General features: G+C 47.4%; 100 protein-coding genes and 3 rRNA genes (2 of these 103 running past the window's edge). 81 read left to right on the forward strand and 22 right to left on the reverse strand.

The genetic code is table 11. From position 1 onward, the window contains the following. The 4 genes from manA to ACKPCD_RS04030 all read right to left on the reverse strand — a co-directional run. On the reverse strand, nucleotides 1–421 hold the 5' end (the start) of the coding sequence (manA, locus tag ACKPCD_RS04015; protein ID WP_321434071.1) for a mannose-6-phosphate isomerase, class I. The gene continues 542 nt to the left of window position 1, outside the view; the window shows 421 of its 963 coding nt (coding positions 1–421); its start codon is at nucleotides 419–421; the stop codon falls past the left edge of the window. Nucleotides 422–447: 26 nt separating this feature from the next. Then, nucleotides 448–1,161, reverse strand: coding sequence for a GntR family transcriptional regulator (locus ACKPCD_RS04020; RefSeq protein ID WP_068561633.1), 714 nt, complete (start codon nucleotides 1,159–1,161; stop codon nucleotides 448–450). 151 nt (nucleotides 1,162–1,312) lie between these two features. Then, the gene (gene celB, locus ACKPCD_RS04025) at nucleotides 1,313–2,596 is read right to left on the reverse strand and encodes a PTS cellobiose transporter subunit IIC (protein ID WP_288926871.1); all 1,284 of its coding nucleotides are present in this window, start codon (nucleotides 2,594–2,596) and stop codon (nucleotides 1,313–1,315) included. A 24-nt stretch (nucleotides 2,597–2,620) separates the two neighbouring features. Further along, the gene (locus tag ACKPCD_RS04030) at nucleotides 2,621–4,015 is read right to left on the reverse strand and encodes a 6-phospho-beta-glucosidase GmuD (protein WP_321434072.1); all 1,395 of its coding nucleotides are present in this window, start codon (nucleotides 4,013–4,015) and stop codon (nucleotides 2,621–2,623) included. Nucleotides 4,016–4,204: 189 nt separating this feature from the next. Between ACKPCD_RS04030 and ACKPCD_RS04035 the strand changes: the two genes are divergently transcribed. The 3 genes from ACKPCD_RS04035 (at nucleotide 4,205) to tkt (ending at nucleotide 8,759) form a co-directional block, all read left to right on the forward strand. After that, a complete protein-coding gene (locus tag ACKPCD_RS04035; protein ID WP_321434073.1) occupies nucleotides 4,205–5,125 on the forward strand; it encodes a Gfo/Idh/MocA family protein in 921 nt (306 codons plus the stop codon). Between the two features lie 106 nt (nucleotides 5,126–5,231). Beyond that, complete coding sequence (locus ACKPCD_RS04040) at nucleotides 5,232–6,617, forward strand: MATE family efflux transporter (RefSeq protein WP_321434074.1); 1,386 nt, start codon at nucleotides 5,232–5,234, stop codon at nucleotides 6,615–6,617. A 138-nt stretch (nucleotides 6,618–6,755) separates the two neighbouring features. After that, the gene (tkt, locus tag ACKPCD_RS04045) at nucleotides 6,756–8,759 is read left to right on the forward strand and encodes a transketolase (protein ID WP_321434075.1); all 2,004 of its coding nucleotides are present in this window, start codon (nucleotides 6,756–6,758) and stop codon (nucleotides 8,757–8,759) included. A gap of 380 nt (nucleotides 8,760–9,139) precedes the next feature. Here tkt and ACKPCD_RS04050 read toward each other — a convergent pair whose 3' ends face one another. After that, complete coding sequence (locus ACKPCD_RS04050; RefSeq protein ID WP_321434076.1) at nucleotides 9,140–10,042, reverse strand: ArsR/SmtB family transcription factor; 903 nt, start codon at nucleotides 10,040–10,042, stop codon at nucleotides 9,140–9,142. Nucleotides 10,043–10,387: 345 nt separating this feature from the next. Here ACKPCD_RS04050 and arfA point away from each other — a divergent pair, with 345 nt between their 5' ends. From arfA to aroD, 12 genes are all read left to right on the forward strand, one after another. Then, a complete protein-coding gene (arfA, locus tag ACKPCD_RS04055; RefSeq protein ID WP_321434077.1) occupies nucleotides 10,388–11,887 on the forward strand; it encodes an arabinosylfuranosidase ArfA in 1,500 nt (499 codons plus the stop codon). 14 nt (nucleotides 11,888–11,901) lie between these two features. Continuing rightward, on the forward strand, nucleotides 11,902–13,131 hold the full coding sequence (locus ACKPCD_RS04060; RefSeq protein ID WP_321434078.1) for an extracellular solute-binding protein: 1,230 nt from the start codon (nucleotides 11,902–11,904) through the stop codon (nucleotides 13,129–13,131). 99 nt (nucleotides 13,132–13,230) lie between these two features. Beyond that, nucleotides 13,231–14,154 (forward strand): carbohydrate ABC transporter permease, encoded by a 924-nt coding sequence (locus ACKPCD_RS04065; RefSeq protein ID WP_321434079.1) that lies wholly within the window; start codon nucleotides 13,231–13,233, stop codon nucleotides 14,152–14,154. Between the two features lie 5 nt (nucleotides 14,155–14,159). Further along, a complete protein-coding gene (locus ACKPCD_RS04070; protein ID WP_321434080.1) occupies nucleotides 14,160–14,999 on the forward strand; it encodes a carbohydrate ABC transporter permease in 840 nt (279 codons plus the stop codon). 14 nt (nucleotides 15,000–15,013) lie between these two features. Further along, nucleotides 15,014–15,427 carry a hypothetical protein gene (locus tag ACKPCD_RS04075; protein WP_321434081.1) on the forward strand — a complete coding sequence of 138 codons (414 nt, stop codon included), beginning with the start codon at nucleotides 15,014–15,016 and terminating at the stop codon, nucleotides 15,425–15,427. 29 nt (nucleotides 15,428–15,456) lie between these two features. Next, nucleotides 15,457–16,899, forward strand: a complete 1,443-nt coding sequence (locus tag ACKPCD_RS04080; protein ID WP_321434082.1) for a glycoside hydrolase family 43 protein — start codon at nucleotides 15,457–15,459, stop codon at nucleotides 16,897–16,899. A 37-nt stretch (nucleotides 16,900–16,936) separates the two neighbouring features. Continuing rightward, entirely contained in the window at nucleotides 16,937–17,911 is a 975-nt protein-coding gene (locus tag ACKPCD_RS04085) for a glycoside hydrolase family 43 protein (protein WP_068561678.1), read from the forward strand. Further along, nucleotides 17,908–19,359: an alpha-N-arabinofuranosidase gene (locus ACKPCD_RS04090; protein WP_321434083.1), complete on the forward strand. Its 1,452-nt coding sequence runs from the start codon at nucleotides 17,908–17,910 to the stop codon at nucleotides 19,357–19,359. Before ACKPCD_RS04085 ends, ACKPCD_RS04090 begins: the two co-directional genes overlap by 4 nt. Before the next feature lie 79 nt (nucleotides 19,360–19,438). Beyond that, nucleotides 19,439–19,597 (forward strand): DUF6171 family protein, encoded by a 159-nt coding sequence (locus tag ACKPCD_RS04095; protein ID WP_245734405.1) that lies wholly within the window; start codon nucleotides 19,439–19,441, stop codon nucleotides 19,595–19,597. 130 nt (nucleotides 19,598–19,727) lie between these two features. Beyond that, nucleotides 19,728–21,716 (forward strand): glycoside hydrolase family 127 protein, encoded by a 1,989-nt coding sequence (locus tag ACKPCD_RS04100; protein WP_321434084.1) that lies wholly within the window; start codon nucleotides 19,728–19,730, stop codon nucleotides 21,714–21,716. Next, nucleotides 21,709–22,980 (forward strand): alpha-galactosidase, encoded by a 1,272-nt coding sequence (locus ACKPCD_RS04105; protein ID WP_321434085.1) that lies wholly within the window; start codon nucleotides 21,709–21,711, stop codon nucleotides 22,978–22,980. Before ACKPCD_RS04100 ends, ACKPCD_RS04105 begins: the two co-directional genes overlap by 8 nt. A 168-nt stretch (nucleotides 22,981–23,148) precedes the next feature. Then, nucleotides 23,149–23,904: a type I 3-dehydroquinate dehydratase gene (gene aroD, locus ACKPCD_RS04110; protein WP_321434086.1), complete on the forward strand. Its 756-nt coding sequence runs from the start codon at nucleotides 23,149–23,151 to the stop codon at nucleotides 23,902–23,904. Between the two features lie 287 nt (nucleotides 23,905–24,191). On the opposite strand, the gene ACKPCD_RS04115 is transcribed toward aroD, so the two are convergent. Further along, nucleotides 24,192–25,169 carry an aldo/keto reductase family protein gene (locus tag ACKPCD_RS04115; protein WP_321434087.1) on the reverse strand — a complete coding sequence of 326 codons (978 nt, stop codon included), beginning with the start codon at nucleotides 25,167–25,169 and terminating at the stop codon, nucleotides 24,192–24,194. A gap of 213 nt (nucleotides 25,170–25,382) precedes the next feature. Between ACKPCD_RS04115 and ACKPCD_RS04120 the strand changes: the two genes are divergently transcribed. Together ACKPCD_RS04120 and ACKPCD_RS04125 are read left to right on the forward strand one after the other, a co-directional pair. After that, nucleotides 25,383–26,282, forward strand: coding sequence for an aldo/keto reductase (locus tag ACKPCD_RS04120; RefSeq protein ID WP_321434088.1), 900 nt, complete (start codon nucleotides 25,383–25,385; stop codon nucleotides 26,280–26,282). Nucleotides 26,283–26,543: 261 nt separating this feature from the next. Beyond that, complete coding sequence (locus tag ACKPCD_RS04125) at nucleotides 26,544–27,941, forward strand: 6-phospho-beta-glucosidase (RefSeq protein ID WP_068561618.1); 1,398 nt, start codon at nucleotides 26,544–26,546, stop codon at nucleotides 27,939–27,941. A 489-nt stretch (nucleotides 27,942–28,430) separates the two neighbouring features. Here the strand turns inward: ACKPCD_RS04125 and ACKPCD_RS04130 are convergent, their stop codons facing one another. After that, nucleotides 28,431–29,294 (reverse strand): DegV family protein, encoded by an 864-nt coding sequence (locus tag ACKPCD_RS04130; protein ID WP_321434089.1) that lies wholly within the window; start codon nucleotides 29,292–29,294, stop codon nucleotides 28,431–28,433. After that, entirely contained in the window at nucleotides 29,281–29,856 is a 576-nt protein-coding gene (locus tag ACKPCD_RS04135; protein WP_321434090.1) for a DUF1836 domain-containing protein, read from the reverse strand. The genes ACKPCD_RS04130 and ACKPCD_RS04135 overlap by 14 nt, the downstream gene beginning before the upstream one ends. Nucleotides 29,857–30,086: 230 nt before the next feature. Here ACKPCD_RS04135 and ACKPCD_RS04140 point away from each other — a divergent pair, with 230 nt between their 5' ends. Next, complete coding sequence (locus ACKPCD_RS04140; protein ID WP_321434091.1) at nucleotides 30,087–31,202, forward strand: efflux RND transporter periplasmic adaptor subunit; 1,116 nt, start codon at nucleotides 30,087–30,089, stop codon at nucleotides 31,200–31,202. A gap of 275 nt (nucleotides 31,203–31,477) precedes the next feature. Here ACKPCD_RS04140 and ACKPCD_RS04145 read toward each other — a convergent pair whose 3' ends face one another. Beyond that, nucleotides 31,478–32,815, reverse strand: a complete 1,338-nt coding sequence (locus ACKPCD_RS04145) for a DDE-type integrase/transposase/recombinase (RefSeq protein ID WP_321433154.1) — start codon at nucleotides 32,813–32,815, stop codon at nucleotides 31,478–31,480. A gap of 287 nt (nucleotides 32,816–33,102) precedes the next feature. On the opposite strand from ACKPCD_RS04145, the gene ACKPCD_RS04150 reads away from it, so the two are divergent. Both ACKPCD_RS04150 and ACKPCD_RS04155 read left to right on the forward strand, forming a co-directional pair. After that, complete coding sequence (locus ACKPCD_RS04150) at nucleotides 33,103–33,807, forward strand: ABC transporter ATP-binding protein (protein WP_321434092.1); 705 nt, start codon at nucleotides 33,103–33,105, stop codon at nucleotides 33,805–33,807. Further along, entirely contained in the window at nucleotides 33,804–35,036 is a 1,233-nt protein-coding gene (locus ACKPCD_RS04155; protein ID WP_068561614.1) for an ABC transporter permease, read from the forward strand. Before ACKPCD_RS04150 ends, ACKPCD_RS04155 begins: the two co-directional genes overlap by 4 nt. A 48-nt stretch (nucleotides 35,037–35,084) precedes the next feature. On the opposite strand, the gene hisJ is transcribed toward ACKPCD_RS04155, so the two are convergent. Next, on the reverse strand, nucleotides 35,085–35,876 hold the full coding sequence (gene hisJ, locus ACKPCD_RS04160; RefSeq protein ID WP_321434093.1) for a histidinol-phosphatase HisJ: 792 nt from the start codon (nucleotides 35,874–35,876) through the stop codon (nucleotides 35,085–35,087). Nucleotides 35,877–36,039: 163 nt separating this feature from the next. Between hisJ and ACKPCD_RS04165 the strand changes: the two genes are divergently transcribed. The 10 genes from ACKPCD_RS04165 (at nucleotide 36,040) to ACKPCD_RS04210 (ending at nucleotide 43,690) form a co-directional block, all read left to right on the forward strand. Then, a complete protein-coding gene (locus tag ACKPCD_RS04165; RefSeq protein ID WP_232309350.1) occupies nucleotides 36,040–36,861 on the forward strand; it encodes an ATP phosphoribosyltransferase regulatory subunit in 822 nt (273 codons plus the stop codon). 12 nt (nucleotides 36,862–36,873) lie between these two features. Continuing rightward, complete coding sequence (hisG, locus tag ACKPCD_RS04170) at nucleotides 36,874–37,491, forward strand: ATP phosphoribosyltransferase (RefSeq protein ID WP_321434094.1); 618 nt, start codon at nucleotides 36,874–36,876, stop codon at nucleotides 37,489–37,491. Then, the gene (gene hisD / locus ACKPCD_RS04175; RefSeq protein ID WP_288925541.1) at nucleotides 37,478–38,728 is read left to right on the forward strand and encodes a histidinol dehydrogenase; all 1,251 of its coding nucleotides are present in this window, start codon (nucleotides 37,478–37,480) and stop codon (nucleotides 38,726–38,728) included. Before hisG ends, hisD begins: the two co-directional genes overlap by 14 nt. Further along, nucleotides 38,725–39,723, forward strand: coding sequence for a pyridoxal phosphate-dependent aminotransferase (locus tag ACKPCD_RS04180; RefSeq protein WP_276645074.1), 999 nt, complete (start codon nucleotides 38,725–38,727; stop codon nucleotides 39,721–39,723). Before hisD ends, ACKPCD_RS04180 begins: the two co-directional genes overlap by 4 nt. Next, a complete protein-coding gene (hisB, locus tag ACKPCD_RS04185; protein ID WP_086943968.1) occupies nucleotides 39,720–40,298 on the forward strand; it encodes an imidazoleglycerol-phosphate dehydratase HisB in 579 nt (192 codons plus the stop codon). Before ACKPCD_RS04180 ends, hisB begins: the two co-directional genes overlap by 4 nt. Beyond that, nucleotides 40,295–40,870: an imidazole glycerol phosphate synthase subunit HisH gene (gene hisH / locus ACKPCD_RS04190; RefSeq protein ID WP_276645072.1), complete on the forward strand. Its 576-nt coding sequence runs from the start codon at nucleotides 40,295–40,297 to the stop codon at nucleotides 40,868–40,870. The genes hisB and hisH overlap by 4 nt, the downstream gene beginning before the upstream one ends. Next, entirely contained in the window at nucleotides 40,871–41,575 is a 705-nt protein-coding gene (gene hisA / locus ACKPCD_RS04195; RefSeq protein WP_068561606.1) for a 1-(5-phosphoribosyl)-5-((5-phosphoribosylamino)methylideneamino)imidazole-4-carboxamide isomerase, read from the forward strand. It abuts the gene before it with no gap. Further along, complete coding sequence (gene hisF, locus ACKPCD_RS04200) at nucleotides 41,572–42,336, forward strand: imidazole glycerol phosphate synthase subunit HisF (protein WP_086629785.1); 765 nt, start codon at nucleotides 41,572–41,574, stop codon at nucleotides 42,334–42,336. Before hisA ends, hisF begins: the two co-directional genes overlap by 4 nt. After that, a complete protein-coding gene (gene hisIE / locus ACKPCD_RS04205) occupies nucleotides 42,329–42,970 on the forward strand; it encodes a bifunctional phosphoribosyl-AMP cyclohydrolase/phosphoribosyl-ATP diphosphatase HisIE (RefSeq protein ID WP_321434095.1) in 642 nt (213 codons plus the stop codon). Before hisF ends, hisIE begins: the two co-directional genes overlap by 8 nt. A 435-nt stretch (nucleotides 42,971–43,405) precedes the next feature. Beyond that, a complete protein-coding gene (locus ACKPCD_RS04210; RefSeq protein ID WP_232309344.1) occupies nucleotides 43,406–43,690 on the forward strand; it encodes a DUF503 domain-containing protein in 285 nt (94 codons plus the stop codon). 181 nt (nucleotides 43,691–43,871) lie between these two features. On the opposite strand, the gene ACKPCD_RS04215 is transcribed toward ACKPCD_RS04210, so the two are convergent. Next, nucleotides 43,872–44,633 carry a GNAT family N-acetyltransferase gene (locus ACKPCD_RS04215; RefSeq protein WP_321434096.1) on the reverse strand — a complete coding sequence of 254 codons (762 nt, stop codon included), beginning with the start codon at nucleotides 44,631–44,633 and terminating at the stop codon, nucleotides 43,872–43,874. Nucleotides 44,634–44,832: 199 nt separating this feature from the next. Here ACKPCD_RS04215 and ACKPCD_RS04220 point away from each other — a divergent pair, with 199 nt between their 5' ends. From ACKPCD_RS04220 to rrf, 12 genes are all read left to right on the forward strand, one after another. Then, nucleotides 44,833–45,870 carry a DUF7309 domain-containing protein gene (locus ACKPCD_RS04220; RefSeq protein WP_086989270.1) on the forward strand — a complete coding sequence of 346 codons (1,038 nt, stop codon included), beginning with the start codon at nucleotides 44,833–44,835 and terminating at the stop codon, nucleotides 45,868–45,870. 176 nt (nucleotides 45,871–46,046) lie between these two features. Next, nucleotides 46,047–46,802, forward strand: coding sequence for a MurR/RpiR family transcriptional regulator (locus tag ACKPCD_RS04225; RefSeq protein ID WP_068561600.1), 756 nt, complete (start codon nucleotides 46,047–46,049; stop codon nucleotides 46,800–46,802). Between the two features lie 254 nt (nucleotides 46,803–47,056). Continuing rightward, complete coding sequence (locus ACKPCD_RS04230) at nucleotides 47,057–48,457, forward strand: glycoside hydrolase family 1 protein (RefSeq protein ID WP_321434097.1); 1,401 nt, start codon at nucleotides 47,057–47,059, stop codon at nucleotides 48,455–48,457. 196 nt (nucleotides 48,458–48,653) lie between these two features. Next, nucleotides 48,654–49,964: a PTS sugar transporter subunit IIC gene (locus tag ACKPCD_RS04235; RefSeq protein WP_321434098.1), complete on the forward strand. Its 1,311-nt coding sequence runs from the start codon at nucleotides 48,654–48,656 to the stop codon at nucleotides 49,962–49,964. A gap of 66 nt (nucleotides 49,965–50,030) precedes the next feature. Continuing rightward, complete coding sequence (locus ACKPCD_RS04240) at nucleotides 50,031–50,351, forward strand: PTS sugar transporter subunit IIB (protein WP_068561597.1); 321 nt, start codon at nucleotides 50,031–50,033, stop codon at nucleotides 50,349–50,351. Nucleotides 50,352–50,375: 24 nt separating this feature from the next. Next, nucleotides 50,376–50,693, forward strand: a complete 318-nt coding sequence (locus tag ACKPCD_RS04245) for a PTS lactose/cellobiose transporter subunit IIA (RefSeq protein WP_068561596.1) — start codon at nucleotides 50,376–50,378, stop codon at nucleotides 50,691–50,693. A 101-nt stretch (nucleotides 50,694–50,794) separates the two neighbouring features. After that, nucleotides 50,795–52,231, forward strand: coding sequence for a glycoside hydrolase family 1 protein (locus ACKPCD_RS04250; protein WP_321434099.1), 1,437 nt, complete (start codon nucleotides 50,795–50,797; stop codon nucleotides 52,229–52,231). Between the two features lie 138 nt (nucleotides 52,232–52,369). After that, nucleotides 52,370–52,690, forward strand: coding sequence for a PTS sugar transporter subunit IIB (locus tag ACKPCD_RS04255; protein ID WP_068561594.1), 321 nt, complete (start codon nucleotides 52,370–52,372; stop codon nucleotides 52,688–52,690). 28 nt (nucleotides 52,691–52,718) lie between these two features. After that, nucleotides 52,719–53,036: a PTS lactose/cellobiose transporter subunit IIA gene (locus ACKPCD_RS04260; protein ID WP_068561593.1), complete on the forward strand. Its 318-nt coding sequence runs from the start codon at nucleotides 52,719–52,721 to the stop codon at nucleotides 53,034–53,036. A 531-nt stretch (nucleotides 53,037–53,567) separates the two neighbouring features. Continuing rightward, nucleotides 53,568–55,126 (forward strand): 16S ribosomal RNA (locus ACKPCD_RS04265). Between the two features lie 211 nt (nucleotides 55,127–55,337). Beyond that, nucleotides 55,338–58,252, forward strand: a 23S ribosomal RNA gene (locus ACKPCD_RS04270). 94 nt (nucleotides 58,253–58,346) lie between these two features. Continuing rightward, nucleotides 58,347–58,462 (forward strand): 5S ribosomal RNA (rrf, locus tag ACKPCD_RS04275). Together the 16S, 23S and 5S rRNA genes form the textbook arrangement of a ribosomal RNA operon. A 73-nt stretch (nucleotides 58,463–58,535) precedes the next feature. Here rrf and ACKPCD_RS04280 read toward each other — a convergent pair. Further along, a complete protein-coding gene (locus ACKPCD_RS04280; RefSeq protein WP_321434100.1) occupies nucleotides 58,536–59,147 on the reverse strand; it encodes a CAP domain-containing protein in 612 nt (203 codons plus the stop codon). Nucleotides 59,148–59,351: 204 nt separating this feature from the next. On the opposite strand from ACKPCD_RS04280, the gene ACKPCD_RS04285 reads away from it, so the two are divergent. After that, nucleotides 59,352–60,203: a DUF4352 domain-containing protein gene (locus tag ACKPCD_RS04285; RefSeq protein ID WP_086988728.1), complete on the forward strand. Its 852-nt coding sequence runs from the start codon at nucleotides 59,352–59,354 to the stop codon at nucleotides 60,201–60,203. 126 nt (nucleotides 60,204–60,329) lie between these two features. On the opposite strand, the gene ACKPCD_RS04290 is transcribed toward ACKPCD_RS04285, so the two are convergent. Continuing rightward, nucleotides 60,330–60,764, reverse strand: coding sequence for a universal stress protein (locus ACKPCD_RS04290; protein ID WP_321434101.1), 435 nt, complete (start codon nucleotides 60,762–60,764; stop codon nucleotides 60,330–60,332). A gap of 181 nt (nucleotides 60,765–60,945) precedes the next feature. Here ACKPCD_RS04290 and ACKPCD_RS04295 point away from each other — a divergent pair, with 181 nt between their 5' ends. From ACKPCD_RS04295 to proS, 5 genes are all read left to right on the forward strand, one after another. Continuing rightward, the gene (locus tag ACKPCD_RS04295) at nucleotides 60,946–61,485 is read left to right on the forward strand and encodes an acyl-CoA thioesterase (RefSeq protein ID WP_276646929.1); all 540 of its coding nucleotides are present in this window, start codon (nucleotides 60,946–60,948) and stop codon (nucleotides 61,483–61,485) included. An 88-nt stretch (nucleotides 61,486–61,573) separates the two neighbouring features. Continuing rightward, nucleotides 61,574–63,205, forward strand: coding sequence for an NAD-dependent malic enzyme (locus ACKPCD_RS04300; protein ID WP_321434102.1), 1,632 nt, complete (start codon nucleotides 61,574–61,576; stop codon nucleotides 63,203–63,205). Between the two features lie 51 nt (nucleotides 63,206–63,256). Further along, nucleotides 63,257–64,618, forward strand: a complete 1,362-nt coding sequence (fumC, locus tag ACKPCD_RS04305; protein WP_321434103.1) for a class II fumarate hydratase — start codon at nucleotides 63,257–63,259, stop codon at nucleotides 64,616–64,618. A gap of 95 nt (nucleotides 64,619–64,713) precedes the next feature. Beyond that, nucleotides 64,714–65,268, forward strand: a complete 555-nt coding sequence (locus ACKPCD_RS04310; RefSeq protein WP_321434104.1) for a GNAT family N-acetyltransferase — start codon at nucleotides 64,714–64,716, stop codon at nucleotides 65,266–65,268. 344 nt (nucleotides 65,269–65,612) lie between these two features. Then, the gene (gene proS, locus ACKPCD_RS04315) at nucleotides 65,613–67,052 is read left to right on the forward strand and encodes a proline--tRNA ligase (protein WP_086988724.1); all 1,440 of its coding nucleotides are present in this window, start codon (nucleotides 65,613–65,615) and stop codon (nucleotides 67,050–67,052) included. 171 nt (nucleotides 67,053–67,223) lie between these two features. Here the strand turns inward: proS and ACKPCD_RS04320 are convergent, their stop codons facing one another. Genes ACKPCD_RS04320 through ACKPCD_RS04330 form a run of 3 tightly spaced genes read right to left on the reverse strand, consistent with a single transcriptional unit; the run spans nucleotide 67,224 to nucleotide 69,112 of the window. Then, the gene (locus ACKPCD_RS04320; protein ID WP_086988723.1) at nucleotides 67,224–67,520 is read right to left on the reverse strand and encodes a DUF896 domain-containing protein; all 297 of its coding nucleotides are present in this window, start codon (nucleotides 67,518–67,520) and stop codon (nucleotides 67,224–67,226) included. A gap of 31 nt (nucleotides 67,521–67,551) precedes the next feature. Then, entirely contained in the window at nucleotides 67,552–68,160 is a 609-nt protein-coding gene (locus ACKPCD_RS04325; protein ID WP_321434105.1) for an alpha/beta hydrolase, read from the reverse strand. 19 nt (nucleotides 68,161–68,179) lie between these two features. Next, entirely contained in the window at nucleotides 68,180–69,112 is a 933-nt protein-coding gene (locus ACKPCD_RS04330) for a ring-cleaving dioxygenase (protein ID WP_321434106.1), read from the reverse strand. 202 nt (nucleotides 69,113–69,314) lie between these two features. Between ACKPCD_RS04330 and galT the strand changes: the two genes are divergently transcribed. After that, complete coding sequence (galT, locus tag ACKPCD_RS04335) at nucleotides 69,315–70,814, forward strand: UDP-glucose--hexose-1-phosphate uridylyltransferase (protein ID WP_321434107.1); 1,500 nt, start codon at nucleotides 69,315–69,317, stop codon at nucleotides 70,812–70,814. A gap of 37 nt (nucleotides 70,815–70,851) precedes the next feature. Further along, nucleotides 70,852–71,838, forward strand: coding sequence for a LacI family DNA-binding transcriptional regulator (locus ACKPCD_RS04340; RefSeq protein WP_321434108.1), 987 nt, complete (start codon nucleotides 70,852–70,854; stop codon nucleotides 71,836–71,838). Between the two features lie 107 nt (nucleotides 71,839–71,945). On the opposite strand, the gene ACKPCD_RS04345 is transcribed toward ACKPCD_RS04340, so the two are convergent. Continuing rightward, nucleotides 71,946–72,179 (reverse strand): CsbD family protein, encoded by a 234-nt coding sequence (locus ACKPCD_RS04345; RefSeq protein ID WP_321434109.1) that lies wholly within the window; start codon nucleotides 72,177–72,179, stop codon nucleotides 71,946–71,948. A 212-nt stretch (nucleotides 72,180–72,391) separates the two neighbouring features. Between ACKPCD_RS04345 and tsaB the strand changes: the two genes are divergently transcribed. From tsaB to tsaD, 4 genes are read left to right on the forward strand one after another with little or no spacing between them, the layout of a single operon-like run. Then, entirely contained in the window at nucleotides 72,392–73,126 is a 735-nt protein-coding gene (gene tsaB / locus ACKPCD_RS04350) for a tRNA (adenosine(37)-N6)-threonylcarbamoyltransferase complex dimerization subunit type 1 TsaB (RefSeq protein ID WP_321434110.1), read from the forward strand. Continuing rightward, nucleotides 73,101–73,718, forward strand: coding sequence for a ribosomal protein S18-alanine N-acetyltransferase (rimI, locus tag ACKPCD_RS04355; RefSeq protein WP_276646954.1), 618 nt, complete (start codon nucleotides 73,101–73,103; stop codon nucleotides 73,716–73,718). Before tsaB ends, rimI (ACKPCD_RS04355) begins: the two co-directional genes overlap by 26 nt. Further along, nucleotides 73,702–74,202 (forward strand): ribosomal protein S18-alanine N-acetyltransferase, encoded by a 501-nt coding sequence (gene rimI, locus ACKPCD_RS04360; RefSeq protein WP_321434111.1) that lies wholly within the window; start codon nucleotides 73,702–73,704, stop codon nucleotides 74,200–74,202. Before rimI (ACKPCD_RS04355) ends, rimI (ACKPCD_RS04360) begins: the two co-directional genes overlap by 17 nt. After that, nucleotides 74,202–75,224: a tRNA (adenosine(37)-N6)-threonylcarbamoyltransferase complex transferase subunit TsaD gene (gene tsaD, locus ACKPCD_RS04365; RefSeq protein WP_321434112.1), complete on the forward strand. Its 1,023-nt coding sequence runs from the start codon at nucleotides 74,202–74,204 to the stop codon at nucleotides 75,222–75,224. The genes rimI (ACKPCD_RS04360) and tsaD overlap by 1 nt, the downstream gene beginning before the upstream one ends. A gap of 400 nt (nucleotides 75,225–75,624) precedes the next feature. On the opposite strand, the gene ACKPCD_RS04370 is transcribed toward tsaD, so the two are convergent. Both ACKPCD_RS04370 and ACKPCD_RS04375 read right to left on the reverse strand, forming a co-directional pair. Beyond that, nucleotides 75,625–76,281 carry an HAD family hydrolase gene (locus tag ACKPCD_RS04370; RefSeq protein WP_321434113.1) on the reverse strand — a complete coding sequence of 219 codons (657 nt, stop codon included), beginning with the start codon at nucleotides 76,279–76,281 and terminating at the stop codon, nucleotides 75,625–75,627. Nucleotides 76,282–76,381: 100 nt separating this feature from the next. Continuing rightward, nucleotides 76,382–78,337, reverse strand: coding sequence for an ABC-F family ATP-binding cassette domain-containing protein (locus ACKPCD_RS04375; protein ID WP_276642204.1), 1,956 nt, complete (start codon nucleotides 78,335–78,337; stop codon nucleotides 76,382–76,384). A gap of 349 nt (nucleotides 78,338–78,686) precedes the next feature. Between ACKPCD_RS04375 and ACKPCD_RS04380 the strand changes: the two genes are divergently transcribed. Beyond that, nucleotides 78,687–79,319 (forward strand): redox-sensing transcriptional repressor Rex, encoded by a 633-nt coding sequence (locus ACKPCD_RS04380; RefSeq protein ID WP_068560999.1) that lies wholly within the window; start codon nucleotides 78,687–78,689, stop codon nucleotides 79,317–79,319. Between the two features lie 407 nt (nucleotides 79,320–79,726). Here ACKPCD_RS04380 and ACKPCD_RS04385 read toward each other — a convergent pair whose 3' ends face one another. Then, the gene (locus tag ACKPCD_RS04385; RefSeq protein WP_086988713.1) at nucleotides 79,727–79,933 is read right to left on the reverse strand and encodes a DUF4305 domain-containing protein; all 207 of its coding nucleotides are present in this window, start codon (nucleotides 79,931–79,933) and stop codon (nucleotides 79,727–79,729) included. A 41-nt stretch (nucleotides 79,934–79,974) separates the two neighbouring features. Beyond that, a complete protein-coding gene (locus ACKPCD_RS04390; RefSeq protein ID WP_288927858.1) occupies nucleotides 79,975–80,484 on the reverse strand; it encodes a CPBP family intramembrane glutamic endopeptidase in 510 nt (169 codons plus the stop codon). Nucleotides 80,485–80,844: 360 nt separating this feature from the next. Here ACKPCD_RS04390 and groES point away from each other — a divergent pair, with 360 nt between their 5' ends. The 12 genes from groES (at nucleotide 80,845) to ACKPCD_RS04450 (ending at nucleotide 97,853) form a co-directional block, all read left to right on the forward strand. Beyond that, nucleotides 80,845–81,129, forward strand: coding sequence for a co-chaperone GroES (gene groES, locus ACKPCD_RS04395; RefSeq protein ID WP_068560996.1), 285 nt, complete (start codon nucleotides 80,845–80,847; stop codon nucleotides 81,127–81,129). A gap of 28 nt (nucleotides 81,130–81,157) precedes the next feature. Next, nucleotides 81,158–82,771: a chaperonin GroEL gene (gene groL, locus ACKPCD_RS04400; RefSeq protein WP_321434114.1), complete on the forward strand. Its 1,614-nt coding sequence runs from the start codon at nucleotides 81,158–81,160 to the stop codon at nucleotides 82,769–82,771. A 642-nt stretch (nucleotides 82,772–83,413) separates the two neighbouring features. Next, nucleotides 83,414–84,163 (forward strand): DeoR/GlpR family DNA-binding transcription regulator, encoded by a 750-nt coding sequence (locus ACKPCD_RS04405; protein WP_321434115.1) that lies wholly within the window; start codon nucleotides 83,414–83,416, stop codon nucleotides 84,161–84,163. Beyond that, complete coding sequence (gene pfkB / locus ACKPCD_RS04410; protein ID WP_321434116.1) at nucleotides 84,163–85,077, forward strand: 1-phosphofructokinase; 915 nt, start codon at nucleotides 84,163–84,165, stop codon at nucleotides 85,075–85,077. The genes ACKPCD_RS04405 and pfkB overlap by 1 nt, the downstream gene beginning before the upstream one ends. An 18-nt stretch (nucleotides 85,078–85,095) precedes the next feature. Continuing rightward, nucleotides 85,096–86,997, forward strand: coding sequence for a PTS fructose transporter subunit IIABC (locus tag ACKPCD_RS04415; RefSeq protein ID WP_321434117.1), 1,902 nt, complete (start codon nucleotides 85,096–85,098; stop codon nucleotides 86,995–86,997). Between the two features lie 271 nt (nucleotides 86,998–87,268). Next, on the forward strand, nucleotides 87,269–88,957 hold the full coding sequence (locus tag ACKPCD_RS04420; RefSeq protein WP_321433553.1) for an IS1634 family transposase: 1,689 nt from the start codon (nucleotides 87,269–87,271) through the stop codon (nucleotides 88,955–88,957). 334 nt (nucleotides 88,958–89,291) lie between these two features. Continuing rightward, on the forward strand, nucleotides 89,292–90,551 hold the full coding sequence (locus tag ACKPCD_RS04425; RefSeq protein WP_068560988.1) for an argininosuccinate synthase: 1,260 nt from the start codon (nucleotides 89,292–89,294) through the stop codon (nucleotides 90,549–90,551). A 233-nt stretch (nucleotides 90,552–90,784) separates the two neighbouring features. Continuing rightward, a complete protein-coding gene (locus ACKPCD_RS04430; protein WP_321434118.1) occupies nucleotides 90,785–92,179 on the forward strand; it encodes a sugar transferase in 1,395 nt (464 codons plus the stop codon). A gap of 239 nt (nucleotides 92,180–92,418) precedes the next feature. Continuing rightward, complete coding sequence (locus tag ACKPCD_RS04435; protein WP_321434119.1) at nucleotides 92,419–93,903, forward strand: nicotinate phosphoribosyltransferase; 1,485 nt, start codon at nucleotides 92,419–92,421, stop codon at nucleotides 93,901–93,903. A gap of 29 nt (nucleotides 93,904–93,932) precedes the next feature. Next, nucleotides 93,933–94,766, forward strand: a complete 834-nt coding sequence (gene nadE, locus ACKPCD_RS04440; protein ID WP_288924542.1) for an NAD(+) synthase — start codon at nucleotides 93,933–93,935, stop codon at nucleotides 94,764–94,766. 25 nt (nucleotides 94,767–94,791) lie between these two features. Continuing rightward, a complete protein-coding gene (locus ACKPCD_RS04445; RefSeq protein WP_321434120.1) occupies nucleotides 94,792–96,681 on the forward strand; it encodes an LTA synthase family protein in 1,890 nt (629 codons plus the stop codon). A 74-nt stretch (nucleotides 96,682–96,755) separates the two neighbouring features. Continuing rightward, nucleotides 96,756–97,853, forward strand: a complete 1,098-nt coding sequence (locus ACKPCD_RS04450; protein ID WP_321434121.1) for a glycosyltransferase family 4 protein — start codon at nucleotides 96,756–96,758, stop codon at nucleotides 97,851–97,853. Between the two features lie 56 nt (nucleotides 97,854–97,909). Here the strand turns inward: ACKPCD_RS04450 and ACKPCD_RS04455 are convergent, their stop codons facing one another. Further along, entirely contained in the window at nucleotides 97,910–98,581 is a 672-nt protein-coding gene (locus ACKPCD_RS04455) for a YigZ family protein (RefSeq protein ID WP_321434122.1), read from the reverse strand. Nucleotides 98,582–98,742: 161 nt separating this feature from the next. On the opposite strand from ACKPCD_RS04455, the gene ACKPCD_RS04460 reads away from it, so the two are divergent. The 14 genes from ACKPCD_RS04460 to pstC form a co-directional block, all read left to right on the forward strand. Next, a complete protein-coding gene (locus ACKPCD_RS04460) occupies nucleotides 98,743–100,236 on the forward strand; it encodes a UDP-N-acetylmuramoyl-L-alanyl-D-glutamate--2,6-diaminopimelate ligase (protein WP_068561059.1) in 1,494 nt (497 codons plus the stop codon). Between the two features lie 7 nt (nucleotides 100,237–100,243). Beyond that, complete coding sequence (locus ACKPCD_RS04465; protein ID WP_321434123.1) at nucleotides 100,244–101,110, forward strand: fatty acid kinase binding subunit FakB; 867 nt, start codon at nucleotides 100,244–100,246, stop codon at nucleotides 101,108–101,110. Between the two features lie 100 nt (nucleotides 101,111–101,210). Next, nucleotides 101,211–101,810 (forward strand): RNA 2',3'-cyclic phosphodiesterase, encoded by a 600-nt coding sequence (gene thpR / locus ACKPCD_RS04470; RefSeq protein WP_321434124.1) that lies wholly within the window; start codon nucleotides 101,211–101,213, stop codon nucleotides 101,808–101,810. 80 nt (nucleotides 101,811–101,890) lie between these two features. Next, a complete protein-coding gene (locus tag ACKPCD_RS04475) occupies nucleotides 101,891–103,261 on the forward strand; it encodes an ATP-dependent helicase ComFA (RefSeq protein WP_321434125.1) in 1,371 nt (456 codons plus the stop codon). Further along, nucleotides 103,233–103,925, forward strand: coding sequence for a ComF family protein (locus ACKPCD_RS04480; protein ID WP_288926678.1), 693 nt, complete (start codon nucleotides 103,233–103,235; stop codon nucleotides 103,923–103,925). Before ACKPCD_RS04475 ends, ACKPCD_RS04480 begins: the two co-directional genes overlap by 29 nt. A 126-nt stretch (nucleotides 103,926–104,051) precedes the next feature. After that, nucleotides 104,052–104,609 carry a ribosome hibernation-promoting factor, HPF/YfiA family gene (hpf, locus tag ACKPCD_RS04485; protein WP_086988696.1) on the forward strand — a complete coding sequence of 186 codons (558 nt, stop codon included), beginning with the start codon at nucleotides 104,052–104,054 and terminating at the stop codon, nucleotides 104,607–104,609. 299 nt (nucleotides 104,610–104,908) lie between these two features. Beyond that, nucleotides 104,909–107,458 carry a preprotein translocase subunit SecA gene (gene secA, locus ACKPCD_RS04490; RefSeq protein WP_086988695.1) on the forward strand — a complete coding sequence of 850 codons (2,550 nt, stop codon included), beginning with the start codon at nucleotides 104,909–104,911 and terminating at the stop codon, nucleotides 107,456–107,458. 159 nt (nucleotides 107,459–107,617) lie between these two features. Beyond that, nucleotides 107,618–108,734 (forward strand): peptide chain release factor 2 gene (gene prfB, locus ACKPCD_RS04495; RefSeq protein ID WP_276647472.1). Its coding sequence is split into 2 segments (ribosomal slippage): nucleotides 107,618–107,689 and nucleotides 107,691–108,734, totalling 1,116 coding nucleotides; the frame shifts between segments, so codons are not numbered across the junction. A gap of 182 nt (nucleotides 108,735–108,916) precedes the next feature. Beyond that, a complete protein-coding gene (gene ftsE, locus ACKPCD_RS04500; protein ID WP_086943735.1) occupies nucleotides 108,917–109,603 on the forward strand; it encodes a cell division ATP-binding protein FtsE in 687 nt (228 codons plus the stop codon). Further along, nucleotides 109,593–110,480 carry a permease-like cell division protein FtsX gene (gene ftsX, locus ACKPCD_RS04505; RefSeq protein WP_321434126.1) on the forward strand — a complete coding sequence of 296 codons (888 nt, stop codon included), beginning with the start codon at nucleotides 109,593–109,595 and terminating at the stop codon, nucleotides 110,478–110,480. Before ftsE ends, ftsX begins: the two co-directional genes overlap by 11 nt. Nucleotides 110,481–110,834: 354 nt before the next feature. Then, complete coding sequence (locus ACKPCD_RS04510; RefSeq protein WP_276642137.1) at nucleotides 110,835–111,566, forward strand: response regulator transcription factor; 732 nt, start codon at nucleotides 110,835–110,837, stop codon at nucleotides 111,564–111,566. Further along, a complete protein-coding gene (gene pnpS / locus ACKPCD_RS04515) occupies nucleotides 111,563–113,323 on the forward strand; it encodes a two-component system histidine kinase PnpS (protein WP_321434127.1) in 1,761 nt (586 codons plus the stop codon). The genes ACKPCD_RS04510 and pnpS overlap by 4 nt, the downstream gene beginning before the upstream one ends. A 218-nt stretch (nucleotides 113,324–113,541) precedes the next feature. After that, complete coding sequence (locus ACKPCD_RS04520) at nucleotides 113,542–114,507, forward strand: PstS family phosphate ABC transporter substrate-binding protein (RefSeq protein WP_198143298.1); 966 nt, start codon at nucleotides 113,542–113,544, stop codon at nucleotides 114,505–114,507. Between the two features lie 86 nt (nucleotides 114,508–114,593). Beyond that, nucleotides 114,594–115,343 carry the 5' portion of a phosphate ABC transporter permease subunit PstC gene (pstC, locus tag ACKPCD_RS04525; protein ID WP_321434128.1) on the forward strand. The gene runs 180 nt beyond the window's last position, so 750 of the gene's 930 nt are visible here — the first part of the coding sequence; the start codon lies at nucleotides 114,594–114,596; the stop codon falls past the right edge of the window.

Here is a 115,343-nt window from a genome sequence, read left to right on the forward strand (position 1 = left end):
CCGAGAACTGCTCTTTTGTTTGGGCATTGTGTCCGTAGATGATTTCGGCGTCGTCATCGGCATCGATGATGTACCAGCATTCGGTTTTCCCGAGCTCGCCTTCATGCTTCAGTCCATAGGCATCATCCGGATGCACTTGGACGGACAGGGCTTCGGCGGCGTCGATGATTTTGGTCAGCAACGGGAAGACGGGCGAAGTCGGATTTTCGAACAGCTCAGGATGCTCCGCATAAAGGACATCCAGGCGGGTGCCGGCGTAGGTGCCGTTTTCCACCGCGCCAGTGCCGTCGGGATGGGCGCTGATGGCCCAGCATTCCCCGGTATGGTTACTGGGGATGTCGTACCCGTAGATATCGCGCAGCTTGGTGCCGCCCCAGATTTTTTCTTGCAGGACAGGTTGGATGAACAATGGCTCTTGCATGTTTTTCCTCCTAATATTTTTATTTGTTATTGTTTAATAATATCGGTGATGGTGTAGGAACGTGTATCGAAGCGACTGCGAGCAGTGGAGTACTCGAAGGGAGTCCCATTCGTCAGATAAACGACTTGTTCCACTTCAAGAATCGGCGTATGCTGATCGCATGCCAATTCTTGCCAATCCAGTTCATTAGAACGATCAGCGTGGATCTTTCGGTAAGCGCCACCGATTTTTAGTCCTAAGGTATCGCGGATATGGTCATAGATGGAATGGTGGATAATATCTTCAGTCAAGTCCTTGACCAATCCGGCTACAAAGTAAGTATCTTCCAGTATATAAGGTTTGTCGTCAATAATCCTCAGGCGTTGCAGGTGGTAGACAGGCTGATTGTCCTCCAACATCAACAAGGATTGGATATTTTCGGAAGGGAACAGGATATCGAAGAGGATGATTTTGCTCTTCACCGTTTTATTCGGAAACTGTTTGGATAAGCCGGCATATTCATCCGCTTTGGAATCTCCGCTATTCCAGAGGGCGCTCTTGATGACAAAAGTTCCGACACCCCGTTTGCGGAAAATCAGGCCCTCCATTGCAATCATATCGATGGCTTTCTTTAAGGTCATCCGGCTGACGCCGAATTCTTCCGCCAAAGCAATCTGGTCCGGGAGCATTTCACCTTCCGCATATTCCCCATCGGCGATGCGGCGCCGCAGCTCATCCGCGATTTCTTCATATTTTTTCATTACAGTCGCTCCTTCCGGGAATTAAACGATTTTGATTCCCATTATACCGTAATGGCTAGACTTGAAACAAGCTAAGCTCTATATTTAGCTGATTAAGGAAAGACAAAGGCCCGAAGCATACTGCCTCGGGCCTTCAATTTAGATAAACCGATTATGCAGCTTCTTCGACAGTAAGGGCCAAATTCGCTTTATCGACAACTTTCAGGAATGGATACCACATCACTCCGACGATTGCCACATCAATCAGTTGCAACAAGCCGCCCATAAGCGAGTTGGTGGCCATCATTCCGCTGAAGAACAAGGGAACAGTCCAAGGAACCGTTACGCCTGTTGGAGCAGGAACCAATCCTGAAGCCATCGAAAAGTAGTTGATAGTAGTGACGATCAGCGGTGTCAATACCCAAGGAATCAGGATGGAGGCGTTCAATACGATCGGCAAGCCGAAGATGACAGGCTCGTTTACGTTGAATAAGCCAGGTCCGATCGCCAAACGACCGATATCTTTCATTTGTCTGCTCTTCATGACGAATGCCATCAGGATGACTACCATCAATGTCATACCGGAACCGCCCAGGCCGACAGTGAATGTTTCCATGAAAGGTTTCGTGATGATGTGCGGCAAGGCTTCACCTGCTTTAAAAGCATCCAGGTTCTCAAGAGCCAAAGTATTCCAGATTGGATCCATTACCGAGTTGACGATGATTTGACCATGTAATCCGAAGAACCATAGAATTTGGACGAAGAACAAGGATAACAGTGTTGCAGGCAAGCCGCTTCCCAAACCTACCAAAGGTTTTTGAATAACTGTGTAGATGACATCGTGCAAGTTGGTAGTGAACACACCGGAAACCAAAGCATTCAGCAACAAGAAGACGGTCAATGTAGAGATGGCAGGAATCAGAGAAGCGAAGGAGCGGGCAACGGCATCAGGAACACCTTCAGGCATCTTGATGACGATACCTTTTTTCGTGATGCGGACATAGATTTCAGCTGCGATAAAGGCAGCCAGCATGCCGATGAACATCCCTTTTGCACCCAAACGATCCAAGGACAGCGCACCGCTTACTTCGGCGCCTTCTGCAGTCGTGAAGTTGAAAGGCGTCAGAATCAGGTAGGAAGCCAATGATACGGCTCCACCAAAGACGCCGTCCTCATCATAAGAGCGGGTCAGGTAATAGCCGATACCGAATGTGACGAAAATCGTCATGATCGACATGGTCGCATTTTGACCGTTTCCGAAGAGGCCGCCCAAAGTCCCTTTCAAGTCATCGCTCCAAAATGGCAAATTGTTCAGCACCACTACGATCGATCCGAACATCGTCAGCGGGAAAGAAAGCATAAAAGCGTCACGCAATACTGCTAAATATCTGTTTGAGCCGAGTTTGCCGGCAAGCGGAGTCAATTTTTCAGCTAAATTATCAATAAAATTATTCATTAGTCATTTCCTCTCTTAGAAAAACTATGCGTCAAAACCATTATTGTCAGAAACCTCTTTGAACCAGTAGCCACTTTTCTTGATTGTGCGTTTTCCTTCTTGCGTTAGATCCACTGCTATGAAGCCATAGCGGTTTTTGTAGGCGTTGGTCCAAGACCAGTTATCCATGCACGTCCACATGTGGTAGCCTTTGACATTGCAACCTTCCTGCAGCGCCTGATGGACATATTTCAGATGATCTTGGACAAATTCGATACGGTAATCATCTTCGATCATGCCATCGGCGTTGACGAAGCGCTCTTCGCCCTCTACACCCATCCCGTTTTCGGAGATGAAGCAAGGCAGGTTGCCGTAGTTGTCACGGACATTGATCAGGCAATCGTAAATACCTTTTTCGTAGATTTCCCAACCGCGGTACGGATTCATTTTGCGTTCCGGCCAGATATAGTTATCGAAGTAATCATCCGGCATCGGTTTATCCGACAAGCGCTCTGTGCTTTCTTTTTTCATGATGCGCCTAGGCTGATAGTAATTGATCCCCAGAATGTCGATGGTATTATGTTTGATGAGTTCCAGTTCCGATTGCATATATTCCGGTAGATAATCCAATTCCTTCAACAGCAAAACCAAATCCTCGGGGAAGGTGCCTTTGATGGCAGGATCCAAGAAGGAGCGGTTGAAGAATGCGTCAGCAAGACGGGCTGCCTTAACGTCTTCAGGATCATTCTCATTGCGCGGATAACTAGGCGTCAAATTGAGGATGATGCCGATTTGTCCGTCAAGGTTCATTTCATGATAAATTTTGATAGCTTTTGCGCTTGCCAAAGTTTCATGATAAGCGACTTGAACGGCTTTTTTCAGATCCACGACACTAGGGTAGTGGAATTGGTAAAGATAGCCACCTTCGACCGGAACGATCGGTTCATTGTGGGTGAACCATTTTTTTACGCGGTCGCCGAACAGCTCGAAGCAGAGGCGTGCATAATCTGCATAGGCATCCACGACTTCTTTGCTTTCCCAGCCTCCTTTCTGTTGTAATGACAACGGCATATCAAAGTGATAAAGATTCATAAAAGGTTCGATGCCGTTGGCCAACAACTCGTCGATGTAGCTATTGTAGAAAGCCACTGCTTCCGGATTCACTGCGCCAATCCCATCTGGAATCAGACGACTCCATTGGATGGAGGTTCGATACGTCGTGTGTCCCGTTTTTTTCATGAGTGCTATATCTTCTTTGTAGCGATTGTATACATAAGATGTGTTTTCGGGTCCTACCTGATTGAAGAACAGCTCAGGGTTCTGCTTGTACCAATGATCCCAGATATTGTCCCCCTTGCCGTCTCCGGCCACCGTACCCTCTGTTTGTGGTCCGCTTGCTGCCGAACCCCACCAGAAATCTTCAGGAAATTCATATTTCATCTAAACAACTCCGTTTCTATGTCTATACATAACTTTAAATAGAATTATACAAAACGATAAAAGAAAATGCAATCGATTTCATTCGAAAATATATATTTTTATTATTTCTCAATTATTTTCGCGTTCTGACGAGAATTGGAGAGTTGATTATGGTATAAAGAGAACAAACAGGTTTGGAGGCGATAGGTGATGAAAATTGGAGTCATCGGATTAGGGGATATTGCGCAAAAAGCGTATCTGCCGGTTATGGTTGAGATGCAGGATGAGGTGGAATGGCATCTGTGCTCGCGGAACAAGGAGACGCTGGAAACGGTAGGGAAGAAATTTGGGTTCCAACATTTGTACACTTCGATGGAGGAATGGTTGGACAGCGGGATCGATGCTGCCTTTGTGCACGTGGCGACCGTTGCCCATGCGGAAATCATCCGCAAGCTGTTGGAGCGCGGCATTTCGGTCTATGTGGACAAGCCCATCAGCGATGATTTGGAAGAAACAAAGCAACTGATCGAGTTGGCCGATGCCAAGGGCTTGCTGCTTACCGCTGGCTTCAATCGCCGGTTTGCTCCGATGGTGGAACGGCTGAAAGAGATTCCTGACAAAAAGATGATCCTGATTCAGAAGGATCGTGTAAAGAATGTAGAACCGGTCCGTTTTGCCGTTTATGATTTGTTCATCCATATCGCGGATACCGCTTTGTATTTGTTGGATGATGAAGTAGTTTCGGTGCAATCGCATCTGGTCGAAAACGAAGGGGAACTGAAACGACTCTGGCTGATGCTCGAGACGAAGAGTACCACTTGTTTCGTTTCGATGAACTATGAAGCGGGAGCCAATCAGGAAGTCATGGAAGTCCAAAGTCCGGAGGGGATTACGCGTGTCCTGAATTTGACGGATATGACCATTGTACAAAAAAATGGCAAGCAGCAAGTTGCTTTTGGCGATTGGGAAGGGACACTCCGAAAAAGAGGGTTTGCACCTTTAATCGCTGCATTTGTTGCAGGAGTAAAAGAAAAAACAAATCCTGTCTCCACGGAATCAAGCTATCTGAGCCACTCGTTGTGCGAGAAAATACTCGCCGACAATGGATTCGGATTCAAGCCAAACGAATAGGTCGGAATTTTTGTAGGTACAATTTATATTTTTTTATTAATTTGTTCGTACATCTCTGGTATAATATAAATCAGCAAGGCCAAGGATCATCAAATGGAGGTGAAGGATGACAAAAGATATGACTGCCGGCAGTCCTGCGAAGCTACTCTTACTGTTCGCGATTCCGATGCTGATCGGGAATATTTTCCAACAAGTGTACAGTTTAGCCGACACAGTCATCATCGGCAGGACTTTGGGAGTGGAGGGATTGGCGGCCATCGGATCGGTCGGCGGAGTACTCTTTTTTATTCATGGCTTTGGGATTGGGGTCACTTCTGGTTTAGGAATCGTCATCGCGCAGCGTTTTGGCACGAAAAATGAGGAGCGTATCCGGAAAAGCATCACAATAAGCGTCTGGATAACCCTTTTCACGACTATCCTCATCACAATTTTGAGCGTGTTGTTCGCTGAAGAGATTCTACTGCTCATGAATACGCCGGTAGAAATACTTAAGGAAGCCGAAGCTTACTTTTTGGTCCTGATGTGGGGTTCGGTGGCGATCATGGCATTCAATTTGTTGAGCAACATCTTACGTTCACTGGGTGACAGCAAACTTCCGTTGGTCATCCTGATGATTTCTTCCATATTGAATGTGGTATTGGATTATGTGTTCATTGTCTGGTTTTCTATGGGAGTCGCAGGAGCAGCACTTGCGACAGTTGCTGCGCAATTATTCGCCAGTTTTCTCTGTTTCGTATACATCCGGGAAAAAATGGCGGTTCTGCGCTTTTCCAAAGAAGATTGGCGTATGCAGCCCGCGGACTTCTCTTTGCCGTTGAAAATTTCGCTCCCGATTGGTCTGCAAGCCTCCATCATTTCAATCGGTTTGATTGTATTGCAGAAAAGTCTGAATCGCTTCGGACCGGAAGCAGTTGGTGGATACGCCATCGCCCAAAAATTGGACATCATGGCAACCTTGCCGATAGCCTCCATCGGTATCGCAATGGCCACTTTCGCAGCCCAAAACTACGGTGCCGGATTATATTCACGGATTTGGGAAGGCGTGCGTATCAGTTTGCTGTTGACCTTCGTCTACAGCATTGTTTTAGGAGGAGCGCTTTTGTACTTCGGGACGGACATCATTCGGCTATTGTTCAAACAGAATGATCCGGCCGTATTGGCGTATGCGCACACATATTTTATTGCGACGGCCAGCTTCTACCTTGTATTGGCGACGCTGATCATTTTGCGGTATACGCTGCAAGGGGTGGGCGATAATACCGCGCCTACCTTTGGAGGTGTGATGGAGATGGTCGCACGCGTCCTTGTTCCGTTGGGATTTTCCGGTCTGCTGGGCTACCAAGCTGTTGCTTTTGCCAACCCCGTTGCTTGGGTAGGAGCTACTATTCCCATGATGTACGCCTATCGTCAGTTGAAAAGGAAATTGACCTTATTGGAAGAGAATAGAATCAAGGAAGCTGGGAGTGAGCGATTGGTGGAACTGTCGGATTGATAATCCATTATTGATGCATATCTAAGTTAATAAATTGATATAAACCGATTCGGAATATGTTATAATAAGATTAAATCATGATTAAAAAAGTTTGTTGAGGAGTTCAATACTAGATTCACTATCTTGAGGAGGAAAAAAATGTTTGATCAAATTGATGAGTTAGCAGTTAATGCAGTACGTACACTTAGCATCGACGCCGTACAGAAGGCCAATTCAGGGCACCCCGGTTTACCGATGGGAGCCGCTCCGATGGCCTATGCGCTTTGGACAAAACATTTGAAAGTCAACCCTAAGAACAGTTTGTGGGTAGACCGTGACCGTTTCGTATTATCAGCTGGACATGGGTCATCCATGTTGTACAGCTTGTTGCACTTATCCGGCTTCAATGTGAGCCTGGACGACGTGAAGAACTTCCGCCAATTCGGCAGCAAAACACCTGGACACCCGGAAGTGCATGACACGGACGGCGTGGAAGCGACGACTGGTCCTTTGGGACAAGGGATCGCGAATGCGGTAGGTTTCGCGATGGCGGAAGCGCACTTGGCTGCTACTTACAACAAAGAAAACTTCCCGGTTGTGGATCACTATACATATTTCTTGAACGGCGACGGCGATCTGATGGAAGGTATCTCCCACGAAGCAGCCAGCTTGGCCGGCCACCTGAAATTGGGAAAACTGATCGGTTTGTACGACTCCAATGATATTTCCTTGGACGGCCCGACTTCGAAATCCTTTACGGAAGATGTAGCTGCCCGTTTCGAAGCTTACGGTTGGCAACATATCTTGGTGAAAGACGGCAACGATCTGGAAGCCATCTCGAAAGCCATCGAAGAAGCGAAAGCTGAAACCGAAAAACCGACTTTGATCGAAATCAAAACCATCATCGGCTTTGGTGCTCCTGATGCAGGAACACATAAAGTGCATGGCGCTCCATTGGGAGCGGAAGGTGTTGCCTTCGCGAAAGCGGCGTATGGCTGTGTGAATGAAGCTTTCTGTGTACCTGCTGAAGTTACTGCCCGTTTCAATGAAAAAATGGTCGAAGCAGGTCAGCAGGCTGAAGCAGCCTGGACAGCACTGTTCAACGACTACAAAGCGGCTTATCCGGAATTGGCGCAACAGTTTGAAGCTGCCATGGCCGGTAAATTACCGGAAGGCTGGCAAGACAAACTGCCGACTTATGAAGTGGGCAGCGCAGCCAAAGCAAGCCGTGTGACCAGTGCTGAAGCGATTCAAGCATTGGGTGAAGCGGTACCTTATTTCTGGGGCGGTTCTGCGGATTTATCGTCTTCAAACAACACAATGATCAAATCGGCAAGTGATTTTGAACCGGGCAACTATGCCGGCCGCAACATCTGGTACGGCGTGCGCGAATTCGCGATGGCCGCTATCATGAACGGCATCGTTCTGCATGGCGGAACCAGAACGTATGTAGGAACCTTCTTCGTCTTCACTGACTACTTGCGCCCAGCGATGCGTTTGGCTGCCATTTCGCACCTGCCTGGCACTTACGTGATGACGCATGACTCAATCGCGGTCGGCGAAGACGGCCCGACGCATGAGCCAGTGGAACACTTATCCAGCTATCGCGGCATGCCGAACCTGACGGTTCTGCGTCCTGCCGACGGTAACGAAGTCAGTGCTGCATGGGAAATCGCGGTGTCTTCAGCGGACAAACCAACGATGTTGGTGCTGACGCGCCAAAACTTACCTGTTTTGGAAGGTACAAAAGAAATGGCTCGCGAAGGCGTGAAAAAGGGTGCTTACGTACTTTCACCGCAACAAGGCGAAACGCCTGCCGGCATCCTGATCGCAACCGGTTCGGAAGTGAACTTGGCTGTTGAAGCGCAGCAACAATTGCGTGAAGCCGGAGCGGACGTTTCTGTCGTCTCCATGCCGAGTTTCGATCTGTTTGAAGCGCAGGATGCTGCCTACAAAGAGCAAGTCTTGCCTGGCGCAGTCCGCAACCGCATGTCCATCGAAATGGGCGCGACCTTCGGTTGGGAACGTTATGTTGGCCTGGACGGATTGGCTTACGGCATCGACACTTACGGTGCAAGCGGCAACGGCAACGTGGTAATGGCGGAATATGGCTTTACTACTGAAAAAGTGGTTGCAGCCTATCAAGCAAAATTCGCAAAATAAACTTCCTAACGGATGAACAAAAAAGCATGGGCTGTCTCGAAATTGAGGCAGCCCACGCTTTTTTTGTCCTTGTCCAGAGTTTTTGCATCGGAAATGCCGTTTGATCAGATCAAACGCATCAGGATGAAAATGATCCCTGACCTCCGGTAAACAAAGGCCTTACCGGAGGTCGGACAACATTTCGGGGTGCGTTCTCCGATAAGCGGGGACTCGCCGGGGTTGCGGCCTGAAGTTACCGTTGTGCTCCGGCGAGCGCGGCTTCGCCGGAGCAGAGGCTTTCCTTCGATTGCCGCTATCGCTATGCATCTCCGTCAATCGAAGGAAAGCCAAAAAAGCTGCGGTCCACTCGAAAGGAGTGGGCTGCAGTTTTCTGGTGCTTATCAGGAATAGTAGGCTTTGAAGTTGATGTCCTGGTCATGATTCCCGAATTTTTTGCCGAACAGGGTTACGCCTCCGACATTTTCAGCATCGGGCTTCACTTCGATGCGGATTTCCCATGTTTCGGCTGTCTTATTCAGATCCGATATGCTGACTTGGGAAAGCGGGTCTCCGTCCATGTAAGTGCCGTGGTGGGTTACCCTGAGTGTCTTCAATAAACCGTATTGGTTCAAATTCGAGGGCCACCAAGATGGATTCAGCTTTCCGCGCGTATCCGCGAAGTCGCCTGGGCTCGTCCATGTGCCCAACTCTGTTCCGTTCAAGGTGAATGTGATATCGGACGGCCAAACATCATTCGAAAAAGGAAATTCGGAACTGATTTCCATGCTGATGTCAATCTGCTCCAGTGTGTCATCAGGCGTCAGGAAGTTGGGAGTTTTGTATTCCACATAGCCTGCAGTGAACCAAAGGATGCTGGCGTCCATTCGCCCAGAGTCCATGAAGTATTTCGGTTCATCCACCTGACCGATGAAATCTTTGGAATCAGCCAAGCCGCATGTCGGTGTGACATGATAATCCGTGTAGTGGCCGATTGGAATGGCGGTATCGAAGGTTTCGAAGGAGTGGTAGATTTTCTTCGGAAAATGGATGTCGATATGATCGACTTTCAGGATGGATACTTTTTGGAGACCGGATATGCCAGGAATCCTTTCCGTTTTGATGATACCAACGGCTTCGAGTTTTTTGATGTGCTTTGAAATGATGGCGCTGCTTAGATTCAGTTCAAGCGCGAGATCTTTCACATTCATTTTTTGTTTGGATAATAATTGGATGATCTTTAAGCGTATATCGCTGGCCAATGCCTCATATACAGCCAAAGATGATTCGGATATGTCCAATTGCATAAGCTCACCTCATTTTTCATTTCTGTTAATGATATTGTTCATCACTGTATGTGATAAATATAAAAGTTTATCACTTGTCTGTCAATAGGTTGGCTTACATTACTATTTGAGTTAACCAAAAAAAGATATATTTCACACAGTTTTATGAAAATGCTGAGTGAAAAGAGCGTGATAACTGTATTTATGGACATGGTTAACAAATGTGTTGATTAAACTTGGGGTATATTTGCTAAAAAGGAGTAATTTGTGTTGACAACGTTTGCATAGTTCGATATTATTACCTCATAAGTTAATTTTATTAATCTTAGTAAACTAAAATGTTAACTAAGTTAGTAAGGAGGACAAATGGAAGCGAAATTATCGGTCAACAGGCAGAATACCATCAGCAAAATAGATAAGCGTTTGTATGGTTCGTTCATAGAACACTTGGGAAGGGCTGTATATGGCGGCATTTACGAACCGGAACACAAAAATGTCGATGCAGAAGGCTTTCGGACAGATGTAAAAGAGGTAGTGGCCGAACTGAATGTACCGCTTATACGGTATCCTGGAGGCAATTTTGTATCGGGGTACAAGTGGGAAGACGGAATCGGGCCAAAAGAGACGCGTCCGAAGAAGTTGGACTTGGCGTGGCGCTCGCTGGAAACAAATCAGGTAGGCATCCATGAATTCGCCAAATGGGCAAAAGAAGTCAATGCAGAAGTGAACATGGCAGTCAATCTAGGCACGCGTGGCATCCAGGAAGCTGTGGAATGCTTGGAATACTGCAATTTTGACGGCGGAACCTATTGGAGCGATCTGCGCAAGCAGAACGGATCGGCAGAACCTTTCGGAATCAAGACCTGGTCGCTCGGCAATGAAATGGATGGGCCATGGCAGATCGGTCATAAGACCGCAGACGAATACGGACGCTTGGCGGCAGAAACGGCTAAAGCGATGAAATTGGTCGATGACAGCATCGAATTGGTCGTTTGTGGAAGTTCGACCAGCAAAATGCCGACTTTCGGTGACTGGGAACGGATTGTCTTGGAACATACCTATGATTATGTCGACTATCTTTCCTTGCATTGCTATTATGGAAATAAGGAAAATGACATAGGCAATTATCTGGCACAATCGTTGGATATGGATCGCTTCATCAAAACGGTGGTTTCCATCTGCGATTTCGTTAAAGTAAAAAAAGGCAGCGACAAACAGATCAATCTGTCGTTTGACGAGTGGAACGTCTGGTATCACTCCAATGATCAAGATAAGGAATTGGAACCTTGGCAAATTGCGCCGCCGCTATTGGAGGATATCTACAATTTCGAAGATGCCCTCATGGTAGGCTGCTTGCTGATTACGTTGTTGAAAAATGCTGACCGCGTCAAGATTGCTTGTCTGGCCCAATTGGTTAATGTCATCGCACCGATCATGACTGAAAAGAACGGAGATACATGGAAACAAACCATTTTCTACCCGTTCATGCAAGTATCCAACTATGGAAGAGGAGTGGTGCTGAATCCACGTGTTGAATCAGAAACGTATCAATCGAAGGACTTCGCTGAAGTACCTTACATCGAAACGATTGCTGTGCACAATGATGAAACGGGTGAACTGGTTATTTTTGCAGTAAACAGATCCGAGGACAGAGAAATCGCGTTTACTTTTGAGGAAGAAGGATTTGGACTGGAAAGCATCCTAGAGGCAACGGAGCTGGCCGGATACGATAAAAAAGATACGAACGCAACCGATCATGATTTGGTCAAACTGCAAGAAAAATCGGATGTGGTATTGAAAGATGATGCATTTTCGACTGTTTTGAAACCGCTATCCTGGAATGTTGTCAGATTGAAAACTAAATAAATGGAGGAAATAAAATGAAAAATGCACACAGAAAATTCTTATCAGCAGCGACTTTGGCCGGAATTACCTTATTGGCAGGTTGCGGTAACGCAAATACGATTACATTCTGGAATCCGTTGACCGGGGACGATGGTGCTTACATGGATGCTTTGGTGGCAGAATACAACGAAACAGATCCTGAGTTCCCTGTAGAAAGTGTCATCACTGCCGATATGTACACCAAAATTTATACAGTCATGAACTCAGGCAAAGATATCCCGGATTTGACGCTGATCCATGCCGACCGTGTTCCTCAATTTGCTGATTTGGATATGCTGGAGCCGATCGAAGGCCTGATGGCGACAAATACCGATCTGTCCGCTGACAACTACCTGGAAGTTGCATGGAACGCCGGGAATTATGAAGGGACCCAGTACACGGTTCCATTGGATATCCATGGAAATGCGATGTACTACAATACTGATTTGTTGGACAAATATGATGCAAATACTTTCTTGGATGACGATGTGGTAACGATTGAGGAAATCCTATCATTGGACGGGAAATTGGATGAAGGCCAGTATGCAATCAACAACGCCTTGATCGAATGGGTAACATTAGCGAATGTCGTCAATGCGGGTGGTGATATTTCTGACGAAGCCGGAAATCCTACTATCAACACGGATGCGATGCGTTCGGTAGTGGAACAATTGAAATCCGTAGCGGATGCCGGCCTGATGTCACCTTACGGAGAAGATGGCTATGCGATGTTCCAATCGGGAGATGTTCTGTTCTCGACTGACGGAACCTGGACATCCACAGCACATGGTTCAGTCGAAGGTTTGAACTTTGGAGTTACCAACATCTATTCTGTTACACCTGACAAATTTACGAATCGCTCTTCTGCCCACTTGTTCTCATTATTGAACAACGAAGACAGAACAGATGAAAAAGAACAAGGGGTCGCCGATTTCTTAAGCTGGATGCGTGAAAACTCGCTCGACTGGGCAGGTGCTGGTCAAATCGTTGCAAGTAAAGAAGTATTCGAGAGCGAAGAGTATCAACAATATCCGCAGTCTTTCTTCACTAGCTCTGATGTCGAGAAGGAAGCTTCCTACATTTTTGACTACAAATATTACAGTTATGTTGAATCAGCTTTGGGTACTGTTTTATCCGATATGATCTACGGCAACATCACAATCGATGAAGGTTTGGATCAAGCACAAAAAACAGTTGAAGACTTGATTGCTGAAAATGCTAGCTGATCTGCCAAACGCAAAAGTATGAGAAGGAAGTAATTAAAAAAATTCATACGGCGTTCTTAATCGGAATCGCTGTGTGAATTTTTTTGAAAGGAAGATAATATGCAAACATCTGAAGCTTTATCAACCAACACCAACGCTAAAGACAACAAGAAGAAAAACTTTCAATTCCTATATTTCATTGGTCCACACTTGATTTTGTTCTTTGTATTTGTACTTTTGCCTATCATTTACGGTATTTATTCTTCATTCACACAGTGGAACCTGATTTCCGATCAGACTTGGGTAGGTTTGAACAATTATAAGACGATTCTGTTGGATCAGGATTCGACGTTCTATTTCCAATTCCGAAACGGTCTGAAAAATACCTTGCTCTTTGTACTCTACACGATTCCATTCCAAATTCTTTTTCCATTGCTGATCGCGACCGTCATGCAGCATAAAGGTCTGAAGTTCAAAGGTCTGTTCCAGGCTATCTTTTATGTCCCTGGGCTCGTTTCAGCTTCAGCAGGTGCTTTGATTTGGCTATTGATCTTTAATCCACGATTGGGTCCGATGAACAACTTGGTCAATTCCGATATTGTTTGGACAGCGCAACAGCCTTATGCTTGGATCGTCATTTTCGTGATGTCGATGTGGGGAGCGATAGGCGGCAATCTGATCATCTACCGTTCCGCTATGGCTGGCGTGTCGGAAGACCTATATGAAGCTGCTGAGATCGATGGCGCGGGTGCACTCAGGAAATTCATCAGTATTACGCTTCCTTCCATCCGTTTCCCATTATTTTATACATTCGTCATGTCCACTGCCGGGGCTTTCAATGTGTACGTTCAACCTTTGATGGCAACAAACGGGGGACCGAATCAGTCCACCACGGTCCTGATGATGTATATCCGCAATCTGGCATTCGGATCGGGTGAATCCGTTGCGGGTATGGCTTCAGCAATGGCCGTCTTATTGGGGTTAGTCATTCTCGCAGTATCAGCCCTGCAATTCTATGTCATGACGAAAAGATCGAAGGGGTGAAATAAATGAAAAAAAATAATATTTCCAAATATTTTGCGTATGCTTTCCTGATTCTGTTGGCACTTGTCTGGTTGTTCCCGGCGCTGTTCGGACTATTCACATCCTTCAAATCCCAAGGCGATATCATGGAAGTGGGCTTCCGGATGTTCCCTGCCAACTGGATCGTCACCAATTACCTGAAATTGTTGCAGAATACATCGAGTGCACCGATCATCACCTGGTTCTTCAACTCCCTGTTCGTTTCGACAACGCATGCCTTACTGGTTGTGGTGGTCGTCTCGCTGGCTGCGTTCGGCTACACAAGGGTCAATTTCAAAGGGCGGGATGCTTTATTCTATGGCGTACTTGCCATCTCGATGTTCCCTTCAGCTGTGAATATCATCCCTTCCTATAAAATAGTCGACACGCTGGGTTGGGTGAATACATACTTGGCAGTCATCATCCCTGGTTTGGGTGGAGTAGGAAATGTGTTCCTGGTTCGTCAATTCATGCAGAATATCCCGGCGGAATACGATGAGTCAGCAAGAATGGATGGTGCTTCGGACTTTGTGATCTATAAAAGCATCATCTTGCCGTTGGTCAAACCGGTTCTGATTGTTGCGGGCATGTTCTCTTTTGTCGGTTCCTGGAATGACTTCCTCTGGCCGACCATCGTCTTGAGTGACGTAAAAAAAATGACGATAACAGCAGGGCTGCAGTTGCTGCAGGACCTGTACGGTAATTACGTAATGATCGGACAATTGATGTCGGCTGCGGTAATCGCGATGATTCCGACCGTGCTTCTGTTCGTGTTCGCTCAAAAATATTTCATTGACTCATTGAATCTAAATGTGGGTATTAAGTAACGGGGTGTTAAAAGATGAAAAGAACGTTGGAAAGAAATCTGTTAAGAGGCGGTGCTATCTGGAATCTCATTAACGGGACGGTTACGATACTCGGATACGCAACTTGGATCAAGACATCCGGAATCGGGGCACTGTCTTCCGGCATGTCAGCCGATATCAATTTCGATGGTTCTTTGATCGACTCCGTCTACACCATCGCGGTCGGGTATGGAATCCTGCAATTGATCATAGGTGTATTCAATCTAATCATTGTGCGTCGCATGCGGAATAATCAGATTCAAAAAAGAGTAGTCTTGTGGTTGGGTGGATTGTTGCTTTTTTCGGTAGCCACTCTCGACGTTATCGGCATCATCATCTATTCGGTACTGTTCGTCATCTATCAATCACGCAATAAAGCAATCCGATTGGCAAATCAAATGTCACTCTAATAAAGAAAAGATAAGGAGGGGTCGTACTTTTGCGGAAAAAGTTACTTTTTGGCCTGACAGCCGCGGTTTTGTTGACTGGCTGCGGGGATGAAATGGAAGATACGAATACCGATTCGAATCAGACTATCAGCCTGAATCAAGATTTTCGGGAAGCTGCCGTCCATGATCCGTCCATCATCTATGCTGACGATCACTATTATGTCATCGGTTCGCATCTGGCGTTCGCAAAGAGTCCGGACTTGATGAATTGGGATCAATTGGCGACGAGTGTTTCGACAAGCGAGTTGTTCGAGGACGTCACCGTTTCGTTGGCGGAAAGCTTCAATTATGCCAGAACGGATACGCTCTGGGCAAGCGACATAACCCAACTGAAGGATGGGAAATACTATCTTTACTATTGTTTCTGTGAAGGCAGCAGCCCGCTGTCGACTTTAGGGGTGGCTGTATCGGATTCGATCGAAGGACCCTACGAGGACAAAGGCATCTTTTTGACATCCGGAACGGTGAGTGTGACCGGTGCGGCATTCGATGCGACGGAAGAGCCGAACGTCATTGATCCTCACGTTTTTTATGACGAGGAAGATAGACTGTGGATGGTATATGGCTCCTACTCAGGAGGCATTTTTATACTTGAGATGGATTCCGCAACCGGATTTCCGAAAGAAAATCAAGGCTATGGCAAAAAGTTACTGGGCGGCAACCACAGCAGGATCGAAGCGCCTTATATTCTGTACAATAAAGACACGGAGTACTATTATCTGTTCCTGTCCTTTGGCGGGTTGGACGCAAGCGGCGGCTACAACATAAGGGTCGCGCGGTCGAAGAATCCCGATGGGCCGTATGAGGATGCAAGCGGCAATGCGATGATGGATGCAAAAGGTGAAGAAGGCAGCTTTTTCGATGATGAGGCGATAAAAGACTACGGAACCAAGCTTATCGGTAATTTTGAGATCACGAATGAACAGGACATCCCGGTCGGCGGTTATGTGTCGCCTGGGCATAATTCAGCCTACTACGATGAAGTTGAGAATAAATACTATATCATTTTCCACGCACGTTTTCCGAACAAAGGTGAGCATAATGAAGTGCGGGTACATCAACTATTCTTTAATTCAGATGGCTGGCCGGTGATTGCGCCGATGAGATATGCCGGGGAGTCCCTAGATACTTTGGAAACGGCGGATATAGCAGGGGATTACCGCTTCTACAAAATGGACAATGCAATCGATGCCGATTACGAAGAGGAACTTGCGCTGACGTTGACTACTACGCACCTTGCCTACGGTCAAGGCGGAGGATACTGGAAAGGGTCGGAATTGCCGAACGAATCGAGCTTGGTCCTGAATTTCACCGAATACAAGGGCTACTTCATCAGACAATGGGATGAAGTGAACGGAGTCGAAACGACGACTTTTTCAGGCATGTCCGCTGAAGGGAAAGCCCTGTTCGGCATCAAAAAAACAGAAGATTAGAGTAAAGAATAAAGAGGTGGATGCTTTGGTTAAGGCTATGACAACTTACAAAAACCCGATCGTGATCGAAAGAGCGGATCCCTGGGTATACAAACATACGGACGGGTACTATTATTTCACAGGCTCGGTGCCGGGCTATCAGGAAATTGAGGTACGCCGGGCGAAAAATCTGGACGGACTGGAAGATGGGGAACGCACCAGCATCTGGCGTGCGCATGCGACGGGCCCGATGAGCAGCCTGATCTGGGCGCCGGAAATCCATTTTATCCAGGGACGTTGGTACATTTATTTCGCCGCTGCCGGTACGGATAAGGTCGCCAAAGGCACATTTCAGCACCGAATGTTCGTGCTGGAATGCGACGGCGAAAACCCATTGACCGGTGAGTGGATCGAAAAGGGCCAGGTCAAAACGGCCTTCGAGAGCTTCAGTCTGGATGCGACGACTTTCGAGTTGGACAACAGACTCTATTATGTCTGGGCCCAAAAAGACCCGGCCATTCCGGGAAATTCCAATCTTTACATTTCCGAAATGCAGAATCCTTGGACACTGTGCGGCAAGCAGACGCTTCTGAGTATCCCGGAATACGCTTGGGAGAAGGTCGGCTTCTTGGTGAACGAAGGGCCGGCGGTCATCATCCGCAATGGTAAAGTCTTCATCACCTATTCCGGCAGCGCGACCGATGAAAATTACTGCATGGGCCTATTGTGGGCGGATTCCGCCAGCGACCTGTTGGACGGTTACAATTGGCACAAACTTGCGGAACCGGTCTTCAGGAGTTCCGAACAAAACCAGTTGTTCGGGCCCGGGCACAATAGCTTCACCCGCAGCGAGGATGGAGAGGATGATGTGCTGGTTTACCACGTACGCCCAAAAATCGTGACAGAGGGTGATCCCTTGGATGTGCCCGATCGCCATGCGCACGCGCAAGTTTTCACCTGGAGCGCGGATGGTTTTCCGATTTTCGGCGAACCCGGAACAGACAACAATCAGAAAGGCAGGACAATCATTTGAATAAGATACAAGTAACCTTGAACAGAGAAACAGGAACAATCAGTCGCTATATATATGGTCAATTTGCGGAGCATCTGGGCAGATGCATCTATGAAGGGGTATGGGTAGGAACCGATTCAGAAATCCCGCACGTCAACGGAATCAGACAAGATGTCGTGGAGGCGCTAAAAGCCATCCAGGTTCCGGTCATCAGATGGCCGGGCGGCTGCTTTGCGGACGAGTACCACTGGAAAGACGGCATCGGTCCTACCGAAGAGCGCGCCACAATCGTGAATACGCACTGGGGCGGCGTGACGGAAAACAACCATTTCGGTACGCATGAGTTCTTTGAATTATGCAGACAGGTCGGGGCTGAAGCCTACATCAACGGAAACGTCGGCAGCGGCACGGTCCAGGAAATGCAGGAATGGGTCGAATACATGACAATGGACGGTCTTTCGCCGATGTCCAAATTGCGCCGTGAAAACGGGCAGGACGAGCCGTGGAAAGTCAAATTCTTTGGCGTCGGCAATGAGAGCTGGGGTTGCGGAGGCAACATGCGTCCGGAATATTACGCTGATCTGTATCGCCGTTACCAAACCTACGTCAGACAGTACACGAAAGAACCGCTTTACAAAATCGCCTGCGGCCCGAACATCGATGATTACAACTGGATGGATGTGCTGATGAAGCATGCAGCGCCGTTCATGGACGGCATCAGCCTGCACCATTATGCGCTGGCTTCCGTATGGGAAGACAAGCGCCCGGCACTGGGGTTCCCTGAAAAAGAATGGTTTTCACTGATCGACAGCGCTTTGAAGATGGATGAATTGATCACGCGGCACACCACGATCATGGACAAATATGATCCTGACAAACGCGTCGGTCTGATCGTGGATGAATGGGGCTCTTGGCTGGCTGTGGAGCCAGGCACGAACCCGGGCTTCCTGTACCAACAGAACACAATCCGGGATGCGATGATCGCAAGTCTGACTTTGAATATTTTCCATAAGCACGCTGACCGCGTACAGATGGCGAATATTGCCCAAATGGTCAATGTGCTGCAAGCTATGATTCTGACTGAGGGCGCAGAAATGATCAAGACACCTACCTACCATGTGTTCGATCTCTATAAAAATCACCAGGACGCAACCCTTGTCGATGCGGATGGGGTCATTTCCGGCACGACCAGTTACACGGTATCCAAAAAAGACGGCGTCATGACGGCATCTTTCTGCAACTACAGTCTGACTGACACAGAAACCATCACGTTGAGCCGTGTCGACGGCGTATTCGGGGAAACAGCAGCAGAGGGCATCTTCGGAAACAGCATGGATGATCATAACTCGTTCGAAAATCCTGAAGCCGTTGCGAAACAAACATTCACTGATTTCGCGGTGGATGGCAACGAATTGACGATCACGCTGCCTCCGATGAGTGTCGTTTCCGTATACGCAAAGGAAAACTGACATGACCTGCAAAGGCTGCGAACGTAACAATCAGATGATGGAGATGGATATCGAGAGCGCCATCGATGAGCAACTGTCGATGGAGCTGAACCACGCCTCAAACGAGCTGCGGGACCAGCGGTTGATTGTCTGTAGTGCGTGTCCGGCGCTTTCGGAGCATACGTGCAAGCATTGTGGCTGCTTCGTTCGCTTCCGTGCCAGTCTGCAGGACAAACGCTGCCCCTTGGGTAAGTGGTAACGCCATCCAGCTTAGGCACCGCTTTTGTATCAGCGTTTATATCAACAGGAATAGCTGCCGGATTGCTGGTGGCTTTTCTTGCATCTTGACATAAAATCAGGTTGAAATTTGGATGAAATGGGGATAGATAATGATCAAACCATTGCTGCAACAACACCCGAGAGTGACAGTGTCAGACAGCTTCTGGCTGAAGTACAGGCAACTGGTGAGGGAGGAAATGATCCCATTCCAATGGGATGTCCTCAACGACAGAGGGAACATCGTCATCGAAAGCGAAAGGGAGGATGCGACCATCCCGACGGAAAAAAGCCATGTGATCGAAAATTTCAGGATTGCGGCTGGACAGAAGGAAGGACACCATTACGGCTGGCTTTTCCAGGACAGCGATCTGTACAAATGGATCGAAGCGGCAGCCAACACAATCGCGTTGGAAAAGGATGAAGCTCTGGTCGCCCAAGTGGAGGAAACGATCGAACTCTTGGAAGCGGCGCAGGACGATGACGGGTATTTGAGTACCTATTATCAGATCGATGCCCCGCACCTGAAGTTCAGAAGGTTGTTCGAAAGCCACGAACTGTACTGCATCGGTCATCTGATCGAAGCCGCCATCGCTTATAAGGAAGCGACCGGGTCCGGTCGGCTGCTTCAGATTGCCGACAAAGCGATCGACTGCATCGAAGCGCATTTCGGCAAATCGGAAGGGAAAATCGACGGTAGCGATGGCCACCAGGAAATCGAACTCGCGCTTGTGCGGCTGTACGAGTCGACGGGCAACCGGAAATACTTGGATTTGAGCAGCTACTTCTTGGAGGTGCGCGGACAGAACCCACATTTCTTTGCGGAGCAACTGGAAGAAAATGATCGCTTGGGACTGCAGCAAGGGCCGAAGCCTGTAATCAATACCGTCTATCATCAAGCGCATAAGCCCGTTATCGAGCAGGATTCGGCAAGAGGGCATGCCGTTCGGTTGGTCTATATGGCGCAGGCAATGGCTGGGGCCGGTCGCCACAAGCAAGATGAAAAGCTGATCGGTGCCGCGAAAAAAATCTGGGAAAATATCGTCCAAAAGCGCATGTACATCACGGGTGGCATCGGTTCGACCGTACGCGGGGAAGCCTTCACCTATGATTATGATTTGCCGAACGATCTGATGTACTGCGAAACATGCGCGGCGATCGGGCTGCTGAATTTTTCGAATGAATTGCTGAAGACCGAAACCGACAGCCAATATGCGGACATCATGGAGAGGACACTTTACAACAGCATCATCAGCGGCATGGCCTTGGACGGGAAGCACTTCTTTTACGTCAATCCGTTGGAAGTCGATCCCCAAGCGAGCGCTGAGAATCCGGATAAGAGCCATGTGAAGGCGACGCGGCCTTCCTGGTTCGGCTGCGCCTGCTGTCCGCCGAACTTGGCGCGCACGCTGCCCGCTGTCGGGGGATACGCCTTCACGCAAAAGGAAGATGAAGTGCTGCTGAATCTGTTCATCGACAGCGAACTGGCCGGGGAGCAAGCCGGCGAACCTTACACAATTCGGCAAAAGCATACGGTATCGGAAACGGGCCAGACCGTAATCGCAGTTGAAAAAGCATCCTCCGAACAGCTGCGTTTGGGCATCCGTATCCCTTATTGGGCGGAAAATCCGGTACTGGTTGTTGACGGTCAAGAAACGGTTGCCGAAAGCAGCAATGGCTACACTTATGTGACCGTCATCTCCGATTCGATGGCTATCGAATTAACATACACCATCGCCATCAACGAAATCGAGGCGCATCCACTTGTCAAAGCGGATAAGGGAAAAGTCGCCCTGCAACGGGGACCTTTCATTTATTGCCTGGAAGAACAGGACAACGGGAAACAACTGCATCTGCTGGCATTGACCGGATCGGTCCGACCACGTTTCCGATCGGATAAGCTGCTCGGCGATAGCGTCTTCCTGGAAGCTGAAGGGGAGCTGCAAGTGATGGAAGATGGGTGGCAGGGCAAGCTGTACCGCGTTCATCAGAAACCGCAAACCATTCCCAAAATGCTCACGTTCATCTCCTACTACAACTGGGGTAATCGCTCTTTGGGAGAAATGCAAGTATGGGTCGATAAGGAGGATAAGCATGTTTAAAAGCTACGCAGAAACACCACCAAAAGGTTGGAACAGCTGGGATTCTTTCGGAGCCAGCGTGACGGAAGAGGAAGTATTGGGCAACGCCGAAGTGATGGCGAAAAGTTTGAAGGACTACGGTTGGGAATACATTGTCGTGGATATCCAGTGGTATGAACCTCTCGCTGATTCCTGCGCCTATCATCCGTTCACCGAACTCCGTCAGGATGAATACAGCCGGCTGATCCCTGCCGAAAACCGATTCTCTTCGAGCAGAGGGGGACTAGGGTTCAAACCATTGGCGGATGCGGTCCACGCAATGGGTCTGAAATTCGGCATCCATACCATGCGCGGCATCCCGAGGCAGGCGGTGCATGGCAATAGCCCGATTTTGGGTACGCAAAAAACAGCCCGGGACATTGCGGATACAAATTCCATCTGCCCGTGGAACACAGATATGTACGGCGTGGACAACACGAAGGACGGTGCACAAGCGTACTACGATTCGTTGCTGGCTCTGTACGCTTCCTGGGGAGTCGACTTTCTGAAAGTAGATGATATCGCGGATTCGAAATTGTACGGAACGCACAGCGGAGAAATCGAGCTGATCCGCAAAGCCATCGACAGTTGCGGCAGACCGATGGTGTTGAGCCTCTCACCGGGACCCGCCCCGATCGAACGGGGTACCTTTTTCCAACGGAATGCCAACATGTGGCGGCTGACGGACGATCTATGGGACAATTGGGAGCAGCTGTACGACATGTTCGGACGCTGCGGAAAGTGGTCGGCTTTTGTCGGCCCCGGTGCTTGGCCGGATTGCGATATGCTACCGTTGGGCCATATCGGCACCCGGACCGCGGCTGACGGTTCGGAGGCGCGTATGACACGGTTCACGAAAGAGGAGCAGCGTTCTTTGATGACGCTGTGGTCGATTTTCCGTTCGCCGTTGCTGTTCGGCGGCGATCTGCGTAAATTGGATGATTGGACGCATTCGTTGTTGAGCGAACCCTATCTGATCGATGCGCATCAGAACGGGCGCGATCCAAAGGAAGTGTACCGAAAGGAAGATTTGGTGATCTGGGTTTCCGAAAGTGATACCAGGAAATATGTGGCTTGCTTCAATCTTGCGGATCGTCCAGTAGGCTTGCCTGTTGCCGCCAGGGAATGGCTGCAGTCACTTGGTGGAGAACTGCATGAGGTATGGGCAAACAGGGCAGTTTCGGTGGCGGATGCGGAAACGGCTTTTATCGCTCCGCACGGTGTCGCTCTGTATATCTCTAAGTAAAGACAGAACGGAAACGGGTACGAATCGGACAACTTCCGTAAAGTGCTCCTATGCTTTTGGCGCAATTAACGATAAAATGGGAAGTATCATATACTCGTAAGTCCAGCTTTCTTTGCCCAAAAATAGACAAGGAAGAGGACGGGAATGCGCCATGGAGGGGATAAACCAATGAAAACCGTTCAAGTGAAAGATGTTGTCTTCAACGAAGGCAGGCCGAAAATCTGCGTGCCGTTGGTTGGGAAAACAAAACAGGAAATCATTACTGAAGTCAAAATGCTGGAAAAAGTCGCTTTCGATCTGGCGGAGCTGCGCATCGATTTTTTCGAAGGGGTAGAGTATCCGGAACAGGTCGAAGCGTTATTGACCGAAATCAACAGCATTTACAAAAAGCCGTTGCTGTTCACGTTCCGGACCAAAAAAGAGGGCGGAGAGCGCGAGCTGAGCTTGGATCACTATTTTGAATTGAACCGTTTCGCGATCCGGAGCGGGCTGGTGGACATGATCGATCTGGAACTGCTCAGTTCGGAAGAAGACGTGATCAATTTGATTGCTGAAGCGAACGAAAAAAACGTGAAAGTCGTTCTGTCGAGCCACGATTTCTTCCGCACGCCTCCTCAAAAGGATATCGTCGCAAGATTGGTGAAGATGCAGCAACTCGGGGCGGACATCACGAAGATTGCGGTCATGCCGCAGAGCGAGGAAGATGTCTTGACGCTGCTGGCGGCGACGTTGGAAATGAAAAAAACGAAAGCTGATCGCCCGTGCATCACGATGTCGATGGGCAAATACGGCGTCATTTCGCGCTTGGCCGGAGAACTGTTCGGTTCCTGCCTGACTTTTGCGGCGGCCAAAGATGTTTCTGCACCCGGTCAGGTATCTGTCCGCGATGTCCGTTCCATCCTGGAAATTCTGGCGCTGGATTAAGAACGTGCGGGCGGAACAGATCGGTTCGGAACTTTCGGATTTCCGCTCAGCTCCGGTGAAGCGTCGCTTGCCGGAGTAAACTGATCGTCAGCAAACGAAAATCCTGCGGAGCCTCCCTCATCGGAGAACGTAACCGAAAATGTAGGCGACCTCCTGCGAAGCTACCGTTCGCCGGAGGTCACACGTTTTTCTTCGATTTGGAGAACAAATGGATGGAGAACAGGCAAAAAAAGCCACCCTGGATATAAGGATGGCTTTTTTGATGTCCGGAATGATTCATCGTATGCTCAGCTTCTCGGCTTAAAGCTGCTTACTTTCAACAAAATTTGGTTGATGCCAAGCAGCAATTCATCCGTCAATTCGATATCCACCGACTTGATGTTATCTTCGATCTGCTCTGGACGGCTGGCGCCGATGATGGCTGAGCTGACGCCGGGTTGGCGCAGAATCCAGGCTAGAGCCAGTTGCGGCATGGTTATTTCCAATTCATGCGCGATGGCTTCGATTTCTCCGATGGCTTCCAACAGGGACTCGTTTTCCAGATACTTTTGCATTGAACTGTTCAGTTTGCTGTTGGCGGCACGGCTGCCTTCCGGAACTAGTTGGCCGGATTTGTACTTGCCGGTCAGGATGCCTTGTCCCAATGGAGAAAAGACGACTTGCCCCATCCCGTTAGCGACGGAAACGGGAAGGACATCGACTTCGATGTAACGCTCAATCATATTGTAGATCGGTTGGTTGGAAATGAGCGGCCGGAAATGATGCTGTTTTGCAATCTGGTGAGCCTCCTGGATTTTGGCGGCCGGCCATTCGCTGACTCCGGCATAAAGAATCTTGCCTTGACGCTGCAGATCATCGAGCGCCCAGAGTGTTTCCTCCATCGGTACGCTCGGATCGTAACGGTGGCATTGGTAGAGATCCAGATAATCCATGTCCAGACGCTTCAGGCTGGCGTCGCAGGCTTCGATGATGTGTTTGCGTGACAAGCCCCGGTCATTCGGACCATCCCCCATCGGGAAATAAACTTTGCTGGCGACGACCAAACTGGAGCGCCGATAGTCCTTCAGCACTTTTCCGAGCACGGTCTCAGCAGCACCCTTTTCATAAACGTTGGCTGTGTCGAAAAAGTTGATGCCGGCATCATAAGCGGTTCGGATGCATGCCTCCGCTGTCTGATCCGCTACTGATTTTCCGTAGGTCAACCAACTGCCCAATGCGATTTCGCTGACACGCAAACCGCTTTTCCCTAGATTCCTGTATTTCATCCACTCGTCCTCCTTGATTCATTTAATCAGACTTTGATGATAGCCGAAATAGCTTTCTGTCCTTATCATAAGCCACAAAATCGAATTCGCCAAAGGAAAAGGCCAACAAATCGAAAAAATGGAAGCGCTGCGATTCTTTTTGTATTAACGACAAAAAAAGGTATACTTGAGGTAAGGAACGGTGTCAAAGAACAGAAAGGATGGGGTCTATAAATGACGAACATAGACGAAAACATCAAGGCTTCGCTACGGATAGCGAATGCCAATCGGATGGTGGCGTTACCGGATGGCAGCATCATGCCGCAAATGGGGCAAGGAACATGGTACTTAGGTGAGGATCCTGCAAAAAGGCAAGAGGAAATAGAAGCTTTGCGTTTAGGTGTGGAATTGGGAATGACGTTGATCGATACAGCCGAAATGTACGGGGACGGGAAGTCGGAACGCTTGGTTGGGGAAGCGATCAAAGGCATCCGTGACCAAGTCTATCTTGTTTCCAAAGTGTACCCGCATCGAGCGAGCCGAAACGAGATTTTGGCTGCTTGTGCCGAAAGTTTGCGCAGATTGGATACGGACCACTTGGATCTCTATTTGCTGCATTGGCGCGGAAATGTGCCATTGTCGCAAACGATAGCCGGAATGGAGCAGTTGAAGGCGGAAGGAAAGATCGGCAGATGGGGCGTTTCCAACTTCGACATCCATGATATGCAGGATCTTTTGTCGATGGAACACGGGAACCAGTGTCAAGTGAATCAAGTTTTGTATCATTTGGGCTCACGTGGGATAGAGTTCGATTTGCTGAAATGGCAACGGGAGCACAACATTCCGACCATGGCCTACTCGCCATTGGCTCAGGGAGGCAGGTTGCGCGAGCAATTGCTGGAGAGTGAAGAAGTGCAGAGCATCGCAAAAAAACACGGTGTCGAAGCACTCCAGATCATTTTGGCATGGTGCCTCATCCATCCAGATGTTGTAGCGATACCGCGATCTTCCAACCCTGACCATACGTATCTCAATGCTCAGGCGGCAACAATCCGTCTGGATGATGAAGATCTGAAACGATTGGATGCACGGTTCCCGGCGCCCACTTTCAAAACGGCGTTAGATATCACTTGAGGATGAAACAAATCGTTTCTTTTCTGAAACGAAAATCATTGTGGCAAACCTGTAATCAGAATGTAAGGGGATTCTCCGGAAGTGTCAGAGTTGTGTTAAAATGAACTCATGAGAGCGAAAAGCCCTTTCACGGAAGGTTGGAATGAAAGCCTTTCCTAACGGGTTGTGCGGAACTATAGCCGCTTTTTTAAGGAATGCATTGTCACGACAGAATTTTTGAGCCGGAAAGCAAAGAGAAACCAAAAATAGGAGGAAGCATGCATGTCGAAAGAAGCTTTGAAGATTGTTACGATTGGTGGAGGTTCCAGTTATACACCGGAATTGATTGAAGGATACATTTTAAGAAAAGATGAATTGCCTATCAAAGAAATTTGGTTGGTGGATATAGAAGCAGGCAAGGAAAAACTGGAAATCGTCGGCGCAATGGCGAAACGCCAAGTCGAGGCGGCTGGATTGGACTGGGAAGTCCACCTGACATTGGATCGTTTCAATGCATTGAAAGATGCGGATTTCGTTACGACGCAATTCCGTGTAGGTTTATTGAATGCTCGTATCAAAGATGAGCGCATTCCATTGTCCCATGGTGTTTTGGGTCAAGAAACCAATGGTGCAGGCGGAATGTTCAAAGCTTTCCGTACGATTCCGATCATCGGCCAGATCATTGCGGATATGAAAGTGCAATGTCCGGATGCCTGGTTGATCAACTTTACGAACCCTGCAGGTATGGTGACTGAAGCAGCCATCAAACATTTCGGTTGGAAGAAAACAATCGGCCTATGCAATGTTCCGATCGGACACCGCAAAGTCGCAGCAGAAAAATTAGCGATCCCTGAAGATGAATTACTGTTCAAATTTGCCGGAATCAACCACTTCCACTGGCACCGTGTCTGGGATGACAAGGGGGCGGAGCGCACAGATGAAGTGATCGATATGGTTTACGGACCGCAAAAAACCGAAGATGAGAACCATCTGAAAAATATCCACAGTGCGCAATTCCACTACGAGCAACTGAAGGACTTAGGCTTGCTTCCTTGCGGATACCATCGTTATTACTATATCGAAGATGAAATGTTGAAGCATTCTATTGAAGAATTCGAAAAAGGCGAAACACGTGCGCAAGTCGTCAAGGCAACGGAAACGCGCTTGTTCGAACTTTACAAAGATCCTGCTTTGAACTACAAACCGGAAGAATTATCGCAACGCGGCGGTACGCACTATAGTGATGCTGCCTGTGAAGTGATTGCGTCGATCCAAAACGACAAACGTACGGACATGGTTGTATCGACAGCCAACAACGGTACGATTCAAGACTTACCTTATGATTGCGTCGTAGAAGTTTCCGCCTTGATCACAGCTCATGGCGCAGAACCATACAACTGGGGTGAAATGCCTTCCGCGGCCCGTGGCTTATTGCAAGGCATGAAAGCGATGGAAGAAACAGTCATCCGCGCGGCCATCACAGGCAGCTATGGTGCTGCATTGCAGGCCTTCACAATCAACCCACTTGTGCCGGGCGGTACAACAGCCAAGACGTTGTTGGATGAATTGTTGTATGCACACAAAGAGCACTTGCCGCAATTCGCAGAGAAAATCGCTGAAATCGAAGCAAATCAACCGGAAACAGTCGCTTACGTCGATGAATTGATGAAATCAAACTAATTAAATGAGCGTGAAAAAGAGTGGCTGCCCTGTAAAAAAAAGGCAGCCACTTTTTTTGCGCGCAACTCCGGTGAACGCAGGCATCACCGGAGTTCGCCCAATATTTTGTCTTGTGTTCTTCGATGAGGAAGGCTTCGCCGGAGTTGGGACGAATCATCGTCTATGTCCTCCGGCGAGTGATGCCTGTCCGGAGGTGCGTCTGAATTTCCAGTTGTTTCCTCCCGCGAATCATCACACTCTTTTTAAACGTGTTCTGAATCCCAGAAATCTCCGTCTAAGCTGCTATTACGTCACGGACAGAAAGCGTCCGTTCTCGTAATCGCCTCTTAGTGCTCGATTTCTAGAGCGGGATTCATCACACTCTCTTTAAACGTGTTCTGATTCGCAGGGGATTCCGCCTAAGTTGACTACCACACACGGACAAAAAACGTCCGTTTTGTGTTAGTCCTCTTAGTGCTCGTCCCCTCCAGCGAATCATCACACTCTGTTTTAATCTTCAAGCACCATGATGCCGATTCCCAACAATCCGGGCCCGGTGTGGACACCCAATACTGGCGAGATTTGACCTTCTGCGTAGATTTTGGCACCGGCGACCAGATCCTTCAACTGTTCTTTCATAACGAGCATCTCTTCGTAGGCATCCCCGTGGCAGATCGACAAGTAGTAATTTTTGTGCTGACCCAGTTTTTCACGGGTCATGTCGATCAATTTCTGAATGCTTTGCTTGCGGCCACGCACTTTTGCGACTGTGTCATAGATACCTTCTTGGTTGCAGGAGATGATCGGTTTGATGTTCAAGGCGCTTCCCAGTATCCCGGAAACTTTACCGATGCGGCCGCCTTTCATCAGATACTCCAAGGTGCTGACTCCGAACAGGATGGTGGATTTTTTCACGGCAGCCTGTGTTTTCGTTACGACTTCATCGAAATGAAGTCCCGCTTCGATTTGCTCGGCAGCATAAAGCGCCACAAATCCTGATGCGATGGCGATATTCAGCGTGTCAATGACGACGATCTGCATGTCTTCGATATCGTCCGCCAACAATCTGATGGCTTGGCAGGTGCCGCTCAATCCGCTGGAAATGGCGGATACGATCACTTGATTGAAGCCGTCCGCTTTGATTTTGGCGAAAGTGTCGGCAATCGTTTCCGGCAAAGGCAGACTTGTCTTCGGAATCTCTTCTTGAAATCTTTCGTAGACTTGCTCAGGCGTGATGTCGACCCGATCGCGATAGCTCGCGTCTTTATAATTGATCATCAACGGCAAGGTGTAGATATGGTATCTGTCGAGCAGTTCCTGCGGAATATCATTGCAGGAATCGGCCAAGACGGCAATGGCATTAGATTTCATCATTAGTATTCTCTCCTTTATTGGATGCGTGACTGATGCCATCGACCAATATGATTTTTTGTGTCAATAATTTCGAAGCAAGCGACAACGTGATCATCTTCAAAGCGATGTTTTCGCTGTGGATGTCCTCCAAGGTATAGGTGAAATGCTCTTTTTTATCAAGGTCGCGGAAAAGCATCCGGAAGGCGTATTCCAATTCCTGGCAGAAAGTGTCGAAGGCGATCTGGAATCCGCGGATGGAGACTTGCAGCTCCAGTCCTTTTTTCACCTCCGACAAAGGCAACACCTGCTTGAGCAAGGTGATGACGATCAGTTGAGCGATGTGCGTTTTGTAATATTTCTTTCTCTCGGGTTTATCGATCAGCTGCAGTTTTACGTAATTATTGATCATAGCCGGCGTGATGATGCGTTCTTCCTGGGTGGCATTCAGGAAACTTAATTGCTTTTCGATGATGGCGATCACTTGATCGCTGTAGAGGCCAAAATCAGGTAATTCGTCAAATCGGATGAATGTCAAGTTGAGCAGCTGTTGCTGATAGTCTTCCAATTCTGGTTTAAGTTTCACGGGACAACCTGCTTTCTGGACTGGGAAATTCAATCTAGTTTTTGACACTAGATGTAATGTTTTTCGTTACTAGATAAATGTACCAGTATTTGGCGGGAAATTCAATCTTGAAACTTCAGTGATAATTTAAATGGATTGCTTAAAGGAGCAGTCCTTTTTATGAAAAGGATTGCATTTTGGTGTATTAAGGGTATAATACACTCAAACGTAACTATATAGGAGGTTGGAGTGTGAAAAAGAAAAAGTGGCTTTGGATGGGCATTATCTCAGTTGTAGCAGTGTTAGGGGTAATCTTTTTGCCGAATTATTTAGGGAAACCAGCAGAGGATGAACCGATAGTGGAAGAGGATCCGTATGGCATTGAATATTATACAGTGCCCGCGATAGAGCAAATTTTTGTGAACGGTGTCGTTACGCCTGAACAATCTCAGGAGTTCTATCAAGAAGAAAACTTAGGTACAAGAGGGGATCTCCAAGTAGAAAATGGGCAAGTGGTGGAGGCAGGGACCTTACTGTACAGCTATACAAATGAAACAGTGCAGAAAGAAGTTACGCAATTGTATAACGAAGCTGCGCGGCTTGAGACGAACCGGGCGAATACAGCCTACAAACAGCAACTTGCCATTGATCGCTTCTATGAAATGCAGGAAGAAGAACGGGCTCAAACATTGGACGAATTGATAATGGACTTCAATTTATATGACTTGGATGCGCAAATCAAGGAAATATACAACAATATCTTATCGTTGGAAGAGTCCGTCTATACAGAAGTGACCGCACCATTCACCGGTAAAGTGGTTATTCCGGAAGAAAAGAAAGCAGATGTGCCTGTACTGACATTAATTTCGGAAAATTTTTATGTTGCGGGAACAGTGAATGAAAAAGATTTGGAAAAAGTAACGATTGGTCAAGTAGCTGATATTACGGTCGTTTCCAGTAATTTCACCACGGTAGGGAAAGTGTCTTTTGTCGATACAACACCTGCCAACACAGTGTCGGATCCATACACTCAAGGATCCTCTATGTCGAGTTACCCTGTGAAATTGAGTTTTGATTCATTAGAACGTATCGTGAATGGCTATCATGTGCAAGCAACCATCAACCTAGAAGAAAATCAAGTTGTTGTTCCCAAAGTAGCCATCCGTACAGACGGTGATGTGACATATGTCTTGGTAAATGATTTCGGTACTGTCACACGCCGCGTTATCCAAACGACTGAAGAGACAGCAGCAGGTATCGTAGTAACAAGCGGATTAGAAGCACAAGACGAAATTATTGTTTCTTCTGAAGCGGATGTTCAAGAAGGTGATCTTTTAGATCCTGCTTCGATGGAAGTGGACCGGTAGTGCCAAAAATTCTATGGAAACTGCCCCAAATAACGAGGTGATGTGAAAAACCAAGCCCTGCTATTCAAAGTTAGGTGAAACAAACGCTCTTGACAACCGAGCCAATGGTTTCTTCCTTTGCCGTCAAGGGCGACGGTATACAAAAGGAGCAGCACAAAGTAGCCCTTGGCTTAGCTAATTTTAAACCATTGGCTTTTCGGATTGTAAAGAGTACGCTCCGCCGTGTGTTTAGTTTATTGGTTCTCTCTTTTTTTAGAGGGCTCCGGTGCCAAAAGTTAAGGGGTTTGGTCCATCAGCCAATCTTGGGATAAAGAGATTAATTTTGTCCATTTAGCCGGCATGTTGGGAAGTTTGTCCAGCTCAGGAATCAACACGGGTACCTTCTTTTCTAAGGCAGCGTGCGGTCTCAAAAAGTTGAAGTACACACAGAATAAGGTCACGAAAGAGACTGATCCCTGTTGGGATCCGAATCCGGTGGTCGCTCTGTAATTGCCTTTGAATGTTCGGTTCAACCGTTCGATGATTTGTTTTAACGGTCGGTATTCCTTTGACACCGGATCATTATTTGTAAGTCCGATTACTTGCTTCACGTCAAAGGGGATGCCGTGTTGGGCATAGTAGTGTTGAGCCAGAAGGTAGATGGGGTTGCCGTCGACGATGAAAGTTAGGTCCTCCGGTATCTGGGGCATCTTTTTGAAGACTTCGCGCAAGGCATAAATAGCGGATTCCGTATCTCGGTTTGGCGAAACATAGTTCGACAAAATTATTTTTTTGACGGCATCAAAGAAGAAAAACAAATAGTTCCAGCGACCGCCAACGCGGATGTAAGTCTCATCTCCGCAGAATTGATCGGATAATTCGTAAGGATAGTTCTCCAGGAACGGCTTCAGAACCACGGATGTACTGGAAGCGTAGTTGAGTATGGTTTGACCTGAGATTCTGACATTATGTACATCGTACATAAGTGCCGCTGTTTTTCTGGCCGAAAGACCGTAGTTTACGTGGTAGGTCAGTATCAATCCCAGAGTATGGGGCGAACAATGGATATTGGCCAGATTCACCTTCGGTTGAATGACTGAATCCTTTGAGATCGGATGAAAAGGAATATTGAATTGGCGGAAGAGATAGTGCATCTTGAATTGTTGGGAATCCTTCTCAAACAATTCTTTTTCTTCCGGAGTCAATTCTTTCAGCCTACGCAAGTAATAAGGACAGTCCGCTCTTTTACACTTGTAGACATCGAATCCATTGCGGTCTTTGATTTTCTCCAACGGATGTGAGCAATGCGGACACTTTAAAATGGCTTCTTTTGAATAACGGTTTTTAGGGTTGAATAAGGCGTCACAGACTTTACAGTTGCATTGGCCTTTGGAGCCATTATTGGCGTAGAGGTAGTCCGAGGGAGCGTTGCAGCGTGGGCAGGTTGTATTGAGGTCTAGGTTGATTTTAACGCCATTGCGGCGTTGAATAGGCTGGAGAACTTTCCCAGTTTTTTCGAAATGAGTTTGGAGAAGCAGCTGATAGTCCAACTTTTCAACTTTTTCAATCAAAGGCAGTTCATCGACTTTGAGCTTCTGGTAATTTAAATTATCCGGAGCAGTTAACTGAGGCATACGGGAATTTTTCGTCAACAGGATTACTAGGTTAATTAACGCAAGAATAATCATTCGTTGACGCTTGATAATATCAACTAAATAGGTTAATAATAGAGGTAGCAACTTGTCATCTTCCTTTCTTTTGGGGAAATAGTGCGGTGTCGTTACCATTACTATTAACCAAAAATTGGGGGGTGGCAAGTTGTTTTTGTCGTTAACCCCGTTAAATCAACGAAAAAATACAAAATTGAACGTCTGGCAGAGCTAAACTTTGACAGTACGAGTGGACCTGGAGGAGGAATAAGATGGAGGCAACAAAACGCAGGTCACTGATTCAGATGAAAGATGTGACCAAAAAGTTTGGGAAAGGCGAGTTAGAAACGGTGGTATTGAAAGAGATTAATTTGACTATTCATGAAGGCGACTTCTTGATGATTGTCGGTAAATCTGGAAGTGGAAAAACAACTTTGATGAATATGATTGGCTTTTTGGACCGCTTAACAACGGGTACCTATTCATTTTTGGGTGAAGACGTATCCCTGTTGAATGAAAATAAAAAATCCAGTATACGCAACAAACATTTCGGTTTCATTTTCCAACAGTTTTTCTTGATTGATTCTTTGAATGTCGCCCAAAATGTCGAGCTCCCATTGATTTATGCTGGCGAAGTGAACAAGAAAGACCGGTTGGAAGCTGCTGAGAAGTATTTAAGTTTAGTCGGTATTCCTGAAAAGATAAAAGCCAAAACCAAAGAACTTTCCGGTGGACAACAACAACGCGTCGCAATCGCAAGAGCCCTCATCAATAAACCGCTTCTCATTATGGCGGACGAGCCAACCGGAGCGCTCGATTCCGACACCGGAATTGGGGTGATGAGCCTGCTGCGAGAATTAAATAAGCAAGGGAAAACAATCATTATGGTAACGCATGACGAAGATTTATTGCAGTATGCAACGCGAATTATTCGGATGCATGATGGGAGTTTCGTGGAAGAAGGTGCCGTAAGATGATTCGTAATATCTTGCTCAGTACAATGTTGAGTCTCCGGGCACACAAGCTTCGCGTTTTTTTAACCATGGTAGGGATTATCATCGGAATTGCTTCGGTCGTGACCATTGCTGCACTGGGTGAAGGCGTGAAGCAACAAAGTATGGAATTGGCGAATACGACGGAAGCGAATGTTGTGACTGTGAAACACACAATCGCAATGAGTGATAACAGTGGAATGGGTTATGTGGAAGATGATTTTTCTTTTTCAAAAGCGGATATGCGACGGATTTCCCGGTTGGATGGCGTTCAGTCGGTTGTACCCGATTATGGTTCAAATGGTATGGCGATGGACTCGATTGACGTCAATTTGGATTATTTTGGAGCGCAAGCATATACGATGATGGTGCCGAATAAAAGCGAAAACCATATTTTATATGGACGCGATTTTCAGCCTTCAGATGTAAACCGAGACATGATTATCTTATCTCACGATATATTGGATTACGGTATCGTGGTCGAAGATCCCGAATCGCTGATTGGTCAAGCTGTCAGTATCAATGGATTCATGTATGAGATTATTGGAATCAAGGAGCCCTACAACTGGGAGGACAGTAATCTCCTAAATACGGGTTATACATGGGAAGACGCTTATACGAGTGTCATTCCTCAAGCAGCTTACAATACTTTGACGCGCTCTAAGCCGATTAAATCATTGAAAGTGAAAGTGGCAGAAGGAATGGATAATGAAAGGGTCACAATGACCGTCTTGGAAAATCTGGTGGAAGCTTATCCAGAAGATGAGGGGGTCTTTGAACAAGATCGCTCCAATGAACAGATGATGGAAGAGGTTAACAGTTACATCAATGGAATCATGATGTTCTTGCTGGCCATTACAGCCATATCCCTATTTGTCGGTGGAATCGGTGTTATGAATATCATGTATGTATCTGTAACAGAACGGAGACGCGAAATTGGTATTCGTCGTGCAATCGGAGCTAAACCGAGAATGATTCTGTTGCAATTCTTATTGGAGGCAGCCTTTATTACGTTTCTTGGTGGGATTATCGGTTTGTTTTTAGGATATGGGATTGCGAGTTTAGTTGGTATGCTTTTGCAAATGCCGGTATTCTTAACGCCGACCATCATGATTCTATCCACTTCTGTATCAATCGGAACAGGACTTTTATTTGGGATTATTCCAGCTCTGAGCGCTTCAAGAATGGATCCGATCAAAGCGATTTACCAGTAAGCAAATAAGCAACCAAGCGAATCCAACCGCTTGGCTGCTTATTTTTTTCTATAATTCCGTTTCTACTACCGCTGTACCGAAATAGCGGGCGACTTCATGGGAAGCATGGGCATCGGAACCCATCTCATAGGAGAGGCCGATTTTTATCGCGTAAGCCATCATTTCCTTGTCCGGGTACGTTTTTCCGTAGTCCGGCTTGTCGATTCCGGCAAAGTTGTAATCAAGCGTGTATCCGTTCTCCTTCACCTTATCCAACAGCAACTTCCAGTCGATGGGGTCGCTGACGCTGTAGGCCTTTTGGAACTTGTGTATCAAGTTGATGTGGCCGATTTTTTTCGGGGTCAATTCTCCGTACGGGGATGCCAAGGCTTTTTTGACCGCTGCTTCGTAAAGTGTGTAAAGTGTTTCATAGCCTATTTCTGCGCCTTTTTGCGTGAACGATTCGCGGTCCAAGTCGATACAGAAGTATTCTTCCGGTGCGAGCTGCACGAAATGGACGCTCAGAATCGAGTGGGGGACCGTTTCCGGGTATTTCTCCAGGAAGGCGCGCGTGTCCGGTTCCTTTCCTTCGAGGTAGTCCAACTCAAAACCGGCGTGGATTTCGATGATGCCTTGATACTTCTTGGCAAGTGTACGGACTTCGGCCAAGTAGGCATCGACATCCTCAGGTCGCATCGAACTGTCTTTGTCCGGAAGCGGATCTGCCATCGGTAAGGGAGCGTGTTCCGTGAATGTGAGGGACTCGAGGCCGGCCTCGATGGCAACCTTCACATAATTTTCCATTGCATCGGATGAACCGTGCAGGCAATAGGGGGTATGGACGTGTCTGTCGCTGAGCATATTTTATACAGCTTCCTTTCATCATAAAGTATCATCATTTTAGGATACATTATAGCAGCGTTCTATGGTATGATAACATCAACATCTAATGGTATTCTAACGATATTCTAAGGATAACAGACGACTTATCAAAAAGAAATGGGAGTGAGACAGTTTGGACGAAATGATGACCAATGAATCGTTGTTAGCGAAGAAACAGAGAGAGATGGGGTTTCTCCATCATTTCCACCACTTAGGGTACGATCTGATCGACCTGGGAGTCGTAGAGAAATTTGAGTGGACACAACTGTCTCATGATGACTTGCACCTGATGCTGAACCGGCACAAATGGCAAAGCGGCGATAAACTGTTCGCCTTGCGCAGTGACTGGACGAATGCCATCGTGAGATACCGCAAGCAATACCATTTACGCGCCGATAAAATAGCCTACTCCGGTCCGGTCTATTCGCTGCTCAAAGAGCGCCACCAATTGGGTGTGGAAACATTTACCGACTCGATTCCGAAGCAAATCGAGGTTCTGGGCGATATGATCACCTTCATGGAGAAGGAATTGGAACTTTCCTTATCGGTTGCGGTAGTCAGCCATAATAAATTACTGAAAAAAATTCTGAGCCCGCGGGAGTTGGAAGATGCTTCTGTCCGCAAGTTCATCTGCGAAAGAAACCAGGATGCCTTGAAGCATCGTTTGGGTGCGGACCATCCGCTGATCGGTCTGATGGACCAAGCGCCTACCGAACAGGCCGGCTATCTGAAGGAACACTATCCTGAACTGACGGGACATTTGAATGAATTGGCGGAATGGGAAGCGACGCTGAAGAGCAAGAACGTAGATTACGTCTACGCGGATATGCTGGCGTTGCCGAACCAATCCTATTACAAGGGAATCTTTATTCAACTGTACGGAGAAAACCAAACGGAACCTGTAGCGTCGGGCGGTCAATACACAAGCTCTTCCAAAGCATTCGGAATGGCCATCAACAATTAACGGAGGGAAAAAATGATTACTATCGCGCTATCAAAAGGCAGACAGCTTAAGGATTTCATCCAATATTTGGATGAAATCAACCTGACGGAATGGTCGACAGCATTGAAGTCCGTTTCTCGGGAATTGGTCATTCAGACAAAGGATACCCGCTTCATTTTGGTTAAAGGGGAAGATGTCCCTGTATATGTGGAGGAAGGGATCGCGGATCTGGGCATCACCGGAAGCGATATTTTGATCGAGCAGAACTGCAACATCAACAATCTGCTGGATTTGCCATTCGGCTATTGCCATTTCGCCATCGCCAGCAAAGAGAAGAAGGACGTTTATCCAGTAGTTGCAACAAAGTACGTGAATTTCACCAGACAATATTTTGATTCCATCAAGCAACCCGTGAAGATCATCAAGCTGAATGGGTCCGTAGAATTGGCCGCGACCATCGATATGGCGGATGCAATCATGGATATCGTCCAATCCGGCAAAACCCTGCATGATAATGGCTTGAGCGAGCAGGTCCGACTTGACGACATCAACGCACGCCTGATTTCGAATAAGCATGCTTATTTTTCCAAATATGATGAAATCCAGACTATAATCAATCAATTGAAGGTGACGAATAATGTACACAACTAAAACGTTCAAGGAAGTATACAAAACAAAAAATACAATCGACTTTTCGAAGACGCAGGCTGTCATGGAAATCATCCAGACGGTTCAGGAAAAAGGCGACGCTGCGCTGTTCGAATACGCAAAACGTTTCGATGGGGCGGACATCACGGAATTGGAAGTGCCGCAGAGCGTCATCAAGGAAGCTTATGACAGCTTGGATGCGGTCTTGCGCGCTGCTTTGGAGGAGGCCCGCGACAACATCACGGTCTACCAGGAAAGCATCAAATGGCAACAGTCTCCGGCAGGGGAACTGTACCAGAAGATCCATCCGCTGAACAAAGTCGGCATCTATGTGCCGGGCGGTAAAGCGAGCTATCCTTCCACAGTTCTGATGACTGCCGTTTTGGCCAATGTAGCCGGCGTAAAGGAAACGATCGTCGTGACCCCACCGCAAAAGACCGCCATCAACCAAGCAACTTTGGCCGCTTGCTATATCTGCGGCGTGACCCACGTTTATCAAGTGGGCGGCGCCCAAGCCGTGGCTGCCTTGGCTTACGGTACGGAAACCATTCCGCGCGTCGACAAAATCGTCGGACCCGGGAACCAATATGTCGCCTTGGCCAAAAAATTGGTCTACGGAGATGTCGGCATCGATTCGATCGCCGGACCATCCGAAATCGTTGTAGTCGTTGATGAAACGGCGAACAACGAATGGGTTGCCATCGATCTGCTGGCGCAAGCCGAGCACGATGAATTGGCCCGCACTTTCCTTGTCTGCGACAACGAAGAAAAATTGGCCGCCATTGAAGCCGAACTGCTTGTCCAAAAAGCGAAACAAAGCCGCATCGAGGTCATCGAGGAGAGTTTGAAGCACAATCACTTCCCGATTTTGACGAGCGGTAAAGAAGAGAACATCGAAGTCGTGAATCTGATTGCAGGCGAGCACGTCTCGATCCAGACGAAAGACGCGGAAGACTACATCGATGCCATCGAAACTGCAGGAGCGATCTTCATCGGTGAATATTCGCCTGAAGCGATCGGGGATTATGTTGCCGGACCAAGCCACGTGCTGCCTACCGGAGGGAATGCCCGCTTTGCGAACGGCTTGTCCGTAAATGACTTCCTGCGCCCGAACTCTGTTTTGAACCTGAAGAAAGAAACGTTCCAAAAAATGGCCCCGGCCGGGATGCTGATTGCGACTGAAGAGTCACTGCAAGCCCACCACGATTCCCTGGCTGTCAGAATGGGGGACGAGAAATGATTCGCATCAACAAAAATGAAAGTCCGATCCGGGCGCTGACAAATGAAGAAATTGCCGAAATAGCTGTATCGACACGCTTCCAAGAGTATACGGACGATGCCATCGACCGCCTGACGGAAGCGTACGCCGCTTTCCACGGAGAAGATCCAGCCCTGATCGCTTTTGCCAACGGATCGGATGAGTGGATCCAGAAGTGCACAATCCTTTTGGGGGACGGGCCGATCCTGATGCTGGAGCCGGATTTCGTGATGTACGAAGAGTATGCCGCGCAATTCCAGCGCGAAATCATCAAAGTGCCGTGCCGAGCGGATTATTCCTTTGACTATGACCAAGTGTACGCTGTCATCGAGAAGGAAAAGCCTTCCTATTTCATCGTTTCGCAACCGAACAACCCGTTGGGCGGGCTGCACCCTGCAGCTTTCATTCAAAAAACGGCAGATCTGCTGGCTGACTCCGGCGGCTATCTGATTTTGGACGAGGCTTACATGGATTTCGTGGACAATCCACCGGCGCGTCCGGTCGGTGACCACGTCATCCTTTTGCGTACCTTGTCAAAAATCTACGGCTTGGCCGGCCTGCGCATCGGCATCGCCAGTTCGACGGAAAAAACGATGCAGTTGTTGAACTCCATCGCGCATCCGTATCCGCTCAATACTTTATCTTTGAGCATAGCGGCCTACTTACTGGAGCATCCGGAACGTTTGCGGGCCTTCATGGCTGATCAGCGCCGGCTTTCTGCCAAACTGAAGAAAATCTTCAATGAAGGTGTAGCGGATATTCTTTCCGTGCTGCCGAGCGAGACGAATTTCGTCTTCACTTACGGTGAATTGGCGCCGTCTTTGGGCCAATGGATCATCGACCACGGCTATCAGCCGCGGACTTATGAAAAATCAGGCATCCCGTGTATCGAAACGGCTGTGCGTTACTCGATCGCCACGGATGAACAGTTGGATGCCTTAGCCGAAATCATCAGAGAATGGAGAGAACAGCTGTGAGCGTATCAAAAGAGCGCATTACCAAAGAAACGAAAATCGCCATCACCTTGAAACGAGGCTTAGAACCATCCGTCATCAACACAGGTGTGGGCTTCTTGAACCATATGTTGGATCTGTTCGCTTTCCATGGCCACTTCGTTTTGGATGTGCAGGTGGACGGCGACACAGATGTGGACGATCACCACACAACCGAGGATGTCGGGATCGTATTGGGCCAGCTATTGGCTGAATTGGGTCAGGATAAAGGGGCAATCAATCGCTATGGGAGTGCCTATGTGCCGATGGATGAAACCTTGGCCCGTTCCGTCATCGACATCAGTGGCCGTCCTTATCTGAGCTTCAATGCCGCGTTTTCAAAAGAAAAAGTCGGCAGCTTTGATGTGGAATTGGTTGAAGAATTTTTCCATGGATTGGTCATCAATGCCCGTTACACGGCACATATCGACTTGATCCGCGGCGGCAATACGCATCATGAAATCGAAGCCATCTTCAAAGCTTTTGCGCAAAGCCTGCGCATCGCGATGGCCGATTCCGACGTGCAGCGCTTGCCTTCCTCAAAAGGAGTGATCGAATGATAGCAATCGTTGATTATGGTTTGGGGAACATCGCGAACCTGACGAACGCCATCCGTTTTCTGGGCTATGAAACGATCTTGACGCATGAAGAAGCAGAATTACGCAAGGCGGATGTCATCGTCCTGCCGGGTGTGGGACATTTCAAGGATGCCATCGAGCGGATCGATGCAATCGGTTTGCGGGAACTGCTGACTGAGTTGGAGCAGACAAAGCCGTTCATCGGCATCTGTCTCGGGATGCAACTCCTGTTTGAGCATAGCGAAGAAGGGGATGTCGATGGGTTGGGCTTTTTGCCGGGCGAAGTGAAATACATCGTCAGCGACTTGCCGGTTCCGCATTTGGGCTGGAACAATCTGCATTCAAGCCATCCAGGTTTGGATAAGGATGTCTATTTCATCCATTCCTACAAGGTAGTGACCGACGAAAATGTTGTGGCAACGGCGGACTATGGCCAGGAAATCGTGGCGATCGTCCAGAAGGATAACGTCATCGGCATCCAGTTCCACCCGGAAAAAAGCGGGGATTACGGTCTGGAAATTTTGAACCAAGCTTTGCAAGGAGGATGGAAATAAATGATAGAGATTTGGCCGGCGATCGACTTGATCGACAACAAGAGTGTCCGTCTGACCGAAGGAGACTACGGCACGAAAGAAGAAATGCAGCGCACGCCTCAGGAAGCCATTGCTTTTTATGCGCAATTTGAGCAAGTGAAGCGCATCCATATCGTGGATCTGATGGGCGCTTTGAACCAAAAACCGGAAGAGACGCCGTTCATCGAGCAACTTTTGCAACAGAGTGCATTGCCTGTCGAAATCGGCGGGGGCATCCGTTCCGAAGAAACCATTAAGCACTATTTCGAAAAAGGCGCCAGCTATGTGATCGTCGGGACGAAAGGGCTGCAGGATCTGCCATGGCTGGCTGAGATGACGGCGAAATACCCCGGCAAGATCTACCTGGGGCTGGATGCTAAAGGCGAACTGGTCGCCGTGAACGGCTGGACCGAAACAGGCCGCCAGACCATCTATGATGTCGTGGAAGCGACGAATCCGATGGCCTTGGGCGGCATCATCTATACGGATATCTCGAAAGACGGCAAGATGGCCGGACCGAACTTTGAGTTGACGGGCAAGCTTGTCGAGCTCTCGACCCATCCCATCACCGCATCCGGCGGCGTCCGCAACATCGAAGACATCAAAAAATTGGAAGCTTTGGGTGTGGCGGCAGCGATCGTCGGCAAAGCGGCCAATACAGATGCTTTCTGGGAGGGCTTGGCATGATAAAGAAACGGATCATTCCCTGCCTGGATGTGAAGGACGGCACCGTCGTAAAAGGGATCCAATTCAAGGGATTGCGCGAAATCGGCGATCCGGTCGAACTGGCGAAGCGCTACAATGCTTTGGGTGCGGATGAACTGGTCTTTTTGGACATCTCCGCAACCGAAACCGGGCACAACTTGATGATCGATGTCATCCGCAAAACGGCGCAACAGCTGTTCATTCCGATGACGATCGGCGGCGGCATCAAGTCGACGGACGACATTTCCCGCTTGCTGAACGCTGGAGCGGATAAAGTCAGCCTGAACTCATCGGCTTTAGCGAATCCGCAACTGATCAAAGAAGCCAGCGACAAGTTCGGCAGCCAATGCATCTGCATCGCTGTCGATGCGAAATGGGAAGCCGACAAAGAGGAATGGTATTGCTATACCCACGGCGGCAAAAAACGGACCGACATCAAAACGTTGGACTGGGTGCAGCAAGTGGAAGCACTAGGAGCCGGCGAATTGCTGGTCACCAGTATGGATTATGACGGCATGAAGCAAGGCTTCGATCACCGTTTACTGAATAAAATCCAAGCTTTGGTCTCGATCCCGGTCATCGCTTCCGGAGGCGGCGGCAATGCCCAGCATTTCGCCGACTTATTCAAGGAAACGGATGTATCGGCCGGATTGGCAGCTTCCATCTTCCATGATGAAGAAGTGTCGATCGCCGAAGTGAAAGAATGCTGCACGGAGAATGGAGTGGATATGCGCAATGTCTAAATACGATGCACTAGTGCCTGACTTTACGAAAGGGTTATTGACTGTCGTTCTTCAGCACTTTACGAACAAAAATGTTTTGATGGTCGGCTTCATGAATGAAGAGGCCTTCGAATTGACGAAACGGGACGAGGTTGTCTGGTTCTTTTCCCGAAGCAAGGACAGACTCTGGAAAAAGGGCGAGTCCAGTGAGCATTACCAGTTCGTCAAGGACATGTACCTGGACTGCGACCAGGATGCGTTGCTGATCATGGTCGACCCGGCCGGACCGACTTGCCACCGCAATACGGAGAGTTGTTTCGATGTCCCGGTTGCTTTTGGTCTGGATGACCTGGAAGAGACCATCCGCCAACGCGCTGTCGGACACGATGAAAAGTCCTATACAAACTATCTGCTGGACAAAGGCACAGATAAAATCGCCAAGAAATTCGGCGAAGAAGCCTTCGAAGTCGTCATCGGCGCGAAAAACCACGACAAAGAAGAAGTCGCCAACGAAACGGCAGACCTGCTATATCACCTCGGCGTACTCCTGTACGACCAAGGCGTCGACGTAGCCGATGTGACCAAAGTCCTCATCGAACGCCACCAAAAGAAAAACAACTTCAAAGGCGAAAGAAAAAATGTAGAAGAATACTAGGATACGATGAATCCCGTTTAGAAATCGAGCACTAAGAGGACAAACGCAAAGCGGACGTTTTTTGTCCGCGTGTGGTTGTCAACTTAGGCGGAGAGTTCTGGGATTCAGAGTTCAACTACTAAAGTGTGTGATGAATCCTAAGCTCAGAGTTTGAGCACTAACGAGGTTCAGGACCAAACAGCCCGTTTTTGGCTGAGTGGGCATGAACAGCGTTAGGCACTCAAACGTCACAGTGCGACGTTTGAGGTCTTTCGCCTATTAAGTACTGAGACTGTTGATGCATTTTTTACAAAGGATTCAGAACCGTTCTAGGATATGATGAATCCTAAATTCTGTTTTATCCGATAACCGGAGCTATCCCTTGACAGAAGGGGCCGTTTTGGTTATTTTTTGTCTTGAAGAGATAACATTTCTATATCAAACATAAATGGGGCGATGACGATGAATGTGTTGGCTGTTGAACTGTCTATGCGGCTTTTTGATTCCAATTCTCTGAAGGATAAGCGTAGCGTTGTGAAAAGCATCCTTGCCAAGATGCATCAACGGTACAATGTCAGCATTGCGGAAGTATCGGCACAAGATATGCTGAACCAGGCCGTCATCGGGTTGGCGGTTGTCAACAGTTCGCGGGTCCTCTGCCAAAAAATCGTGGATAAAATCATTGAGGAAATCGAATCGAACTATCCTGTGGAAATCTACCAAATCAACGAAATCGAATGAGAAAAGTAAATAGGGGCTGTATCAGAACCAGCGTAGCACTCTCTGGATCTGATGCAGCCCTTTTTGTTGCTATTAGCACTCTGGTTGTCCGATTCAATCGGATTACCGGACAACTTTCGCTCTAGTTATGGCGGCTGCCTGCAGAATAGGCCGTCTACGTATGAGACAGCCCGTTGATCCGTTATTTGAAGACTTTAAGGAGCTCGTAGCGGAAAGAAATATATGTGTAATTTTGACGATTGTACATCTCGCGCGCCGTATCCGCTGCATCAGCCACTAAAAGGACGGTCTTCCCGTCGGCATGATCCATCACGAATTGCTGCAGAGCCGTTCCAATCCCTTTACCCCGGGAATCTACAGCAACGTGAAAGTTATCGATTTCAATACTTTCCTCTTTCAGATAAAGGTCGATGGAACCGACCGCTTCATCGGAGCGCAGGGCCACGATGGGACGGAAAGCAGGATTGTCGAATTTAGCTTGGGTGTAGGGCTGCTTTTGTTTTGCGAATTCCTCGCTGACTTCCTTGTCTGCCCGTGCGGACAAAGCCAGATAGGCGCTGCGGTTGTCGGCGTTCACCCATTCCACTTTGACATCGGAAGGTGTTTCATCAATCCGCGTCGGTTCAAAGGTTCCGGGAGGGGCCGCGTACAGTTCCAATACATCGAGGCTGAAGTCGTTCGAACCCAGATAGGAAATGATCGGCTGCGGAATTTCGCAATCTTCGGGCCAAATGAATTTTATGAAATCCTGGTTATCTTTTTGATGCGCTGATTTCAAATAGGCTTCCGCCTCGATGAATTCAGCGAAGGTTGGCACGCGATGGAAAATCACGTAATTTTCGATATACATAAAAAGGGCCGTTTCATTGTGATAGTGAGTGTACAGAGAGGTTTCTTTGACTACTGACTTGCTATGTTCGATATCCTTGAAAGAAAAGGTCATTTTTGGACTCCTTAAAAAAGAAAAATTGATGCACGCTTCAAGATATGATAGCATAGGAAAGGAATTTGTTACAATAAGCTGAAACAACATATGCGGTGGAAAGCGCTAGGGATAACTGACTAAAAAGCAGCATCTTCTGCGAATTTCATTTTTATAAAGGTTCATAGGCTTATGTTTTGTAAATAGATAGGAGATATAAATGAGAGATTATCAAAAATTGTACGAAAACATAAAGGCTTTTCATAAATTGAAGCCTTGGGAAAAAATGAAAGACACGGATGTTGTCGGCATCAAATATTCCGATCGCAAGGAGCCTGTATTCTTTGCTTTGGATGGTTTGGACGAGGACAGCATCGGATTGAGCGTATTTCGGGATGTTTCGGAATACATCCTCTATTTGGATTTGCTGGAGTCGGAGTTCACGGATGCAGACGGTGTCGGGGAATATACCGAAAAGCTGAAAAACATCAGACTGGAATTTGTCGACCGAAGCAAACTGGAAGAAATCGATTATAACCGTATCCGCACAACGGATGTCAAATTCCGCGGAAAAAAAGCTTGGCCGGAGCTGCTGGATTTCACGCCAGGACTTGTTCCGTGGTCGGCCACCGAAGAGGACATCACTCTTTTCGAACGCGTGCTGGAGAGCTTTTTGGAAATGTTCCCTATCTACAGCAAACTGGACTTTGACAAGTCCTTTGCGGCAGATGACGTTCCGACGCGCTACTATTACCAAGCAGGTACAAAAGACAGTGTCTGGAAATTGAAAGAAGAGCATATTCTGGCGTTCTTGACCGGCGGTGAATTGACGAAAGGTCCGTATGATCTGATGCTTTCTCAGTTTGAAATCCGTCGTTTGATGATGGAGAAGAAAACCTTCTTAAGAAATACATTCGAAATAGACTTATTTTATTTGCCGCAACCAATCACTTTCAAAGAAGGGGAACGGCCGCGCTTTGTGAAGATGATGGCCATCGCGGATAAAAAATCGGGAGAAGTACTGCTGGCGACTGTCCTGGCGTCCGATAAATCGCGCGATATCCAATTTGAACTGTACAAATATCTATTTGAAGCGAAAGTCTTCCCTGCAAAAATCGAAATGCGCGGGGACAGCGTGTTGGAAACCTACGAAATGTTGGTTCCCTTGCTGGATGAGTTGGACATCGCACACGCTGAAAAGAGCAGATTACGGAAAATCGAGGCTTTCCGAAAAAGCTTATCGGAAGATATCTTCTGAGAAATAGTTTATTTTTCTGAAAATAACAGCACAAGAAACAAAACAATTTTTGAGTTGCATAAAATTGTTTTGTTTTTTGTTTTTTTCAAAATAAATGGTAAAATAGTTAATAAGAAAAGAAAACGAACTCATGCACGCCTCAGAGCTTATTTTGTTCCGGATAAAGGGGTTTTTACGTGTTTAATCAAGAAAATGTGAAATTACTGACGAATACAGAATTAAAGGTATACGAGTACATCGTGCAGCGTACCCAAAAAGTGATCCGTATGAGCGTTCGCGAGATAGCTTCCGAGACTCATGTGTCGCCGGCAACGGTTACGCGGACCATCAGCAAGCTAGGGTTTGAAAATATCTGGGAGTGCAAGTTGCATCTGAAGGAAATGGACAACCGCAAACACAATAAGAAGGTATTCGATACCTCGGAGATCGTTGAGGAGTTTTTCAGCCGTTCCATGCAATCGGAATACGAAGAAAAAATACAGGATGCAGTCAAAATGATAGCCAATTCCGACGTTGCCCTCTTTTTTGGCATAGGAACTTCTGGCCTGATCGCTGCATACGCATCCCGGCAATTTTCGAATCTAGGTCAAAGTACTTTCCATATCCAAGATCCATATTATCCATTTCATTTGATCAGCAGGCAATATACAAATACAGTGGCAATCATTTGCTCCGTCTCTGGAGAAACAGAAATCATGTTAAGGAAAACTGGAGATCTGAAGAGTTTAGGAAGCAAAATCATAAGCATCACGAATTCCTCTACCAATTCTTTGGCTAGGCAGTCAGATATAAACCTGGCCTATCATTTGACACCTGAATACGTCGACGAAGAAGTAAACGTGACTTCGCAGTTACCGGCCGTTTTTTTGATTGAAACACTGGCAAGACGCAATTATAATTACATGCAACAAATGCTTAACAACAAGCTTTAGCAGATTTTTCGTTTGAAACAAATCGTTTCTTTTATGAAACAACATTCCAAAAGCTGGTCATTGTTCCTTTACGAGATGAAACTGTTTACATTTCGTTCACAAACCCTATAATAAGCTTATATTGAAAAACAGAAAGCGCATCCGCAACTGTAAAACCGCTCTTTTTAAGGAAAGAGCATTTGTTTTCCAAGTGGATGTAACCGCTTAAAATATGTGGGCTTGCCCATTGTAAAGCGATTGGAAGGGATGAGAACATGTATCATAAGAAATTGAAGCCGTTTAAAGAAGGTTTTTTATGGGGATCCGCAACTAGTGCCTATCAAGTTGAAGGCGCTTGGGACGAAGATGGTAAAGGCCCATCGGTTCAGGATGTGAAGGAAATCGTTCCCGATACTTCCGATTTTAAGGTAGCCACTGACCATTACCACCACATGCAGGAAGATATTGCTTTGTTGGCAGAGATGGGCTTCAAAACCTATCGTTTCTCGATTTCATGGTCACGGGTCATTCCTGACGGGGATGGAGAAGTCAATCCGAAAGGCCTTCAGTTCTACAGCGATTTGATTGATGAATGTCTGAAATACGGTATCGAGCCTCTAGTGACGGTCTACCACTTTGACTTGCCGCAAGGACTTGCTGAAAAAGGTGGCTGGGAAAACCGCGCCACAATCGATGCTTTTGTCCGCTACTGCGATGTCCTCTTCGATAACTTAGGAGACCGCGTCAAATTATGGCTGACGATCAATGAACAGAACATGATGATCCTGCACGGCGCTGCAGTCGGTACAGGTGAAAGCACTCTGAAATCCTTGTACCAACAAAACCACCACATGCTGGTTGCGCAGGCGATGGTGATGAACAATTGCCACGAAAAATTGCCGAATGTGAAAATCGGACCGGCACCGAACATTTCGGCGGTCTATCCGAAATCGAACAACCCGGCGGACGTCCAAGCAGCCGATCTGTATACCGCAATCCGTAACTGGCTTTATCTTGATATCGCCGTGTATGGTGTATACAATCACCAAGTGTGGGCTTACCTGGAAGAAAATGAGGCTTTGCCTGATATGGAGCCGGGTGACTTGGAGATACTGAAATCCGCGGAATGCGACTTCATCGCCTTCAATTACTACAACAGCTCGACTGTTCAAGCCTATCCGGCCGGAACGGAACGCGCAACAGGCAAAAAAGATCAGCAGTTATCAGATAGCCAAGAAGGATTCTTTGCAGGATCCGACAATGAGCATCTTCCTTATACAGAATTCGGTTGGCAGATCGACCCTACTGGATTCCGCACGACGATTAACCAAATTTACTCTCGTTATCGCAAACCCCTGATCGTGACTGAAAACGGTTTAGGCGGTATTGATAAGCTGGAAGATGGAAAGGTCCATGATCATTATCGGATCGACTATCTCCGCAACCATATCGAACAGATGAACCTGGCTGTTACGGATGGAGCAGATGTGTTCGGCTACTGCACCTGGAGTGCAATCGACCTCATCAGTACCCACCAAGGGTTCCGCAAGCGCTATGGCTTTGTTTACGTCAACCGGGAAGACTTCGATCTGAAAGATCTGAAGAGATACCGGAAAGATAGTTTCTATTGGTACAAAGGAGTGATCGCGTCAAACGGGGAGAAACTGGAAGGTTAGATGTAGAAAGCAAGGAAAGTTTTTCGCTCCAACCGTTGTTGATAAAGAACAGCGGCAAATGAAGGCGAAAGACGAAGGCCCATTGTTCTGAGACTGACTGGCAGAATCCGGACAAGCAATCATATCAATTTATTTTACTGTTTTCGGAGACGGCACGCTGTCTTCACAAGTGTTCCTAACAGAGGAGGATTTTATTATGGATAAATTCTTAGATACATTACAAGAAAAATTAGGACCAATTGCTTATAAATTAAACGAAAACCGTTACCTTTCAGCAATCAAGAGTGGGTTCTTCGGAGCAATGTCCCTACTGATCATCGGATCGATTTTCCTGTTGTTCGCTAACTTGCCGATTCCTGGTTACGCCGACTTCATGGCAGGTATCTTCGGTGCCAACTGGACAGAATTCTTCATGGTTCCTTATAACATGACAATGAACATCATGACATTATTCGTTATGATCGGGATTTCCCAAGATTTGTCAAAACACTATGGCTTGGATGATCTGGCAGGAATCATCTACGGTATCGTAGGATTCCTTATCTTGACTCCAACACTATTGAGCGCAGACGATGCATCAGGAATCCCAATGGGTAACTTGAGCGCAAGCGGATTGTTCCTTGGTATGATGAGTGCTGTATTCGCAGTTGAAATCATCCGTTGGGTATTGGCTCGCGGCTGGAAATTAAGCATGCCTGATTCAGTACCATCAAACGTTGCAAAATCATTTGATGCTTTAATCCCTGGATTATTCGTTATTCTGATCTTCAACATCTTGCGTATGGTATTCGCTTTGACACCTTACGAAACAGCTCAATCATTCATCTTCGAAATCATCCAAGCACCACTGACTAGCTTAGGCGCAACATTGCCTGCAACTGTCTTGGTACTGATTTTGGAAACACTTTTGTTCTCATTCGGTCTTCACGGTCCAAACATCTTGGGTGCTGTAATGCAACCAATCTGGTTGACTCTGACTGCAGAAAATGCAGATGCTTACGCTGCAGGTGCTGAATTGCCGAACATCGTCAACTACCAATTCTATGCAAACTTCATTAAAATCGGTGGTGCCGGTTCAACATTAGGTTTGGCATTGCTTTGCTTGTTCGTAGCTAGATCGACTCAATTCAAAACACTCGGAAGATTAGCGATTGGACCTGGATTGTTCAACATCAATGAGCCTTTGATCTTCGGTATGCCAATCGTATTGAACCCAATCTTGATGATCCCATTCATCTTGACTCCAGTAATCTTGGCTATTCTTACTTACTTTGTGATGAGCATCGGTCTGGTTCCTCTTGCAAACGGGGTAAACATTCCTTGGACAACTCCTCCAGTATTCTCTGGTTTCTTGATCAGCGGATGGAGAGGTGCTGTATGGCAAATCATCGAAACAGTCATCAGTGCTGCAGTCTTCTACCCATTCTTCAAAATAGAAGACAACAAAGCATATAGTGTTGAAATCGGTGAAGTTGAAGCTGATGCTTCAGGAAACGTAGTAGCATAATCATATAACGTCAAAATGAGCCCCTTTCATAGGGGCTCAAATTAGATATAAGGATGGGGAAATCTTATGGCAGACAAAACAATCATGTTAGTATGTGCAGCTGGAATGAGCACCAGCTTACTAGTATCAAAAATGCAAAAAGCGGCGGTGGCACAAGGATTGGACGCTGATATTTTCGCAGTATCCGCTTCAGAAGCAGACGCACATTTGGCTAAGAAAAAAATCGACGTTCTGATGTTGGGACCTCAAGTCAAATACATGAAGAAACAATTCGAAGATAAAGTTGCCGGCACGGACACCAAAATGGATGTTATCAACATGCAAGACTACGGCATGATGAACGGCGAAAAAGTATTGAAAACAGCCCTCACTTTGATGGGACTATAATAAAAAGACTAAGGAGTTTATAACATGGCAGAACCAAAGAACCTGGATGTCATCATGCAGTTGATCATGCATGGAGGCGATGCAAAAGGAAATGCGATTGAAGCGATCGAAGCGGCAAAAGCAGGAGATTTTGCATTAGCGAACGAAAAAATCGGCGAATCGGAAAAAGCATTGGTGGAAGCCCATCATGCGCAGACCGGTCTGTTGACACAAGAAGCATCTGGAGATGCAGTGGAACTGTCGTTATTGATGGTCCATGGACAAGATCATTTGATGACGTCCATCGCATTCAAAGACTTGGCGAAAGAAATCGTCGAAATCTATGAGAAAATCGCAAAATAATCACTAGACACCAAACATAGATGGACCATGAACCTCTCATAGGATTGATGGTCCATTTTGCATTTTGAACATAAAAAACTAAACAGAAAGTGGGTTATACTATGCAGCACAAGAAAATGAAAGATTTTCCGGAAGATTTCCTATGGGGTTCTGCCTCGGCCGCATACCAAGTCGAGGGAGCTTGGGATGAAGATGGAAAAGGTGCATCTGTCTGGGACACCTTTGTCAGGATTCCCGGCAAGACATTTAAAGGAACGAACGGGGATGTAGCAGTTGATCACTACCATCGTTTCAAAGAAGATGTTGCATTGATGGCTGAACAGGGGCTGAAGGCTTATCGTTTTTCGATTGCTTGGAGCCGTATCTTCCCTCACAACATGAATGAAACGAACGAAAAAGGTCTGCAGTTCTATGATGATCTAATTGATGAGTTGCTGGCGAATCAAATCGAACCGGTTGTCACTTTGTATCATTGGGATATCCCACAATATCTGCAGGATGAGTATCTAGGCTGGGAATCGCGCCAGATCATCGAAGACTTTACCACCTACGCAGAAACCGTGTTCCGCAGATACGGCGATCGGGTAAAATATTGGGTATCCTTGAACGAACAAAATATTTTCATTTCCCATGGCTACATGATGGCGACCCATCCCCCGGCAGTCAAGGATCCGAAACGGATGTACCAAGCCAATCATCATGCGAACGTAGCGAATGCGGCAGCCATCAACAAATATCGGTCGCTTGGTATGCATGGGCAAATCGGGCCGAGTTTCGCTTACTCACCAGGCTATCCTATTGACGCACGCCCAGAAAACATTCTGGCAGCGGAGAACTTCGACGAAATGAACGCCTATTTTTGGATGGACGTCTATGCAAAAGGAGAATACCCTACCGTCATCTGGAATTGGTTGGAAGAAAACGATCTGCAGCCTGAGACCCGACCGGAAGATTTCAAGATACTGAAAGCAGGGAAACCTGATTTCATGGGCGTGAATTACTATCAGACATCAACGGTTGCCGCGAATCCATTGGATGGCGTCGGCATCGGCACACCGAATTATTCCGGCGAAAAGGGGAGTACCGAAAGAGGCGGAATTCCAGGCGTTTTCAAAGAAGTACTGAATCCATTCGTTGAAAAGACCAATTGGGATTGGGATATCGATCCGCTGGGCCTTCGCATCGCCTTACGTCGGATAAACAGTCGATACGGACTGCCGATACTGATAACCGAAAACGGACTGGGTGAATACGACAAGCTTGAAGAGGGACAGATTCATGACCAGTACCGGATCGATTATCTGAACGACCATGCCAAAGCAGTCCAGGAAGCCATCACAGATGGCGTGAAAGTGCTCGGATATTGCACTTGGAGTTATACCGACCTTTTAAGTTGGCTGAACGGGTATCAAAAGCGTTATGGGTTTGTTTATGTGGACCGAGATGAAGAAAGTCCGAAAGAGTTGAAACGATACAAAAAGGCCAGTTATTACTGGTACAAAGAGGTCATAGAACAAAACGGCAAGAATCTGAAGTAGTGTCCTCTCTCCACGAAACCCGAAAGAAAGCGGTGTGGTGAAAACGTTTGAAAGTTTATGAAAGTGTTTTCGACAAACGCTATCATGTGTGTTATAATAATCGCATAGCAAATTATTTTATGGATGGAGAGAATGAATATGGCAGACAAAACAATCATGTTAGTATGTGCAGCTGGAATGAGCACCAGCTTACTAGTATCAAAAATGCAAAAAGCGGCGGCAGCGCAAGGATTGGATGCTGAAATTTTCGCAGTATCCGCTTCAGAAGCAGACGCACATTTGGCCAAGAAAAAAATCGATGTCCTGATGCTGGGACCGCAAGTTAAATACATGAAAAAACAATTCGAAGATAAAGTTGCCGGAACGGACACAAAAATGGATGTCATCAACATGCAGGACTACGGCATGATGAACGGCGAAAAAGTATTGAAAACAGCTCTAACGTTAATGGGTGAATAAACAAAACAACACTGAAGGAGTCTATAACATGGCAGAACCAAAGAACCTGGATGTCATCATGCAGTTGATCATGCATGGAGGCGATGCAAAAGGAAATGCGATTGAAGCGATCGAAGCGGCAAAAGCAGGAGATTTTGCATTAGCGAACGAAAAAATCGGCGAATCGGAAAAAGCATTGGTGGAAGCCCATCATGCGCAGACCGGTCTGTTGACACAAGAAGCATCTGGAGATGCAGTGGAACTGTCGTTATTGATGGTCCATGGACAAGATCATTTGATGACGTCCATCGCATTCAAAGACTTGGCGAAAGAAATCGTCGAAATCTATGAGAAAATCAGTAAATAATAAAATAGATGCATGCGGATATCCGGCGAAAACCGGATATCCGCTTTTTTATTATTCTTTTTTGGGAGAGTGCATATAATGAAGGAACTCATAAATAGTGTCATTTATTCGAGGCTTTGGATTTTTATCTTCTAAAAAATGTTGACAATGAGAGGTGTCGGGTGGTAGTATTTAGAAGTTGTCCACGAGAGCAAATAAAACAATTGAAAATAATTGTTTACATGCAATCGTGATGGTGATAAGATATAAAAGTTGCTGCTTCGAGCGACCTTCAATAAATCTTTTTGAAAAATATTTCAAAAAATGCTTGACGGATAAACGAGGCCGTGATAACATGAGTAAGCAATCACGTAATGCGTGATGCGCGATTGACCTTTGAAAACTGAACAAAGAATGAACGAACCAAATGTGCAGGGAGCTTCGATTTCGGTCGAGGCAAACGAAGGCGATACATCGTATCGCAAACATAAAGTCAGCAAGAAATTAAGAGCTATTCAGCTTTTCATGAGGGTTTCTGTACAAGAGCCCACATTACATGAGAGTTTGATCCTGGCTCAGGACGAACGCTGGCGGCGTGCCTAATACATGCAAGTCGAACGGTCTTTTCTATGGAAGCTTGCTTCCACTGAGAAGATAGTGGCGAACGGGTGAGTAACACGTGGGTAACCTGCCCATAAGAGGGGGATAACATCCGGAAACGGGTGCTAATACCGCATAGTTTTCTTGATCGCATGATCGGGAAAGGAAAGACGGCCTTTGTGCTGTCGCTTATGGATGGACCCGCGGCGTATTAGTTAGTTGGTGAGGTAACGGCTCACCAAGACGATGATACGTAGCCGACCTGAGAGGGTGATCGGCCACATTGGGACTGAGACACGGCCCAAACTCCTACGGGAGGCAGCAGTAGGGAATCTTCCGCAATGGACGAAAGTCTGACGGAGCAACGCCGCGTGAGTGAAGAAGGTTTTCGGATCGTAAAACTCTGTTGTCAGAGAAGAACAAGTTGGAGAGTAACTGCTCCAGCCTTGACGGTATCTGACCAGAAAGCCACGGCTAACTACGTGCCAGCAGCCGCGGTAATACGTAGGTGGCAAGCGTTGTCCGGATTTATTGGGCGTAAAGCGAGCGCAGGCGGTTCCTTAAGTCTGATGTGAAAGCCCACGGCTCAACCGTGGAAGGTCATTGGAAACTGGGGAACTTGAGTGCAGAAGAGGAGAGTGGAATTCCATGTGTAGCGGTGAAATGCGTAGATATATGGAGGAACACCAGTGGCGAAGGCGACTCTCTGGTCTGTAACTGACGCTGAGGCTCGAAAGCGTGGGGAGCAAACAGGATTAGATACCCTGGTAGTCCACGCCGTAAACGATGAGTGCTAAGTGTTGGAGGGTTTCCACCCTTCAGTGCTGCAGCTAACGCATTAAGCACTCCGCCTGGGGAGTACGGCCGCAAGGCTGAAACTCAAAGGAATTGACGGGGACCCGCACAAGCGGTGGAGCATGTGGTTTAATTCGAAGCAACGCGAAGAACCTTACCAGGTCTTGACATCCTTTGACAATCCTAGAGATAGGACTTTCTCTTCGGGGACAAAGTGACAGGTGGTGCATGGTTGTCGTCAGCTCGTGTCGTGAGATGTTGGGTTAAGTCCCGCAACGAGCGCAACCCCTATTGTTAGTTGCCAGCATTCAGTTGGGCACTCTAATGAGACTGCCGGTGACAAACCGGAGGAAGGTGGGGATGACGTCAAATCATCATGCCCCTTATGACCTGGGCTACACACGTGCTACAATGGATGGTACAACGAGCAGCAAGACCGCGAGGTCAAGCGAATCTCTTAAAGCCATTCTCAGTTCGGATTGCAGGCTGCAACTCGCCTGCATGAAGCCGGAATCGCTAGTAATCGCGGATCAGCACGCCGCGGTGAATACGTTCCCGGGTCTTGTACACACCGCCCGTCACACCACGAGAGTTTGTAACACCCGAAGTCGGTGAGGTAACCTTTATGGAGCCAGCCGCCTAAGGTGGGACAGATGATTGGGGTGAAGTCGTAACAAGGTAGCCGTATCGGAAGGTGCGGCTGGATCACCTCCTTTCTAAGGAATATAATGGAATCCTTGCTTGGTTCAATCATTCTTTGTTCAGTTTTGAGAGATCAATCTCTCAAGCAAGAAAAAGTTGTTCTTTGAAAACTGAATACTACAAAAATAAAGTAAGAAACCTAAACATTTTACCGCGTTTTAAGTTGACTTAAATGAGTTTTTAACGAAATAAGTTAGCAAGCCAGCAATGGCGAGCTTAACCATAGGTTAAGTGAATAAGGGCGCACGGTGGATGCCTAGGCACTAGGAGCCGATGAAGGACGGGACTAACACCGATATGCTCCGGGGAGCTGTAAGTAAGCTTTGATCCGGAGATTTCCGAATGGGGCAACCCAATATCTTTGATAGGATATTACGTTACACTGAATACATAGGTGTATCGAGGAACACGCAGGGAACTGAAACATCTCATTACCTGCAGGAAGAGAAAGAAAATTCGATTCCCTTAGTAGCGGCGAGCGAAACGGGAAAAGCCCAAACCAAAGAGCTTGCTCTTTGGGGTTGTAGGACTGGGACATGAGACTGCAATGGATAGCAGAAGCCAACTGGAAAGTTGCGCAACATAGGGTAATAGCCCCGTATGCGAAATCCAAATCAGCTCTACCAGTATCCTGAGTACGGCGGAACACGAGAAATTCCGTCGGAATCCGGGAGGACCATCTCCCAAGGCTAAATACTCCCTAGTGACCGATAGTGAACCAGTACCGTGAGGGAAAGGTGAAAAGCACCCCGGAAGGGGAGTGAAACAGTACCTGAAACCGTGTGCCTACAAGTAGTCAAAGCCCGTTAATGGGTGATGGCGTACCTTTTGTAGAATGGACCGGCGAGTTACGATTTCATGCAAGGTTAAGTTGAAAAGACGGAGCCGCAGCGAAAGCGAGTCTGAATAGGGCGAATAAGTATGAGGTCGTAGACCCGAAACCAAGTGACCTACCCATGTCCAGGTTGAAGGTGCGGTAATACGCACTGGAGGACCGAACCCACGCACGTTGAAAAGTGCGGGGATGAGGTGTGGGTAGCGGAGAAATTCCAATCGAACTTGGAGATAGCTGGTTCTCTCCGAAATAGCTTTAGGGCTAGCCTCGGATATGCGAATCATGGAGGTAGAGCACTGTTTGGACTAGGGGCCCTTCTCGGGTTACCGAATTCAGATAAACTCCGAATGCCATTGATTTAGATCCGGGAGTCAGACTGCGAGTGATAAGATCCGTAGTCAAAAGGGAAACAGCCCAGACCACCAGCTAAGGTCCCAAAGTATCTGTTAAGTGGAAAAGGATGTGGGGTTGCACAGACAACTAGGATGTTGGCTCAGAAGCAGCCATCATTTAAAGAGTGCGTAATAGCTCACTAGTCGAGTGACCCTGCGCCGAAAATTTACCGGGGCTAAACAGATCACCGAAGCTGTGGATGGAACCCAATGGGTTCCGTGGTAGGAGAGCGTTCTAAGGGCATCGAAGCCAGATCGTGAGGACTGGTGGAGCGCTTAGAAGTGAGAATGCCGGTATGAGTAGCGCAAGACGGGTGAGAATCCCGTCCACCGAATAACTAAGGTTTCCTGGGGAAGGCTCGTCCTCCCAGGGTTAGTCGGGACCTAAGCTGAGGCCGATAGGCGTAGGCGATGGACAACAGGTTGATATTCCTGTACCAGTTGCTTTTGTTTGAGCGATGGAGGGACGCAGGAGGCTAAGGAATGCACACGATCGGAAATGTGTGTCCAAGCAGCAAGTCTGAGAACGAGTGAAATGCTTTTTCTCTCAAGGACAAGCTGTGATGGGGAGCGAAATTTAGTAGCGAAGTTCCTGATGTCACACTGCCAAGAAAAGCTTCTAGTGAGAAAGTAACTGCCCGTACCGCAAACCGACACAGGTAGTTGAGGAGAGAATCCTAAGGTGTGCGAGAGAACTCTCGTTAAGGAACTCGGCAAAATGACCCCGTAACTTCGGGAGAAGGGGTGCTGACCGCAAGGTCAGCCGCAGTGAATAGGCCCAAGCGACTGTTTATCAAAAACACAGGTCTCTGCAAAATCGAAAGATGACGTATAGGGGCTGACGCCTGCCCGGTGCTGGAAGGTTAAGAGGAGAGGTTAGCGCAAGCGAAGCTTTGAATTGAAGCCCCAGTAAACGGCGGCCGTAACTATAACGGTCCTAAGGTAGCGAAATTCCTTGTCGGGTAAGTTCCGACCCGCACGAAAGGCGTAACGATTTGGGCACTGTCTCAACGAGAGACTCGGTGAAATTATAGTACCAGTGAAGATGCTGGTTACCCGCGACAGGACGGAAAGACCCCATGGAGCTTTACTGCAGTTTGATATTGCGTGTTTGTATCACATGTACAGGATAGGTAGGAGCCGAAGATACCGGGACGCCAGTCTCGGAGGAGGCAACGGTGGGATACTACCCTTGTGATATGACCACTCTAACCCGCTGCTCTTAGCGAGCAGGGAGACAGTGTCAGACGGGCAGTTTGACTGGGGCGGTCGCCTCCAAAAATGTAACGGAGGCGCCCAAAGGTTCCCTCAGAATGGTTGGAAATCATTCGTAGAGTGTAAAGGCAGAAGGGAGCTTGACTGCGAGACCTACAAGTCGAGCAGGGACGAAAGTCGGGCTTAGTGATCCGGTGGTTCCGCATGGAAGGGCCATCGCTCAACGGATAAAAGCTACCCTGGGGATAACAGGCTTATCTCCCCCAAGAGTTCACATCGACGGGGAGGTTTGGCACCTCGATGTCGGCTCATCGCATCCTGGGGCTGTAGTCGGTCCCAAGGGTTGGGCTGTTCGCCCATTAAAGCGGTACGCGAGCTGGGTTCAGAACGTCGTGAGACAGTTCGGTCCCTATCCGTCGCGGGCGTTGGAAATTTGAGAGGAGCTGTCCTTAGTACGAGAGGACCGGGATGGACACACCGCTGGTGTACCAGTTGTTCTGCCAAGAGCATCGCTGGGTAGCTATGTGTGGACGGGATAAACGCTGAAAGCATCTAAGCGTGAAGCCCCCCTCAAGATGAGATTTCCCATCACTTTAAGTGAGTAAGACCTCTGAGAGATGATCAGGTAGATAGGTTGGGAGTGGAAGTACAGCGATGTATGGAGCGGACCAATACTAATCGGTCGAGGACTTAACCAATTTTTAAAAAGAAGAAAACTCAAGCGGTGTTTTCGGAATCCCTTTACTTTTGTAGATTCAGTTTTGAGAGAACAATGTTCTCTAATTAAAAATGTGCGGTGACGATGGCAAGAAGGTCACACCTGTTCCCATCTCGAACACAGAAGTTAAGCTTCTTAGCGCCGATTGTAGTGAAGGGTTTCCCTTTGTGAGACTAGGACGTTGCCGCGCAAATGAAAAGCAAGCATGCAGGATATTCCTGATGCTTGCTTTTTTTTTGCGTTTTTTTGGGGATCACTCCCAGTTATTGATTTTGTTTCCCAAACAGCTGCACAGCATACAGAAATTCTCCGTCATAATGGACACCGATGCCTACCTCACGGAAATCGGGATGAATCATATTGGCGTAATGGCCTTCGCTTTCCATCCAACCTTTGAACAAAAATTCGGCCATACTTGCTTCGTCCTTGAAATAGGTCGCCATTGCCAGATTTTCTCCGACCGTTTGATAAGGGTACCAGTAATCATCGGTCTGGATGACCGTGTAAAAATCGGTTCCATCCGGACGGGTGTGCGAAAACGATGTCTGGGTTTCAATGGCCCGGTGATCAGCCGCCGCTTTAAGCGTTTCGTTCTTTGTAAGGAGAAGCAAGCCTTGCTCCAGACGAAGCTCATTCAGTAAAACCATGATTTTATCTTCCACAAGGGTATAGTCGATTTCTTCAGGTCGGGTGAAAGGCGCTATGAGCAGGTCAATGCCTTCAGGGCTTGTCAGCACTTGAATTTTCTCAGCCACATCCGTTTGTACTGCTTGCTCGAGAAACGGGAATTTTTCGTTCAAAATATTACGGTTTATTCCGTATCCTACCAACAATGCTGCTATGCCAGTGAAAAGCAGGCCTCTAATGATTCGCATCCGCACCGTTCCTTTCAGATTTTCGGATAGTTTATTACTGGAAAAATATCCGGCAAATTCAAGTATGTTTCCATTATAGTCAATTCTCCGCACAATGTCTTGAAGAAAGTCTGGGATTCGTTTTTTGATTGATAATTTGCTAAAATGGGGGTAAGAATCGAAAGATGGAGATCTGTTGTGCGGATTGCGGGAGGGGGAATTCCTATGAATAAAAGGTTTGGATTGCTGCTTGTTGTCTGTGTCGGTGTTTTTGCTGCCTGCCAAAATGAATCTGAAACCGAAGATTCTTTGGTGAGCGAACAATCTTCGGTTTCTGCCGAAGCTGAGAAAAGTGTAACTAAAACGATCCTTTTTTCAAGTGGTGTTGAGGATGGAATCACCAGAGGCGATAAATATAACTATTTTGCGTTAGAAGGCAATGCTGAAGGTTATGATCAAGTGACCACCATCATCGAAGGGACGGCTGTCGACTATCGCGAGACGAACAACGTATGGGAATTCGATTATCCTTATCAAGGACCCAGTATTGAAACAGAAATCACCTTCACGACGGATACATCCGTCATATATGGCGATACTGGGATTAAACTGGCAGACCTTGCGCCTGAAAGTTATGTCACCATAACTTTCATACCTAATGAGAACCCAACGATAACTCCGCCTGCTTTTACGGTCAATGAGGGTGAAGCGCAAAACTTTTTGAGCGACGATTCCGGGATAAATGAGTTGGTGACGGTAACGGAAATCCGGGAAATAGATGCGCTGGAGGAACTCAACCCGCTTGGGGAAAAACTATTGGAAGTAGAAGTACAATACGTCAACAATGGCAGTGTCGATACCTACATCGCTCCCAACTATTTTTCGGCGCTTGATGCCGAGGGGAAAATTCTCCCTTTGCGCTACACCCATTTCTGGTTGCATACTGTCGCACCCGGGGAGTCCTTTACAGATAAGATTTATTTTGACATCACCAGTGAAGGGCCTTACGCGATCCAATTTTTTGATGGCGCTTGGATCGACAGCGAGGAAGTTGGCGAGACAGTCAATGATATCTAGCTGACTGAAGGATACCAAAAACTACGGTAAAACGTCCTATACAAGGAAACAGCCTTGTGCAGCTTAAGCTGTACAGGGCTGTTCTTACGTTTTCTGAGGTACGGCTGCAAAAATAGTGCGCTACTTTTAGGTACGGACAACCAAAACATCACACGGTGCATGACGGACCACGTAGTTAGAGACCGATCCAACAAAAGCCCTGGTGATCGCACCTTTGCCGGTCGCTCCGATGACGATAAGATCGATGTTGTATTCTTTCGGAAATGCTTCAGCGATGAGCGTCATTGGATTGCCGTTGGTTACAGACTTCTTGACTTCAATCCCTTCATTTAGGGCGAATGTCATCATTTCATCGAGGAATTCATATTCCATGTCCTTGTATGCTTCCGTCAATCTGGATTCATATTCAGGGCTAAGAGGAACATTTCTTGTGTCCTTAACGTAGATAAGGTGCAACGCGGCGTTATTACGTTGGGCAATGGCAACAGCTTTTTTGAACGAATCTTCTGACTGACCTGAACCGTCAACGGGAACCAAAATATTTTTGTATTCTGCTAACATTTCTACCCGCTCCTTTTTTGAATTTGTTCAGAAAACGCTTCCTATACTCATTTTACAACAACCCTGTTTGAAAAGGAAGCCGGGAAGCGGTGACAAAAATTAGAATTATTTGGCAGAACTGTTAATCGGAAATGAAGCATGCTAAAATGAATTTACGAAAAAGAAAGGGTTGAAGGCGGATATGACGGAAACGAACCATGAACAGGAGATCAGATATTGCAGGCAGACGAAGGTGATTCAGACACATCACGTCTTTCCGTTCGATTCAAATTACCACGGTACTTTGTTCGGAGGCAAACTGATGAGCATGATCGATGATTGTGCGGCAATTTCCGGAGAGCGTTTCGGTCGTACGACCAATGTGACCGCATCGGTGGACACATTGAACTTCATCAAGCCACTTCCTACTGGGCACTCGGTCTGCATCGATACGTTTGTTTCGGGAGCTGGGAAGACATCAATGGAAATCTTCACAAAAGTTACCGGAGAAAATCTTCGGACGGGTGAACGGTATTTGGCAGCGACCTGCTTTTTGACCTTTGTGGCGCTTCCTGATGGGAATGGGCAAAAGGTTTCTCTTCCGAAAATCGTACCGGAAACGGTCGAGGAAAAATTCATCAACAGCGGATATGAAGAAAGACGGAAAAAGCGAAGAGCCGATCTGGACTACCAAAAACAGCTACATGAACATCTCACGATAGAAATACCTTGGGCGGATTAGCACTTGTAGACAAAATAAGCGCGGCAAGCCTTGATTTGAAAAGCGTGGAAAGAAATACATACAAATGATGGAGCAGGAGTGTGTCAACGTGTCGAAAACTAACGGAAAAGATTTATTGGGTCAGCCATTTTTGAATAAAGGGACCGCATTCACTTTGGAAGAACGAGCAACATTAGGGCTGGAAGGTTTATTGCCGACCGAAGTGCGTACCTTGGAAGAACAAGGGGAGATTGTCTATGCGCAACTGGGCCAACTGACTGATGCTTATTCCAAACAGAAGCATCTGATGAATATCTACGCCCAGAACCGCGTGCTTTTTTACCATGTCATCGGGAAACACGTGACCGAGTTGTTGCCGGTCATCTATACGCCGACCATCGCCGACACAGTCATGAATTATTCGCGGGATTACCAAATTCCCCAGGATGCGGTCTACTTGGATGTGAATCGTCCGGAAGCGATCCGCACCGCTTTGCTGAACGGCTGCATAGGCATGGATGAAGAAATCAAAATGATGGTCATCACGGATGGCGAAGGGGTGCTGGGCATCGGCGATTGGGGCATCCAAGGCATCGCGATTTCGATTGGAAAACTGGCTGTATACACCGTCGCTTCGGGATTGAATCCGCAACAGGTCTTGCCGATCGTGATTGATGCGGGCACAAACAACGAGCAGCTGCTGGAGGATCCGTTCTATCTCGGCAATAAGCACAAACGTGTGACAGGAGAGGCGTATTACCCATTCATCGAAAAGTTCGTTGAAGAGGCATCAGCGCTGTTCCCGGATGTGTTGTTCCACTGGGAAGACTTCGGCCGCGACAATGCCGCCAATATACTGGAGCAGTACCGCGATAAAATCTGTACGTTCAATGATGACATCCAGGGGACCGGCGTGATGATGGCGGCTGCGATGGATTCAGTGGTCCGGATCACCGATAAGCCGATCACGGAACACAAAATCCTTGTTTTCGGAGGCGGGACTGCCGGTGTCGGTGTATCCGACCAAATCCTCATGGAGATGGTGCTGCAAGGTGCCGACAGCCAGGAAGCCCGCAAACAGTTTTACATGGTCGACCGCTATGGGCTGGTCACTGATGACATGGCGGATCTTACGCCGGGTCAGCAAAAATATGCGCGCGCTGCGGCTGAGTTCTCCGCACCATTGAACGATTTGGCTGAAATCATCGAAGCGGTCAAACCGACCGTGCTGATTGGTACATCAGGCCAAGCCGGTGCCTTTACGCAAGCGGTCGTCGAAAAGATGGCAGCATACAATGAACGTCCGGCCATCATGCCGATCTCGAATCCGACCAGATTATGCGAAGCAAAGGCTTCGGATGTCATTGCTTGGTCCGAGGGGAGAGCGTTGGTCGTTACCGGCAGCCCATCCGATCCGATCGCATACAATGGCGTGGACTATAAAATCGGCCAGGCGAACAATGCCTTATTGTACCCAGGTTTAGGCTTCGGGATCGTCATCGCAAAAGCCAAGACAGTGACGGACAGAATGCTGTCCGCTGCCGCGCACGGCATCACTTCCCTACAGAACTTGGATGAAGCGGGAGCAGCGATTTTGCCGCCGGTTTCCCAGTTGCGCGAAGCCTCGAAATTGGTTGCGGCAGCCGTCATCCAAGCAGCTATCGAAGATGGAGTAAATGGTGTTGAAATAACGGATCCGATGGAAGCTGTCGAAGCTGCCATCTGGAAAGCGGAATATTAGGACAAAAAGCACGTCCAAAAACGGAAGAGCCGACAGGAAGGAACGGGATGAATGGAATATAGAATTGAACATGACTCATTAGGGGAAGTAAAAGTTGCAGCGGATAAATTATGGGGTGCACAGACGCAACGCAGTCTGGAAAATTTTAAGATCGGAATCGAAAAAATTCCGATGGAAGTCATCTATGCATTGGTCGAAATCAAGCGTGCTGCCGCGGCATCAAACCATGAAGTCGGCTTATTGGATGAGACCGTTACAAAAGGCATCCTTTTGGCGGCTGATGAAGTGCTTGAAGGCAAATGGGACGATCAATTTCCGTTATCCGTATGGCAGACCGGAAGCGGCACGCAATCCAATATGAATGTGAACGAAGTGCTGGCGAACCGAGGCAACCAGCTAGTTGACGGCGGCATCCACCCAAACGACCATGTGAATAAAGGTCAGAGCTCCAATGATACATTCCCGGCTGCTATGCACATCGCCGGCGTGCTGTACATAAAAAACAAACTGTACCCGGCGATTGAGCAGTTGATCGGCACGCTGACTCGTTTGGAGCAGGAAAATGCAGCGATCGTCAAATTGGGGCGTACCCATCTGCAGGATGCGACGCCATTGACATTAGGCCAGGAAATCAGCGCATGGCGCGTCATGCTGGAGGAAACGAAGTCCATGATCGAGGACTCCTTGAAATACATGCGACAAGTAGCCTTAGGCGGCACAGCGGTCGGAACGGGGTTGAACGCGGATCCAATCTTCATCCAAAAAACGATCGAAAAGGTTGCGGAGCGCACGGGCGAGGCATTCGTTGGAGCAGAGAACAAATTCCATGCACTGACCAGCAAGGATGCTTTTGTGCATACGCATGGGGCGGTTAAAGCGCTGGCGGCCAATTTCTACAAGATCGCAAATGATGTCCGTTGGCTGGCGAGCGGCCCGAGAAGCGGCATCGGCGAAATCAGCATCCCGATGAATGAGCCGGGAAGTTCGATCATGCCCGGAAAAGTCAATCCTACCCAATCCGAAGCGGTAACGATGGCCTGCATCCAAGTGATGGGCAACGACAGCGCCATCGGCTTTGCGGCTTCGCAAGGTTCGTTCCAGCTGAATACTTATATGCCGCTCATCGTGAACAGCTTCATGCAGTCTGTCCGCCTGCTTGCGGATGCACTGATCAGTTTTGATGAAAACTGCGCGAGCGGAATCAAGGCGGAACAGGATAAAATCAACCATAACCTGACCAATTCCTTGATGCTGGTGACTGCTTTGAACCCGTACATCGGTTATGAGAAAGCAGCCAAGATCGCCCAGAAGGCTTTTGTGGACGGCACTTCCTTGAAAGAGGCGGCTGTCGCGATGGGGCATGTCACTGCTGAAGAGTTCGATCAGTACGTGGATCCGATGAAGATGGTTTAATTTTTTCGGCGAAGTGCGGATCGGCAGGCAAGTCCAGTCGATCCGCCTTTGTTGTCTATTGTTTTGAAACAGGTCAAACACAGGAGGCCCTAAATATGGATATAACCTTAGAATTGATGAAGCACAGAACCCTGGAAGGTGATCGGATTTTTTTGCGTCCAGTCGGGTTGGCGGATGCTCCGGATATGTTCGAGTATGCTTCCGATGAGGAAACGACCCGATTTGTTTTCGAAACGCATCGTAATCGGGCGATGACGGAAGAGGCCATCGCGAATTACTTTCTGGCTGCGCCGGCAGGAAAGTATGCAATTGTAGTGCAGGACACAAAAAAGATGATCGGAACGATCGATATCCGTCCGAATGCGACTGACCGTATCGCAGAAATCGGCTACACCTTAAACAAGGCTTACCGCGGGAATGGCTATATGACGGAAGCAGGCAAGCTCATCACGGCTTTGGCTTTTGAAGTTTTGAAACTGGAAAAAGTCTTTGCGATGCATGACATGCTTAACCCGGCTTCCGGAGAAGTGATGAAGCGTATCGGAATGCATCCGGAAGGCGTATTACGCAGACATAAAGTCTTCAAAGGGCGCAGCTGCGATATGGCTTATTACGGAATTTTGAAGGATGAGTATTTTCAGCAAGCATGAGAAGACTGAACCGTAAAAAAGCATTGCTATTTCGGAGTTTTTTTCATACAATAGGTAGTGATTGAGCGTAAGGAACAGTAGATGGATGATGGGCAAAGAGAGTCTTTCCTAGGCTGGAAGAGGGACCCCCACTGATCCGTTGAACCTACCTGACAGTTTGCCATAGAAATATGGCCGGTTTTCTGCCGTTACCAGATGTTGAGTTGGGCTTTCGCAAATAATGAAGGCCAATGAAGGTGGTACCGCGGAAATACATCAGGAAAGTATATTTCGTCCTTGTTAAGGATGGATTATGCTTATTTTTTTGCAATCAAATAAAAATTTTAAAAATCAGGAGGAAAAACATGAGTACTTTACAAAAAGAAGATTTTTCGGCATGGTATATCCAAACCATCAAACAAGCTGATCTGATGGATTATTCACCTGTACGCGGCTGCATGATCTTCAAACCGGACGGCTATGAAATTTGGGAACATATCCAGGAAGAATTCAACGCACGTTTCAAAGAGGAAGGCATCCGTAACGCTTACTTCCCGATGCTGATCCCGGAATCATTCTTCACAAAAGAAAAAGACCATATCGAAGGCTTCAGCCCGGAATTGCCATGGGTAACGGAAGCCGCCGGCGAAAAATTGGAAGAACGCTTGGCCTTGCGTCCGACATCGGAAACGATGATCGGTACGGCTTTCGGTGACTGGATCAATTCTTACCGCGATCTGCCGATGGAAATCAACCAATGGGCGAACGTGTTCCGTTGGGAAAAGAAAACCTTGCCGTTCTTGCGCACTTCCGAGTTCCTTTGGCAAGAAGGACATACTGCCCATGCCGATGAAGAAGATGCGCGCCGTCGCACCATGCGCATGCTGCAAGTCTACAAAGAAGTCATCGAAGGCTTGTTGGCAGTGCCTGTCTACGAAGGGCAAAAAACGCCTTCAGAACGTTTCGCAGGTGCGGTGGATACCTACTCCGTAGAAGCGATGATGAAAGACGGAAAAGCGGTTCAGGCCGGGACTTCCCACTATATGGGCACGAAATTCGCGGAAGCATTCGACATCAAATACTTGAACCGCGATAACGAGCACGTTTATGCGCATACTACTTCTTGGGGCGTCTCCACACGTTTGATCGGTGCGCTGATCATGGTTCATGGCGATGACCAAGGATTGGTTTTGCCTCCTAAGGTCGCAGCAAAGCAAGTTGTTTTGATGCCGGTTGGCCCATGGAAGAAGAAACCTGAAATCGTGGAACGTCTGGAAGTATTGCAAAAGGATTTGAAGGCTGCCGGTATCCGCGTTCTCTTGGACGACAGCGATAACTCACCTGGCTTCAAATTCAACGAGTGGGAACTGAAGGGCGTGCCGATGCGCATTGAATTCGGGCCACGCGATATGGAAAACAACCAAGTCATGGTGAAAATGCGTGACCTTTCCGACAAAGTGGCGGTATCCTTGGATGAGATCATGGACTTCGTGCCGAAAGCATTGGATGACATGCAAGTCCGTCTCTTGGAAACAGCCCGCGAAAACCGCAAAGCCAATGAATACACGAACATCGATACATTGGATGAACTGAAAGCCCATATCGAATCCAAGCGAGCAGCTGGCGAAGTGCCTGGTTTCGTATTGGCAGGATGGGACGGCGAGCTTGAAACGGAAGCGAAAATCAAGGAAGAAACTGGCTTCACGACCCGCAACATGCCTTTCAACCCACCAGTCGAAAAAACAACCTGTATCGTATCAGGCAAGCCAGCCAAACACACAGTCTGGTTAGCAAGAGCATATTAAGAGAATGAAGGATGCACTGTGGTCGCAAGCGCCCAAGTGTATCATGGCTCTAAGCGATTGAAATCGCAAGAGCCATGACAAATCCCGTTTACAAAAGGATACGATGAATCCCGCACCAAAAAACAGGACCCACTCCATCAATTCGGAGTGAGTCCTGTTTTTTAGTAGGCATTACTTTTTATCTGCATCCTCTGGGTGCAGGTGCACGACGTTCTTCCCGCCCAAAATGTTTTTCACATCAGTCCGGCGTTTATCTTTTTGGGCTTCCACCAATTTCTTAGGTGTAATGTCATTTCCTTTGGGATCGACAACTTTTGAATTCAAAAGAATGTCGTCAAAAGAACTGCGGAAAGAGCGGAGATACTGTTGACGTAATTCCTTTTGCTCAATTTTTTCGGTTTCGGTCAGGCCATCCGCCGTTTTGGCTTTGCGGGCCAATTCATTGATTCTGTTCAATAGTTTTTCCATATATGTTTCTCCTCTCATGTGGAAGGAGATATCAGAAGTGTTTGTTGTACCAAGCTTTCGCTGCAACAACCTCTTCATTCGTCAGTGAGTGTCCAGCGTTTCCCCAATAAATGGCTACCTCACTGCCGGCTCCTTCTAGTGTCGCCTTCAATTCCATGCTTTCTTCCGGTGCGCAAAGCGGATCGTTTGTGCCTGCACCGATAAAGACAGGAAGGGAATGCAGATCAGGCAATTGACGATTGCGGAAAGGAACCATCGGATGATGAAGGATGGCTCCTTTGACCGCATCTTTGAAAGAGTATATCATACTCCCGGCGATATTTGCACCATTTGAGTATCCAATCGCTACGATGTTATTCCGGTCAAACCCATATTCTGTAGATGCATCATCCAAGAACGCAATCAATTCCTTTGTGCGGTATTCCAGGTCATTTTCGTCGAATACACCTTCTGCCAAACGACGGAAATAACGGTTCATTCCGGATTCGGTCACGTTTCCGCGCACGCCCAGCAAGGAAGCTTCCGGATCGATCGCCTCTCCTAAGAAAAACAGGTCGTGTTCGGTTCCGCCTGTGCCATGCAATAACAGCAGCAAAGGCCTTTCCGGATTCCCTTGTTTGAAAATATGTTGATGATTCATCTAAATCAATCCTCTCTGTTTATACGTTGCGGACTTCGAACGGGATGAGCCCTGCCGTCAAGGCCTCACGTCTGCTTTCGTACTGCGGCGGCAGCATCAATTTCTGGCCCATTGTTTCGCGGGGCTCATCAATAGCGAATCCCGGCGAGTCCGAAGCAATCTCGAATAGGATGCCGCCTTTTTCCCTGAAGTAAAGGGCTTTGAAATAATTGCGGTCCCGGACAGGAGTGGCATGTTGTCCTAGGGCGGTGACATGCTTCAGCCAATCGAGATGATCCGCTTCATCTTTTGCCCGCCATGCGATATGATGGACGGTTCCGACGCCCATGACACCAGCACCGACGGAGGTCATTTTAATGTCGACGGTATTGCCGAGAGCAGCTTCGGAACGGAAACGGATCAGATCATCTTCCTGCCCGATGCGTTCCAAGCCCATCACTTTTTCGACGACAGCTGCAGTTTCTTCGGGTGCCCCCGTCAATAGGACAGCTCCCGCAAAGCCTTTGATGGCATGTTCTGAGGGTACGCCATTGAAGGAATACGGATTGTTGTTTCCGTCTTCACGTTCCACCAATTCCAGATGCAGACCATGCGGATCATCAAAGTCCAGATACGTTTCCCCGAAACGGGTCGATTTATCGAACGGAATATTGTAATCGGCCAGGCGTTTTTCCCAGAATGACAGGGATCCGGCGGGAACCGCATAAACGGTGATGCCCACCTGTCCATCGCCAATACTGCCATGGCGGGATTTGGCCCAAGGGAAGAACGTGATGACGGTCCCGGGATCGCCGTCCGCATTGCCGAAGTAAAGGTGATAGGTCTCCGGATCGTCAAAGTTGACGGTCTGTTTGATCATGCGCATTCCGAGTACGCCGGCATAAAAGTCGACGTTTTCCTGCGGATGACCCACGATGGCTGTGATATGATGGATTCCTGCTGTTTTTTTCATTATGAAAGACACTCCTTTTAAATAGTTTTGGGTTCAGTAAACACATTATCTCGAATTCGAAATAATAATAACACGAGAAAATCAAGCTGTCAAATAGTAAGCGTGAAGCGGTCGGTAAATAAAAAGTTAAGATAGAAGTAAAATTTACCGCGGGGCATATGCTATAATTAAACCTACAACAACAGAGGAATGAGGGGTAAATTTGCAGGATAGCAGCATCGACCAAGTCATACGGGATTTTGTCAGTAAAGGCATTGCGGCCCATCGCATCCATAGCCTGGATGAGCGATACGCCATCAATCATTTATTGGGTTTATTAGAGATAGACGTTTATGATGTTCAAAAAATACCTTCCATTCCTTTGCCCAATTTGCTGGACTCACTGGATCGGATGGTCGGCTATGCGGTTGAAAAACATCTGATTACCGATGTTCCCGAAGAAATCGAAATCATGGAAGCGCAAATAATGGAACTGATCACACCTTTGCCTTCCGAGGTAAATAAGCGTTTTTGGATGCATTATGAAGAAGCACCGATGCGGGCAACCGATGAGTTCTATCGTTTGAGTCAAGATAATGACTACATTAAAACTAGGAAAATCGCAAGAAACAAACATTTTTCGTTCGATTCCAAGTACGGAAAACTAGAAATCACGATAAACCTATCCAAACCCGAAAAAACGCGCCAACAGATGGAAGCGGCGCGACAATCAGAAAGCGGCAACTATCCCATTTGTGCGCTTTGTATGGAAAACGAAGGATACAGAGGGAGAGCCGATGCGGCAGCGAGAAGCAACCACCGGATTGTTCGCCTTCCTTTGTTCGGGGAGAACTGGGGATTTCAGTATTCGCCTTATTCCTACTACAACGAGCATTGCATCATCCTTTCCGAAGAGCACGTGCCCATGCATGTCACGGAAGAGACGATTGCGAACCTGTTTGAGATCGTGACGCTCTTCCCACATTACTTCATCGGTTCCAATGCGGGATTACCGATAGTCGGAGGTTCCATCCTCAGTCATGAACATTATCAAGGCGGGCGTCACCATTTTCCCATGGAAGCTGCCAAAGTTCTCCGGACCTTGGCTCTGGAAGGTTTTCCGGAAGTCGAAGCCGAAGTACTTTTTTGGCCGCTTTCGGTCATTCGTCTCCGTTCAGAGGATAGGGATGTGGTCGCTGCCGCTGCGTGCACCATTATGGAAGAATGGCAAAACTACAGCGATCCGCAAGCCGAAATCTTAGCGGAATCGGATGGCGTGCGCCATAATGCGGTAACGCTCGTTGCGCGCCGTGTCGGAGAAGCTTACGAGTTGGATGTGGTGTTGCGGAATAACCGGACAAGCGAAGCGTTCCCTGATGGCATCTTCCATCCGCATCCGGATGTCCAGCACATCAAAAAAGAAAACATCGGCTTGATCGAAGTGCTCGGCCTGGCGATTTTGCCGCCGCGATTGGATACAGAGCTCAACGAAGTTGCCGACTATCTGCTGGGGAAAACCGCTGATGTCGCCTCCTGCCATCGGGAGTGGGCCGAAGAACTAAAGCAGCAAGGGCCTTTCGAAGCAGATTCCGTCATGGAAATGATCCAGGAGGCAGTCGGTGAAAAATTCCTGCGCGTAATCGAAGATGCAGGCGTGTACAAGCAAACACCGGAAGGGCAAGCAGGCTTCTATCGCTTTTTGAGCACACTTGAAAATAAATAATGAAAATACACAGAAGAACGACGGAGGTGGAGTAAGTATGGCGACCATGAAGGACATCGCCGAAAGGGCAGGAGTCTCGACTGCGACGGTTTCGCGCGTGCTGAACCACGATGAGACGCTTTCTGTCGGCAAGGAAACGAAAGATCGGATTTTCGCAGCCGCAAAAGAGCTGAATTATACTAAAACGAAAAAAAAGAAAAGCAGGGAAAAGATCCTGCTGCTGCAGTGGTACACCCAAGAGGAAGAATTGGATGACCTCTATTATCAAGGCATCCGTTTAGGGGCCGAAGAACGTGCCGAAGCCGAAGGGTACGATGTCGTACGGGTTTTCCATGATGTGACCTTCGATATCGAAAAGGACGTCATCGGCATCGTGGCAATCGGTAAATTCGGAGAGCGACAGGTGCAGAGGCTGATGGATTTCGGAAAACCATTGTGCTTCATCGACTCGGATCAATTCAAATGGAAACAGGATTGCGTCATCGTAGATTTTGCATCCGCGATGGAACAAGTCATTGCCGAAATGGACAGAGGCGGCCACACCCAAATCGGTTTTTTGGAGGGCAAGGAACTGACGAACGACAAAGAAATGCTGGTTCGCGATCTGCGTTCTGAGCTGTTTCTTGCTGAACTGCGCAAGCGGGGTTGGTACCGGGATAAGTATCACCGCAGCGGAAACTTCAGCACTTCTTCGGGATACGCGATGATGAATCAGCTGCTTAACGATAATGGGGAACAACTTCCGACTTTCCTGTTTGCCGAAAATGATGCCATCGCCATAGGAGCTCTACGTGCGCTTCAGGAAGCTGATATTTCGGTTCCTGATAAAATTTCGGTAGTCGGATTCAACGACAGTAAGGTTGCCAAATACGTCTACCCGCCGTTATCGACCATCCGAGTCGACACGCGCGAGATGGGCAGAACAGGCATATCCTTATTGCTTGACCGCATCGCCTATCCGCGCAAAATATCCAAAAAAATCAGCTTATCCACTGAGTGGGTCAAGCGCGCATCCACAAGGTGATTCCACCAATCAATGATGGAATCACTTTGAAAAAAGAATAAGCCGCCCCAACAAACCGTTGCAGGTTGTTGGGGCGGCTTATTATCCTATGCTATCTAAAATAAGTTTTATTTTTTCCAATCATCGATTTTATCATTTGCCTTATCAGCTAAATCCTCGGCTTTATCATGGAGATCTTCCTTGATTTCACCTTTTTTTTGTATGGCTTCGCCGCGTGCTTGTTGGAGTTTACCTTCTAATTCTTTGCTTGAGTCATCCACCAAGTCGCCGTATTCTTCTTTGATTTTGCCGACCACTTTATCCTTCATGCCTTTTGCTTTATCGCCCAAATTTGAATTCATGATGTTTCCTCCTTTTTGATGTCACACTTATTGGCTTTACTTACTATAACCTATTTTAACTTATCTGTTATCAAAATCAAGCAATAGCCCTTGAGAGGGGGAGAGGCAGGTACATCTGCCGCATGAGCATTTGGAAGGATGTATGCTTTTTATCACTCTGATTAAATGCTATACTAGATGAGCATAATAATCAGGAAAAGGAGGCTATCTAGATGAAAATATTAGCCATTGAATCCTCAAACCAGACCATGAGTGCGGCTGTTTGCGAAAATGGCCGCTTGCTCGCAGAAGTCACCACCAACGGAAATCTTCAGCACAGTACCCAATTGATGCCAGCAGTGGATCATGTCATGAAACTTGCCGGATGGAAACCTGCCGATTTGGAATGCATCGCAGTCGCTAAGGGGCCGGGCTCCTACACAGGAGTCAGGATCGGAGCGACCATCGCGAAAACTTTTGCATGGACGTTAGCGATTCCTTTAGTGCCGATCTCCAGCCTGAAGGTTATCGCCGGCAATTGCGAAGGGGCTGCGCACAAGCTTGTTCCTATGATTGATGCGCGTAGGGGGAACTGTTACACAGCTGTTTATCAATTCGAGGACAATTTGTTGGTGGAACGGATTGCCGACACACATATAGCCAGCGAAGAGTGGTTCCAGCGCTTGTTGGCGGAAGAAGGCACTTATCTGTTCGTGGGAGAGGATGTCAGCAAATACCGCGAACGCATCGGTGAATTATTCAAGGAACGCGCGCTATTTGCTGGAGAATCACAGGCTTTACCGCGCGCGAGCGTGCTGGCCACACTTTCGGAATCCGCGACCGCGGAGGATCCGCACACCTTTGTGCCGTCCTACTTAAAAAAACCGGAAGCTGAAGAAAAATGGGAACAACAGCATCTTAGTAATCGGAGGGAAGACTACGTTGAGAGAGTGGATTCATCGATTTAAATCCATGTATAAGGAAATCCGATTTGATGTTCTGGCCAAAATCCATTCAAAGCGCGTTCTCTCCAATGAGAAAACCTATCTGCTGCGTAACCAGCTTCCTGTCAGATTGATGGTCGGCGAAAAACAGCACATTCCCGATATTCTTTATATCGAGCGGATGAGCTACGATGGCGCAACACCCTGGGGAAGGACAGCATTGGAAAATGATATGCTGTACAACCCGAAGTCGCTTTATTACGTTTTGTATGAAGGCCGTATGCCTATCGGTTTTTTGGGTGCAAGATTGGATGGGAAAGATATTCATATAACGAATTTGGCGGTAGTGCCCGAATTTCAGCAGATTGGCGCGGCAACGTTGTTGTTGCGCGTGTTGAGAAGCTTTGCGGAAGAAAAAAGCGCCACAAGCATCAGCTTGGAAGTGCGGATTTCAAACCATCGGGCGAAGGCTTTATACACGAAAATGGGTTTTCTGCCGGAGCAGATCAAGCAGCATTATTATCACGGTGACGGCGAAGACGCTTTGGATATGGTATGGCCTTTGGCAGGAAAACAATCGGAAGAAAAGGAAGATGTTCATGCAACGCACGTTTGAAATATGCGACCTGAAGACGGGCGCAGGCAAATTGGACCAACATGCACAGACTTTGTACGAACTTACAATGCTGGCCAATGAGGGGCATTCCAGTTGGAAAGTATCCTCATTCCTGTCTGAATTGAAGGACAATCATTCCATTTATGTAGGTTATATGGAGGAAAACAAGCTGGTGGGCTATATTTGTTGCATGGCGGTTGTAGATGAGGCATCAATCAACAATTTTGCGGTAGCCCCTGATCATCAGGCGAAAGGAATCGGAACAAAATTGTTGCAGGAAATGATTGCCTTGCTGAAAAAAAGGGGCATGGAGCGGCTTTGGCTCGAAGTCCGTGTTTCTAATGATGCTGCCTATAACCTGTATAAAAAAATAGGCTTTACGGAAATATTCCGAAGAAAAGAGTATTATCATAATCCGATCGAGGATGCCTACATCATGGAATTGGCGCTGACATCGGAAAAACAAGAGGAGGCGGAAGGCTGATGACGCAAACAGATGTGACCATACTCGCGATTGAGAGCAGTTGCGATGAAACGAGTGTAGCTGTGGTGAAAAACGGAAATACAGTCCTTTCGAATGTTGTCGCTTCCCAGATCAAAAGCCATATGCGTTTTGGCGGGGTCGTCCCGGAAGTGGCGAGCCGTCATCATGTAGAGCAGATCACTCAAATCGTGGAAGCGGCATTAAATGAAGCGCAGGTAACTTTCGATGCCATCGATGCAGTTGCTGTGACGCATGGCCCGGGTTTGGTAGGTTCGTTGTTGATCGGTGTCAGTGCGGCGAAAGCTCTTGCTTTTGCCCATCAGAAACCGCTCATTCCGGTCAATCATATGGCCGGCCATATCTATGCGAACCAGTTGGTGACTCCGATGCGCTACCCATTGCTATCGTTGGTTGTCAGCGGAGGGCACACGGAGTTGGTGTATATGGAAAAGGACGGATCTTTCGATATCATCGGCGAAACGCGGGATGATGCCGCGGGGGAAGCTTACGACAAAATCGGACGCATTTTGGGCTTGCCTTATCCTGGTGGAAAGAAAATGGATGAAATGGCTCATGAAGGTAAGGAAACGATGCATTTTCCGCGCGCTATGATCAAAGAAGACAATTACGATTTCAGCTTCAGCGGATTGAAAAGTTCCGTCATCAATACTGTCCACAATGCACGCCAAAAAGGGGATGACATCAATCCCTATGATTTGGCCGCCAGTTTCCAGGCAAGTGTCGTGGATGTTCTGGTGCATAAGACGTTGCGCGCGGCCAAGGAAAAGAACATTAAGCAGCTGCTGTTGGCCGGCGGAGTCGCCGCCAACAGAGGCTTGCGTGAAGCTTTGTCGGCAAAAATGGCACTGGAGCTTCCGGAAGTCGAGGTAGTCATTCCGCCGTTGTCGCTATGCGGGGATAATGCGGCGATGATCGGAGCTGCGGCTTACACCGAATACCAACAAAAACATTTTGCCGGATACGATCTGAATGCACATCCGGGCTTGGTTTTAGGCGAATAATAAAAGAGAACGCTGGCCGACTATGTCGACTAACGTTCTCTTTTTTTGACATACAGGAATTTATAAAATTTTCCAGAGTGAAAAATGCATCACCGTAGGTGTTTCACAAGTTTGCAAAATGTTTCATGCATCTAAAATGATGTCCAGCTTCACGGGTTAGCCCTTCGGAAAAAAGAATAAGGAACCTCTTGTCTCTGCGAGCCAAGACATACTGTTCGACTAATCTGCTGACGCAGAAAGTCTCTCAGCAATTGCGCTCTTCGATGCTCAGGCAGACAGATTTCCTAAATTGTCATGACTCTTGCGATTTCAATCGCTTAGAGGCATGATACACTTGACCGATTAGGTCACAGTGTTTCCTTAATCAGGGCTGAACGAACCCGTTCAGCTTTTCTTATTCTTAATCGACCAGCGCTCGGCAGTAATCGGCATCGAGATCCGAAAAATCGGTGACGATGACGGAAGCCAACGACAGATCCTGCGGAGGGAACTCGAGATTGCGGAAACCGATGCATTTGCAGCCGGCCGCATGTGCAGAGGCAACTCCGTTTTTGGAGTCCTCAATGACAACGCAGTTCTCCGGTTTGGCATTCAAGTTTTTTGCAGCATCCAGGAAGATATCGGGCGCGGGCTTGGAATGCGCAACGCTTTCCCCCGAAACAAAATAGCTGAAATATTTTTCGATGTCCAATGCTTTTACAGCCTTATGGATATCCGTCAAAGGAGAAGAGGAGGCGATTGCCAAAGGAACACCGGCTTCATGCAGACGTGCAATGAAGGGAATCACACCCGGTATCGGCTGCAGGCCGTCTTCATCCATCAGGCGATTGCGGATGACGTTCGCCCGTTCCACCAATTCTCCTACCGGGGCATCCAGATTGAATTCATTTTTCATTGTTTCCCACATGTATTCGTGCGTGGTCCCTTGGTAGCGGAAATGATACTCCAACTCGGTGTCCACTCCGAATTCCTTCAATAGCATACTTTCTGATCGCAAAAAGAATGGTTCCGTATCGATGATGACACCATCCATATCAAATAAAACGGCTTCCAACATATTCGTACCTCCATATTCCTATTATGCGTACTTGTTCGAGTGCAACTTAACAAAAGTTCCGGCATTCCTCAACTAAGACAGGAAACGCTTATCGGCTTCACTATTCATTCAGTTCCTCGAGAGCGGTTGTCTGATCTTCCCAATCCTGCATCAGCTCGTCCTGCCGTGCCTGTAGGGCGAGCAACTGCTGGTTGAACTGTTGGACTTTTTCATGGTCACCGTAGACTTCCGGTTCGGTCAATTGCAGCTCGATCGCAGCGATGGCCTCCTCGACGGTCGCCAATTCATCCTCCAAAGCCTCCACCTGCCGAGCCAGTTTTCTTTCCAATTTCAGTTTTTCCTTGGAAGAAACGTAATCCCCTTTTGCTTTCGAAAGAGGCTCAACGGCAGCGTTTGTTTCCGTGGCGTTTTCGGCCTGCTGCAAAGCTGCCAACGCCGCTTCTTGCTGTTTCTTTTCAATATAGTAATCGTAGTCCCCGAGGTATAATTTACTGCCCTCAGCGGAAAGTTCGACAATGTTTGTCGCAATCCGGTTGATGAAATAGCGGTCGTGGGATACGAAAAGCAGGGTGCCGTCATAATCGATCAAGGCATTTTCAAGCACTTCTTTGCTGTCGATGTCCAAATGGTTTGTGGGTTCATCGAGGACAAGGAAATTCTTTTGGTCCAGTGCCAGCTTGCAGAGCGAAAGCCTTGCCTTCTCGCCGCCGCTCAATGCCGGAATCGTTTTTTCGACATCGGCGCCGGAGAACAGGAAGCTCCCCAGGATACTGCGCACATCTTTTTCGTTCAGCGTGGGATGAAGATCCCAGATTTCGGCGAGAACGCTCTTGTTTTTGGAAAGGTTGCCTAATTCTTGGTCATAATAACCGAGATCGACATTGGCGCCGAGCTGGACTCTGCCTTTCAAAAGCGGAATCTCGGAAATGATCGACTTCAGCAAAGTGGACTTGCCGATCCCGTTCGGCCCGACGATCGCGATCGCCTGCTGTTTACGGATGTCAAGATTGATCGGATCAGCCAGGATCTTATCGGCATAGCCGACAGCCCCGTTTTCCAGCGTCAAGACGACATTTCCGCTTTCTTTTGCGATATCGAAAGAGAAGCGAGCGGAACGCTCATCGCCTTTCGGTCTGTCCATCCGCTCCATTTTTTCCAGACGTTTGCGGCGGCTTTGCGCCATTTTGGTCGTGGAAGCGCGCGCCAGATTGCGGGCGACATAATCCTCCAATTTGGATATTTCATCCTGTTGCTTCTCGTAAGCCTTCAATTCCTGCTCCAGGCGGGCGGCTTTCTCGGTCAGATAATAGGAGTAGTTGCCTTTGTAGTGCTGGATCTTGTGGCGGCTGATTTCATACACCTCCGTGGCGACTTTGTCCAGGAAGTATCGGTCATGGGAAACGATCAAAAGCGAACCGTTGTAACCGATCAGATAATTTTCCAGCCAAGCCAGCGTATCGATGTCCAGATGGTTGGTGGGCTCATCCAAAATGAGCAGGTCGTTCTTTTCAAGCAAGATTTTGGCCAAGGCAAGCCTGGTTTTCTGGCCGCCTGACAATTGGGAAATCGGACGATCGTAATCTCCTTCGTAGAACTGGAATCCGTGAAGCACCGAACGGATCTCGGATTCATAGCCGTACGCGTTCTTTTCGTGCAAAGTATGCTGGAGATGGTCATAGCGTTCCAGAGCTTTTTGGTAGGCTTCTTCATCCTCGAGCAAGTCCGGATCCCCCAAAGCGACGGCGGCTTGTTCAGCTTCCTTACTTAATTGGATGAGCGGGGCAAAAATGGTCAACATTTCCTGCCAAATCGTGTTGGATGAATCGACCGCGCTATGCTGATCCAGGTAGCCGATCGTTACGTCCTTGCTCTTTGAAACAGAGCCGGCATCCGTTGCTTCGATGCCTGCCAAAATCTTCAGCAAGGTCGATTTGCCGGCTCCGTTTCGGCCGACGAGTGCAATACGCGAATGGTCTTGAACAGTAATTTGAATATTGTCGAATAAGACGCTCGCCCCAAAAAGGCGCGCCAAATTTTGTCCTTGCAGTAAAATCATATGTAGTGTCCTCTTTCTAAGCAAATGCTGGCATTTATCCCTTCCATTTTATCACAGCATGCATTGATTCGATAGGGACAAGCAAAGTTATTGCTATATTCACGTATTTGTACATGTGAAAAAATGTTGGCGACTCCGCTTACATTTGTTACAGTATTTCACATGTTGTTCAAAAAAGGCTTCACAATCAAGTCCGATTTCGAACAAATTAGTAGATTTTTCACAATCAGGTGATATAATAGGCAGTATGAAATGAAAGCTTAAGTATGTGAACATACTTTTTAAAGTTTGTCGGAACCGCACAAACACTATGAGTTACGAAATGAAAGAGGAAAGAAGAGGAGAAAAAATGTCGACGAATGATATTCCAAAAGCTACGGCAAGGAGGTTGCCGATTTACCACCGCTATTTGCGCTTTTTGCATAACGCTGGTAAAAAACGTGTTTCATCCACTGAGCTCAGTGAAGCAGTAAAAGTGGATAGTGCTACTATCCGTAGGGATTTTTCATATTTTGGCGCACTGGGTAAAAGAGGATACGGCTATGATGTCGAGTATTTGTTGGATTTCTTCAGCAAAACCTTGAATCAGGACCGTTTGACGAACGTTGCTTTGATCGGTGTGGGTAATTTGGGTCATGCCTTGTTGAACTACAACTTCCACGTAAGCAACAATGTGCGCATCAGTGCAGCATTTGATGTCAATGAAGGCATTGTTGGTAAAATCCTCAGTGGTGTACCGGTGTACCCCATGACGGATATGGTGGAGCAGTTGCGTATCCAACAGATTGATGTAGCCATTCTGACCGTTCCCCAAGAAGTTGCGCAGGATGCAACGAACCGTTTGACCGAAGCGGGCGTTCGCGGCATCATGAACTTTACCCCGATCCGTCTTTCCGTTCCGGAAAATGTCCGCGTTCAGAATGTGGATTTGACGAATGAATTGCAGACGTTGATTTATTTCTTGGACAATGATATCGGCTGAGCAAAGTCGGCAGTTGATGATAAGAAAACGCAAAAAGAAGGATGAGGCCGCCTCATCCTTCTTTTTTTCATTAGCAAGTAGGTATACATTTTGAACAAAGAAATGCATCACCAAGGGTGATTTAAAGGTCAGCAAATTATTTGGTGTTTCCAAAGTGATGTCTAGCGGTCCAAGCCTGCCTCTCGGAAAGAGAGGCAGGAACCCCTTGTCTCTTCGAGCCAAGGATACTGTTCGACTAACCTGCTGACGCAGGAAGTCTCTCAGCAATTGCGCTCTACGATGCTCATTTGCATGGGACTCTTAGGGATTCATCCCTTAGAGCCCTAGTACAAGGTGACCGTAGGAAACGTTGCGAGGCCAGATTTCCTAAATTTCTTTCGAGGCAGAGCGGGCTTGTACCGCTTTTCCTAGTTTTTGTCGATGCTGTTTTTGATTTTCAGGTAGGCGTTGAACATGCGAACGCCTTTTACGACATCACTTGTTGCGAACAGCACGCTGATGATGGCCATGAATCCCCACCCTGCAGTATTCACTGCGTCGACTGCCAGCGAAATGAAAAGGATTGCGAAAACAAAACGGATGATTACTTGAATTAATAGATTTTTTAAAGTCATGTTATTCCTTTCTTTTTCCTAAATAGCGGACTTCACGTGCCTTACGAAATGAGTTGGGAGAGAATCGGCAAAGCGGATACGGCATTCATCAACGCATGCGCAATCATCGGAGTGGCTATGTTTCTTGTTCTGTAATAAAGGAAAGAAAACCATAGTCCCAGAGAGCCATAAACCAAATAGTGCCCATCATTATGCGCAATCGCAAAAAGCAAAGCACTGATAGTGGCTGCGCCGACGATCCCGATTGCATCAACCAGATGTGTGACAATCGCTTTACGGAATACAAATTCCTCCATCACAGGTGCAAAGATGATAATGTTAAAAATAAAGAATGGATAGCGGTTTGTCAAGTCCAGCAATACTTCCGTATTTTCGGAAATCACGGGCATCTTGAACAAAAGATACTCCACGTTCATCGCGACGATCTGAATCAGGATAGCTCCCAAGAAGCCAAAGATTCCGATCGCGAGCGTTTTTCCGATTGGGGCGGCTGGTTGCTCTGTAAGGCTGTTTTGTGGTGTCCATTTTTTTCTGCTATTCCATGCTACCATAAGGACAGTCCCTAGGAAAGCGAAGAATAGCGAGAGATTCATAGCCGCTGCGATACGATCTGCCTCCGGAATGAAAAAAAGTATAACGACCGGCAGAAGCTGAGAAGCGAGATAGATGAGAATGATCTGTATGGCTAACGTTGACCTGGAACGTATTTTTTTATTCATATAATAGTACCTTTCTGAGAGAACTGACGTCTTACGCTTGATAAACAGTATAGCATAATAGCGTAAAAAAATAGAATCAGAAAAAATCGGCTTCCCTCTTGCAAATTAATTGGAGATTGATTAATATAGAAATGTAACTTAGCACTCTGAGTTGATGAGTGCTAAAATAAACTTATTTTTGGAGGGATCATCTTGTTAAAACCATTAGGAAACCGTGTTATTGTAGAAGTTGCCAAAGAAGAGGAAAAATCTGTAGGCGGCATCGTTTTACCGTCGTCCGCTAAAGAAAAATCCCAAACCGGTACCGTTATTGCTGTAGGAGCAGGCCGCGTGACGGATAACGGCGTAACCATCGAAATGACCGTAAAGGCGGGGGATACTGTCCTTTTCGAAAAGTATGCAGGCACAGAAGTCAAATATGCAGGCACAGAATACTTAGTGATCAAAGAAAGCGACATCGTAGCAATTCTGGACTAAAAATAAAATTCATGAGGTGAATCGATAAATGGCAAAAGACATTAAATTTTCAGAAGACGCAAGAGCAGCAATGCTTCGTGGTGTGGATATCTTAGCAGATACCGTAAAAGTGACATTAGGACCTAAAGGCCGCAACGTTGTTTTAGAAAAAGCGTATGGTTCTCCATTGATCACGAATGACGGCGTGACAATCGCCAAAGAAATCGAATTGGAAGACCGTTTCGAAAATATGGGAGCGAAATTGGTTTCCGAAGTTGCTTCCAAAACAAACGACATTGCTGGTGACGGTACAACGACTGCCACTGTTTTGACACAAGCGATCGTTCGTGAAGGTTTGAAGAACGTTACAGCAGGCGCAAATCCGGTAGGCATCCGTCGCGGTATCGAATTGGCTACTCAAGCAGCCGTAAAAGGCTTGGCAGAAATTTCCCAAACCGTAAATTCAAAAGAGTCGATCGCACAGGTAGCTGCTGTATCGTCCGGATCGAAAGAAATCGGCGAATTGATTGCGGAAGCAATGGAGAAAGTCGGCAACGACGGAGTCATCACGATCGAAGAGTCAAAAGGGATCGAAACCGAGTTGGATGTTGTTGAAGGGATGCAATTCGACCGCGGTTACCTATCGCAATACATGGTCACCAACAACGACAAAATGGAAGCAGAATTGGAAGCACCTTATATCCTGATCACGGATCGTAAATTGTCCAATATCCAAGACATCTTGCCTTTATTGGAACAGATCCTGCAACAAGGTCGCCCATTGTTGATCGTTGCTGATGATGTTGACGGCGAAGCGTTGCCTACATTAGTATTGAACAAATTGCGCGGAACATTCAATGTAGCGGCAGTCAAAGCACCTGGTTTCGGTGACCGCCGTAAAGAAATGCTGCAGGACATCGCAATCCTGACAGGTGGTACCGTTATTGCTGAGGATTTAGGCTTGGAATTGAAGGATACTACCGTAGAACATTTGGGTCGTGCAGGTAAAGTTGTCGTAACCAAAGATTCCACAACCATCGTTGAAGGAGCCGGCGAAAAAGAAGCCATCGAACAGCGTGTTGCGGTCATCCGTGCGCAATCAGCCGAGACAACTTCAGAGTTTGACCGTGAGAAATTACAGGAACGTCTTGCGAAATTATCCGGTGGCGTCGGTGTCATCAAAGTCGGAGCTGCTACCGAAACTGAATTGAAAGAACGCAAACTGCGTATCGAAGATGCTTTGAATGCAACCCGCGCCGCTGTTGAAGAAGGTATCGTATCCGGTGGTGGTACAGCTTTGATCAACGTTCAAAAACGCGTTGAAGCGTTGGAACTGACCGGCGACGAAGCAACAGGTGCGCGCATCGTAGCGCGTTCATTGGAAGAGCCAGTGAGACAAATCGCTGAAAATGCTGGTAAAGAAGGCTCTGTTGTAGCCGATAAGATCAAAGGACTTGAAGTTGGTATGGGTTATAACGCCGCAACCGATGAGTGGGTGAACATGATAGAAGCAGGAATCGTGGATCCTACAAAAGTGACACGTTCCGCTTTACAAAACGCAGCCAGCGTAGCTGCCCTGATCCTATCGACAGAAGCGATCGTAGCCGACCGTCCAGCCCCAGCAACACCCCCATCAATGGACCCAAGCATGGGCATGATGTAAAAAACAGTGTGTGATGAATCCTGAGCTCAGAGTTTGAGCACTAAGAGGAAATCACCACCACGACCTGGTTTTGGTCGAGGTGGTGATTTCAGCTTAGGCGGAGAACTCTAGGATTCAGAACCGTTCTAACAGGATGTGATGATTCGCATTTAGATACCCGGACGTTTTTTGTCCGTGTGTGGTTGTCAACTTAGGCGGAACCCTCTGCAATTCAGAGTTCAACTAAAACAGGATACGATGAATTGCGTTTAGAGGGTGAGCACTAAGAGGATACCCACAAAGCGGACGTTTTTTGTCCGTGTGTGGTTATCAACTTAGGCGGAACCCTCTGCAATTCAGAGTTCAACTAAAACAGGATTTAGAATCTTTCTATTAAAGGACGAATTGTTTACGAAAGTGAACAAGAAAATCTGTACAACCACTAAATAAGGCTGACCAACAGAATTTTGTTGGTCAGCTTTATTTTTGTTCTTTTTGGGGAAAGCGCCAATATACGGTTCGGAAATAAAAATAATAAATCTTATGAAAAGCCTTCCCGTCAATGTTATTGGATGCTTGTGGATGAAATTTATTGTTTTTGGATGAAAATGATTGCTTTATTCCCGTTTGGGTGGTATATTTTTGTTCGAGAGGTGATAGAAAGTGCTTACAGAAGAGCGGCATAAAATCATTCTAGACACTTTAGCCAGAGACAACATTGTAAAATTACAGGAGCTTGTTGATCAGACTGGAAGTTCTGAATCAACGATACGAAGGGATTTAAGCACTCTTGAAGAGGCTGGTTTCTTGGTTCGTGTCCATGGCGGAGCAAAGCGGAACTATAGCGTTTCCGCTGAGGACAGGATGGAGGATAAAACATCCAAAAACGTTCAGGATAAACAACGGATTGCTGAAAAGGCAGCTCAATTGGTAAGCGACCAAGACATTGTTTTTTTGGATGCCGGATCTACCACCTATGAGATGATTCCCTTTTTGAAGGGCAAGAGCATCTTGGTCGTCACAAACGGCGTCCCACATGCTAGCTTATTGGCGGATTTGCAACTCGAGACAATCCTTATCGGCGGCAAAATCAAGATGGAGACAAAAGCAGTCATCGGACCAGTCAGCCAAATGCAAATGAGGAATTACCGTTTCAGCAAAGCTTTTCTTGGCATCAACGGCATCGATAAGCAGTACGGCTTCACGACGCCTGACACCGAAGAAGCAGCCATCAAACGCATTGCCATCGAGAATGCCGCACAAAGCTATGTCGTAGCGGATGCTTCGAAGTTCAAACAAGTCAGTTTTGTGAAGGTCTGTGATATTGAGGATTGCGGCATCATCAGCCACAATGTCCCGTCGGAAATCAAACGTAACCTGAAAGACAGTACAACTATTTGGGAGGCTGAATAATGATATATACAGTAACATTAAATCCATCCATCGATTACATCGTCCATTTGCCCGCTATCGAGTTGGGTGAAGTGAACCGCATCCAACAGGATTTCAAACTGCCGGGAGGCAAAGGCATCAACGTTTCCCGCATCCTGAATGAACTGGAAGTGGAAAACACCGCTTTGGGATTCCTTGGCGGTTTTACCGGAAAATACATCGAAGACTGGCTGGAAGCAGAAAACAGCAAAACGCACTTTACGCATGTGGATGAAGCAACCCGCATCAATGTCAAGATCAAGTCAGGAATGGAGACGGAAATGAACGGGCCGGGCCCGAATATCGAGCCTGCAATCGCCGAAGAATTCCTGAAACAATTCGATACGCTTGATCCGGAAAACGACATCGTAGTCTTAGCGGGAAGCAAACCTACAAGCTTGCCTGACGATTACTATCAGACCATCATCCGCAGATTGACGGACAAAGGCATCCCGTTCCTGATCGATACGACCGGAGAGGAATTGAAGAATGCCTTGCCGTACCATCCGTTATTGGTAAAACCGAACCACCACGAATTGGCGGAATTGTTCGATACTACTTTCGAAACCGATGAGGATATCTTGCCTTACGGGAAGAAGCTGCTTGAAGCTGGAGCGCAGTACGCGATCATCTCGATGGCCGCTAAAGGAGCAATCCTTTTCACTCCGGAAGGTGTTTACCATGGTACAGTACCAAAGGGAGTCCTTAAGAATTCAGTCGGCTCCGGAGATTCGATGATCGCTGGATTTGTCGGGACATACACGAAGACACACGACCCGTTGGAAGCATTCAAAGTCAGCATCGCTTGCGGAAGCGCGACCGCTTTTGCCGACGATTTAGCCAAACGTGAAGAAATTGATGCTCTAGTCAAACAAGTCACTATCAGTCAGCTATAGGGAGGAGAACTTATTAATATGAAAATCAATGATATCTTATTAAAAGAATTGATGATTATGGATTTGCAAGGAACAACCAAAGAGGGTGTCATCGATGAAATGATCGCAAGTCTTTCCGCTAACGGCATCATCAATGATGTTGCGGTTTACAAAGAGGGCATCATGAAGCGTGAATCACAAACGTCCACTGGTTTGGGCGATGGCATCGCAATGCCGCATGCCAAAAACAAAGCAGTCGTGAAACCAGCTGTTGTTTTTGCTAAAAGTGCAGCCGGTGTGGACTATGCTTCGTTGGACGGTCAACCAGCACATCTGTTCTTCATGATCGCGGCTCCGGAAGGCGCAAATAATGTTCACTTGGAAGTTTTGGCGTCATTATCCCGTTTACTCATCAATCCTGATTTCACTGCATCATTGAAAAAAGCTCAGACCCCAGAAGAGGTGCAAGGGTTATTCGCAGCAGCAGAATCTGCACGTGAAGCCAAAGAGCAAGCTGAAGCAGCTGCAAAAGCAGCCCCAGTAGCAGCAACCGAAACGAAAAAACCTTTTGTCATTGCGGTAACGGCATGTCCTACCGGGATTGCACACACCTATATGGCTGAAGATTCATTGAAACAAATGGCTGAAAAAATGGGCGTGGATATCCGCGTTGAAACGAACGGGTCAGACGGCGTCAAGAACCCATTGACTGCAGACGAAATCCGCCGTGCCGATGGGGTCATCGTGGCGGCTGATAAAAAAGTTGAGATGGCGCGCTTCAACGGCAAACACGTTCTGCAAAGACCGGTAAGCGATGGCATCAATAAAGCGGAAGAATTGATCACGAAAGCAATGCGTCAGGAAGCGCCGATCCTGAATGTCGAAGGAGATATCTTCGCTGTAAATGAAAGCGATGAGAAGCCTTCTATCATCGGAAGAGTCTACAAAGACTTGATGAACGGTATTTCACACATGTTGCCGTTTGTTGTCGGTGGTGGTATCCTGATTGCGATTTCCTTCCTGTTCGAAACTTCATTCGGTTCAGATAGTCCGTTGTTCATTTCCTTTATGGCAATTGGTGGAGCAGCATTCAGCTTCCTGATTCCGATTTTGGCTGGTTACATTGCAATGAGTATCGCAGATCGACCAGGATTACTCCCAGGTATGGCAGGCGGTTACTTGGCTGTGCAAGCAAATGCTGGATTCTTGGGCGGATTGATTGCTGGTTTCTTGGCCGGTTACATCATGGTTTATCTGAAGAAAGCCTTTAAAGGATTGCCTCGTACCTTGGATGGCATGAAGACAATTCTCTTGTACCCTGTGTTCGGTCTATTGATCACTGGCTTGTTGATGTACTTCTTGGTAGGTCCTGTCTTCTCCACAATCAATACAGCTATGATCACATTCCTGGAAAACTTGGGTACGGGTAACGCAGTACTGTTGGGTGCTGTTCTTGGCGGCATGATGGCAATCGATATGGGTGGTCCTTTCAACAAAGCAGCTTATGCCTTCTCAATCGGTATCTTCACGGATACTGGCGATGGCAGCTTGATGGCAGCTGTAATGGCTGGCGGGATGATTCCTCCGTTGGCAATCGGTATCGCAACCTTGCTTTTCAAAAATAAATTTACGGATATCGAACAAAAATCCGGTCTTTCCAACATCTTGTTGGGTCTGTCCTTCATCACTGAAGGTGCGATTCCATTCGCTGCAGCAGATCCGATGCGCGTTATCGGATCATCTATCGTTGGTTCAGCGATTGCAGGTGGTTTGACGCAGCTATGGGCCGTTTCGATCCCTGCACCACATGGTGGCTTGTTCGTAATCACATTGGCCAACCGTCCACTAATGTTCTTGTTGGCTTTATTGATCGGTACAGTCGTTTCAGCCTTGATGTTAGGTCTTTGGAAACAAGATAAGACACAAGAAGTCGTAAAATAAATTGAATCACTCATTTAGAGAACAGACAGGGTATTTCCCTAGCTGTTCTCTTTTTGCTGTTCGGAAAATAAGCCTTATAAATGAAAAGAGTATGACAGATAAATGAGAATAATGTAAAAAAATGGGATGATTTTCATGGCAGATATGCTATAATCCCGACTTTGACAGTTAAAATAGTAAAATTTGAATGAAAAGCTTGCGGCTGTAGGAAAAAACGCAAGTTTTTTAAATTTTATGTTGTTGTGAACGGTTATGTATAGTATAATGAGGTATGTTTGTAAAAGTGACCAAAAACCGCGAAGGCACACAATATGTTTCGATTGTGGAAGGCTATCGCGAAAAAGACAAAGTAAAGCAACGTACCATCAAATCTTTGGGAAAGCTGAAAGATCTGGAAGCCGGGAATCCTAATTATTTAGCGGAATTAAAGGAGGACGTAAAGGCAGGTAAGTTTCAACCGGAACCGGAAACCCTTTCTCTCACCCTTGATTTGAATAAAAAAATATCAAATCCACTCCAGAACTATGGGTGGCTCCTTTTGGATGAAATTTATCGCAGCCTAGGAATCTCAAAAGTTTTCCGAGCACACGAAAAAGAAACAAGCTCCCAAATAGACCTCGATAAATCGATGCGCCTCTTGATGGCAAAGAGGGTCTTGGATCCCCAAAGTAAGTGGAAGAGCGTTCAGTCCCAAGGGGACCTATTCGGTGACTTCGATTTGGCCGCACATTCGGTCTATCGAGCGTTGGATACTTTCAGCCTGCTGAGCGAAGAGATCCAACTACAGATGCACCAAGCCATCACCAAGGATGTCGGACGTACGGGGGCATTAGTTTTTTATGATGTCACGAACTACTATTTTGAAACCGATTTGGACGATGAGCCTGTCGAGGTTGAAGGTGAGATTCTGCCTGCTTTTCGGAAACGGGGTCCCAGTAAGGAGAAGCGGCCAAACCCGATTGTCCAGATGGGATTGTTTATGGACACCAACGGTATTCCCATCGCTTATCGTTTATTTCCTGGCAACTGTGTGGATGTTAAGACCTACCTACCGGCAGTCGAACAAATCAAGAAACAGTTTGGCATCCAGCGAATTGTTGTTGTAGCTGATAAAGGCATGAACAGCAAGAACAACATAACCGAAACACTCCAGAACAAGGACGGATACCTTTTCAGTCAAAAGGTCCGCGGCACCCGAGGTGCACCAAAGGATATCCAAGCGTTCGTTCTGGATTCAGAAGATTGGATCACCAATGAGCAGGAAACCTTCGCAAAGAAATCGATGATCCGCAAAAGAACAGTGAATAAAAAGGAAATAACCGAGAAAATCCTCGTAACCTGGAATCAGAAATATGACTTCCGTGAAAAAATCCGGCGTAAGAAATCGGTGGAATATGCGGAGAAATTGACTGCAGGAGAGAGATTCCGATTGACCATGAAAAAAGGTGGAAAGCGATACTTGGATGTGGAGAGCGTCGATGAAGAGACTGGTGAAATCAAAAAACTCACACCCCATATTTCCATCGATGAGGAACAGATTGCTTTTGATGAACAGTTTGACGGAATCAATGTCTTGATCACCAGCGAGACGGAAATGAGCGATGAAGAGATGTTGGCTAGCTACCGCTCGTTGAGCCGCATTGAGGATTGTTTCAAAACTTTGAAAACAAACTTTGACGCGCGTCCAATCTATGTCTGGACTCAACCCCACATTGAGGCACACTTTCTGATCTGTTTCATCTCCTTAACCATCATGCGGTTATTAGAATACAAACTGGATGGACAGCTTAGCCCTGAAAGAATACAGAGTGCTCTTATCAGCGCGCAATGCCGTCCGTTGGACAAAGGCTACTGGGAAGTCTTCGGTAGCGATGACTTCTTGAAAATCAATGAACTTCTCGGGAAAAAATGGGATTTTCAATTTGTACCGCTAGAGGTCCTACGGAAGTACGGTAAGTAGCGTGTGTGCACAACAAATTCAAAACGAGAAAAAGCAGCTAAAAACCTTGATATAACGGGTTTTATCGCTGCTTTTTCTTCTATAAACTGTCAAAGTCGGGAATCACTCATTTAGAGAACAGACAGGGTATTTCCCTAGCTGTTCTCTTTTTGCTGTTCGGAAAATAAGCCTTATAAATGAAAAGAGTATGACAGATAAATGAGAATAATGTAAAAAAATGGGATGATTTTCATGGCAGATATGCTATAATGCATATTGTTGAATAAACGAAAATGTAGATATCAGTTCATGCATAAAAGCAACGGATATTGAATCTGTATAAGGAGGTAAAAGCATGGCAGCAAAGGAATCGATCAAAAAAGTGGTTTTGGCTTACTCAGGTGGATTGGATACGTCCGTCATCATCCCTTGGTTAAAAGAGAATTACAACAACTGTGAAGTAATCGCCGTAGTAGGAGACGTAGGACAAGGTGACGACTACAGCCGATTGGAAGAAAAAGCGATCAACTGTGGCGCATCGAAATTGTATGTTGCAGACTTGAAAAAAGAATTCGTCGAAGAATTCATTTGGCCGACATTGCAAGCAGGCGCTAAGTACGAAGGACAATATTTATTGGGGACTTCTTTTGCGCGTCCGATCATTGCCAAAAGAATGGTAGAGATTGCGCACTTGGAAAACGCTGACGCAATCGTCCACGGGGCAACAGGGAAAGGGAATGACCAGGTCCGTTTCGAAGTCGGGATCAGAGAATTCGATCCGAACATCACCATCATCGCTCCTTGGAGAGAATGGGAACTGACTTCCAGAGAAGATGAATTTGCGTATGCTGCTGCACATAACGTGCCGCTTCCGATTACTTTGGAAACAAACTACTCAAAAGATAAAAACTTGTGGCATCTATCGCATGAGGGCCTTGATCTGGAAATGACAGCCAATGAGCCTGATTACGATAAAATCCTGGAAATGTGTGTGACGCCTGAGAAAGCGCCTGACGAAGCAACTTATGTGACTCTGGAATTCAAGCAAGGCGTTCCCGTCAGTCTGAACGGGGAAGCAATGGACGGCATCGCGTTGATTGAGAAATTGAACGTGATCGCTGGTGCGAACGGCGTCGGCATCATTGATATCGTGGAAAACCGCTTGGTAGGCATGAAATCAAGAGGCGTTTATGAAACGCCAGCCGGAACTGTGCTGTACCATGCCCACGACAAACTGGAACAACTTTGCCTGGACAAAGATACCTACCAATACAAACAATTGCTTGCCAACAAATATGCGGAGCTTGTTTACAACGGCTTGTGGTATACGCCATTGCGCAAAGCATTGGGTGCCTTTGTTGACGAAACGCAACAAAATGTTGAAGGCTTCGTAAAAATGAAGCTGTATAAAGGCAACATCACTGATGCTGGCGTTGTCAGCGCGAAATCATTGTACAGCGAAAGCTTTGCAACATTCGAAAGCGACGATGTATACAACCATACCGATGCAGCCGGCTTTATCCGCCTGTTCGGCTTGCCTACATCGATCCGCGTCATGAAAGAGCAGGCTGAAGGCCAAGCGACACATGAAGAATTGAAGGACCTATTAAAGTAATCAACCGGTATTAGTGTTTGTCGACAACTGATCCGCTCAGGAACGTCCACATCAGGCAATGGAAGCTGATGTGGACGTTCTTTTTCAGTTGTCTGATACTCCTCCCTTAATCATATGCGCTTGTACACGGTTGGAGGGGTGTTGTCTGTCTAAACTTTCATATCGCAAAAGAATAAACTATGATAAAATGAATGCATTCATATCAAGCAAGTCTAAGGAGGAGGAGATTAAGCGTGAATCAAACAGGTGAATGGAATAAAGCCCGTAAAATTATCATAGGCATCGTTGATATGCTGTTGTTCATCGGATCATTGCTGCTATCTTTTTATTTAAAATTCGGAACCGACATACCATGGATAAACTTCGACGCCTTTCAGGGAAGCATCGTCTATGTATCGGTGATCTTCATCATCGTCAACATCCTGTTCGGTACGTATATCTTTTATAACAAGTCGATCAGTGACTTCTTGTTCATCACGGTCATCGGACAATTCGTCCTTTCATTGATCATCATGGCGCTGACTTTTGCCGGGCGTTGGTTGGCGTTCCCGCGGTCGGTCATCCTGATCAACTTCTTTGTGGGAACAATCATACTGTTCATCTTCCGCGTGATGGTATTCAAAATGTACCAACGCGTGAGCGGCAGCAAACGGGTCATGATTGTCGGGATGGAAAAGGAAGTATTCGCGGCAGTCGACAATTTTACGAATACAAAAAGCATACGCCATGTCGTGACACATGTGGTTCTGTCGGATTATCACGAAAATGTTCTGCGGCATCTGGAAGAGATTGATATCGTCTACTTGGCCAGTCAGATTGAAGAATCCGAAAAACTGAAGATATACGATTTATTGACGAGCAAAGAGAAGAAGATGTTCTTGAACACAAGCTTCGAGAACCTGATCATGGTCAATCCAAACATGATGAACATCGAGGATGAAAGCATCATCGAAGTTTCCCCGTTCCGCATCCCGGCAGAAGATGGGCTGATGAAACGGATCATCGATATTGCGGTTGCGCTCATCGGTATCGTCATCACCTCGCCGATCATGGCCGTGACGGCTATCTTGGTGAAGAAAAGTTCCGAAGGCCCTGTGTTCTACAAGCAGATACGCATCACCAAAGACGGCAGGGAATTCGAAATTCTGAAGTTCCGCAGTATGGGTGTGACTGCTGAGAAAGATTCAGGCCCAGTTTTGGCTACAAGCAATGATATGCGCGTCACAAAAGTCGGCAAATATCTGCGCTCCCTGCGCATCGATGAGCTGCCGCAACTGTTCAATGTATTGATTGGCGATATGTCCTTGGTCGGTCCCCGGCCGGAACGTCCCTTCTTCGTTGATCAGTTCAAGGAATTGAACCCGCATTATTACCTGCGCCACAATGTGCGTGCCGGGATTACCGGATATGCGCAAGTTTACGGGAAGTACGCTTCCGATTTCAACAGCAAGCTGAACTTCGATCTGATCTACATCAAGAAGTATTCCTTGATTCTGGATCTGAAAATCATGCTGCAGACCGTCAAAATCTTGTTCGATAAAGTATCATCCCGTGGAGTGGATGAAAGCGAACGGGCGATCCTGACCGAGCAAGAAATTGAAGCACGCGGCATCAGAGTCATTTATTAAATAGCAAACCATCCTGGCGGGCATTTTTCCGCCCGCCAGGATGGTTTTTTGTTTACGCAGAAATGCCGGTTGTATTTGCCGGAATGCGGGCCGATCACTATAATCAATCTGATGGATTTTGGACAAAAAAGCGGAAATGTATGAGGAATTGCGTTACAATAGGTAAATAGAGCACTTCCTTCTGCTGTACCGCGACAGAATGCGGAGGCGTACGATCAAAGATGAAATGAGTGAGTTGGATGAGTTATGATTATAACGATGATAGTTTAGCTTTGCATACTGATTTGTACCAAATTAACATGATGAAGACTTATTGGGATGAAGGCATTACCGAAAAACATGCCATTTTTGAACTGTACTTCCGGAAGTATCCGTTCAATAATGGCTATGCCGTCTATGCGGGGCTTGAACGCTTCGTATCCTACCTTCAGAACCTGCGCTTTACGGACACCGACATCGCCTATTTGCGTGAACATGTCGGTTACGATGAAGGTTTTTTGGAGTATCTGAAAAATTTCCGTTTCTCGGGCACGATCCGTTCCGCCTTGGAGGGTGATCTCGTATTCGCGAATGAACCGATCGTCCAGGTGGAAGGTCCATTAGCGGAATGCCAATTGATCGAAACAGCCTTATTGAATATCGTAAATTTCCAGACGCTGATAGCGACAAAAGCCGCCCGACTGCGCTATGTCTGTAACGATGAGCCACTGATGGAATTTGGTTCCAGAAGAGCGCAGGAAATGGATGCCGCCATTTGGGGCACCCGTGCAGCCTATATCGCCGGCTTCAATGCAACGAGCAATGTCCGGGCTGCTAAAATGTTCGGTATTCCCGCCTCAGGTACCCATGCGCATTCGATGGTGCAGGTCTACCGCAATGATTATGATGCCTTTATGGCTTATGCGCATTCCCACAAGGATTGTGTCTTCCTTGTGGATACCTACGATACGTTGAAATCAGGTGTGCCAAATGCCATCAAAGTGGCGAAGGAAATGGGCGATAAGATCAATTTCCTCGGCGTGCGCCTAGACAGCGGAGACATGGCCTACATTTCAAAAAAAGTCCGCCAACAATTGGACGAGGCAGGTTTTACCGATGCAAAAATCTACGCATCGAACGACCTGGATGAACTGACAATCTTGAACCTGAAGATGCAAGGCGCAAAAATAGATGTCTGGGGTGTCGGCACCAAGCTGATCACCGCTTATGACCAACCTGCGCTTGGAGCGGTCTATAAATTAGTCTCGATCGCGGATGAGAACGGCCAAATGGTGGATACGATGAAAATCTCCAGCAATGCCGAAAAAGTCTCCACACCGGGCAAGAAACAAGTATGGCGGGTCACCCGCAAGCGCGACGGTAAGTCGGAAGGGGACTACATTGCGCTTTGGGAAGAACAACCCGATCAAGAGTCGGAACTGTATATGTTCCATCCTGTCTTCACTTACATCAACAAAACCATCACCGACTTTGAAGCGCGCCCTATTCTGCAGGATATCATCGTAGAAGGTAAACTTGTATATGAATTGCCGTCGCTCCAAGAAGTAAAAGCATTCTCGGAAGCGCAGATGAGCGGCTTGTGGGATGAATACAAACGTATCCTGAATCCGGAAGACTATCCGGTCGACTTGTCCCAGAAGACATACGATCATAAGATGGCTACAATCAAGGAAATCAAAAAGCAAATAAAAGAAGAAGCATCATTATTGGAAAGCACTAAATAACCAATCAGATCAATCAAGGGGGAATAGCGATGCGTCCATTACAAAAAGAAATTATTGCTGCTTTAAGAGTAAAACCGGAAATCGATCCTAAAGAGGAAATCCGCACCAGCATCGATTTCATGAAAGATTATTTGGCGGCACACCCATTCTTGAAGGCATTCGTTTTGGGAATCAGCGGAGGCCAAGACTCCACTTTGACGGGCAGATTGGCCCAGTTGGCGATCCAGGAAATGCGTGACGAAACCGGCGACGAAAGTTACCAATTCATCGCTGTGCGCCTCCCTTACGGTATTCAATTTGATGAACACGATGCTCAGGCTGCGCTTGATTTCATCTCACCTGACCAAAAATTGGTCGTCAACATCAAGGAAATGGCTGACGCTGCACTCGATGCGCTTGAGGAAGCGGGCCTTACGATCACCGACTTCAATAAAGGCAACATCAAAGCACGTCAACGTATGATCGTTCAGTTCGCGATAGCCGGCGACAGCAGCGGTGCTGTTCTGGGAACGGATCACGCGGCAGAATCCGTGACCGGTTTCTTCACAAAATTCGGGGACGGCGCAGCCGACTTATTGCCGATTTGGCGGTTGAATAAGCGTCAAGGTCGCCAACTATTACAGGAATTGGGTGCGCCGAAAAATCTCTATGAAAAAGTACCGACAGCGGACTTGGAAGAAAATCGTCCCGCTTTGCCTGACGAGGTAGCTTTGGGCGTGACATACGAGATGATCGATGCGTATCTGGAAGGAAAGGAAATACCGGAAAAGGACGCTGAAGTCATCGAAGGCTGGTACACGAAGACAGAACATAAACGTCATTTGCCGATAACAGTCTACGATAGTTTTTGGAAAGAAGCCTAATCTGCTCAGATAGTGGGGTTTTGCAGTGAAAATAAGCAAACGACTTAAAATGATGAAAGAAAAGCAAAAGCTGCAGTGCAAAAGCAGGGGGAATATCCTGCTCTTGCACTGCTTCAGCTTGTTGGTGACCGTATTCGTTGTCCATCTTTTTCTTCAATGGACTCAAAACGATCTGGACGCCGGACTGGTCGTGAATTTTGTATTCGCTTGGCATACCGAGAAGTTCTTGATCAGTACGGGCGTATTGGTGATGCTGGGTCTATGGCTTTGGGCGCTGGTAGGGAACATACGCTTGGCGAACGCCTTGCTGGTGCTGTCGGGAGGAATCCTCGGGATGGCGACCTATGAGAAGATGCTGCAGCGCAACGAGCCCGTTTATCCGAGCGACTTGAAGATGCTGACGGAGGCCACCTTCCTTTTGGAGATGCTGAACGGACGGACGTTGGCGGCATTGAGCCTGGTGTTCCTGCTGTTTCTGGCATTTGTGCTTTATTCCCTGCGTCAGGCCAAGTCCAAGAAAACCGTTAAATTGGGATGGAAATCGCGCGTGCTGATTCTGATAACAACAAGCATGGCGCTCGGCTATGCCGGCCAGTTCCAGCAGGAAGGCAACCTGCTGAAGAAAGCCTATGACCGGACGGCTTATTGGATTCCGTACAGCCAACAGATGAATTACTACAACACCGGCTTTGTTGCCGGCTTCCTATACAACCTTTCGGCTGCGCCAATGGAGCTGCCGGCGGACTATTCGCAGGAAAAAATCGATGTGTTGAAAGCAACCTATCAACAACTGGCTGACGAAATCAATACAAATAGAACGGTAGCTTTGCCTGAAACGAATGTCATCTACATCATGAATGAAAGTTTTGCGGACCCGCTTGAGTTGGTGGGCTTGGATCTGCAAACTGATCCGATTCCGTTCACGCGAGCTTTGATGGACACAAGCTATAGTGGCGAGCTGTTGTCCCAAGGCTATGGCGGCGGGACCGCCAATATCGAATTTGAGGCTTTGACGGGCTTTTCGATGGAACCTTTCGCCGCAAACATCACAACGCCGTATACGCAATTTCTGTCTTCCCGAGACAATTTCCCTTCCATCGTATCCCGTTTGGAACAGGCAGGCTTCAGGACTACCGCCATCCATCCCTACAATACGACCATGTACAAGCGGCTGAAGAACTATGAGGCTTTGGGTTTTGACACCTTCCTCTACGAGGACACGATGGCGAATACGGCAAAGTTGGACACCAATCCGTATATTTCGGATGCAGCAGCTTACGCTGAAATAACGGCTATCCTGAAAGCCAGCGCAGAAAAAGATTTTATCCACTTAGTGACGATGCAGAACCATACCCCTTACCAGGATAAATACACAGCTATCCCTTCTGCTGCTGAAACAGGTATAGCCAGCCAGTCGATCCGGAACTATCTGCAGGATCTTCAGTACAGCGATCAAGCCTTGGCGGAATTGCTGGCTACCCTCCAGGAGTGGGATGAGCCAACCATCGTTGTTTTTTGGGGGGATCATTGGCCAAGCGTTTTCGGAGAGGAACTTTACGCGCTGAATACACTTCAAAATATGCATGAGACGCCTCTGTTCATCTACAGCAATACGCAAGAAGTCCATAAGGATCTGGGGGTCACCAGTCCTATCTATTTCTTGCCGGAAGTGCTGGAATTGAGCAGCAGCCGTGTTACTGCTTTTGAAGCCCTGTTGATGGCGCTACAGGAACAGGTGCCAGCTTTTGAAAAGGCGCTTTATGTGAATGGCAACACCGGGGAATATGTCTCGAGCCGAGAGGGACTGTCCGAGCAGGCAAGAAGCCTGTTGGCGGATTATGACCTCATCCAGTACGACACGACCACTGGAAATCGATACGCGGAAGCAAATGGTTTTTATCGAATCGCCGATTGAAAAAGATGGCCGATTTGCATGTAGAACCGGAATCGCCTATGATTAAGGAAATATAGGGTGAAAGGAGGGATCCGGTGAGTTTTTTTATACATTTTATGCTTCTTTTCGGTGCGACGATTCTGGCAAGTACGTTGTTCACCTATCTTTTCCGTGCGGCAGCGAGACGGTTCCGTTGGATGGATAAGCCTTCCGAAGCGAAAGTGCATATAAAGGAAACGCCGACTATGGGAGGCGTGGCCATATTTGCAGCTTATTGGGGCGCATTTTTCCTCGGGGTTCCTCTGAGTAATCGTTCCGGTTTTGCGGGAGTCATGTTTTTGAGCTCGCTGATCATTCTTGTGACGGGTATCATCGATGATGCTTATGATCTGAGGCCTTGGCAAAAAATGATCGGCATCCTCACTGCGGCGAATGTCCTCTATTTCTTTACAGGCATCAAAATAGACAGTCTGACTTTGGATTATTTCGGAACAATCGAATTCCATGAAGCGGGTTACTTGGTGATGATGCTTTGGATTGTGGTCATCACGAATGCGGTGAATCTGATGGACGGGCTGGATGGTTTGGCGACGGGGACTTCAATCATTTCCCTCTCGACGATGGGCTTCGTCAGCTATTTCTTTACCGATTATATGGATGTGGCCACAGTCGTCATGATTTTCCTTTTGGTCGCGAGTTTGCTGGGCTTTTTGCCCTTCAACTTCTATCCGGCCTCGATTTTTCTGGGGGATACGGGATCGCTGTTCGTAGGCTTTATGATCGCTGTGCTGTCCTTGTATGGCCTGAAACATGCCACCTTCGTATCGCTGTTGATACCGGTGGCCATTCTCGGCGTTCCCTTGACCGACACAATCGCTGCCGTCCTTCGCCGAACTTTGCATAAGCGTTCCATCAGCGCGAAGGATAAAAGCCATCTGCATCACCGGTTGTTGCGGTTGGGGTTCACACACCGCCAGACCGTTTTGGTCATCTATGCTTTGGCGATCATCTTTTCTTTGACCGCCATCCTTTTTCCGATTTCTTCTTTCTGGGGAACGGTGGTTTTGGGAGTCGGTCTGATTTTTGGTGTAGTACTCTTCATCGCCTCCTTCAATTTATTGGACAGCAACAGTTCCAAATTGCGAAAAATGTTGTATCGCCTGCTGAGGGAAAAGGACGAAAAAAACAAATGAACAAGCTATGAGAGCCTAGGTGGCTGTCATGACTTGTTCATTTTTTCGTTCAGATTCTATTCGATTTCGCCTTCATCAGCATCATTGTAGGCTGGAGAAATCGGACGCTCCACATAATCCTCTTCGCCGATTTCAAAGACAATACGGCCGTTCATCACGTCCGTAAGGGAGCTCTGAAATTGACTGATGTCTTCAGAAGGGATTCCGCACAAGAAACAAACTTGGTCGGTGTATTGTGCCTCAATCAGCGTGTACGCCGATTGCGCCAAGTAATTCTCTAATTTTCCGGATGCGGAATAGGAAACGATGCAGCCGACTTTAGTCTGGAGGCTGCGGACAACGATACCGATGTCCTTCAAGGCCGTCGATACCGATCGGCTGTAGGCACGGATCAATCCGCCCGCACCTAATTTTGTCCCACCGAAATAACGGGTGACGACCGCAGCGACGTAACGCAAATCATTTTTCTTGAGTACTTCCAGCATCGGGACACCAGCTGTTCCGGATGGCTCGCCGTCGTCATGGGCGCGTTGGATTTCGTTCTGGTCGCCGATCAGGTATGCGGAACAGTTATGCGTTGCTTTCCAATGCTCTTTTTTGACGGCTTGGATGAATGCTTTGGCCTCGTCCTCGGAATGGACGCGTTTAAGGCTGCAGATGAAGCGTGAACCCTTGATGACGATCTCGGAAACGCCGCTCTTTGCAATAGTGTGATACGTTGTCAGCATAGCTATTATCCTCCAATAAGTTATTCAGTCCCATTTTACCACAGCAGCGGTAGGATGACAGCGCACGAACAAGGAAAGGGACTTTCCGAACATTTCCATTTGTGGTATTGTTAAAAGGAATAGACCAAACGGCCCCAGAGGTCGATGGAAAGGTGATCTGCGTGAAAGTTACAGATTTAATCGATGTACTCAAAATGAAGAAACTTATCGGGAGCTTGGATCCCGAATTGAATATTGGAAAAATCAGTCAGGACTCCCGTGATATCCAATCAGGGGATCTGTTTATCTGCATCGACGGGACGCAAGTGGATGGCCACAATTACGTAGAGACAGCGGTCGCCAACGGTGCGGGTGTGATTGTTGCCCACAAGGATATTCAAAAAGCGGCAGCGAATGTCCCGGTTGTCTATGTTCCGGATACGGGTAAAGCGATGAGTCTGCTTGCGAATCACTTTTATGGTTATCCGAGTGAATCGATGAAAGTCATCGGCGTCACAGGGACAAACGGAAAGACGACAGTCACGTACCTTGTGGAAGCCATCCTTAAGGCGATGGACAAAAAAACCGGGTTGATGGGCACCATCGAAATGCATATCGGTGACGAGGTGCACAAAACGAAAAATACGACGCCCGACAGCATCACGATGCAAAAAGCCCTGCACCTCATGACAGAGCGGGAAACGGAATACTTCACTCTGGAACTGTCCTCGATCGCTTTGGAAATGGGCAGAGCATGGGGGCTGGACCTGGATGTCGCCGTCATGACCAACCTGACGCATGAACATATGGAATTCCATCACACGATGGCAGCTTATGCCGAAGCGAAAAAGTTGCTCTTCTCGCAACTGGGCAACGGCCGCAAAAACGGACGGACGAAAGCGGCGATACTGAATGCAGATGATGAAACGATCCACAGCTATCGCATCGCTACGGCGGCGGAAGTCATTTCTTATAGCGTGAAGGATGAGACAGCTGATTTCTTCGCGACGGATATCACCTACAGCCGCACCCAGACCCGCTTTAATCTGGTCGTCAATGGGGAGCGCTATCCGGTCGTAACGAATCTGGTGGGACTTTATAATGTCTCCAACACCTTGGCTGCGTTGGCGGCGGTCTATGCTTTAGGCATTCCTTTGGAGGATGCTACAAAAGCGGTGACGTCATTGGCTGGCGTCATAGGCAGGCTGGAAATCGTTCCTGGCGCGAATGACATCGGTGTCTATGTCGATTTTGCCCATTCGCCCGACGCGATGGAAAAAGTATTGGGCGTGGTGCGCGAATTCACGCAAGGAAGGGTCATTTCCGTTTTCGGCGGTGCAGGGGAACGGGAGCATGAAAAACGTCCGATTATGGCCCGCATCGGTACGGAACTCTCGGACTATGTGATCCTGACGACGGACGATACCGGGAAAGAACCGCAGGAACAAATCATCGCGATGATGCTGGCCGGCATCGAAAAGGACAATTATGAATACATCGAAAACCGCAAGGAAGCCATCCAACATGCCATCGCCATCGCAGAACCGGGAGATACGGTAATCCTGTTGGGACGTGGACATGAGGCTGACTACAACGATAGAGGCACAATGATCCGCCTGTTGGACAGTGAAGTGGCGGCTGAAGCGATTGAATTGCGCAATGAGCAGAAAGTTTGAGGATTCTATGAAAATTGCAGTAGTTACGGACAGTACCGCATATTTGACGGCTGAAACACGCCAACAGCACCATATTCACATGCTGCCGTTAGTCGTGAATATTGGAGCAAAATCGTATCAGGAAGAAATAGATTTGGCTGCAGAGGACTTCTACTCCTTGATGAAATCTGCTGAAGATTTCCCGAAAAGTTCTCAACCCGCAGTGGGTGCCATGTATCAGCTGTATGAAGAATTGGCAAAGGAACATGATGCAATCATCAGCATCCATCTTTCAAGCGGCATCAGTGGCACATACCAGAATGCTGCTGCTTTAAGCAGGGAATACCCTGAATTCAACATTCACCCTTTTGATTCTGAAATCAGTTGCTATGTGCAGGCAAGATTCGTTTTGGAGGCAGCAAGGCTGGCGGCTGTCGGTATCGGACCGGAGCAGATCATGGCGCGTTTAGAACATATGAAGAAACGTTCCCGTGCTTATTTTATGGTGGACGATCTGATGAACCTGCAACGTGGTGGCAGGCTTTCGGGTGGAGCGGCCGTCATCGGTTCCATCATGAAAATCAAGCCAGTGCTGCATTTTTCTGACAAAAAGATAGTTGTTTTCGAAAAAATCAGAACCAATGCACGGGCGTTGCGAAGGATAGAAGAACTTTTGGGTCAGGCGGCTTCAAAGGCTGATTATCCGATTATCGCAACTGTCATCCATGGGAATATTCCCGAAAAGGGACAGGCTTGGTTGGAACACCTCCAGCAAGAGTTTCCGGATATCCGGTTTGAATTGAGTTATTTCGGTCCAGTCATCGGGACGCACTTAGGTGAAGGCGCGCTGGGGTTGACCTGGACGGAAGATACCGAATTGAGCTATCCGATATAAGCAACAAATAGGTGCGGCAATCACACATTCATTCGGGAGGAAGGGCCAATAAGGTTCTGTCCTTCCTGTTTTTTTACAAAGCGGATAGCGGGGTGCAGTCGTGAAGGTATTCATCGGTGTCAAATTGCCTAGTGCCGTCAAAAAACAGTTGGTTGATTTCCAGAAGGAAGTGATCCGCGCCAGCATCAAAGGGTCATTCACGGATCCAAACAACTTCCACTTGACGATGCGGTTCATCGGGGAAGTGGACCCGGATCAGAGAAGTGCAATCGAAACGGGGCTGGCCCGCTGCGCTGAAAGTCAGCTGCCATTCTTGGTTGAAACGAATGGTCTGGGTTACTTTTCCAAAAGAAACAAGTGGATCGTCTGGCTGGGAACCAAAGAAAACAGCCGACTCCAGCAGCTCTACGAACAGCTGAACGATTCCTTGCTGGGGCAAAAAGTAGCAATGGCTGATGAGGTGGCGTTCATTCCGCACTTCACGCTCGGCCGGGGGATTGTATTGTGGCAAGAGTGGGAAGAGCTCAGCAAAGTTCCGCTGCCCCCGGATCAAAAAATAACCGTCGCTGCGCTGACGCTATTCGAAAGTGTTCGGCTGGACGGAAAACTTGTTTATCGCCCAATCGCTGATTTTCCTTTCGCCGGACAAGCTGCAGCAACCGACCGGATCGATTCCCGAGAGGAAACTGAAAAATCCTAAGCCGTCCCATTTCGCCGATCAGCGGAAGCGGAGCGGCTTTTTCTGCGTATGTTAATAAGGAAAGCGAAAGGGAGGATGATATGGACGGGAAGGAACTGTACGGCAGGGAATTGACGAGGAGCGAGTGCCGCAACGCCGAAGAAGCGCTGTTGATCCTGGCCGAGAAACGCCCCGGATTGACCAGCGCGAACGGAAAACGGATATGCAATCGCTGCGGAAACCAGGACCGGAAAAAAATGCTGGCCGCGCCTTGCGCTTGCGGCACTACTTGTTTTTACTGCTTGAGCTGCCTGAACATGGGAAAAATCAAAAGCTGCACAGTGCTCCATCATCTGCCGGAAATCAATGCTTTTGAACGGCCCATTGAGCCGATTCTGCAATGGCAGGGCCAATTGTCATCGGAACAGCAACGTGCATCGGAAGAAATCGTGGAAACGGTCCAGGCTGAAGAGACACGACTGATCTGGGCCGTCGCTGGTGCCGGAAAGACTGAGATGATTTTTGAGGGGATTGCAGCCTGCCTGCGCAAAGGTGGTAGAGTCTGTCTTACCTCCCCGCGCGTGGATGTTTGTCTGGAACTGGCACCCCGGATCAAGCAGGCATTCCCAGCCGTTCCGATGGCCTTGCTGTACGGAGGCAATGAGGATGGTTACAGCTATACGCCGCTCGTCATCGCCACGACCCATCAACTGCTGCGCTTCCGCGAAGCGTTCGACCTACTGATCATCGATGAGATCGATTCCTTCCCGTATCACGATGATTTGGGCCTGCAGTTCGGGGCGCAAAAGTCCAGAAAAAAAGCGAGTGCGCTGATTTATTTGACTGCGACGCCTTCACAGATGATGCAAAACGACATCAAGCGAGACAAGTTGGCGGCGACAGTCTTGCCGGCGCGTTATCACGGCTTTGCATTGCCCGAACCGGAGTGTCTGTGGATCGGAGATTGGCGCAAGGCCATCAATAAGAAGAAAATGGCCCCTTTCCTTAAGCTGATCCGCAGGCAACTCCAAACGGACAGGCGCTTTCTGCTGTTTTTGCCGCACATCCAGCTGATGGAAGAACTGGACGGTTGGCTGCGGGAGCTTTTTCCGGACAAGCAATTCACCTGCGTTTCGGCGAGCGACCCTGACCGCGAGGAAAAAGTAAAGAAGATGCGGGCCGAGGAATATGATTTTTTGATGACGACGACCATTTTGGAGCGCGGGGTGACCTTCAGGGATATCGATGTCATCGTGCTTGGAGCGGAAGATCGGGTCTTTACGGAAGCTTCGCTGGTGCAGATTGCCGGCAGGGCAGGCAGGCACAAAGATTATCCGACAGGCTGGGTCTGTTTTGCCCACTACGGCGAAACGAAAGCAATCCAGGGGGCGGTCCGTCAAATCCGCATGATGAACAGGGACGCAGGAAGAAGGGGGCTGCTGAATGGGACAATGTCTCTTCTGCCAAAATGAGATCCGGGAAGTATTGACGCTTCAAGAACTTTTCGGTTTCGGGAAAAAGAATCGCGGAAGGGTCTGTAGATCCTGCGAGGAAAAATTGCCGCGTTTAGCCGGGCAAACCGTATGTCCGGGCTGTATGCGGCCGCAAGCATCATCCGTGGACCTGTGCGAGGACTGCCGAAGATGGCGCAGCTGCTATCCGGAGCTGACGATTGCGCATCATGCCTGCTATGCCTATACGGGCATCGTGAAGGACTGGCTGCAACGCTACAAGTTCCAGGGCGATTATCGTCTTGCCGGTGCCTTCACGAATGATCTGCAGGCCCTCCAACGTACGCATCCCCAAGCGCTATTCCTGCCGCTGCCGATTTCAATCGCCAGTTATGAGGAGAGGGGTTTCAACCAATGCGAGGAGCTGCTGAAACAAGCAGGCATCCGCTGCGTACAATTCTTGGGAAACCAACATGCCGGTGAAAAGCAATCCGAAAAAAACAGACAGGAACGGCTATTGACGATGCAACCATTTTTATTGCTGGAGGGGTACGAAAAATATCTCCAGCAGGAAATTATCCTTTTTGATGACGTCTATACTACCGGAAGAACGCTCTACCACGCGAAAATACTCCTGCACAAGCATGGGTTCAGAATGGTCCGTTCAACTACGATTGCAAGATAATAAATCATAAACGTTGAAATGTTAAGGCGCTTACATTATAATGAAGTTAAAGAAACCCCCTATGAGTGGTCCATAGGCGAGGGTTGTCTTTATCTGACGATGCGTCAGACGAAAGGAGAGAGTGCTATGTTTAAGTATAATGTCCGAGGAGAAAATATTGAGGTTACAGAACCGATCCGCAGCTACGCCGAGAAAAAATTAGGCAGACTGGAAAAATACTTTGGGAACGTGCCTGAAACAACAGCGCATGTCAACTTGAAAGTATATCCATTCCCAGCCGAAAAATCTGCTAAGGTGGAAGTTACGGTTCCGCTACCTTTCCTGGTTTTAAGAGCCGAAGAGACTTCTAGTGATCTATACGGAAGTATCGATTTGGTCGTGGACAAACTTGAACGCCAAGTCCGTAAGTACAAGACAAAGATTCACCGCAAATCCAGAGAGAGAGGATTTGATATCGGTAACGAGCCGAATCTGATCGAAGAAAAGATGGAAGACGATGAGAATCCACTTGAAATCGTCCGCACGAAACGTCTTTCCCTCAAACCGATGGACAGTGAAGAAGCTGTATTGCAGATGAATATGCTCGGACACAACTTCTTTATCTTCGAAGATGCTGAAACGAACGGCACAAGTATTGTGTACCGCAGAAAAGACGGCAAATTCGGTCTGATCGAAACTGACTAAATCTGAAAATAATGTCCCTCGCCCATAAACGGCGGGGGACTTTTTTAATCTTCGAGACTGACAGCGCTATAGACCGTGTCCTTCATTCATCCGTCTGCATTGTCCAACCGCAAATCCAGCGAGCGATAGACAATACAAGCTTTTGTTGATGGTGAGTAGTTCACATTAATTAAAAGTAATGATAGAATAGTAGAGATATAAGAATTATTTTTGCAGCAGCAAAGAATGACCTATACACGCATACATACCCAGTAAATATGATTGCTGGAATGAAATCAGACAGCAAGAGGAGATATAGAATGGCCAACTTTTTAAAGAAACTCATAGAGAATGATAAGAAAGAGCTACGTTCCTTGGAAGGAGTAGCAGATAAGGTCATTTCCTACGCGGATCGAATGGCCGCTTTGGATGATGAAGAGTTACGCGATCTGACCGAATCCTATAAGGAGCGCTACCAAAAAGGAGAGACTTTGGACGACCTTCTTCCGGAAGCGTTTGCCGTGGTCCGTGAAGGTGCAAAACGCGTCTTGGGACTGTATCCTTATAAAGTGCAGATCATGGGCGGGATCACCCTGCATAAAGGCAATATCGCCGAAATGAAGACCGGTGAAGGTAAAACCTTGACCGCAACGATGCCGGTTTACCTGAACGCCTTATCTGGCGAAGGCGTGCACGTTGTCACAGTCAATGAATATCTGGCAAGCCGTGATGCGGTCGAGATGGGCGAATTGTACCGCTTTCTGGGGTTGACTGTTGGTTTGAACACAAACGGTAAGTCATCGGAAGAAAAAAGAGAAGCCTATAATTGCGACATCACCTACAGCACCAATAATGAATTGGGCTTCGATTATTTGAGGGACAATATGGTCGTCTATAAAAATCAAATGGTGCAGCGCCCGTTGAACTTTGCGGTCGTGGATGAAGTCGATTCGATCTTGATCGATGAAGCCCGCACACCATTGATCATTTCCGGACAAGCCGAAAAATCTACAGCACTCTATAACCGAGCCGATTTTTTCATCAAAGGATTGAAAGAGAATGAGGATTACACAATCGATTTGACATCCAAATCGATCGCGTTGACGGATGAAGGTATCGAGAAAGCTGAAAAAACATTCCATCTGCCGAACTTGTACGATGTGGATAACACGCGTCTGGTGCACCATTTGGATCAAGCCTTGCGTGCAAACTATATCATGCTTGTGGACATCGATTATGTGGTGGAAGACGGAAAAGTAAAAATCGTTGACCAATTCACTGGCCGGATCATGGAAGGCCGCCGTTACTCGGACGGGCTTCACCAAGCCATCGAAGCCAAGGAAAACGTCGAAATCGAAAATGAATCGAAAACGATGGCCACCATCACTTTCCAGAACTACTTCCGTATGTACAAAAAACTGTCCGGTATGACCGGTACAGCAAAAACGGAAGAAGAAGAGTTCCGGGAAATTTACAACATGAACGTCATTTCGATTCCGACTAACAGACCGATCGTCCGTCACGACTATCCGGATTTGTTGTATCCTTCTTTGAAAAGCAAATTCAGAGCCGTTGTCGGCGACATTAAAGAACGTCACGCGAAAGGGCAGCCGATCCTTGTCGGTACCGTAGCCGTGGAAACATCCGAACTGCTTTCGCACATGTTGCGTCAAGAAAACATTCCGCACCAAGTTTTGAATGCAAAAAACCATTTCCGGGAAGCGGAAATCATCATCGGAGCCGGTCAACCCGGAGCCGTCACAATCGCCACCAACATGGCTGGTCGTGGTACTGACATCAAGCTGGGTAAAGGCGTCAAGGAATTAGGCGGTCTCTGCGTCATCGGTACCGAACGCCATGAATCACGCCGGATCGACAACCAATTGCGTGGCCGTTCCGGCCGTCAAGGGGATCCTGGTGAAACGCAATTTTACCTGTCATTGGAAGACGACTTGATGAGACGCTTCGGATCGGAACGCATCCAGCAAGTCTGGAGCAAATTGAATTTGGATGATGAAGCGGAAGATGTGGTCATCCAAAGCAAAATGCTTTCCAAACAAGTGGAATCCGCCCAAAAACGAGTGGAAGGCAATAACTATGATACCCGTAAAAACGTACTGGAATACGATGAAGTCATGCGTGAACAGCGTGAGATCATTTATGGGCAACGTTTGGAAGTCATCAATGAAACCGAATCGTTGAAGTATGTCGTGACAGCGATGATCAAGCGTGCGATTGCGCGTGTGGTCGAAACGCATACTATCGGTGAAAAAGCGACTTGGAATCTGCAAGGCATCCGTGATTTTGCCGGAGCTGCCCTTGTGCATCCCGACAGCATCAGTTTAGCCGAACTGGAAGGGAAATCTGCGCATGAAATCGAAGAATATTTGGTGGAACGCGCAATGGAAGTTTACAAGACAAAAGAGTCACAATTGAGTCCAGAACAAATTTTGGAATTTGAAAAAGTTGTTATCCTGCGGGTTGTCGACAGCAAATGGACCGATCACATTGACAATATGGATGAGCTGCGTCAAGGAATCGGCTTGCGTTCATATGCACAGAACAATCCGTTGACCGAGTACCAAACCGAAGGCTATGATCGTTTCCAGGAAATGATTGCGACCATCGACTATGACGTTACCCGGATTGTGATGAAATCAGAAATTCGTCAAAATCTGCAACGCCAATCCGTAGGCCAAGGCTCGAACATCATGCCGACGCGTGAGACAGTCGCTTCCCAAACGGAGCAACAGGAACAAGCACGCAGAGCACAGATCGCGGCAATGAGGATGCAAAAACTGATGGAAATCCAAAAAGCAAAACTGGCGGCTGAAGCAGCCGAAAAACAAGAATCACAAACTGAAGAATAACAGGCAGCGCATCCGCAAGAGGCATTTCAAGCAATAAAACCAAGTCAAATACAACAAACTAATCGGATACAACGCCAATCGGGGAGGGTCGGGATAAAAAACAGTCGCTTGTTTTTATCCCGACCCATCCTTCTTTTGTCGAATCTAGGAGGAAATCAAATGGAATTAAGTGAAATCAAAGCAATATTGGAAAGTTCAGAAACAAAAATTGCAAGCTTTAGGAGGTCTCTTTGACTTAGATGGCCTCGAAACGGATATCGCAGAATTCGACGATCGCATGTTGGATCCGGAATTCTGGAACAATGCCGAAGCGGCGCAGGAAGTCATCAACCAATCAAACCAATTAAAAGCGGTCTACAATACGTTCAAGAGTCTGGAAGCGCAATATGAAGACCTCGAAGTCTTATATGAAATGGTAAAAGAGGATGAAGATCCGGAATATCTGGAAGAATTGAACGAAAAAACGACAGAATTTACAGAAGCACTGGAAAAATATGAATTGACGATGCTATTGAACGGACCGCATGACAAATCGAACGCTATCTTGGAAATCCATCCAGGTGCTGGCGGAACGGAATCCCAAGACTGGGGAAGCATGCTTTTCCGAATGTACACGCGTTGGGCCGATAAAAAAGGCTTTGATGTGGAGACGTTGGATTATCAAAGCGGGGATGAGGCCGGAATCAAAAGTGTAACCATCCTGATCAAAGGGATGAACGCCTATGGCTACCTGCGTTCAGAAAGGGGCGTGCACCGTTTGGTCCGGATCTCACCGTTTGATTCGGCTGGAAGAAGGCACACCTCATTTTGTTCGATTGACGTGATGCCGGAGATAGCTGCCGACGATGCAGAGATAGAAGTGAATCCGGACGATATCCGTGTGGATACTTACCGCGCCAGTGGAGCCGGTGGACAGCACATCAACAAAACATCATCAGCCATCCGGATCACGCATATTCCGACCGGCATTGTTGTGGCAAGCCAGGCACAACGTTCGCAATTCCAGAACAGGGATACCGCTATGGGAATGTTGAAGGCCAAATTGTATCAACTGCAAGAGGAAGAGCGCGAAAAAGAGCTGGCAGCCATCCGTGGAGAACAAAAAGAAATCGGTTGGGGTTCGCAGATCCGTTCTTACGTGTTCCATCCGTATTCCATGGTCAAGGACCATCGAAGCAGTTATGAAACAGGTAACGTGCAGGCCGTCATGGACGGGGATCTCGACGCCTTTATCGATGCTTATCTGAAAATGACGATGGATCAGGAAGAACTTTAAAAGCAGCAGCCCAAATAAATAGGATCAGTCACGAGCGAGAATACTGAGAAACTATTGACACATACTTGTAAAGAAACTAAAACAGACACAGTTGTGCAACGTGCTATAATAGGGAAGCATTCTTGCAGCCTCTGAAGGTTTCAGAGCGGAAGCAAGGAAAAAAAGAAAAGACAGGTGATAAAATGATTGAAATGCTGAATGTCTCCAAGAAGTACAACAACGGCATTACGGCGGTCAATAATCTGAGCGTGAAGATTGATCAAGGCGAATTTGTGTATATTGTAGGCCCCAGTGGAGCAGGCAAATCAACTTTCATCAAAATGATGTATCGCGAAGTAAAACCAACCTCAGGAACTGTTCAAGTAGGCAAATATAATTTAACGACCATGAAAGAAAAAGAGGTCCCATTATTGCGCCGCTTTGTGGGTGTGGTCTTCCAGGATTTCAAATTATTACCTAAACTGACTGTATACGAAAACATCGCCTACGCGATGGAAGTAGTCGAAAAAAGTCCGAAAGTCATCCAGAAACGCGTATTGGAAGTGCTGGATTTGGTCGGACTGAAGCATAAAGTTCGGATGTTCCCGAATGAACTTTCCGGTGGGGAACAGCAACGGATTGCGATTGCGCGTGCGATTGCGAACATGCCTGGTGTACTGATTGCGGATGAGCCGACAGGTAACCTGGATCCGGATACGTCCATGGAAATCATGCGCATTCTGGAAGAAATCAACAACCAAGGGACAACAATCCTGATGGCGACCCATAACAGCCAAATCGTTAATGACATCAAACATCGGGTATTAGCAATAGAAAATGGCCGTATTGTCCGAGATCAACAAGAAGGAGAATACGGATATGAAATTTAGAACATTTATGAGACACATAAGAGATGCGTTCAAAAGCTTGTTCCGGAACGGCTGGATGTCGATAGCCTCGATCAGTGCAGTGGCGCTGACCTTGTTGCTGGTGGGATCCTTTACCGGGATACTCCTGAACGTGAACAAATTGGCTTCCGACGTCGAAAATGATGTGAGTGTAAAAGTTTACATCGATCTGGCTGCTGATGCAGCCGCCCAGGAAGCCTTAAAGACGGAACTGGAGAACATCGCCAATGTTGAATCCATCACTTTCTCAAGTAAGGACGAGGAATTGGATAAAATCATCGGCAGCTACGGTGATGAATTCGATCTTTTCGGCGGAGATGCCAATCCGTTGTATGATGCTTATGTCTTGAATACAACTGCACCAGAGCAAACGAAAGCGGTAGCTGAAGCAGCGTCCGCCATGCAGTATGTCACTCAAGTCGAATACGGCGGTGCTACAGCGGATAAATTATTTGAGACGATTGCGACGATCCGCACGATAGGACTCGTCATCATCATCGGCTTACTGCTTGTTGCCGTATTCCTGATTTCCAATACAATCCGGATTACCATCTTTTCACGTAGCACGGAAATCGAAATCATGCGTTTGGTGGGTGCAAAAAACAGCTTCATCAGATGGCCATTCCTGATTGAAGGAGCCATCATCGGATTGATCGGGGCATTGATTCCCATGACTTTCCTAGTGTTCCTTTACCGCTTCATCTTTACTGTGAGCGGGGACTACTTGGCCGGCACAAACTTTGGTCTTTTGACTCCGAATCCGTTCCTCCTCTACATCAGTCTTCTGATGGTGGGTATCGGTATCTTCATCGGGGCATTCGGTTCCGTTTTCTCGATGCGCCGCTTCCTGAAAGTTTAACAAAAAATTTTTGACCCATAAGGTTCCAGTCATACAAAACGTATGGGTGGAACCTTTTTTGTCGTTCGCATAAGCAGGCTCATCCTGAAAACCGATAAACTGAAACTATTATTTTGTATGCATTTATTTCTCTTTTACCTTGTGGAATCTCCTGTACAGCGCACTTTTTAGAGTCTTTTCGGTTGATGGATAAAAATCGGCCGGGAAAATCTGAATTGCCGTTTTCCAACATTTTTAGTATGCTGAAAAGGAAACGAGCCGAGCAGGAAACCGAGGCTCTCAAAAATACGGCCATTCGTAAAATACATGGGGGGCATACGCCATCCCGGACCCTAATCGGTCAGAGGAGGACACATGAAAAAGGTATTGCTAGTGGATGATGAACCATCGATCGTTACATTATTGGCTTTCAACTTAGAAAAAGACGGCTACGAGGTGACAACTGCCACAGACGGAGCGGAAGGTTACCGTTTGGCTATCTCGAATCCTTTTGACTTCATCATTCTGGATCTGATGCTACCGTCAATGGACGGAATGGATATCTGTAAACGCCTGAGGCAGGAAAAATTTGATACACCGATCATGATTTTGACGGCGAAGGATGATGAGCTGGAAAAGATTATCGGACTTGAGTTGGGCGCGGATGATTATATGACAAAGCCATTCAGCCCGCGTGAAGTATTGGCCAGGATGAAAGCTATCCTAAGAAGGACGAACAAAGCTGTTCCGGCTGAACCGGTTGCGACTGCCCAACCGGAACCGACGGAGGACGAAACAGAAAAAATCGAAGTCGGCGAGATCACCATTTTTCCGCAACTGTATGAGGTTCATGTAGCGGGAGAACTGATTGAAGTGACGCCGAAAGAATTTGAATTGCTGCTTTACATGGCGAAGCGCGCCAATCGTATCCTGAGCAGGGAACAGTTGTTGAATGCCATCTGGAATTTTGATTACGCCGGAGAAACGCGCATCGTCGATGTACACATCAGCCATCTCCGCGAAAAAATTGAAAAAGACACTAAAAATCCGCAATACATCCGTACGGTCCGGGGCTTCGGGTATAAATTTGAGGTAGCGAAGACATGAAGCAACTACAATTGCGGATGCTTGCCACTTTTGTGTTGATCTTTGCGCTGTTCAGTGTGGCTTTCGGGATATTCCTGGAGACTGTGTTAGGGAACTACACGCGGAGTCTGCACAGTGAACTGCTGGTTGAACAGACGCAAATAGTGGGTACACTGCTCCAAAACAGTGCTGTCGGCAGTGACTGGACCTTTGTTGAAAAAGAATTGGATAAAATTGACTCTTTCACGGAAGATAGAATCACTTTAGTCGCCAGCGATGGGGATGTGATTTATGATTCTCAGCTCACTGCGGTCAATCTGGAAAATCATCTGCGGCGGGAAGAAATTCAGGAAGTTCTGTCCGGAGAGCCTTACGGAACAGGACAAAGGAAGAGCGAAAGCACAAATCAGGAGCTTTATTATGTAGCTGTGCCGATTTTTGACGAATCAGGCACTATCGCTGCTGTTATCCGACTGTCGAGACCACTGAGCGCCTTGACGGTCAGCCAGCGCATCGAAAAGTCCCTTTACGTTTTTATCCTGTTGGCTCTGGCAGTAGCCTTCGTACTTACTTATGCTTTGACGAAACGCATCGGCAGACCGATCGATGCGGTGATGGATGTCGCCAAAAAACTTTCGGATCACCAGTATGATGCGCGATATAAAGGCAAAGGCTTCGGTGATTTCCAAAAATTGGGCGAAACCATCAATGAACTTGCCGAAAGTCTGGATAATCAAATGAATGAAATCAAGCAGAATGATGAACGGCTTACTGGCTTGATCAATCATCTGGTCATTGGCGTGATGCTTCTAGATGAAAATAAGGAAATTACAATGGTCAATCCCGTCATGCAAGAAATATTGAGCGAGAGTGAAGAATCGCTGATCGGTCAATCCTATGTCGAGGCTGTAAGCAGTTATGGACTCAGCCATATGATTGAGCGAGCGTACACGTACAGAGAGCCGCAGAATGACGAAATCTATTTTTATTATCCAAAAGACAGAATCGTCGATGTCAATATTGTCCCGATCACAAGCAAGAAACCGGGTGAAATGAATCTGATTGTGCTCCTCTATGACATAAGTGAAATCCGACGCTTGGAGAAAGTCCGTACCGACTTTGTCGCCAATGCATCCCATGAGCTTCGGACGCCTGTTACAGCCCTGAAAGGATTCGCTGAAACATTATTGGACGGTGCAATGGAAGATCCCGTTATCCTGAAACAGTTTTTGGAAATCATTCTGGCCGAAAGCACCCGGTTGAATCTTTTGGTGAATGATATTTTGGAACTGTCGAAGTTGGAGCAGCGGCAAGTCCCGCTCGCTCTGCAGCAAGTGAATATTTCCGAAGCGGTGTTGGCGACCTTTCAGTTGGTCGATCAGAAAGTGAAAGAGAAAAACATGACACTGGAATTAGTGGAAAAGGATTTCGTAACGTTGCATACAGATCCGAATCGCTTGAAGCAAATACTGGCTAATCTGATCAACAATGCCGTCGTCTATACGCAAGTCGGAGGGCATATCACGGTCACTGTCGAGAAGACTGCGGATCAAGTCCATCTGCACGTTGCCGATAACGGAATCGGGATACCGGAAGCCGATCTGGGAAGAGTATTCGAGCGGTTCTATCGCGTCGATAAAGCGCGGAGCAGAAACTCCGGAGGTACCGGCTTAGGATTATCGATTGTGAAGTATTTGGTTGAAAACATGAACGGAACGGTCACTGTAGCCAGCAAACAGGGCAATGGAACAACTTTTACAGTGACATTGCCTATATAAGAATGGATTCGAATGCAAAAGCTTTACAGGCGGAAACGTACCTGTAGAGCTTTTTTTCTTGTATTCTAAAGCCCCGTTTACAAAACATTTACAAAAAAAGAGGTAAATCAACGGAAAATTTACATGAAACCGCAAGGAAATTAACAATCGACCGTTAATATTAAGGTTGTGAACAGGCAATGGCGTTCAAATAACCTCAACATAAAGGATGGTAAAAAATGAACTTTGGCAAATTATCTAAATTCGCAATGGCTTTAACAATCGGCGCTACCTTGGCGGCTTGTGGTAACGGAGACGGCACAACTGCAGAGAGCGGTGCAGAAACGGGGAGCACGACTGCAACCGGAAGCGGAACAGTTTTAGTCGATGGATCTTCTACCGTATTCCCGATAATGGAGGGAGTAGCAGAAGAATTTTCAATCGCTAATCCGGACGTAAAAGCGACTATCGGTGTATCCGGTACGGGTGGCGGATTCGAGAAATTCATCGCAGGCGAAACAGACATCAGCAACGCTTCACGTCCGATCAAAGACGAAGAAATCGCCTTGTTGGAAGAAGCCGGCATTGAATATACAGAGTTCCAACTTGCCTTGGACGGTTTGACAGTCGTTGTGAACAGCGAGAACGACTGGGTGGATCAATTGACCATTGAAGAATTAGCGATGATCTGGACAGAAGGAACCGGCGTAGAAACATGGGCGGATGTCCGTGAAGGCTGGCCGGAAGAAAAGATCGAGTTGTTCAGCCCAGGTACCGACTCAGGCACATACGATTACTTTGATGAAGTGATCTTGGACGGCGAACAAATCAACAAAGCAGCTTCTTTATCCGAAGATGACAACGTATTGGTACAAGGTGTTTCCGGTTCCGCAAATGCCATCGGCTACTTCGGTTACGCATACTTCCTGGAAAACAGTGACATCGTCAAGGCTGTTCCGATCGTGAACGGTGAGGGCGTTGCAGTTACGCCTAACGATGTGACCGTTCAAGATGGATCGTATGAGCCGCTTTCTCGCCCGTTGTTCATCTACGTGAAGAACGAAGCGTTGGAAAACGAGAGCGTCTACGAATTCACAAAATACACATTGGAAATGGCAGCCGAAATGGCAGCTGAAGTCGGTTATGTAGCACTACCGGCTGAATCTTATGAAGCAGCATTGACTACGCTTGAAGGTTTGAAATAAGCAAAATCAAATAAATGACTAAGGGATGTGAGGGAAGAGAGCGTTTTGCTTCCCTCGCATCTCATCTTTATTAGAGGAGAATCAATATGTCCAAATCTGTCAAAGACTTGATGAAAGAAAAAAGTTCACGACAAAAATCTTTGCAATTTACTGAAAAAGCCATGCCGCTTTTTTTTCTGGCCTGTGCGATCATTTCTATTCTGACAACACTCGGGATTGTGTTTACGCTGGCAAAAGAAACGGTAACGTTTTTCAGCGCTGTTCCGATTCTGGAATTTCTGACAGGAAAAGAGTGGTATCCTTTCTTCAAAAACGATCCCAGTTTTGGGATTTTGCCGCTATTGAGTGGAACCTTCCTGATAGCCGGCGTTGCGATGCTTGTTGCCGTACCGATCGGCTTGAGCTCAGCCATCTATTTGAGCGAATATGCGACCGAACGGACAAGAAAAATCGTCAAGCCGATTCTGGAGGTATTGGCCGGAGTTCCTACGGTGGTATACGGACTGTTCGCCTTGACGTTCGTCACTCCGTTGCTGCAGACGGTTATCCCGAACCTGCCGATATTCAATGCGCTTAGCCCTGGTATTGTTGTGGGAATCATGATCATCCCGCAGATCACGTCCTTATCGGAAGAGGCGATGGGTGCAGTGCCGAACGCGATGCGTGAGGGGGCTTTAGCTTTAGGGGCAACCCGTTTGGAAGTGGCGCTGAAAGTCATTTTGCCGGGATCCTTGTCTGGTATCATTTCATCCGTTGTTTTGGGTATTTCCCGTGCAGTGGGAGAAACGATGATCGTATCCACAGCCGCTGGATCCACCCCTAAATTTACGCTTGAT

This window comes from Trichococcus flocculiformis (assembly GCF_963662535.1).
GTDB classification, from domain to species: domain Bacteria; phylum Bacillota; class Bacilli; order Lactobacillales; family Aerococcaceae; genus Trichococcus; species Trichococcus flocculiformis.

Excerpts from the sequence above, each read along its gene's own strand:
- ACKPCD_RS04020 (WP_068561633.1), bottom strand. The coding sequence starts at position 1,161 with ATGAAAAAATATGAAGAAATCGCGGATGAGCTGCGGCGCCGCATCGCC.
- celB (WP_288926871.1), bottom strand. The coding sequence starts at position 2,596 with ATGAATAATTTTATTGATAATTTAGCTGAAAAATTGACTCCGCTTGCC.
- ACKPCD_RS04030 (WP_321434072.1), bottom strand. The coding sequence starts at position 4,015 with ATGAAATATGAATTTCCTGAAGATTTCTGGTGGGGTTCGGCAGCAAGC.
- ACKPCD_RS04035 (WP_321434073.1), top strand. The coding sequence starts at position 4,205 with ATGAAAATTGGAGTCATCGGATTAGGGGATATTGCGCAAAAAGCGTAT.
- ACKPCD_RS04040 (WP_321434074.1), top strand. The coding sequence starts at position 5,232 with ATGACAAAAGATATGACTGCCGGCAGTCCTGCGAAGCTACTCTTACTG.
- tkt (WP_321434075.1), top strand. The coding sequence starts at position 6,756 with ATGTTTGATCAAATTGATGAGTTAGCAGTTAATGCAGTACGTACACTT.
- ACKPCD_RS04050 (WP_321434076.1), bottom strand. The coding sequence starts at position 10,042 with ATGCAATTGGACATATCCGAATCATCTTTGGCTGTATATGAGGCATTG.
- arfA (WP_321434077.1), top strand. The coding sequence starts at position 10,388 with ATGGAAGCGAAATTATCGGTCAACAGGCAGAATACCATCAGCAAAATA.
- ACKPCD_RS04060 (WP_321434078.1), top strand. The coding sequence starts at position 11,902 with ATGAAAAATGCACACAGAAAATTCTTATCAGCAGCGACTTTGGCCGGA.
- ACKPCD_RS04065 (WP_321434079.1), top strand. The coding sequence starts at position 13,231 with ATGCAAACATCTGAAGCTTTATCAACCAACACCAACGCTAAAGACAAC.
- ACKPCD_RS04070 (WP_321434080.1), top strand. The coding sequence starts at position 14,160 with ATGAAAAAAAATAATATTTCCAAATATTTTGCGTATGCTTTCCTGATT.
- ACKPCD_RS04075 (WP_321434081.1), top strand. The coding sequence starts at position 15,014 with ATGAAAAGAACGTTGGAAAGAAATCTGTTAAGAGGCGGTGCTATCTGG.
- ACKPCD_RS04085 (WP_068561678.1), top strand. The coding sequence starts at position 16,937 with ATGACAACTTACAAAAACCCGATCGTGATCGAAAGAGCGGATCCCTGG.
- ACKPCD_RS04095 (WP_245734405.1), top strand. The coding sequence starts at position 19,439 with ATGGAGCTGAACCACGCCTCAAACGAGCTGCGGGACCAGCGGTTGATT.
- ACKPCD_RS04100 (WP_321434084.1), top strand. The coding sequence starts at position 19,728 with ATGATCAAACCATTGCTGCAACAACACCCGAGAGTGACAGTGTCAGAC.
- ACKPCD_RS04105 (WP_321434085.1), top strand. The coding sequence starts at position 21,709 with ATGTTTAAAAGCTACGCAGAAACACCACCAAAAGGTTGGAACAGCTGG.
- aroD (WP_321434086.1), top strand. The coding sequence starts at position 23,149 with ATGAAAACCGTTCAAGTGAAAGATGTTGTCTTCAACGAAGGCAGGCCG.
- ACKPCD_RS04115 (WP_321434087.1), bottom strand. The coding sequence starts at position 25,169 with ATGAAATACAGGAATCTAGGGAAAAGCGGTTTGCGTGTCAGCGAAATC.
- ACKPCD_RS04120 (WP_321434088.1), top strand. The coding sequence starts at position 25,383 with ATGACGAACATAGACGAAAACATCAAGGCTTCGCTACGGATAGCGAAT.
- ACKPCD_RS04125 (WP_068561618.1), top strand. The coding sequence starts at position 26,544 with ATGTCGAAAGAAGCTTTGAAGATTGTTACGATTGGTGGAGGTTCCAGT.
- ACKPCD_RS04130 (WP_321434089.1), bottom strand. The coding sequence starts at position 29,294 with ATGATGAAATCTAATGCCATTGCCGTCTTGGCCGATTCCTGCAATGAT.
- ACKPCD_RS04145 (WP_321433154.1), bottom strand. The coding sequence starts at position 32,815 with ATGCCTCAGTTAACTGCTCCGGATAATTTAAATTACCAGAAGCTCAAA.
- ACKPCD_RS04150 (WP_321434092.1), top strand. The coding sequence starts at position 33,103 with ATGGAGGCAACAAAACGCAGGTCACTGATTCAGATGAAAGATGTGACC.
- ACKPCD_RS04155 (WP_068561614.1), top strand. The coding sequence starts at position 33,804 with ATGATTCGTAATATCTTGCTCAGTACAATGTTGAGTCTCCGGGCACAC.
- hisJ (WP_321434093.1), bottom strand. The coding sequence starts at position 35,876 with ATGCTCAGCGACAGACACGTCCATACCCCCTATTGCCTGCACGGTTCA.
- ACKPCD_RS04165 (WP_232309350.1), top strand. The coding sequence starts at position 36,040 with ATGATGACCAATGAATCGTTGTTAGCGAAGAAACAGAGAGAGATGGGG.
- hisG (WP_321434094.1), top strand. The coding sequence starts at position 36,874 with ATGATTACTATCGCGCTATCAAAAGGCAGACAGCTTAAGGATTTCATC.
- hisD (WP_288925541.1), top strand. The coding sequence starts at position 37,478 with ATGTACACAACTAAAACGTTCAAGGAAGTATACAAAACAAAAAATACA.
- ACKPCD_RS04180 (WP_276645074.1), top strand. The coding sequence starts at position 38,725 with ATGATTCGCATCAACAAAAATGAAAGTCCGATCCGGGCGCTGACAAAT.
- hisH (WP_276645072.1), top strand. The coding sequence starts at position 40,295 with ATGATAGCAATCGTTGATTATGGTTTGGGGAACATCGCGAACCTGACG.
- hisA (WP_068561606.1), top strand. The coding sequence starts at position 40,871 with ATGATAGAGATTTGGCCGGCGATCGACTTGATCGACAACAAGAGTGTC.
- hisF (WP_086629785.1), top strand. The coding sequence starts at position 41,572 with ATGATAAAGAAACGGATCATTCCCTGCCTGGATGTGAAGGACGGCACC.
- hisIE (WP_321434095.1), top strand. The coding sequence starts at position 42,329 with ATGTCTAAATACGATGCACTAGTGCCTGACTTTACGAAAGGGTTATTG.
- ACKPCD_RS04210 (WP_232309344.1), top strand. The coding sequence starts at position 43,406 with ATGACGATGAATGTGTTGGCTGTTGAACTGTCTATGCGGCTTTTTGAT.
- ACKPCD_RS04215 (WP_321434096.1), bottom strand. The coding sequence starts at position 44,633 with ATGACCTTTTCTTTCAAGGATATCGAACATAGCAAGTCAGTAGTCAAA.
- ACKPCD_RS04220 (WP_086989270.1), top strand. The coding sequence starts at position 44,833 with ATGAGAGATTATCAAAAATTGTACGAAAACATAAAGGCTTTTCATAAA.
- ACKPCD_RS04230 (WP_321434097.1), top strand. The coding sequence starts at position 47,057 with ATGTATCATAAGAAATTGAAGCCGTTTAAAGAAGGTTTTTTATGGGGA.
- ACKPCD_RS04235 (WP_321434098.1), top strand. The coding sequence starts at position 48,654 with ATGGATAAATTCTTAGATACATTACAAGAAAAATTAGGACCAATTGCT.
- ACKPCD_RS04240 (WP_068561597.1), top strand. The coding sequence starts at position 50,031 with ATGGCAGACAAAACAATCATGTTAGTATGTGCAGCTGGAATGAGCACC.
- ACKPCD_RS04245 (WP_068561596.1), top strand. The coding sequence starts at position 50,376 with ATGGCAGAACCAAAGAACCTGGATGTCATCATGCAGTTGATCATGCAT.
- ACKPCD_RS04250 (WP_321434099.1), top strand. The coding sequence starts at position 50,795 with ATGCAGCACAAGAAAATGAAAGATTTTCCGGAAGATTTCCTATGGGGT.
- ACKPCD_RS04255 (WP_068561594.1), top strand. The coding sequence starts at position 52,370 with ATGGCAGACAAAACAATCATGTTAGTATGTGCAGCTGGAATGAGCACC.
- ACKPCD_RS04260 (WP_068561593.1), top strand. The coding sequence starts at position 52,719 with ATGGCAGAACCAAAGAACCTGGATGTCATCATGCAGTTGATCATGCAT.
- ACKPCD_RS04280 (WP_321434100.1), bottom strand. The coding sequence starts at position 59,147 with ATGCGAATCATTAGAGGCCTGCTTTTCACTGGCATAGCAGCATTGTTG.
- ACKPCD_RS04285 (WP_086988728.1), top strand. The coding sequence starts at position 59,352 with ATGAATAAAAGGTTTGGATTGCTGCTTGTTGTCTGTGTCGGTGTTTTT.
- ACKPCD_RS04290 (WP_321434101.1), bottom strand. The coding sequence starts at position 60,764 with ATGTTAGCAGAATACAAAAATATTTTGGTTCCCGTTGACGGTTCAGGT.
- ACKPCD_RS04295 (WP_276646929.1), top strand. The coding sequence starts at position 60,946 with ATGACGGAAACGAACCATGAACAGGAGATCAGATATTGCAGGCAGACG.
- fumC (WP_321434103.1), top strand. The coding sequence starts at position 63,257 with ATGGAATATAGAATTGAACATGACTCATTAGGGGAAGTAAAAGTTGCA.
- ACKPCD_RS04310 (WP_321434104.1), top strand. The coding sequence starts at position 64,714 with ATGGATATAACCTTAGAATTGATGAAGCACAGAACCCTGGAAGGTGAT.
- proS (WP_086988724.1), top strand. The coding sequence starts at position 65,613 with ATGAGTACTTTACAAAAAGAAGATTTTTCGGCATGGTATATCCAAACC.
- ACKPCD_RS04320 (WP_086988723.1), bottom strand. The coding sequence starts at position 67,520 with ATGGAAAAACTATTGAACAGAATCAATGAATTGGCCCGCAAAGCCAAA.
- ACKPCD_RS04325 (WP_321434105.1), bottom strand. The coding sequence starts at position 68,160 with ATGAATCATCAACATATTTTCAAACAAGGGAATCCGGAAAGGCCTTTG.
- ACKPCD_RS04330 (WP_321434106.1), bottom strand. The coding sequence starts at position 69,112 with ATGAAAAAAACAGCAGGAATCCATCATATCACAGCCATCGTGGGTCAT.
- ACKPCD_RS04340 (WP_321434108.1), top strand. The coding sequence starts at position 70,852 with ATGGCGACCATGAAGGACATCGCCGAAAGGGCAGGAGTCTCGACTGCG.
- ACKPCD_RS04345 (WP_321434109.1), bottom strand. The coding sequence starts at position 72,179 with ATGAATTCAAATTTGGGCGATAAAGCAAAAGGCATGAAGGATAAAGTG.
- tsaB (WP_321434110.1), top strand. The coding sequence starts at position 72,392 with ATGAAAATATTAGCCATTGAATCCTCAAACCAGACCATGAGTGCGGCT.
- rimI (WP_321434111.1), top strand. The coding sequence starts at position 73,702 with ATGCAACGCACGTTTGAAATATGCGACCTGAAGACGGGCGCAGGCAAA.
- tsaD (WP_321434112.1), top strand. The coding sequence starts at position 74,202 with ATGACGCAAACAGATGTGACCATACTCGCGATTGAGAGCAGTTGCGAT.
- ACKPCD_RS04370 (WP_321434113.1), bottom strand. The coding sequence starts at position 76,281 with ATGTTGGAAGCCGTTTTATTTGATATGGATGGTGTCATCATCGATACG.
- ACKPCD_RS04375 (WP_276642204.1), bottom strand. The coding sequence starts at position 78,337 with ATGATTTTACTGCAAGGACAAAATTTGGCGCGCCTTTTTGGGGCGAGC.
- ACKPCD_RS04380 (WP_068560999.1), top strand. The coding sequence starts at position 78,687 with ATGTCGACGAATGATATTCCAAAAGCTACGGCAAGGAGGTTGCCGATT.
- ACKPCD_RS04385 (WP_086988713.1), bottom strand. The coding sequence starts at position 79,933 with ATGACTTTAAAAAATCTATTAATTCAAGTAATCATCCGTTTTGTTTTC.
- ACKPCD_RS04390 (WP_288927858.1), bottom strand. The coding sequence starts at position 80,484 with ATGGTAGCATGGAATAGCAGAAAAAAATGGACACCACAAAACAGCCTT.
- groL (WP_321434114.1), top strand. The coding sequence starts at position 81,158 with ATGGCAAAAGACATTAAATTTTCAGAAGACGCAAGAGCAGCAATGCTT.
- pfkB (WP_321434116.1), top strand. The coding sequence starts at position 84,163 with ATGATATATACAGTAACATTAAATCCATCCATCGATTACATCGTCCAT.
- ACKPCD_RS04415 (WP_321434117.1), top strand. The coding sequence starts at position 85,096 with ATGAAAATCAATGATATCTTATTAAAAGAATTGATGATTATGGATTTG.
- ACKPCD_RS04420 (WP_321433553.1), top strand. The coding sequence starts at position 87,269 with ATGTTTGTAAAAGTGACCAAAAACCGCGAAGGCACACAATATGTTTCG.
- ACKPCD_RS04425 (WP_068560988.1), top strand. The coding sequence starts at position 89,292 with ATGGCAGCAAAGGAATCGATCAAAAAAGTGGTTTTGGCTTACTCAGGT.
- ACKPCD_RS04435 (WP_321434119.1), top strand. The coding sequence starts at position 92,419 with ATGAGTTATGATTATAACGATGATAGTTTAGCTTTGCATACTGATTTG.
- nadE (WP_288924542.1), top strand. The coding sequence starts at position 93,933 with ATGCGTCCATTACAAAAAGAAATTATTGCTGCTTTAAGAGTAAAACCG.
- ACKPCD_RS04455 (WP_321434122.1), bottom strand. The coding sequence starts at position 98,581 with ATGCTGACAACGTATCACACTATTGCAAAGAGCGGCGTTTCCGAGATC.
- ACKPCD_RS04465 (WP_321434123.1), top strand. The coding sequence starts at position 100,244 with ATGAAAATTGCAGTAGTTACGGACAGTACCGCATATTTGACGGCTGAA.
- ACKPCD_RS04475 (WP_321434125.1), top strand. The coding sequence starts at position 101,891 with ATGGACGGGAAGGAACTGTACGGCAGGGAATTGACGAGGAGCGAGTGC.
- ACKPCD_RS04480 (WP_288926678.1), top strand. The coding sequence starts at position 103,233 with ATGGGACAATGTCTCTTCTGCCAAAATGAGATCCGGGAAGTATTGACG.
- hpf (WP_086988696.1), top strand. The coding sequence starts at position 104,052 with ATGTTTAAGTATAATGTCCGAGGAGAAAATATTGAGGTTACAGAACCG.
- secA (WP_086988695.1), top strand. The coding sequence starts at position 104,909 with ATGGCCAACTTTTTAAAGAAACTCATAGAGAATGATAAGAAAGAGCTA.
- ftsE (WP_086943735.1), top strand. The coding sequence starts at position 108,917 with ATGATTGAAATGCTGAATGTCTCCAAGAAGTACAACAACGGCATTACG.
- ftsX (WP_321434126.1), top strand. The coding sequence starts at position 109,593 with ATGAAATTTAGAACATTTATGAGACACATAAGAGATGCGTTCAAAAGC.
- ACKPCD_RS04510 (WP_276642137.1), top strand. The coding sequence starts at position 110,835 with ATGAAAAAGGTATTGCTAGTGGATGATGAACCATCGATCGTTACATTA.
- pnpS (WP_321434127.1), top strand. The coding sequence starts at position 111,563 with ATGAAGCAACTACAATTGCGGATGCTTGCCACTTTTGTGTTGATCTTT.
- ACKPCD_RS04520 (WP_198143298.1), top strand. The coding sequence starts at position 113,542 with ATGAACTTTGGCAAATTATCTAAATTCGCAATGGCTTTAACAATCGGC.